Genomic DNA, 113,271 nt, shown 5'->3' on the forward strand with positions numbered 1-113,271 from the left:
AGGCAAGGCGGTGGTGTATTTTATCTGTTCCATGGCAAAACTCGAAGTGACATCCGACAGCCCCGGCACGCTGTTCACCAACCGTTTATAAAAGTCGTCATAGCGCTTCATATCGGCCACCTGCACCCGCAGCAGATAGTCATACTCCCCCGCCATCCGCCAGAAGCCGAGCACTTCAGCCATCTGCGTCACTTCGCTCACAAAATGGCAATACCAGTCGCTGCTGTGATGCTGGGTCTTGATCAGGACAAACGCCGTCAGCCCCAGCCCCACCTTTTCCGCATCCAGTAAGGCGACGCGCCCGCGGAGAATACCCTCATCCTCGAGTCGTTTCAGGCGTTTCCAGCAAGGGGTCGTGGTCAGATTAACGGCATCGGCCAGCGCCTGCAAAGAGAGGGTGCAATCTTCCTGCAGCAGCGCCAGCAGCTTACGGTCAATTTTATCTAACATAAGGCCACCAGAGAGAATAATTTACTCCCGCAATTGTAATTGAAAGGCCAAATAGCAACAATTTTTCCCGCACAATCCGCTAAGCTGGGCACAAAATGACAAACAGGAATCCGAGATGAATAGCGCCTGGGTAAAACACGCCATTAGTGAAATTAACGCCGACTATCAGCGTTCCGCCGATACACACCTGATTCGCCTGGCGTTGCCTGGTTTTCCGGGGATCCCGATTTATCTGAAGGATGAAAGTACGCATCCGACCGGTAGCCTCAAACATCGTCTGGCGCGGTCGCTGTTTCTCTATGGCCTGTGCAACGGCTGGATCAAAGAAGGTACCACGATTATCGAATCGTCTTCGGGTTCGACTGCAGTTTCTGAGGCCTATTTCGCCCGCCTGCTGGGGCTGCCGTTTATCGCCGTGATGCCCTCCTGCACCGCCAGACGAAAAATCGAACAGATCGAGTTCTACGGCGGACGCTGCCATTTTGTGCAGAGCGCCTGCGAAATCTACGCGGCTTCCGAAACGCTGGCGCGTGAACTGAACGGCCACTATATGGATCAGTTTACCTTCGCCGAGCGGGCCACCGACTGGCGCGGCAATAACAATATCGCCGACAGTATTTTCCGCCAGATGAGCCATGAGCCGCACCCGCAGCCGTCGTGGATCGTGATGAGCGCCGGCACCGGGGGGACCTCGGCGACCATTGGCCGCTATATTCGCAGCCAGGGTTACGAGACGCAGCTGATGGTTGTCGACCCGCAAAATTCGGTGTTCCTCGATTACTGGCAGACCCGCGACGCCAGCCTGCGCAGCCCGATCGGCAGCAAAATTGAAGGCATCGGCCGCCCGCGCGTCGAGCCATCGTTTATTCCCGATGTTGTCGATGAGATGCTGCGCGTGCCGGATGCGGCGAGCGTGGCCACTGCTCTGTGGCTGAAAACGCAGCTTGGCCGAAAAGTCGGCGCCTCGACCGGGACCAACATGTGGGGCGTGCTGCAGCTGGCCGCGCGGATGCGCGAGGAAGGACGCACGGGTTCCCTCGTCACCCTGCTGTGCGACAGCGGCGAGCGTTATCTGGAAAGCTATTACAACCCGCAGTGGGTGGCGGCCAACATCGGCGATATCGCCCCCTGGCAGGCGGAGATCGCCCGGCTGGTCGGCAGAACATAAAAAAAGCCAGATAGAATGCTATCTGGCTTGCTGGAAGGGTCTCTCTATTCGGGGGAATAAGGAAGATCAGGATTATCCAGCCAATGCGTTAAAAAATGGGAGACCGCCTGATGCCGGCAGTCGCCAATAACCGGGAGATGCGGCAGCTCGGCTTTCAGCTGCGGCATCGCGTTGCCCATGATGAACCCCCGCCCAACGCTGCGAAGCATCTCGCGATCGTTCATCGCATCGCCGAAGGCCATGCACTCCTGTAGGGTGAGTCCCAGGTGCTGGCTCAGCCTCGCCAGCGCCGCGCCTTTATTGCAGCCAACCGGCAGCACTTCCAGACAGTCCATCGCCGAGAAGCAGAGAAACGCGCGCTGGCCCAGCGCCTCATTCAGTTGGATCCGCAGGCGGCGCAGATCGTCATGATCGCCGCAGAAGCAGATCTTGGTGACATGATGCGCCGACATACGTTTCGGATCGCACAGTTGATAGCGAAACCCGCTGAAGACATGCGCCTTCAGCAGCTCAGGTCTTGCCTGGCCGGTGAACCAACCGCCGTCATTAAACACGTGCATGCTGGCCCGGGTATCCCATCGACTATGCAGCACGTCTTCCGCTACCTCGGGATTGAGATCCTGACGGTACAGCTCCTCCCCTTCCAGCGAGTGGATGCGCGTCCCGTTGCCCGTGATCAGAAATGCGTCCAGGGAAAATTCACCCATCACATGGTGCATCTCCAGCGCATGGCGGCCGGTGGCGAACGTCAGAGTGATATCGCGTTCCCGCAGCCGTTTCAGCGCGGTGAGCGTCTTTTCTCCGAGACGATGGTCCGGCATCAGTAAGGTGCCGTCCATATCAAATGCTGCCAGTTTTGCCATGGTGTTTTCCCCGATGTGTGATGGGCTTCGCTTGTGTTGCAGTATCACCTGGGATATACGGAAGTAATAGTGAATAGATAATATAAATTGTTCCGGGTTTATTGCGGCCCGGTGGGCGACAGCGCTTATGCGACTCTTACACCGTTTAAACCAGTACCAGCGGCTGTGGCAGCCCTCTGCCGGGGCGCCGCAGCAGGTCACCGTCGGCGAGCTGGCGGAACGCTGTTTTTGCAGCGAACGCCACGTCCGTACCCTACTGCGTCAGGCGCAGGAAGCTGGATGGTTAAGCTGGCAGGCCAGCTCCGGGCGCGGCAAGCGCGGCTTGCTCTCTTTTTACAAAACGCCGGAACGTCTGCGCAATGAGATGATGGAGCAGGCGCTGCATAAAGGTCAGCAGCAAAACGCGCTGGAGCTGGCGCAGCTGGCCCCGGTGGAGCTGAAAGCCCTGCTCCACCCCTTTCTGGGCGGTCAATGGCAAAACAATACCCCGACGCTGCGTATTCCCTACTATCGCCCGCTGGAGCCGCTGCGTCCCGGCTTTCTGCCCGGACGCGCCGAGCAGCATCTGGCCGGGCAGATCTATGCCGGGCTGACGCGCTTCGACGAAGGTGACAATATGCCGATCGGCGATCTGGCGCACCACTGGCAGGTCTCCCCTGACGGCCTGCGCTGGCAGTTTTATATCCGCTCCACACTGTGCTGGCACAACGGCGATGCGGTGGAAACCGCACAGCTGCGGCAGCGCTTACTGCTGCTGCTGGAACTGCCCGCCCTGCGGACCCTCTTCGCCAGCATCAGCCGCATCGATGTCACTCACGCCCAGTGTCTGACTATCACGCTGCATCGTCCTGACTACTGGCTGCCGTTCCGCCTCGCCAGCTATTGCAGCGTGCTGGCCCATCCTGACGATCCGGCCATCGGCTGCGGACCGTTCCGCCTGAAGCGGTTTAGTCCAGAACTCGTCCGCCTGGAGAACCATCCTCGCTACCACCTGCGGCATCCGCTGATCCAGGCGGTGGAGTACTGGATCACCCCCCAGCTCTTCGATCGCGATCTCGGGACCAGCTGCCGCCACCCGGTGCAGATCACTATTGGCGATCGCGAAGAGCTGCATAACCTGCGCCAGGTCAGCAACAGCATCAGTCTTGGCTTCTGCTATCTGACCCTGCGTCACAGCCCTCGGCTTAGCAAAGCGCAGGCCCAGCGGCTGGTATCGATAATTCACCGCTCGTCGTTGCTGGATACGCTGCCGCTCGACGAGGATCTGATTACGCCAAGCCATGAGGTGTTGCCGGGATGGTCCATCCCGCAGGGGCCGGAAAACAGCGCGGTGCCGCTGCCGGCGAGGCTCACGCTGCTCTACCATCTGCCGGTCGAACTCCACGCCATGGCCGAACAGCTGAGACAGCGGCTGGCTGTGCTGGGCTGCGAGCTGACGCTGCTGTTCCATGACGCCAAAAACTGGGAAGGCTGCCAGCATCTGGGGCAGGCCGACCTGATGATGGGCGACCGCCTGATCGGCGAAGCGCCGGAGTATGCCCTGGAGCAGTGGCTGCGCTGCGATATGCTGTGGCCCAATTTGCTGACCGGGGCGCAATATGCCCATCTGCAGGCGACATTAGACGCGGTACAGGCGCAACCGGAAGCCCGCAGCCGCAACGATGCGCTGCGCAACGTATTTAACAGCCTGATGGAAGACGCCATCATGACGCCGCTGTTTAAATACAACTATCGGATCAGCGCCCCACCGGGAGTCAATGGCTTGCGCCTCAACGCCCGCGGATGGTTCGACTTCGCCAGCGCCTGGCTGCCGGCGTCGACGTGACAGAGCTGGTGGTGGCGGGCGTCTGGCGCTACCATATCGCCTTTACTCATTTAGTCAGGAATTGCCATGAAACGCGCCGTAGTTGTCTTCAGCGGAGGACAAGATTCAACCACCTGTCTGGTGCAGGCTCTGCAACAGTATGATGAAGTGCATTGCGTCACTTTTGATTATGGCCAACGCCACCGCGCGGAAATCGACGTTGCGCGCGAACTCGCCCTGAAACTTGGCGCCGTCGCGCATAAAGTGCTGGACGTTACCCTGCTCAATGAACTGGCGGTCAGCAGCCTGACCCGCGATAACATTCCGGTACCGGACTATCAGCCTGATGCCGAGGGCATTCCCAACACTTTTGTCCCGGGGCGCAATATTCTGTTTTTAACCCTGACGGCCATCTACGCCTATCAGGTAAAAGCCGAAGCTATCATCACCGGCGTGTGCGAGACCGACTTCTCCGGCTACCCGGACTGCCGCGATGAGTTTGTCAAAGCGCTGCACCACGCCGTCAGCCTTGGAATGGCGAAAGACATTCGCTTTGAAACACCGCTGATGTGGCTGAACAAAGCCGAGACCTGGGCGCTGGCCGACTACTGGGGTCAGTTAGATCTGGTGCGCCGGGAAACCCTTACCTGCTACAACGGCATTAAGGGCGATGGCTGCGGCCAGTGCGCCGCCTGCAACCTGCGCGCTAACGGGCTTAACCAGTATCTGGCCGATAAAGTCGGGGTAATGGCGGTGATGAAGCAAAAAACCGGGCTGACACAGGCATAGCCTCCGCAGAGGTATCTTCCAAAAGCTTCAGTTCAACTTCCCCGGTAGCGCTACGCTTACCGGGGCAAGGGGTTCATCACCTTCCGTGGGTCGAGGCGCGCCACCGCCCGGCAGGCACGCGACGGTTGTCAGCGCAAGTTCATCTGGTCGAGTTTCTCACGCAGTTCCCCTTGCAGCGGCAGCGCCTTCTGGGTTTTCAAATCGATACAGACGAAGGTAATCAGCGCATCGGCCACCACCTCGCCGTTGGGGTTGAGAGTGACCACCTGGCTGAGCGTGCCGCTTTTGCCGTTGAGTTGCTCCAGTTTGCTGCTCACCGTCAGCACATCGCCCAGGACCGCCGGACGGCGGTAGTTAATATTAATATTCACCACCACGAAGGCGATGTTTTTCTCGGTCATCCACTGAAATGCCGGACTCTTTTCCAGACCATCCCAGCGGGCCTCCTCAAGGAACTCCAGGTAGCGTGCGTTATTCACATGCTGGTAGACGTCCAGATGATAGCCGCGAACTTTAATTTGTGTCTGCATAGCATCAATGCCTTTCTGTTATTGTTGTTTATGAGGTAAGAGGTCACACCACTTGATGCAACCTCTTTATCCTGGCAAAAAATCACCGCTGTGCAAGCGCTGGCAAAAAATTTACAGCGTCAGATGGGATAAATTCCGCTCCACCAGCGCGCTGCCCATCCCTGGGACCTGCTTCAGATCATCAAGGGTTTTGAACGGTCCGTACTCCTCACGGTAGCTGACAATCGCCTGGGCTTTTTTCAACCCCACGCCATTCAGAGCCTGCGCCAGCTGTTCGGCGCTGGCGTGGTTAATGCTGACTTTGGTCGCCCCGTTGTCGGCCTCGCCGGGCTCCGCTTTCGCCTTCGCCGAAGAGGACGCCTGGACATGCTCTTTGGTTACCGCCGCTTTGCCGCTGGCGGGGGCAGCCAGCGCGCCCTGTGCGCCTACCGCGAAAACCAGAACGCCCGCGGCCATCAGTGCTTTTATTCCATATTTCATGCTGATATCTCCTTGTGTATAGACAGCAAGGTTACGATAGCGTCAGTACGGATGGCCGACAAAAGGCAAATCACAGAAATGGAAAGGGCCGCGAAAGCGGCCCTTGAGGATTACATGGTGTTGCGTATTTTTGCGAAACGACGCGAAATTACTGCTGCTGGTCGATGCTGTCGCCCAGCTTAATTTTCGCCGCCTTGCGCAGGTTGCTCATCAGCGCTTCGAAAGCGATTTGGGCATTGTTCTGGGTAATCCCCTGAACCATAGCCTTCTTCTGCTCTTCCGGCATGCTGCCTGCTTTCACTTCATCGAGCGCCACCAGCACCACATCGCCTTGCATGTTGCTGCCAACGCCATAGACCGGTTTGCCCTGCTGCGGCAGCGGCAGAGTAAATGCCAGCTGGCTCAGCGGATCCTGGCCGGTACGGGAAAGCGTCTGCGGTGCGCCAAAGCTCAGGCCAGCCGCCTTCATCGCCTCATCGCCTTTGCCGTCTTTCAGCGCCGCCAGCAGCTTATCGGCATCCCGCTTCGCCTGCTGTTCCGCTTTATTGTGCTTAACGATATCGCTAACCTGCGCCTTCACTTCGGCCAGCGGTTTCACCGCCTCGGCTTTGTGCTCGCTGATACGCAGAACAAAGGCGCGATCGCCGTCAACGGTAATGATGTCGGAGTTGCTGCCCGGCGCGCCGTTCACGCCGACCAGACCGCCGTTGAAGATAGCGTCAGCGACCGGTTTAAAGTTCAGCTCTTCCGGCAGGTTATCGCGGCCAAACCAGCCGGTTTCCACCACCTGCAGTCCGGCGACCTGCGCCGCGCCCGCCAGCGATTCATTATCGTTGCTGGCCGCATCGCTCACCTTCTGCTGCAGCGCATAGTAAGCATCCAGCGCTTTCTCCTGCTTCACTTTCGCCGCAATGTCATTGCGCACGTCAGCCAGCGGCTTGACCTGCGCCGGCTGGACGTCGTCCAGACGGGCCACCAGGAAGCCAACCGAGGATTTGATCACCCCGGAGAGCTGGCCTTTCTCTTTCAGGCCGGCGTCTTTCAGCTCAGGCACGGTAGAAGCATCTTCCATCCACCCCATATCGCCGCCGTTGCGGGCAGAGATAATATCGGTCGATTTTTCTTTTGCCAGCGTGGCGAAATCGGCGCCTTTTTGCAGCTCGGCCAGTACCGCTTTCGCATCAGCTTCAGTTTTAGTCTGAATCACGCTGTAGCGATTACGCTGCGGCTGAGTGAACTGATCTTTGTGCTGGTCATACCATGACTGAATTTCTTCGTCAGAGGCGTTTTCCTGCATGCTGGCGGCATCCATCTTGATGTAGCTCACGCGGAACTGCTCCGGCGCCATAAAACGGGCCTGATTCTGCTGCCAGAAAGCGTTGATTTCCTCATCGCTGGCGGTCTGTTTTGCCGCCAGGGCGTTGACGTTGATGGTCGCTTCGCGAACGACACGCTGCTGAGACACCAGCGCCGCCAGCTGATCGGACTCGCCGGGCAGCATGAAGTCGGTACCCGCAATGGCGTTAATCAGCTGCTGCGTGGTCAGCTGGTTACGCAGCGCCTGGGCGTACTGATCGGTGGTCATCCCCATCTGGGCGACAATACCGCTGAAACGCTGGTTGTCGAACTTACCGTTCGTCTGGAACGCCTGGGTCTGGAAGATCGCCTGCTTCACCTGCTCATCGCTGATGCTGAGGCCCAGCTCGCGGGCATACTGATCCAGAAGCGACTCGTCAATCAGGCGGTTCAGCACCTGCTGGCGCATGGTTTTCATGTAGTTTTCGTTCGCCGCCAGCTCGGAGAACTGGTCGCCAAGCTGCTGCTGCATACGGTTACGTTCGCTGGCGACGGCGTTTTCAAACTGCCCACGGCCAATCTCCTGGCCATTCACTTTTGCGGCATAGTTTTTGCCACCGCCAATCAGGTAACCACTCACCCCGGTCAAAATGAACGAGACGATAATGATACCGAAAATAATCTTGAGCACGACGCTGTTGGCGGCCGTGCGTAGGTTGTCCATCATGGTGTAACAACGCTCCGCTGTAGATGACTTTAGCTCGCGCAGCATAGCACGTGATGGCCGCCGCGCGTGAGGACGTATTTTGACAAGAAAACAGGGTGATTGTCAGCCCACAAGTGGCGATAAACACACATAAAGTGGTCTGAAAAGGCAATAAAAAAGGCACATCTCACGATGCGCCCTTGTACTTCGTCACATTCCCTGACGGGAAAGCCGATCAGTTCACCGCGTCTTTCAGCGCTTTACCAGCACGGAAGCCCGGCACTTTTGCGGCAGCGATAGTAATTTCTTTACCTGTTTGTGGGTTGCGACCAGTACGGGCGGCACGTTCTTTAACAGCAAAGGTACCGAAACCTACCAGCGCAACGTCATCCCCAGCCTGCAGAGATTCAGTAACAGAAGCGATTAAAGCATCTAACGCACGTCCAGCTGCAGCTTTAGAAATGTCCGCACCCGCAGCAATTTTGTCAATCAGTTGAGATTTATTCACTGTTCTCTTCCTCTCTTTATAATTTATATCGCACCAGAGTCCTTCATAGTGCGACCGCGCAGCAGTTATATCAGGACTGTCATGCCCTTACAACAGCAGTTGTCGATGACCCCCCTGCCAGCGATCTAAGTTAGCTACACAAAAAAAGGCTGGCAAGTCCGAAATGACTTACCAGCCCTATTTTTATTAGCGCAATTTGCGCAGAATCACTATTTCGCGGTCACAACCTGCATGCCAAACGGTTCGTTTTGCAGCGCAAGTGTCAGAACTTCCTCGATTCGTTTCACCGGATGGATATCCAAATCAGCGATAACGTTATCCGGAATTTCTTCAAGGTCGCGTTTGTTCTCATCAGGAATCAGAACAGTCTTAATACCGCCGCGATGCGCCGCCAGCAGTTTTTCCTTCAGACCGCCGATCGGCAGCACCTGTCCACGCAGCGTAATCTCCCCGGTCATCGCCACATCGGCGCGTACCGGGTTGCCGGTCAGGCAGGAGACCAGCGCCGTACACATGGCAATCCCCGCGCTCGGACCGTCCTTCGGCGTCGCCCCTTCCGGTACGTGGACGTGAATATCACGCTTCTCGTAAAAGTCGGCGTTAATCCCCAGCTTGTCCGCCCGCGAACGTACCACGGTCAGCGCAGCCTGAATCGACTCCTGCATCACCTCGCCCAGCGATCCGGTGTAGGTCAGTTTGCCTTTGCCCGGTACGCAGGCGGTTTCGATGGTCAGCAGGTCGCCGCCCACTTCCGTCCACGCCAGACCGGTCACCTGACCGACGCGGTTCTCGCTATCGGCGCGGCCATAGTCGAAGCGCTGCACACCGAGATAATCATGCAGATTCTCACCATTAATTTCGATGTGTTTCAGCGATTTATCCAGCAACAGCTGCTTAACGGCCTTACGGCACAGCTTGGAGATTTCACGCTCCAGGCTACGAACGCCCGCTTCACGGGTGTAGTAACGAATAATGCCGATAATGGCGCTGTCGTCGACGGTCAGTTCGCCTTTTTTCAGCGCGTTGCGTTCGATCTGCTTCGGCAGCAGGTGACGCTTGGCGATGTTCAGTTTTTCATCTTCGGTGTAACCCGAGAGGCGAATCACTTCCATACGGTCCAGCAGCGGCGCCGGAATGTTCATGGAGTTGGAAGTCGCCACGAACATCACGTCGCTGAGATCGTAATCCACTTCCAGATAGTGGTCGTTAAAGGCCACGTTCTGTTCCGGATCCAGCACCTCAAGCAACGCAGAAGCCGGGTCGCCGCGCATGTCGGAAGACATTTTGTCAATCTCATCCAGCAGGAACAGCGGGTTTTTTACCCCCACTTTCGCCATTTTCTGGATCAGTTTGCCCGGCATCGAGCCAATATAGGTTCGACGATGACCGCGAATTTCCGCTTCATCGCGCACGCCGCCCAGCGCCATGCGGACGTATTTCCGGCCGGTCGCTTTGGCGATAGATTGCCCCAGCGAGGTTTTACCTACCCCCGGCGGTCCCACCAGGCAGAGGATCGGCCCCTTGATTTTGTTCACCCGGCTCTGCACCGCGAGATACTCAAGGATGCGGTCCTTCACGCGCTCCAGACCATAGTGATCGGTATCGAGGATCTCCTGGGCCTGACGCAGGTCTTTCTTGACCTTACTGCGCGCATTCCACGGCACCTGCACCATCCAGTCGATGTAGCCACGCACGACGGTCGCTTCCGCAGACATCGGCGACATCATCTTCAGCTTCTGCAGTTCCGCTTCGGTTTTCTCTTTCGCCTCTTTCGGCATTTTCGCCGCGTCGATCTTGCGCTTCAGCGCTTCGTTTTCGTCCGGGGCGTCGTCCATCTCGCCGAGTTCTTTCTGAATCGCTTTCATTTGCTCATTCAGATAGTACTCGCGCTGGGATTTCTCCATCTGCTTTTTGACGCGGTTGCGAATGCGCTTCTCAACCTGCAGCAGATCGATTTCCGATTCCATCATCGCCATCAGATATTCCAGACGTTCGTTGACGTCGGACATCTCAAGCACGGACTGCTTGTCCGCCAGCTTCAGCGGCATATGCGCCGCGATGGTATCCGCCAGGCGCGCCGGATCGTCGATGCTGTTCAGCGACGTCAGCACTTCCGGTGGAATCTTCTTATTCAGCTTGATATAGCCTTCAAACTGGCTGATAGCGGTACGAACCAGCACTTCCTGCTCACGTTCGTCAATCGCCGGCGAGTCGAGATACTCCGCTTTCGCCGAGAAATGCTCGCCATTATCAGACAGCGCAGAAATGCGTGCACGCTGTAGCCCTTCGACCAGCACCTTCACGGTGCCGTCTGGCAGCTTCAGCATCTGCAAAATAGACGCCACGGTTCCAACGGTGAAAAGATCGTTTACACCCGGCTCATCCGTCGACGCTTCTTTCTGCGCAACCAGCATGATTTTTTTATCATGGTCCATGGCCGCTTCGAGGCAACGGATAGATTTTTCCCGCCCTACGAACAGGGGTATGACCATGTGCGGATAAACCACCACATCGCGCAACGGCAATACGGGGATTTCAATGCGTTCAGAACGCTCAGGATTCATAGAGCTCTCTCTTAGTTTAAAGTCCGCCAGGTAGCCGACGACGCCACACTTCACTGCATCGTCGTTAATATGTAATCCAGTATATGGGGATGTATTCCACACATTCAACGGCGGGAATGCAGGAAAAATAAAAGGGGAGATAAAATCCCCCCTTTTTGTTAACTGCTTGAGTGAAATGGCTAATTATTCGCCAGATGCCTGCTGCGCTTCCGGTTTGCCGTAGATCAGCAGCGGTTTGCTCTGACCGGCGATAACCGACTCATCAATGACCACTTTTTCGACATCTTCCATCGAAGGCAGATCATACATGGTGTCCAGCAGCGCCGCTTCCACAATGGAACGCAGGCCACGGGCGCCGGTTTTACGCGCCATCGCTTTCTTGGCGATGGCATCCAGCGCTTCGTCGCGGAATTCAAGCTCTGCGCCTTCAAGGCTAAACAGCGCCTGATACTGCTTGGTCAGGGCGTTTTTCGGCTCTTTCAGGATCTGGATCAGCGCTTCTTCGCTCAGCTCGTTCAGGGTCGCCACGACCGGCAGACGGCCGATGAATTCCGGAATCAAACCAAACTTGATCAGATCTTCCGGCTCGACCTGGGCCAGCAGCTCGCCTTCGCTCGCTTTGTCGGATTTCGCTTTAACCGTCGCGCCAAAACCAATGCCGGAGCCGGTTTCCACACGGTGGGAAATCACTTTGTCCAGACCGGCAAACGCGCCGCCGCAGATAAACAGGATCTTGGAGGTATCAACCTGCAGGAACTCCTGCTGCGGGTGTTTACGCCCGCCCTGCGGTGGAACGGCGGCGACGGTGCCTTCGATGAGCTTCAGCAACGCCTGCTGCACGCCTTCGCCGGAGACATCGCGAGTAATCGACGGGTTATCGGACTTACGCGAAATTTTGTCGATTTCGTCGATATAGACGATGCCGCGCTGCGCTTTCTGCACGTCGTAATCGCACTTCTGCAGCAGTTTCTGAATGATATTTTCGACGTCCTCACCCACATAACCGGCTTCGGTCAGGGTGGTGGCGTCCGCCATGGTAAACGGCACATCCAGCAGGCGCGCCAGCGTTTCCGCCAGCAGCGTTTTACCGGAGCCGGTCGGCCCGATCAGCAGGATGTTACTTTTACCCAGCTCTACGCCATTGCTGGTATCGCCATTGCGCAGACGTTTGTAGTGGTTGTATACCGCGACCGCCAACACTTTTTTCGCCTGTTCCTGACCGATGACGTAGTCATCAAGGTGGTGGCGAATCTCGTGCGGCGTCGGCAGCGCGCTGCGCTCGCGGTGCGGCGCAACTTCTTTAATCTCTTCGCGAATGATGTCGTTACATAAATCAACGCATTCGTCGCAGATATACACGGATGGCCCGGCGATCAGCTTACGCACTTCATGCTGGCTTTTGCCGCAAAAAGAGCAATACAACAATTTGCCCGATCCATCTTTGCGTTTATCTGTCATGAGTCCAAACCTCTTTTTAAGTTCTTTGTGCCGCACACGACGACGCAAATGCCATTCTCAGGCGCAAGCCGCCATATAGCGTTGTGCCGCCCTTCATTAGTATATACACAAAATCCTTCGCGCTACATCGCGGCGGTAGCGAAGCGACCGGCCGCCTGCCTGCCCGGCAAGCGTCCGGAAAAATGCCAACCGCTCAGCAAACGTGGCGAGAAGGATGAAGCGTAAAGCGGCACCCTTACGCCCAGGGCATCAATTACGATGGGTCAAAATAGAGTCGACCAGTCCGTACTCCACGGCTTCCGCAGCAGACAGGAAGCGGTCACGCTCGGTGTCACGCTCAATCTGCTCAAGAGACTGGCCGGTATGATGCGCCATCAGCTCATTCATGCGTCCTTTCACCTTCAGGATTTCACGGGCGTGGATCTCAATATCCGTCGCCTGCCCCTGATAGCCGCCCAGCGGCTGGTGGATCATCACGCGGGAGTTCGGCAGGCAGAAACGCTTGCCCTTCGCCCCGGCGGTCAGCAGGAACGCGCCCATGGACGCGGCCTGGCCCATACAGATGGTGCTGACGTCCGGCTTGATGAACTGCATGGTGTCATAAATCGACATCCCGGCGGTGATCACCCCGCCCGGAGAGTTAATGTACAGGTAAATGTCTTTTTCCGGGTTTTCCGCTTCCAGAAACAGCATCTGCGCCACGATCAGGTTTGCCATGTGGTCTTCGACCTGGCCGGTCAGAAAAATGACGCGTTCCTTAAGCAGACGGGAGTAGATATCAAAAGAACGTTCACCGCGTGAGGTCTGTTCAATGACCATCGGCACCAGGGCCATATGGGGTGCAAAGTTGTCTCGTTCGCCACTGTATGACATTTCCGTCTCCTGGAGTAATTTTAAAATACCTGCTGCACTGATTGTAACCTTACGGACGGATTATCAGCCACAGTTTCTATCCGCTGAACGCGTCACCGCCTCTTCAACACGCGTGCGATTGCGGATGCAGTTGCCTCCCTCGGTAATGGGGATGGCGTTGCCATATTTCAAGCATAACAAGCTTTTGCTGTAACGCTATCATGGTAAATGCGTTTTAGCACCGTGCCTGAGGCTATCATTAGCTAAAAAAAAACCCGCCGCCTTTCGGCAACGGGTTTTTGCCCGAACCTTGAACAATCGCGGCGAAATTACGCCTGCTGGTTCATCAGTTCGTTGAAGGAAGTGGCTTTTTCAGACACTTTGGCTTTCGCCAGCACGGCTTCAACAGCCTGCTCTTCCAGCGCCACGTTGCGCATGTTGTCCATCAGCTCTTTGTTCTTGCTGTAGAACTCAACCACTTCTGACGGATCTTCGTAAGCAGAAGCCATCTCTTCGATCAGGCCTTTCACGCGCTCTTCGTCAGCTTTCAGCTCGTTGGTGCGAATCACTTCGCCCAGCAGCAGGCCAACCACTACGCGGCGTTTAGCCTGCTCTTCGAACAGTTCGCGCGGCAGTTCCAGAGCCTGTTTCTCGTTGCCACCGAAACGCTGAGCAGCCTGGCGACGCAGCACGTCGATTTCGCTGTCGATCAGAGCTGTCGGAACGTCGATGTCGTTAGCTTTAACCAGACCTTCGATAGCCTGAGACTTCACGCGGTTACGCACAGCGCCTTTCAGCTCGCGTTCCATGTTTTTACGCACTTCAGCGCGCAGGCCAGCGACGGAACCATCTTCCACGCCGAAACGTTTGATGAATTCTTCGGTCAGCTCCGGCAGTTCACGTTCTTCAACTTTCTTCAGGTTGATAACGAACTTAGCCGCTTTACCTTTCAGGTTTTCTGCGTGGTATTCTTCCGGGAAGGTCACGTCGATGGTGAACTCGTCACCCGCTTTGTGGCCTTTGATACCGTCTTCGAAGCCCGGGATCATGCGACCCTGGCCCATCGCCAGTACGAAGTCAGAAGCTTTGCCGCCTTCGAACTCTTCACCATCTACGGAACCGGTGAAGTCGATGGTTACGCGATCTTCAGCGTCAACCGCGCCTTCTTTTTCTTTCCAGGTTGCCTGCTGCTTGCGCAGGGTTTCCAGCATGGTGTCAACGTCAGCGTCGGTCACTTCAACAACCGGTTTTTCTACTTCGATCGCTTCCAGACCCTGCAGTTCAACTTCCGGATACACTTCGAACTCTACCGCGTAGGTGAAGTCTTCACCCAGTTTGTATTCGCCCGGAACGTAGTTCGGCGCGCCGGCCGGATTGATTTTTTCTTTGATGATCGCGTCAACGAAATGACGGCTCATCAGGTCGCCCAGCACGTCCTGACGAACGGAAGCGCCATAGCGCTGAGCAACAACATTCATCGGCACTTTGCCTTTACGGAAGCCGTCAATGCGAACTTTTTTCGCTACGTTGACCAGCTCGCTTTTGACAGCATTCTCGATGCTGTCAGCGGCGATAGTAATCGTTACACGGCGCCCAAGGCCCTGAGTGGTTTCAACTGAAACTTGCATCTTGTTACCTCAAAAAAATCACAGTGCTCGGTCAACTCTGGAAGCGCGTGTAGGTGGCTTCGCAGAACCGGGATGCCCTCTTCAAATCAGAAACACATTCCCTGTCGTCAGAATCATCCCGAAGACATTCATATATAAGACGCGGCATTATAGCGGCATCACTTTTGTGAGTCGAGAACGGTTGTCGCCTGGTGCTGCGGCATTTTTCACATTTCCCGCTCAATTTTGTCCGCAAAAGCGCTGAGTTTGCGCATTTTCCAGGCAAAACAAAACGGCCCGTAGGCCGTTTTTGCTAAATCTGCAAGCAACATACTGGAAAAGCGCCAGCGGTTGCAAATGGGATTTCTAGGCGATGCTCCCCGCGCCGCGGCACGGCGGCGAGGCGAAAACCGTATCCTGTAGCGCTTCCCATTCTTTAATCGTGTAGGTGTGCAGCGCCAGGGCGTGCACCGTATTCGACAGCTCCTCGGTTAGCGTGCCGTAGATCATACGGTGGCGATTTAGGAAACGCTCGCCAGTGAAGCGATCGCTCACTAACACCACTTTAAAATGACTTTCAGAGCCCGCAGGGACGTTGTGACGATAACTTTCATCCACGACTTCGAGATACATCGGGTCGAACGCTGCTCTAAGTTTTGCTTCGATCTGTTCACGTATCATCATGAATTTTCTCCTCCGACAACGCTGAGATGCCGCCACTCCATTTAAATGTTAGCCGCTTTTACCGCTTCCATTAGGAGAAAACAACAAAAAATTAGCATTGTTCTGATATTTTCATTCAAAAGTATCACGTTTACTGGCTCTGGTCGCCAGATCCGCCGGGGAAAGAGCGATTAACCGTGGCGGGACGCTCAGAAAACCGCCAGGGCGATGGATTTACACGCGTTGCCACTTCCCCTTGCCGTTGGCAATGCTATGATGGCGGTAATTTTCCTTATAACAACACCATGCGTTGAGACCTGAACATGCTTAAGAAGATCCTTTTCCCGTTGGTCGCCATGTTTATGCTGGCAGGATGCGCCACGCCGCCGACCACCATTGAAGTATCGCCGAAAATCACGCTGCCGCAGCAGGATCCTAGCCTGATGGGCGTGACCGTCAGCATCAACGGCGCCGACCAGCGTCCGGACCAGGCGCTGGCGAAAGTGACGCGCGACAACCAACAGGTCACCCTTACCGCCTCCCGCGATCTGCGCTTCCTGCTGCAGGAAGTGCTGGAGAAACAAATGACCGCGCGCGGCTACATGATTGGCCCGAACGGCGCAGTCGATCTGCAGATCATCGTCAACAAACTCTACGCTGACGTCTCCCAGGGCAACGTGCGCTACAACATCGCCACCAAAGCCGATATCGCCATCATCGCCACCGCGGCAAACGGCACGAAGATGACCAAAAACTACCGCGCCAGCTACTCGGTAGAAGGTGCCTTCCAGGCCTCGAACAAAAACATCGCTGATGCCGTCAACAGCGTCCTGACTGATACCATCGCCGATATGGCGCAGGACACCAGCATCCACGATTTCATCAAGCAAAACGCGCGTTAATGCCACCACGAACCCGGCTTCCGCCGGGTTCGTGCTTTATGCTATGTCCAGTCACTACTTACGCATTTTTCAGCAGCCTAAATCAGCGATTTTGCTGATCCTCGGCTTCGCCTCCGGTCTGCCGCTGGCCCTCACCTCCGGTACCCTGCAGGCCTGGATGACGGTGGAAAACATCGATCTGAAAACGATCGGTTTTTTCTCGCTTGTCGGCCAGGCCTATGTCTTTAAATTCCTCTGGTCCCCGCTGATGGACCGCTACACGCCGCCGTTTCTCGGGCGCCGTCGCGGCTGGTTGGTGACCACCCAGGTCCTGCTTCTGCTGGCCATCGCGGCGATGGGTTTTCTCGAACCTGCCTCCCAGCTGCGCTGGATGGCGGCGCTGGCGGTAGTGATCGCCTTCTGTTCGGCGTCGCAGGATATTGTTTTTGACGCCTGGAAAACCGACGTTCTGCCAGCGGAAGAGCGCGGCGCTGGCGCCGCGATCAGCGTGCTGGGCTATCGCCTCGGGATGCTGGTCTCCGGTGGTCTGGCCCTGTGGATCGCCGACCGCTATCTCGGCTGGCAGGGCATGTACTGGCTGATGGCGGCGCTGCTGGTGCCCTGCATCATCGCCACGCTGCTGGCGCCCGAGCCAAGCGACGTTATCCCGGTTCCCCGGTCGCTGGAGCAGGCGGTAGCTGAACCGCTGCGCGATTTTTTCGGCCGTAACAACGCCTGGCTGATTCTGCTGCTCATCGTTCTTTATAAGCTTGGCGATGCCTTTGCCATGAGCCTGACCACCACCTTTCTCATCCGCGGCGTCGGTTTTGACGCCGGCGAAGTGGGAATGGTGAACAAAACCTTAGGCCTGTTCGCCACCATTCTTGGCGCCCTGTACGGCGGCGTCCTGATGCAGCGATTGACGCTGTTCCGGGCGCTGCTGATCTTCGGCCTGCTGCAGGGGGTTTCCAACGCCGGCTACTGGCTGTTGTCGATTACCGATAAGCACCTCTATTCCATGGCGACCGCGGTATTCTTTGAAAACCTGTGCGGGGGAATGGGGACGGCGGCGTTTGTGGCGCTGCTGATGACGCTGTGCAACAAGTCGTTCTCCGCCACCCAGTTCGCGCTGCTCTCGGCGCTGTCCGCGGTTGGCCGCGTGTACGTCGGGCCGATTGCCGGCTGGTTTGTCGAGGCCCACGGCTGGTCCACCTTCTATCTCTTCTCCGTGGTCGCGGCGGTGCCGGGGATCGCGCTGCTGCTGCTGTGCCGACAAACGCTCGAGCATACCCAACGCACGGCAAGCTTTATACCGCGTAGCGAATATCCGCAGGCCTATGCGCTGGCGCTGGGGATCCTGACGCTGGGCTGCCTGCTGCTGGCGGTATGGCTGGGTCTGCTGATCCTCAACGCGCTGGATTATACGTCGTTCAGCTTCCTGTCCGGCCTGCTGGAGGTTGCCGCGCTGACTGCCGTTGGCGGTATTTTGTTCGGCGGCCTGCTCGACTACCTGGCGCTGCGTAAAACCCACCTGATTTAAGGACGCTGCATCATTATTAGCCGTTGTAATTACGAAACGTAATTATAACGGCTTATTAACGCTTTTATATTGCCCGCCGCGCTATTTGTTGTTTTGTGCGTTTTTGTTTTCTGGAAATTATTGACAGTTTTCATTCGATTCTTTAAATAATTTAACCGATTCAGCTACGCCGTTTTTATTTCACGTTTCCACAATGTCTTTTATTTGATAATTAAATGTTAAACAATTGTTCTAATTTTTGGGTGGTTATGCCCATTCGCCGCTAAGTACACCTTTTCTTATCCCTTTCGTTATCGATCCCACGAAAATCAGGCTTTGCAAGCGATTACGTAACACTACGTAACATATGTGACAAACCAAGCAGAAGCCGCTAACACAGAACTGACAGAGATCCAATCATGTTTACAGTAATGCAACCTTACCGTAAAATGCCCATACACTTTAAACGCCACCAGATCCCGTGGAATTGAGGTCGTTCAATGAGACTCAGGAAATACAATAAAAGTTTGGGATGGATGTCATTAATCGCAGGTACTGTATTACTCAGTGGTTGTGATTCTGCACTCCTTGACCCAAAAGGACAGATTGGACTGGAGCAACGCTCTTTGATTCTGACGGCCTTCGGCCTGATGATGATTGTCGTTATTCCCGCCGTCTTGATGGCAGTAGGATTTGCCTGGAAGTATCGCGCGAGCAATAAAGATGCGAAGTATAGCCCGAACTGGTCACACTCCAATAAAGTGGAAGCTGTGGTCTGGACGGTACCTATTCTGATCATCCTGTTCCTGGCCGTTCTGACCTGGAAAACCACTCACGCACTGGAGCCAAGCAAACCGCTTGTCCATGACGAGAAACCAATCACCATCGAAGTCGTATCGATGGACTGGAAATGGTTCTTTATCTATCCGGAACAGGGTATTGCTACCGTTAACGAAATCGCCTTCCCGGCGAACGTACCGGTACACTTCAAAGTGACCTCTAACTCGGTGATGAACTCGTTCTTTATTCCGCGCTTAGGCAGCCAGATCTACGCAATGGCCGGGATGCAGACTCAGCTGCACCTCATTGCTGACGAAGCTGGTACTTATGACGGTATCTCCGCTAGCTACAGTGGCCCGGGCTTCTCTGGTATGAAGTTCAAAGCGATTGCTACCCCGGATCGTGCAACTTTCGATCAGTGGGTTGAAAAAGCGAAACAGTCTCCGAACGCCATGGACTCTATGGCCGCGTTCGAGAAAGTGGCTGTGCCTAGCGAATACAACAAAGTGGAATACTTCTCTAACGTGAAACCGGATCTGTTCAAAGATGTTGTGAACAAATTCATGTCTCACGAGAGCATGAACATGTCCAAACCTGAAGGCGAGCATGCCGCTCACGACGGGATGGAAGGCATGGACATGAGCCACGCGGAAACCGCTCACTAAGGGGCCGAGGAAGAAAACGATGTTCGGAAAACTTACACTGGATGCAGTGCCCTACCACGAACCTATTATCGTGGTAACGGTGGCTGCGATTATCATTGGGGGACTGGCGCTTCTGGCAGCCATCACTTACTTCGGTAAGTGGTCCTACCTATGGAACGAGTGGCTGACTTCTGTCGACCACAAACGTCTCGGTATCATGTACGTTATCGTGGCAATCGTCATGCTGCTGCGTGGCTTTGCTGACGCCATCATGATGCGTAGCCAGCAGGTGCTGGCCTCGGCCGGGGAAGCAGGCTTCCTGCCGCCTCATCACTACGATCAGATCTTTACCGCCCACGGCGTTATCATGATCTTCTTCGTGGCGATGCCGTTCGTTATCGGTCTGATGAACCTGGTGGTTCCTCTTCAGCTCGGCGCACGCGACGTAGCCTTCCCGTTCCTCAACAACCTGAGCTTCTGGTTCACCGTTGTGGGCGTGATTCTGGTTAACCTGTCTCTGGGCGTCGGTGAGTTCGCGCAGACCGGTTGGCTGGCTTATCCGCCGCTGTCGGGAATTGAATACAGTCCTGGCGTAGGGGTCGACTACTGGATTTGGGCGCTGCAGCTCTCCGGTATCGGTACTACCCTGACCGGTATTAACTTCTTCGTGACCATTATCAAGATGCGCGCCCCGGGCATGACCATGTTCAAGATGCCGGTATTCTCCTGGGCATCTCTGTGCGCTAACATCCTGATTATCGCCTCTTTCCCAATTCTGACCGTCACCATCGCGCTGCTGACCCTGGATCGTTACCTGGGCACCCATTTCTTTACCAACGATATGGGTGGCAACATGATGATGTACATCAACCTGATTTGGGCCTGGGGTCACCCGGAAGTGTACATCCTGGTTCTGCCGGTGTTCGGGGTCTTCTCCGAAATCGCCGCGACCTTCTCGCGTAAGCGTCTGTTCGGTTACACCTCTCTGGTGTGGGCAACCGTCTGTATTACCGTTCTGTCGTTCATCGTTTGGCTGCACCACTTCTTCACCATGGGTGCTGGCGCGAACGTAAACGCCTTCTTCGGTATTACCACCATGATTATCGCGATCCCGACCGGGGTTAAGATCTTCAACTGGCTGTTCACCATGTATCAGGGCCGCATCGTCTTCAACTCGGCGATGATGTGGACTATCGGCTTTATCGTCACCTTCTCCGTCGGTGGGATGACCGGTGTGCTGCTGGCGGTACCGGGCGCGGACTTCGTTCTGCACAACAGCCTGTTCCTGATCGCGCACTTCCATAACGTTATCATCGGCGGTGTGGTGTTCGGTTGCTTCGCCGGTCTGACCTACTGGTGGCCGAAAGCCTTTGGCTTCACCCTGAACGAAACCTGGGGCAAACGCGCTTTCTGGTTCTGGATCATCGGCTTCTTCGTGGCGTTTATGCCGCTGTACGTGCTGGGCTTCATGGGGATGACCCGTCGTCTGAGCCAGCAGATCGATCCGCAGTTCCACCCGATGCTGGTTGTTGCAGCTTGCGGTGCGGCGCTGATCGCCTGCGGTATCCTGTGCCAGCTGATTCAGTTCTACGTCTCTATTCGCGACCGCGATCAGAACCGTGACCTGACCGGTGACCCATGGGGTGGCCGTACGCTGGAGTGGGCAACCTCTTCTCCACCGCCGTTCTACAACTTCGCTATCGTTCCTCAGGTTCACGAGCGTGACGCCTTCTGGGAAATGAAAGAGAAAGGTGAAGCGTACAAACAGCCTGCTCACTATGAAGAAATTCATATGCCGAAGAACAGCGGCGCCGGCATCGTCATTGCCGCCTTCGCTACGGTATTTGGTTTCGCCATGATCTGGCATATCTGGTGGATGGCGATCGCCAGCTTCATCGGCATCGTAGCGACCTGGATTATTAAGAGCTTTGACGAGGACGTGGATTACTACGTACCGGTTGCAGAAGTCGAAAAACTGGAAAAACAGCATTTCGATGAGATTAACAAAGCAGGGCTGAAAAATGGCAACTGATACTCTTGCGCATACTGCCCACGCGCATGAACACGGGCACCATGATACAGGACCGATGAAGGTATTCGGTTTCTGGATCTACCTGATGAGCGACTGCATTATCTTCGCTACGCTGTTTGCTACCTATGCCGTTCTGGTGAACGGCACAGCCGGCGGACCAACTGGCAAAGATATTTTCGAACTGCCGTTCGTTCTGGTTGAAACCGCACTGCTGCTGTTCAGCTCCATCACCTACGGCATGGCGGCTATCGCCATGTACAAAAACAACAAGAGCCAGGTGGTTTCCTGGCTGGCGTTGACCTGGTTGTTTGGCGCCGGATTTATCGGGATGGAAATCTATGAATTCCATCACCTGATCATGGAAGGCTTTGGTCCGGATCGTAGTGGCTTCCTGTCCGCGTTCTTCGCGCTGGTCGGCACCCACGGTCTGCACGTGACCTCCGGTCTTATCTGGATGGCGGTGCTGATGTTCCAGGTTTCACGTCGTGGCCTGACCAGCACTAACCGCACCCGTATCCTGTGCCTGAGCCTGTTCTGGCACTTCCTGGACGTGGTGTGGATCTGCGTGTTCTCGGTTGTCTATCTGATGGGGGCGATGTAATGAGTCATTCTACCGATCATAGCGGCGCTTCTCACGGCAGCGTGAAGAGCTACATGACAGGATTTATCCTGTCCATCATCCTGACGGTCATTCCGTTCGCCATGGTGATGAGTGGCTCCGCCTCGCATGCGGTTATCCTTGGCACCATTCTGGTGACCGCTGTAGTGCAGATCGTGGTACACCTCGTGTACTTCCTGCATATGAACAGCAAGTCCGATGAAGGCTGGAACCTGACCGCATTTATCTTCACCGTAATCATCATTGCGATCGTGGTTGTCGGCTCCATCTGGATTATGTGGAACCTGAACTACAACATGATGATGCACTAAGAGCGGCGAGTATGTTTAAGCAATACCTGCAAGTTACGAAACCAGGCATTATTTTTGGCAACCTGATCTCCGTGATCGGCGGTTTCCTGCTGGCCTCCAAAGGCCACATCGACTATCCGCTGTTCGTCTGGACGCTCCTTGGAGTATCCCTGGTGGTCGCCTCGGGTTGTGTATTCAACAACTACATCGACCGGGACATCGATCGTAAGATGGAACGGACGAAAAACCGGGTGCTGGTCAAAGGGCTGATCTCGCCAGAAGCTTCGCTGGTGTACGCCACCTTGCTGGGTATTGCTGGCTTTATGCTGCTGTGGTTCGGCGCAAATCCGCTGGCCTGCTGGCTGGGGGTGATGGGGTTCGTGGTTTATGTCGGCGTCTACAGCCTGTACATGAAACGCCACTCCGTCTATGGCACGCTGATTGGCTCACTCTCCGGCGCAGCGCCGCCGGTGATTGGCTACTGCGCAGTGACCGGTGATTTCGACAGCGGTGCGGCTATCCTGCTGGCTATCTTTAGCCTGTGGCAGATGCCTCACTCCTACGCCATCGCGATTTTCCGCTTCAAGGATTATCAGGCGGCGAATATTCCGGTGCTGCCGGTAGTGAAAGGTATATCGGTCGCCAAAAACCATATTACGCTGTACATCGTCGCCTTTGCCGTTGCGACCCTGATGCTCTCGCTGGGCGGCTATGCCGGGTACAAATACCTGGTCGTAGCGGCAGCGGTCAGCGTCTGGTGGCTGGGCATGGCGCTGCGCGGCTACAAAGTGGCAGATGATAAAGTCTGGGCGCGTAAGCTCTTCGTCTTTTCCATCGTTGCCATCACTGCGCTGTCCGTGATGATGTCCGTTGACTTTATGGTGCCGGATTCACATAGTCTGCTGGCTTATGTGAGATAATCACCCGCTCCAGTATGATATAAAGCCCCGTTTTTACGGGGCTTTTTCTTTTCTGTTTCACGTCTTTTTCCTTTCTCAATTCATACTTCCCTCCCCTCCCCCACACCGTTTTCGTAGCTACCCGCTAATAAATGAGGAAAAAATGAGCTTATACCAACCGGACGTCGCTCGCCCCGTTCAGCTCTACGGTGCTACCTTTCGCCTCGGGCTTATGCCCGTTTTGGAAATATTCAATACAAGGAATTGCAATGAAAGAGTTAACACTGAACGAAATGGACTACATCTCCGGCGGCTTTAACCTGTTCGGCGCGGCCAGCGGCTTCGCCAGCTTCGTCGCCAACTCGGGCATCGGTTTCACCTCATTTGTCCTCACCTCTGGCAACGCATTCGCCTCGTTCGTCTGCGACAGCACAATGGCGTTTGGTTCCTTCCTGACCGGTCAGTCAAATTGGGAAACCTTTGTGACCGCCGGTAAGGATAACTGGGGAAGCTTCGTCAATACCGCCGGCAACAGCTGGAACACCTTTGTCGATAACGCCGCCAGCGACTGGAGCAGTTTCCTGAACAAAGCATCAGCCTAAGCGACATCTTGCCGAGGGCAGCGCATCGGCTGCCCTGTTTACCCCACCAGCATCGCCTGCGCGCTGTAGAGCAGATCGAGATGATCACGGCATAACGCTTCCAGCGAGGTCCGCGATTGATGGCTGGTCAGACTTAGCGCTCCCCACCAGGTTCCTTCCCTGTCGGTTAACGGTACCGCCAGCACCAGCATGCCAATCTCAAACTCCTGTTCAATGGTGGCGTATCCCTGACGCCGCACCTGAGCGATTTTCTCCATCAGCGGCGCGACGTCGGTCACCGTATAGGGCGTGCGTTGTTCCCGGGTAATGCGCTGCAGAACCGCTTCACACTCTGCTTCCGGCAGAGAAGCCAGCCATAATCGCCCCCCGGCGGTACAGAAGATGGGCACCCGCTCCCCTAACCGAACCGACGTGGAGTTAAACGGTGTATGCCGGCTGCGGGCGATATAGACCAGCTCATCTTCATCCACCACCCCCACCGAGGCGTGCTCTTCGGTCCGGCTGGCGATGTATTCGACAATCGGTCGCACCATGCGTGGAAACTGCGCCGAATCAACATAGGCCTGGCCAAGCCGCAGGGTCTTCGGGGTAAGCCAGTAATAGCGCCCATCGGTTTGCAAATAACGATCATGCAGCAGCGTCAACAAAAAACGTCGTGCCGCGCTTTGCGTCAGACCGCTCATTTTCGCCGCCTGGGCAACAGTGAGCTTTGGGCAGTTTTTGGAAAAAAGCTGGATCAACGCCAACCCTTTTTGTAAACCGACGATCAGATCGCGTGGATGAATGGTGTTTTGCATATTCGCTCACATTTTTGCAACATCATTATCGATTTCCTGCGATTATCGCAGCGATGGTGCGATTAACAACCAACATGTCCGAATTCTGCGTTGTCGCTCCCAGCTTCCGCTGAAATACTTTCACAACATTCATTTAACAAATGAGGTTTGAAATGGTCAGTGGAACTACCCAGGTTGTCGCCGTGATTGGTCATCCGATCGCCCAGGTGAAATCACCGGATAACTTCAACCGCTACTTTGCCGAACAGCACATGGACAGCGTCATGATCCCGGTGGATATCGTCCCGGACGCGGTGGCCGCCTACCTCAACGCCCTGCGCGGCTGGCAGAACATGAGCGGCGTGCTGGTGACGGTACCGCATAAACAACGCGCCGCCGCGCTGGTCGACGAACTTACGCCGCGCGCTCGCCGACTCAACGCCATCAATGTGATCCGCAAGCTGGCGGATGGCCGGTTACAGGGCGATATGCTGGACGGCGTCGGATTTCAGCTTGCCGCCGAGGCACAGGGTTTTCAGCCGGCAGATAAGCAGGCGCTGCTCTCCGGTTGCGGCGGCGTCGGCAGCGCCATCGCCTGGGGATTGTGCGAGGCGGGGATCCGCCAACTGGCGCTGCACGATCAAAACCCGGCCACCCGGCAACGCCTGCACGATCTTCTGACTGAGGCCTTTCCGGCGGTGCAACTGAGCACGCTGCCGGACAGCCTGCACGGTGTCGATCTGCTGATCAACGGCTCGCCGGCCGGCATGGCCGGGTTTGATGCACTGCCCCTACCCCAGGCGCTGCTGGAGACGCTCGACAGCGCCACCCACGTGGCCGACGTTGTCACCGCTCCGGTGATGACGCCGTTGCTCACCTTCGCCGCCGCCCGCGGCTGCCGGGTACAGACTGGGCCGGAAATGGCGCTGGCGCAGATGACGCTGATGGGCCAGTTTATCGGCGCCATCCCGTCGGCGCAGGGAGCGGCGGCATGAAAAGCTGGGATGTGATCGTCATCGGCAGTGGCGCCGCTGGCTTTGCCGCCGCGGTCACCGCCAGCTGCAAAGGGCTGTCGGTGCTGATGCTGGAGAAAGCCGGTCAGTTCGGCGGCACCTCGGCCATCTCCGGCGGCGCCGTGTGGCTGCACGATACCGACCAGGCGCGCGCCGAGGGCAAAAGCGGTAGCGCCGAAGCGATCAAAACCTATCTACGAACCATTATCGGCGAGGCCCACTACCGCGAAGATATCGCCGAGGCGTTTGTCCGCGCCGGGCGAGAGGCCCTCTCCTTTCTGGAGCGCGAGGGGGCGGTGAAATATAGCCTGCGCCCGCTCTCACCCGATTACTATCCGGATGAGCCCGGCGCCGTCGACGTCGGTCGGGCGCTGGAGGTGGTCGAGTATGACGGCCGTGAACTGGGGGACGCGTTTCGCGACCTGCGCTCGCCTCCGCCGGGGATGCTGCTGTTTGGCGGGATGATGGTCAACCGCGTCGACATTCAACATTTTCTCGATATGCGTCGCTCGCTGCGCTCCCTGGCCCATTGCACCCGGCTGCTGCTGCGCTACGCCCGCGACCGGGTGAAATATCCTCGCGGCACCCGCCTGGCGATGGGCAATGCGCTGATTGCCCGCATGGCGACCACGGCGCTGCGTAAAGGCATGAGCCTGCGGCTGAATGTCAATGTGCTGGCGCTGTGCGAATCGCAAGGCGCGGTCACCGGGGTAGAGATTGACTATCAGGGGCAAAAAGAGACGCTACACGCCCGCCGTGGGGTGGTGCTAGCCGCAGGCGGCTTTGCCGCTGGCGCGCTGGCGGCGCGCTATCGGCCTCACACCCGAGAGCACTTCACCATGTCGCCGCCAGCCAATGATGGCGCTGCGCTGCGTCTTGCGGCGGCACTTAACGCTCGCGAGGGAGCCGATCGCGCGTCCAACTTTTTCTGGGCGCCGGTATCGGTGCTGACCCGGGCCGACGGTAGCGAGGAGCGCTTCCCCCACCTGGTGACCGACCGGGCCAAGCCGGGCGTGATTGCCGTCAATCAGCGGGCGGTACGCTTCGTTAACGAGTCCAGCTCCTATCACCATTTTGCGAGCGCGATGCAGCGTGCAGCGGAGAATGCCCCCTGCTTTTTACTGTGCGACGCGCAGGCGATGAAGCGTTATGGCCTCGGGCTGGCGCGCCCGGCGCCGGTGAACAATGACGCCCTGATCGCCGCTGGCTATCTGCATAGAGCCGATACCCTGGCCGCGCTGGCGCAGCAGCTTGGGCTGGATGCCCACGCCCTGAGCGAGACGGTCGCCCGCTACAATCGTGACGCCGCGCAGGGTGTGGACCGTGAGTTTGCCAAAGGCGGCAACAGCTATAACCGGGCGATGGGCGATCCGGGCCGTCATCCTGACGCCTGCAACGCTCCCCTGCTCAGCGCGCCGTTCTATGCCATCAAACTCTATACCGGCGATCTGGGGACTTCTCGAGGTCTGGTCACCACCGCCGATGCCCAGGTCGTCAACGCTGAAGGCAACCCCATTGCGGGTCTGTACGCGGTGGGAAACGACATGGATTCGCTGATGGCCGGCACCTACCCGGGTCCCGGCATCACCCTTGGCCCGGGGCTGACGTTTGGCTACCTCGCCGCCTGCCATCTGGCGCAACCCGCCACCCACTAATCAGGAAAACATCATGATCTACGAAAAACGCACCTACACCATCAATCCGCTGAAAATGGCCGACTGGCTGGCGCTATACCAAAGCGATGCCCTGGCGGTGCAAACTGACCATCTTGGCAAACTGATCGGCTTCTTTTTTACCGAGATCGGCGTGGTCAATCAGGTAGTGCACATCTGGGCTTACGAAAGCCTGGACGATCGCCTGGTACGCCGCGCACGGATGGCCCAGGACGAGCGCTGGCAGACCTTCTCGCGGAAAAACCGCGAACTGGCCGCCGTGGAGCGCCTCGAATCGGTGCTGATGCGCCCCACCGCTTTTTCACCATTGCAATAAGGAGTCCATCATGAGCGGGCCTGTGAAGGTGGATGTGCTGGTGGTCGGATCCGGCGCGGCGGGACTCTCTGCCGCGGTCACCGCGGCAGTGCACGGCGCCAGCGTCATGGTGGCGGAGAAAGCGTCAGTGCTCGGCGGGACCAGCGCCTGGTCCGGCGGCTGGTTGTGGATCCCCCGCAACCCGCTGGCGCGAGCGGAGGGCATCGACGAAGCGGCCGATGCCCCGCTGACCTATCTGCAGCATGAGATGGGGGGAGAAGCCGCCGACGTTCGCTTGCAGACCTTCCTGCATTACGGGCCGGAAATGGTGGATTTTTTTCATCAACGGACGGCGGTGAAGTTTCTGTCGGGCAGCACCATGCCGGACTTTCACGCGTCGCCGGGCGCGGCGAACGGTGGGCGGTCGGTCACCGCTCAGCCCTACGATGGCCGCCTGCTCGGCGACTGGCTCCACCGACTGCGCCCGCCGCTGGAGACCATCAGTCTTGCCGGGATGGGCATCGCCGGCGGCGCGGACATGGCGCATTTTTTCAACGCTACCCGCTCGCCGCGCTCTGCGCTGTATGCCGCCCGCCGCCTGCTGCGCCACGGCTGGCAGCGGCTGCGCGCCGGACGAGGGCTGCATCTGGTCAATGGCAATGCGCTGGTCGCCCGTCTGCTGCGATCCGCCCTCGACGCCGGGGTGCGCTTTCAGCTCAACGCCCCGGCGGTCAGACTGCTGCAGGGTCCGCAGGGAGTGTCCGGTGCAGTGCTGCGCAGCGACGGCGGGGAGATACTCGTCGAAGCGGGCGCCGTGGTGCTGGCCTGCGGCGGTTTTCCCCACGATCGGCAGCGCCTGGCGCAGGTGGTGCCTCATGCCGCGGAGGGTTACGGCCATTTCTCCGCCGCGCCGCCTGACAATCAGGGCGAGGGGATCCGCCTTGGCGAATCCGCCGGCGGCCAGTTCGATACCCGCCTGCGCCACCCACTGGCCTGGGCGCCGGTGTCCCGCGTCACCCTCGCCAGCGGCCAGCAGCTGATGTTTCCCCATCTGGTGGAACGCGCCAAGCCCGGGGTGATCGCCGTCCTGCCTAACGGCAAACGCTTTGTTAACGAGGCCGACTCCTATCACGACTTTATCGCCGCCCTGCTGGCGGCGACGCCCGCGGGCGACACGCCGCAGGCCTGGCTGCTGGCCGATCGGCGCGCGCTGCGCCGCTATGGCCTGGGCCACGCCAGGCCCTTTCCATTCTCCCCTACCGCCTGGCTGCGTACCGGCTATCTGCGGCGAGGAAACACCCTTGCCGAGCTGGCGAAGCGGTGCGCCATCGATACCGATGCGCTGGCGGAAACCGTTGCACGCTTTAACCATTTTGCCAGCACCGGTGAAGACATCGATTTTCACCGCGGCGCATCGGCCTATAACCGCGCGCAGGGTGACCATCAGGTGACGCTCGGAGCGCTGCGCGAAGGGCCGTTCTACGCGGTGCGCATTCTGCCCGGCTCGCTGGGCACCTTTAGCGGGTTACAAACCGACGAACACGCTCGGGTGTTGGATGGGCAGCAGCAGCCGATACCGGGCCTGTTCGCCATCGGCAACGACATGTCGAGCGTGATGCGCGGCTATTACCCCAGCGGAGGGATCACCCTCGGGCCGGCTATGACCTTCGGCTACCTGGTGGGCAAAAATCTGGCGGCAAACACAATAAAAACAAAGCAATAAAAACCAGGGACGGCAATACCCCTGGCTAACTTCACCTGCAACTGTACCGGAGCCATTTATGAACATGCGTACCCTATCGCTCGCCGCGCTGAGCCTGCTCGATGTCCCTCCCCCCGAACAGGTGCGGATAGCGGCCAGAACCGGTTTTACCCACGTGGGACTGCGGCTGCTGCCCGCCACACCCGCCGACCCGGACTACGACATGCTGGGCGATACCCCCGCCGTCCGCGCGACCCTGGCCGCGCTGATGGAAACCGGCATCCGCGTCTCGGACGTGGAGATCGTCCGCCTCAGCCCGGGGTTTACCCTCGACGATCGGCTGCAGCGCTTTATGGAGACCGCCGCGCGGCTTGGCGCCGGACAGGTGTTAGTCGCCGGGAATGACGACAACCTGCAGCGCAGCGCCGACAACCTGGCCACTCTCGCCGCAGCCGGTCGCTCATTTGGCCTGACCATGAACCTTGAGCCGATGCCCTGGACCCAGCTGCGCACGATCGCCGATGCGCAGGCGCTGATCGCCGCCAGCGGGCGGGAAGATATCGGCATCCTGGTGGACGCCCTTCATTTCTGGCGCGCGGGGGAATCGCTCGCCGCCCTCTCCAGCCTGCCCGCGCATCATCTGAACTATATGCAACTCTGCGATGGCGCGGCGCAGCGGCCGGAAAGCGAGCAGGAGCTCATCCGCCAGGCCCGCTCAGCGCGCAACGTGCCGGGGGAAGGCGGTCTGGATCTGCACGGTCTGATGGCGGCACTGCCGGCAACGCTACCGGTCTCCCTCGAAGTGCCGCTGGACGGTGAGCAGGGCGCCCTGCCGCCCCTCCAGCGGGCGCAATTACTGTTCAATGCCGCGCAGCCCTACCTGCGCTCCTGCGCATAAGGAATACGCTATGACACAGACTCAACGCCTGGATGTCAGAGAGTTAATTAACCGTAATCCTCTGAGCCGCTTTCAAAAGCAGATTATTTTTCTCGGCTTTTGCGTTATCGCTCTTGATGGGTTTGATATCGCGATCATGGGCTTTATCGCCCCGACGCTGAAGCTGGAGTGGGGGGTAAGCAACCACCAGTTGGGCCTGGTGATTAGCGCCGCGCTGATCGGCCTCGCGCTGGGCGCGATTTTCTCTGGCCCGCTCGCCGACTGGCTGGGACGCAAGAAGATCATCATCAACAGCGTCTTCTTCTTCGGCTTCTGGACCATCGCCACCGCCTTCTCGCACAACATTGAGCAGATGATGTTCTTCCGCTTTATGACCGGCCTCGGACTGGGCGCCGCGATGCCGAACATCGGGACGCTGGTGTCGGAATACGCTCCGGAACGCCAGCGCTCATTTATTATTACCGTCATCTTCTGCGGCTTCACCTTCGGCGCGGCGGCCGGAGGATTTACCGCGTCATGGCTGATCCCGCAGTTTGGCTGGCACTCGCTGATGGCGCTCGGCGGCATTCTGCCGCTGCTGTTTGCCCCCCTGCTTATCTGGCGGCTGCCGGAATCGGTTCGTTTTCTGGTGATAAAACAAGCGCCTGCGGCGCGCATTCGCGCCATCCTCAATCGTCTTTATCCCGGACAAATCAGCGACAACGTGACGTTTATCCTGCCGGCGCAGCCGGCGGCCGGGAATGCGATGCGCATTGTGCTCTCCCGCCAGTATGGCTTTGGCTCGCTGATGCTATGGCTGGTCTACTTTATGGGGCTGTTCCTCGTCTATATTCTCGGCAGCTGGCTGCCAACGCTGGTTAAGGAGGTCGGGCTTACCGTCAGCCAGGCGGCCGTCATGACGGCCATCTACCAGGCGGGAGGTACCCTCGGCTCGCTGTTTGCCGGCTGGCTGATGGACCGCATCAATCCCCATCGCGCGCTGGGGATGATCTACGCCGTCGGCGGCCTGTTTACCATGGCGATGGGCTACGCGGCGGGCAGCTTTGCCCTGCTCTGTATGCTGGCGTTTATCAGCGGCGCCTGCCTGAACGGCGCCAATACCGGCATGAACGCCCTCTCCGCCCGTTACTACCCCACGCAGGCGCGAGCGACGGGATCCAGCTGGATGCACGGCGTCGGGCGGATCGGCGCGATCCTCAGCGCCTTTGCTGGCGCTGAGATGATGGCGCTCAACCTGCCCTTCGAAAGCGTCTTTTTGATCCTCGGCATCCCGGCAGCCCTCACCGTCGCAGGCCTGGCGGCGAAGGGTATCTTTGCGGCCGGTAATCCTCCCGCCGCTTCGCCAGCCCCCGCATCTGTGCGCGGAGCGTAATGTCGTCGTCTTCCTCCGGTGCAATCTGCGGATTGCACCGCACGTTGAGGTTAAAAAGAAAATTTATTTCATCTTGCTCTGTAACGAAAAGCATTCCGCCACATTCCGGCCTGTACCCGTCGCCGTTGATTCCCCTCTCCTTTTCAACCCAGCGGAAAATAAACTTCTGCTTATTCGATCCCCTTCGCATATATGAAAAATAAATTCCACAATACAATTGAAACAGAACAAACATTTCCTTAAGTTTAGGTCAGTCTATCCGGATGCGCGTTGCCGCAGGCGTCGGCATTGAGCGCCTCAGAGTGCGAATGATTTCAAAAAGGAGAGCACCATGTTAAACGGTCTGAAACCCTTATCCCGTTCCCTGCGTTGGGGCATGGTCGGCGGCGGGGGAACCAGCCAGATCGGCTACAGCCACCGCTGTGCGGCGCTGCGTGACAATGTTTACACCCTACTGGCCGGCGCGCTTGACGTCGATGCCGAGCGCGGGCGCGCGTTCGGTGAGCAACTGGGCATCGCGCCGGAGCGCTGCTACGCCGACTACCAGACCCTGTTTCGTGAAGAGGCGCAGCGCCCTGACGGGATCGAGGTCGTCTCGGTCACCACCCCGAATAATACCCATTTCGCCATCACCAAAGCGGCGCTGGAAGCGGGCCTCCACGTCATCTGTGAAAAGCCCCTCTGTTTTACCGCCGAAGAGGCGCGCGAACTGGTGGACCTGAGTAAAAAACAGAACAAAATCGTCGGCGTCACCTACGGCTATGCCGGCTATCAGATGATCCAGCAGGCGCGGCAGATGATTGCCGATGGGCTGCTCGGCGAGATCCGCATCGTCAATATGCAGTTCGCCCACGGCTTTCATAACCAGGCCGTGGAGCTGCAGGCAGAATCCACCCGCTGGCGCGTGACGCCGAAGTTCGCCGGGCCCAGCTATGTGCTGGGAGATTTGGCCACCCATCCGCTGTTTGTCGCCGAAACCATGGCGCCACAGCTCAATATCAAACGGCTGATGTGCTCCCGCCAGAGCTTTGTTCCCTCTCGCGCGCCGCTGGAAGATAACGCCTTTGTCCTGATGGAATATGACAACGGCGCGGTTGGCTCGATGTGGACCAGCGCGGTGAACAGCGGCGCCATGCACTCGCAAAAAGTACGCATCGTCGGCGAAAAAGCGAGTATCGAATGGTGGGATGAGCATCCTAACCAGCTCAGCTATGAGGTGCAGGGCGAGCCGGCGCGCATTCTGGAACGCGGGATGCCCTACCTGAGCGCAAACGCGCTGGCGGACGATCGCATCGGCGGCGGTCATCCGGAAGGGCTGTTTGAAGCCTGGGCCAACCTCTATCGCCGCTATGCGCAGGCGATTGACGCTACGGACCGTGACGATCGCGCCTTCCTGCAAGACTTCTGGTATCCGGACGTCGAAGCCGGTCTGCACGGCGTCTATTGGGTCGAGCAATGCGTCAAATCGGCTGATGCCGGCAGCCAGTGGGTTGACTTTACTTTACCTTAATTTTCCCCCTCGCCAGTGGAGTCCTCCTCCACTGGTTTATTGATTTTTACCAACTTGTCGCATCGCGCAACAGCCCCGTAATATCTGTTAAACAAACATTTATTTACGCTTCTTACCCCCCGCCGCTACACTAGGCGCAGTTTTTATATTGAGGTGGTAATGAACGATAACAAAATGACGCCAGGGGAACTGCGCGCGACCTGGGGTTTGGGGACGGTATTCTCCCTGCGCATGCTTGGCATGTTTATGGTCCTGCCGGTTCTGACCACGTATGGCATGGCATTGCAGGGCGCCAGTGAAGCGCTGATTGGCCTGGCGATCGGCATCTACGGTCTGGCGCAGGCGGTGTTCCAGATCCCCTTTGGACTGTTATCTGACCGTATTGGCCGTAAGCCGTTGATCGTCGGCGGCCTGCTTATTTTCGTGCTCGGCAGCGTCATCGCCGCGCTCACCGACTCCATCTGGGGCATCATTCTTGGCCGCGCCCTTCAGGGCTCCGGCGCCATCGCCGCCGCGGTCATGGCCCTGCTCTCCGATCTCACCCGCGAACAGAACCGCACTAAAGCGATGGCGTTTATTGGCGTCAGCTTCGGCGTCACTTTCGCTATCGCCATGGTGCTGGGGCCGATTATTACCCATCAGCTGGGTCTGCACGCCCTGTTCTGGATGATCGCCATCCTGGCGACCGTCGGCATTCTGCTCACCCTGTGGGTGGTTCCCAACAGCCAGAACCACGTGCTTAACCGCGAATCCGGGATGGTGAAGGGCTGCTTTAGCAAGGTGCTGGCGGAGCCGCGCCTGTTGAAGCTCAACTTTGGCATCATGTGCCTGCACATCATGCTGATGTCCACTTTTGTCGCGCTGCCCGGACAGCTGGAGGCCGCCGGCTTCCCGGCCGCCGAGCACTGGAAGATTTACCTGGTCACCATGGTTATCTCCTTCATCTCGGTGGTGCCGTTTATCATCTACGCCGAAGTGAAGCGTAAGATGAAGCGCGTCTTTTTGCTCTGCGTCGCCATCCTGCTGATTGCGGAGATTGTCCTCTGGGGCGCAGGAGGCTACTTCTGGGAGCTGGTGGCGGGCGTTCAGCTCTTCTTCCTGGCGTTTAACCTGCTGGAAGCGCTGCTGCCGTCGTTGATTAGCAAAGAGTCGCCGGCGGGCTACAAAGGCACCGCGATGGGCGTTTACTCCACCAGCCAGTTCCTCGGGGTGGCGATTGGCGGCGCCCTTGGCGGTTGGGTCGATGGTTTCTTTGATTCGCAGACCGTGTTTCTGCTGGGCGCCCTGCTGGCGATGCTGTGGCTGCTGGTGGCCAGCACCATGAGCGAGCCGCCCTACGTCAGCAGCCTGCGGGTAGAGGTACCGGACGGCGTGGTGGTCGACAGCGCGCTGCAGGCGCGTCTGCTGAATGCCAGCGGGGTTCATCAGGCGCTGGTGGTGCCCGAGGAGCGTTCGGTGTATATCAAAATCGACAGCAAAGTCACCAACCGCTTTGAGATAGAGCAGCTCATCAAAGGGGTATAAAAAAAGCGGGGAATTCCCCGCTTTTTGCTGTCTGTCGGCCGCCTTAGTCGCGGAAGTTTTTGAACTGGAACGGTTGTCCCAGATCGCCACCGCGCACAAGCGCCATCACCGACTGCAGATCGTCGCGGGACTTACCGGTCACGCGGATCTCTTCGCCCTGAATCTGGGCCTGCACTTTCAGCTTGCTGTCTTTGATCAGTTTAACGATCTTCTTCTGCACCGCGCTTTCAATGCCCTGCTTCAGCTTCGCTTCAACAAACCAGGTTTTACCGCTGTGTACGATATCTTCCGGCACGTCGAGGGAGGTGCCTTCAATGCCGCGCTTGAGCAACTTGGCGCGCAGGATATCCAGCAGCTGGTTCACCTGGAAGTCAGACTCGCTCAGCACTTTAATGGTCTTGTTGGCGTCGTTTAATTCAAACGTGGCTTCAACGCCACGAAAATCAAAACGCGACTCGACTTCGCGGCTCGCGTTGTCTACCGCGTTACGGGCTTCCTGAAGATCAACTTCAGAGACAATATCGAAAGATGGCATCTTTTCCTCTCCTTCCGTTTCTTTTGCGTTGCATAATACCTGCAACGCGGCATAACTCAACTTGTTATCCCGGAAGCTTAGCTGATTACGCAACGCTCGCGCTATTTTCCCCATGCTGCCCGACGACGCCGAAACCCCCTTTCCGTGCGACGATGCGAAAAGCGACGAGATAGACTTTAGTCATCAGCGCCTGGGGTAGCGGCAGATGAGGAGGAACAATGAAAGTAACCGTACTGGGATGCGGTGCACTGGGACAACTATGGCTGACCGCGTTGTGCAAACAGGGACATGAAGTCCAGGGCTGGCTGCGCGTGCCGCAGCCATTCTGTAGCGTCAACGTCATTGAAACCGACGGCTCGGTGTTCAACGAGTCGCTGACGGCCAACGATCCCGATTTTCTTGCCAGCAGCGAGCTGCTGATTGTCACTTTAAAAGCCTGGCAGGTTTCAAACGCGGTGAAGCACCTGGCCGCGATCCTGCCGGACACCACGCCGATTGTGCTGGTGCATAACGGCATGGGAACCGTCGAGGAGCTGCGCAGCGTGAAACAGCCGTTGCTGCTGGCCTCCACCACCCAGGCGGCGCGCCGCGACGGGAATGTCATCATCCACGTCGCCCAGGGCACCACGCATATCGGGCCGGCGAAAAGCTACGAACAGGACTACAGCTACCTCGCTGAAGTGCTGCAGAACGTGCTGCCGGATGTCGCCTGGCACAACAATATTTTCTCGGCCACCTGGCGCAAACTCGCGGTTAACTGCGTGATTAACCCCCTGACCGCGATAAAAGGGTGTAAAAATGGCGATCTGCGCGACTATCCGCAGGAAGTTGCGGCCATTTGTCGCGAGGTGGCGGCAGTGATGGAGCGCGAAGGTATTCATACCTCGGCGGAAAACCTGCTATTTTATGTCGAACAGGTGATTGAAAGTACGGCAGAAAATATCTCATCCATGCTGCAGGACGTTCGCGCCCAGCGGCACACGGAGATCGACTATATCACCGGTTTTCTGCTCAACCGTGCCCGCGCCCACGGCGTTGCCGTACCGGAAAACGCCCGCTTATTTGAACTGGTCAAGCGTAAGGAGAATGAATATGAGCGCGTCGGCACTGATTTGCCTCGCCCCTGGTAGCGAAGAGACCGAAGCGGTCACCACTATCGACCTGCTGGTCCGCGGCGGGGTGAAGGTGACCACCGCCAGCGTCGCCAGCGACGGCGGCCTGACCATCGTCTGCTCGCGCGGCGTCAAGCTGCTGGCGGATGCTCCTCTGGTCGAGGTGGCCGATGGCGATTTCGATATTATCGTCCTCCCGGGCGGCCTCAAGGGAGCGGAGTGCTTTCGCGACAGCCCGCTGTTGGTGGAAACCGTCCGCCAGTTTCATCTCTCTGGGCGCATTGTGGCCGCTATCTGCGCCGCTCCGGCGACCGTGCTGGTACCTCATCATCTGTTCCCGATCGGCAACATGACCGGTTTTCCAGCGCTGAAGGCGCAGATCCCCGCCGATCAGTGGCAGGATAAGCGGGTGGTCTGGGATCCGCGGGTGAATCTGTTAACCAGCCAGGGTCCAGGGACATCGATTGATTTCGCCCTGAAAATGATCGATCTGCTGGTGGGGCGCGAGAAAGCGTATGAGGTCGCCTCACAGTTGGTGATGGCCGCCGGCATCTATAATTACTACGAAGCCTGATAGCCGGTCCGCGCCGCGGACTGGCTCCCCCTTTTCCTGAGGAGTCGTAGCATGTCCCGTAGCGCAACCGATTCTCGCGATCTTGTTATCAGCCGCCTGCTCAGCGCGCCCGCCGCAGCCCTGTGGCGCGCGTGGGCCGACCCGGCATTACTCCGAACCTGGTGGTGCCCGAAGCCCTGGCAAACCGAGGTTCTGACCTTTGATTTTCGCGCCGGCGGGGCCTTTCACACCGTGATGCACGGCCCTGACGGTGAACGCAGCGATAACCCCGGCTGTTTTCTTGAGGTTATCCCGCAACAAAAAATCGTCATGACCTCGATGCTGACGGCGGATTATCGCCCCGCCGTTTCCCCCTTCGCGATGACGGCCATCATCACTTTTGCCGATGAACAGGGCGGGTGTCGCTATACGGCTACGGTGCTGCATGCCGATGATGAAACCCGCGAGCAGCATGAGCAGATGGGATTTTTCGAGGGCTGGAATATTGTCATCGATCAACTCAATGACCTGGCGCTGACCCTGCGCTAATACACTCCCCAGCCAATAGTAAAAAGGCCTTCCATCAAGGAAGGCCTTTTGCATCATAACAACCTGTTACGGGCGATAAACTTTCACGTTGCTGAAGCCCTGCTCGCGCAAATAAAGCGCCTGCAGACGGCTCATCACTCCGCGTTCGCACCACAGCAGCCAGGTTTTACTCTGATCGAGATCGCCAAACTTGGTGCTCAGCTTGTAGAACGGCAGAGAAACAACTTCAACCCCCTCGACCTTAAGCGGCTTGTCTTCCTGCTCGTCGATGGAGCGAATGTCGAGGATCGCGTCGTTGGCGCCAAAGCCGTTCACGGTTTCCACTTCCACCACCGTCTCTTCCGTCTGCTGGGCGATTTCGCGGATATCGATATTGCTCGCCTCTTCCACCACTTTATCGAGGATGCTGAAATCGAAGTGTTCTTCTTCCGCTTCAATCTTCGCCTTCACCGCCTTCACGGTCGGGCTCTTGGAGATCACGCCGCAGTACTCCGGCATCGTGCGGGCGAAATCTTCCGTACCGATCTCGCGGGCCAGGTCGATGATGTGCTCTTTATCATGCGAAATCAGCGGACGCAGGATCAGGGTATCGGAGACGTTGTCGATCAGGCGCAGGTTGGTGAGAGTCTGACTGGAGACCTGGCCCAGCGCTTCGCCGGTGACCAGCGCCTGCACGCCGTAGCGTTCCGCGACTTTTGACGCGGCGCGGACCATCATGCGCTTGAGCACCACGCCCATCTGGCCGTCATCCACTTTTTCAAGGATTTCGCCGACCACCGGCTCAAAGTTAATCGCCACAAAGCGAACGCGGTGAGAGCTGCCGAAGCGGTTCCACAGGTAATGCGCGACCTGGCGGACGCCAATCTCATGGGCGGCGCCGCCAAGGTTAAAGAAGCAGTAGTGCACGCGGCAGCCGCGGCGCATCAACATGTAGCTGGAGACGCCGGAGTCAAAGCCGCCGGAAATCAGCGACAGCACATCTTCCTGCGTGCCGATCGGGAAGCCGCCGATACCTTCATAGCGGCCTTTCACCAGCAGCAGGCGATCGTTTTCAATCTCAAGATTGACGGTAACGTCCGGGTCGGTCAGCTTCACGCGCGCCGTTTCAATATGCTGATTCAGGCCGCCGCCGACGTAGCGCTCCACCTCAATTGAGGTGAATTCATGTTTGCCGCGACGCTTCACCCGCACGCAGAAGGTTTTGCCTTCCAGCGCCTCGCGCCACAGCGGCAGCGTCTGCTCAAAAATATCGTGCAGCGAGGTGAACGGTACGTCTTCGACTTCCAGAATATGGTGGATGCCGGGAATACGGGTCAGCGCATCGCGAATAGCCGGGCGCTGATTTTCATCTTTCGCGCGAACTTCGATATGATCCCAATGGCGAACGACGGCCAGCGTCTCGTCATAGTTTTTGAGAACGTTACGAATGTTCCCGGTTAAGATTTTAATGAAGCGCAACCGCACAGATTGGCTTTTGATGGTGATTTCCGGGAACAATTTAATGATAAACTTCATGGCGACAATAGTTCGTTGGCAAGCCCGACGGGGCTTTAAGCAAAAGTTGTAAAGCAGCGCACACCGGTGCCTGCATCCTGGGCGCGGAGTATATCACCATTGCGCGTTATTTGCTTACACGCGTGACTTCGTTACCATACCCGGTATTGCCGTCGCGAAATAACAAGAGTCTATATTCACTATGCCAAAGAAAAATGAGGCCCCGGCCAGCTTTGAAACTGCACTGGGCGAACTGGAGCAGATCGTAAACCGTCTGGAAAGCGGCGATTTGCCGTTAGAAGAAGCGCTCAGCGAATTTGAGCGCGGGGTCCAGCTGGCCCGCCAGGGGCAAAACCAGCTGCAGCAGGCCGAACAGCGCGTGCAGATCCTGCTGGCGGATAGTGAAGATTCCCCGATCACGCCTTTTACGCCGGACGCTGAATAAATGGATTTCCCGCAACAATTGCAGGCCTGTGTGGAACAGGCTAACGAGGCGCTGCGCCGTTTTATCGCGCCGCAGCCCTTTCAGAACACTCCGCTGGTGGAAGCGATGCATTATGGCGCACTCTTAGGCGGTAAACGCCTGCGTCCCTTCCTTGTCTACGCTACCGGCGAGATGTTCGGCGTGAGCCGCACCACGCTGGATGCCCCTGCCGCCGCGGTCGAATGCATTCATGCTTATTCCCTGATGCATGATGATTTGCCGGCGATGGATGATGACGATCTGCGTCGCGGACTGCCGACCTGCCATATTAAATTTGGCGAAGCCAACGCAATTCTTGCGGGAGATGCCCTGCAAACGCTGGCGTTCTCTATACTCAGTGATGCGCCGATGACGGACGTCCCTGACCGGGATCGTCTGGCGATGGTTTCCGAACTGGCGCAGGCCAGCGGCGTGGCGGGCATGTGCGGCGGCCAGGCGCTGGATCTACAGGCGGAAGGACAGCAGGTGAATCTGCAGGCGCTGGAACGTATCCACCGCCACAAAACGGGCGCGCTAATCCGCGCCGCCGTCCGCATGGGGGCGCTGAGCGCCGGCGAGCGCGGGCGTGCCGCCCTGCCCGCGCTGGATCGCTATGCGGAAAATATCGGCCTGGCCTTCCAGGTCCAGGATGACATTCTCGACGTGGTAGGGGATACTGCGACCCTTGGCAAACGTCAGGGTGCCGACCAGCAATTGGGTAAAAGCACCTATCCCGCCCTCCTGGGTCTTGAGCAAGCCCGGAAGAAAGCGCACGACCTGATCGCTGATGCCCGCCGTTCGTTAGATGAACTGGCCGCACAATCTCTGGATACTTCGGCACTGGAAGCGCTCGCGAATTACATTATTCAGCGCGATAAATAAACAATAAATGAGTCTCTGATGAGTTTTGATATTGCCAAATACCCGACCCTGGCGCTGGTAGATTCCACCCAGGAGTTGCGCCTGTTGCCAAAAGAGAGCCTGCCGAAGCTGTGTGATGAGCTGCGGCGCTACCTGTTGGACAGCGTCAGCCGCTCCAGCGGTCACTTTGCCTCTGGCCTCGGCACGGTGGAACTGACCGTGGCGCTGCATTACGTCTATAACACGCCCTTCGATCGCCTGATCTGGGACGTCGGTCACCAGGCCTACCCGCATAAAATTCTGACCGGCCGCCGCGACAAAATCGGCACCATTCGCCAGAAAGGCGGCCTGCACCCCTTCCCGTGGCGCGGTGAAAGCGAGTACGACGTGCTGAGCGTCGGTCACTCCTCCACCTCCATTTCCGCTGGCATCGGGGTGGCTATCGCCGCCGCGAAAGAGGATAAACAGCGGCGCGCGGTGTGCGTGATTGGCGACGGGGCGATCACCGCCGGCATGGCGTTTGAGGCGATGAACCACGCCGGGGATATCAAACCCGACCTGCTGGTGGTGCTGAATGACAATGAAATGTCGATCTCCGAGAACGTCGGGGCGCTGAATAATCATCTGGCGCAGCTGCTCTCCGGTAAGCTCTACTCCACCCTGCGCGAAGGCGGCAAAAAGGTCTTTTCCGGCGTACCGCCGATTAAAGAACTGCTTAAGCGGACCGAAGAGCATATCAAAGGCATGGTGGTGCCTGGGACGCTGTTTGAAGAGCTGGGCTTTAACTACATCGGCCCGGTGGATGGCCACGATGTGCTCGGTCTGGTCAGCACCCTGAAGAACATGCGCGACCTGAAGGGCCCGCAGTTCCTGCATATTATGACCAAAAAAGGCCGCGGCTATGAGCCCGCCGAGAAAGACCCGATCACTTTCCACGCGGTGCCAAAGTTCGACCATACCAGCGGCGTACTGCCCAAAAGCAGCGGCGGTCTCCCTTCCTATTCGAAAATCTTCGGCGACTGGCTGTGCGAAACGGCGGCCAAAGACAGCAAGCTGATGGCCATCACTCCGGCGATGCGCGAAGGTTCAGGGATGGTGGAATTTTCGAAGAAATTCCCCGATCAGTACTTTGATGTCGCCATCGCCGAGCAGCATGCAGTCACCTTCGCCGCCGGACTGGCGATTGGCGACTACAAACCAGTGGTGGCCATCTACTCCACCTTCCTGCAGCGAGCCTACGATCAGGTGATCCACGATGTGGCTATTCAGAAGCTGCCGGTGCTGTTTGCCATCGACCGCGCCGGGATTGTCGGCGCAGACGGCCAGACGCATCAGGGGGCGTTCGATCTCTCCTTCCTGCGCTGTATTCCGGATATGGTGGTGATGACGCCGAGCGATGAAAATGAATGCCGCCAGATGCTGTACACCGGCTACCACTACAGCGACGGACCCTGCGCGGTGCGCTATCCGCGCGGCAGCGGCACCGGCGCGACGCTGGAGCCGCTGGCATCGCTGCCGATCGGCAAAGGGGTAGTGAAACGCCAGGGCGAGAAGGTAGCGATCCTCAACTTCGGCACCCTGCTGCCGGAGGCCGCAGCGGTGGCGGACAAACTCAACGCCACCCTGGTGGACATGCGCTTTGTGAAGCCGCTGGATACCGCGCTGATCCTGCAGCTGGCAGGCGAGCACGACGTTCTGGTGACGCTGGAAGAGAACGCCATTATGGGCGGCGCCGGCAGCGGCGTGAATGAAGTGCTGATGGCCCATCGCCGGGCGGTACCGGTGCTCAATATTGGCCTGCCGGACGTCTTTATTCCGCAGGGCACTCAGGAAGAGATCCGCGCCGACCTCGGCCTCGATGCCGCCGGTATTGAAGCCAAAATCCTCGACTGGCTGGCATAATCGCCCCTCCCGCTCCTGCTATGCTTAAGGGATACCCTTGATGAATAGCAGGAGCGCACCATGCACTATATCCCCCTCGGCGATACTGCCTTACGTGTTTCCCGACTCTGCCTCGGCTGCATGACCTTCGGCGAGCCGGACCGCGGCAGACACGCCTGGACGCTTCCGGAAGAGAGCAGTCGCCCGCTCATCCAGCACGCCATTGAAGGCGGCATCAACTTCTTCGATACCGCAAACAGCTACTCCGACGGCAGTAGCGAAGAGATCGTCGGCCGCGCTCTGCGCGACTTTGCCCGCCGCGACGAGGTGGTTGTCGCCACCAAGGTCTATCACCAGGTCGGCGATCTGGCGGAAGGGCTTTCCCGGGCGCAGATCCTGCGCTCTATCGACGACAGCCTGCGCCGTCTCGGTATGGACTATGTCGACCTGTTGCAGATCCACCGCTGGGACTACAGCACCCCGATTGAAGAGACGCTCGAAGCGCTGGACGAGGTGGTGAAAGCCGGCAAAGCGCGCTATATCGGCGCCTCGTCCATGCATGCCCGGCAGTTTGCCCAGGCGCTGGCGCTTCAGCAGCAGAACGGCTGGGCGCGCTTCGTCACCATGCAGGATCACTACAACCTGATTTACCGGGAAGAAGAGAATGAGATGCTGCCCCTGTGCCAACGTAACGGCGTAGCGGTGATCCCGTGGAGCCCGCTAGCGCGCGGCAGGCTGACCCGCCCATGGGGTGAGACCACCGCCCGGCTGGTCTCGGATGAGTTCGGCAAATCGCTTTACAGCACCAGCGAAGAGAACGACGCGCAGATCGCCGGGAATCTCGCGGACGTGGCGGAAGAGCTCGACGCCAGTCGCGCGCAGGTCGCCCTCGCCTGGCTGTTAAGCAAGCCCGGCGTCGCCGCGCCAATTATCGGTCCGTCGCGTCAGGAACAGCTCGATGATCTGTTGCAGGCGGTGGATTTGACGCTCTCCCCGGAACAGATCGACAAACTGGAGGCGCCCTATCAGCCGCACCCGGTGGTGGGATTTAAGTGACGGGCGTGATTTCCCCGAAAGCATGGCGCTGCCGGGGAGAAGCGGTCAAAGCAGACCGATGGGCCAGTGATGGCCAATAACATACAGCACGCCGGCGGAGATCACGCCGGCGACGATATCGTCCACCATGATCCCCATTCCGCCGTGAATATTGCGGTCAAACCAGCGAATCGGCCACGGTTTCCACATATCGAAGATACGGAAAATGACGAAGCCGGCGGCCACCCACTGCCAGTCCAGGGTCGGCAGCGCCATCAGGGTGATCCACATCCCGACGAACTCGTCCCAGACGATGCTGCCGTGGTCATGGGTGCCCATATCTTTGGCCGTGCGATGGCACAGATAGACCCCGATACAGATGCTCATCATCACCACCAGCGAGTAGAGCTGCCAGGGGAGAAAAGTCATCAGATACCAGAACGGAATCGCCGCCAGCGAGCCCATCGTGCCCGGCACCACCGGGCTTAAGCCGCTGCCAAAGCCGGTCGCCAGCAGATGCCATGGATTACGCATACTCAGGCGGCTAAGCGCCTCGTCTCGACTACGCAAAGTGATCGTATCCCTTTAAATCAAGCGTGACCGGCTTACCGTCGCGGATAAACTGCAGACCTTCGCTCTCCGGCGCAATCTGTCCGATACAGGTAAAACGCGCGCCAAGATGGCCAAGGGCCACGTCCAGCGCCCCACGGTTCAGTTCCGGTACGGTAAAGCACAGCTCGTAATCTTCGCCACCGGCGAGCGCCCAGCGCAGCGCCTGCTCAGAATCAACCTGGCTTAGCATCGCGTCAGAGTACGGCATGGCATCAAGATCGATGCGCGCGCCGCAGCCGCTGGCTTTGAGAATATGACCCAGATCGGAGATCAGGCCGTCGGAGAGATCGATCGCCGACGTCGCCAGGTCGCGCAGCGCCTGGCCCTGCAGCACGCGGGGCATCGGACGCAGGTGACGGGCCAGCAAATAGTCGGCGTCAGTCGGCGTATCCACCGTCAGCCGGTTCTGCAACAGCGCCAGGCCGGCGGCGCTGTCCCCCGGGGTACCGGTGACATAGATCCAGTCTCCCGGCTTCGCACCTGAACGTTTCATGGCGCGCCCAGGCGGCACAAAGCCGTGGATACCCAGAGTCATGGCGAGCGGGCCACGGGTGGTGTCGCCGCCAATCAGCTGCATATCGTAGTAGTCAAGCTGGACAAACAGGCTGTCGCTGAAGGCTTCCAGCCAGGCTTCATCCACCTCCGGCAAGGTCAGCGCCAGGGTGAGCCACGCCGGCTCCGCGCCCATCGCTGCGAGGTCGCTCAGGTTCACCGCCAGGGCTTTATAGGCGAGGTCGGCCGGGTCGATATCGGGTAAGAAGTGATTGCCCGCCACCAGAGTGTCGGTGCTGATTGCCAGCGTTTTTTTCTCGGGAATATTCAGGAGAGCGCAGTCGTCGCCGATACCGGTCTCGACATCAAGACGAGCGCTTTTAACGCGATCAAAATAACGGGCAATCAGGGAGAATTCGCCACATGCCATACGTTATGCCTCAGCAAAATAATAAATAAGGCCGGGTTGCGAGACGACCCTCGCAAAACCCGGCCTGCAGTTTACTTCTTGTGGGGACGAATTACCGGAGCCGCTTTGTCCAGCACACCGTTGACGAACTTGTGGCTATCTTCAGCGCCGAAGGTTTTCGCCAGTTCGATAGCTTCATTGATGGCCACTTTATACGGTACGTCATCGCGTTTGGACAGCTCAAACAGCGCGATACGCAGCACCGCTTTTTCCACCTGACCCAGCTCTTCCAGCTGACGGGACAGGTAGGGCTTCATCAGGCCGTCGAGGTACGCGCTGTTAGTCGCCACTCCGGACAGCAGTTCGCGGAAATACAGAACATCAACATCTTTTACGTCCTGTTCCGCCAGGAACTGGTATTCGACATCAGCGATGTCGTTCTGGGACAACTGCCAGGAGTAGAGCGCCTGAACGGCACACTCACGGGCGCGGCGACGAGCAGCAGGTTTCACGGAATTCCCCTTACAAAAATCAGGCCTTGATGGCTTTCAATACGTTAATCATTTCCAGCGCGGTCAGCGCAGCTTCTGCGCCTTTGTTACCGGCTTTGGTGCCAGCGCGCTCAATGGCTTGTTCAATACTTTCAGTGGTCAGAACACCAAAGGCTACCGGGATTTCGCTGTCCTGAGCGACGTGCGCCAGGCCATTGCTGGCACCGCCTGCCACATATTCAAAGTGGGCGGTACCGCCGCGAATCACCGTACCCAGCGCGATCACCGCGTCATATTTACCGGTTTTCGCCAGTGCGCCAGCCGCCAGCGGCAGCTCATACGCGCCTGGAACCCAAACAACGGTGATGTTTTCATCTTTTACCTGACCAATGCGTTTCAGGGCGTCAATCGCACCTTCCAGCAGGCTGTCATTGATAAAGTTGTTGAAACGCGCAATGGTGATGGCGACGCGAGCGTCCGGGGTAGCAACGTTAGCTTCAATAATGTTCATACTCTTCCTTCGGGTTCATGTGCCCCGCAAGGGGGGCGGATTTTATCATATTATTCTGAGCGCTGCTTCCTAATAATCAGGAAAGCCTCACGCAGTGGTTAAATGCAGGCAGACATCCGGGCCAACCTGACGTATCTCATTGAATTTAAAATGGGGCGCCTGGCTCAGTTCTTCAAGCCCCGGCAGCGCGCATAATCCACGCGCCGCATTGCCTAACAGTTTAGGCGCAATATAGACGATAAGCTCGTCGACCAGCCCCGCCTGCAGCAGCGCCCCGGCAAGCGTGGCCCCCGCCTCCACCCAGACGCTGTTGATCTGCTGTTTGCCAAGCAGCATCATCAGCAGCACCAGATCGAGATGGCCGTTATGTTCCGGAACCAGCAGCGTGCGCACGCTGTCCGGCCACTGGCGCTCATCGGCGCCCAGGCGGGCAAACAGCGTTTCCCCCGCCTGCTGCACAATACGATGCTCAGGCGTGACGCGGTTCTGACTGTCGATCACGACGCGCAGCGGCTGGCGCAAATTCTCTTGGGGATACAGCGCCTGGGTATCGGCGCTCAGCTCCTGCCAGCGCACGGTCAGCGCCGGATCGTCCGCCAGTACGGTGGCGCTGCTGGTCAGAATGGCATGGCTCTGTGCGCGCAGACGCTGCACGTCGCGTCGCGCCTGCGGGGAGGTGATCCACTGGCTTTCGCCGCTGGCCATCGCCGTGCGGCCGTCCAGCGAAGCACCCAGCTTGAGCTGCACCCAGGGAAAACCGGTGCGCATCCGCTTCAGGAAGCCCTTGTTCAGCGCTTCCGCCTCGTTCATCATCAGCCCGTGGCTGACTTCAATACCGGCCTGCTGCAGACGGTACAAGCCGCGCCCCGCCACCTGCGGGTTCGGATCCTGCATCGCGGCGACCACGCGGCTGATGCCGGCGGCAATCAGCGCATCGCAGCACGGCGGCGTACGGCCGTGGTGGCTGCAGGGCTCAAGGGTGACATAGGCGGTGGCGCCTCGCGCCTGTTCCCCCGCCATCCGCAGGGCGTGCACTTCGGCGTGCGGCTCGCCGGCGCGATAGTGGAACCCTTCGCCGACGATCTCGCCGTCTTTTACAATGACACAGCCAACGTTAGGGTTAGGATGGGTGGTAAAGCGACCGCGGGCGGCGAGCTTAAGCGCACGCGCCATGTACATTTCGTCCTGCATGGCTTAGTCCTGTAAGCGGGCGATCTCTTCGCCGAATTCTTTGATATCTTCGAAGCTGCGATAGACCGACGCGAAGCGAATATAGGCGACTTTATCCAGTTTTTTCAGCTGTTCCATCACCAGATTGCCGATCATTTTGCTGGCCACTTCGCGCTCGCCGGTGCCGCGCAGATGGGTTTTGATATGGTTGACCGCCATTTCGACGTCATCGGCGCTGACCGGACGTTTCTCCAGCGCTTTCAGCATCCCACTGCGCAGCTTGTCTTCGTTGAAGGGTTCACGCACATCGTTACTCTTCACCACCCGGGGCATCACCAGCTCCGCCACTTCGAAGGTGGTAAAGCGCTCATTACAGACCAGACACTGCCGACGGCGACGCACGGAAGAGCCTTCCCCCACCAGACGAGAGTCAATCACTTTGGTATCCACGGCGAAACAGAAAGGGCAATGCATAGCGCGTCCTGACAGGTAGTTAAACTGAAGGGTAGTTTACCGCGAAGTGACCTGACTACAAAGAAAGAGCTTTTGAGACAAAGGATCTATGGGAGAGACAGGCGGTTTGGCTACCATTAAGCATCCTCTGCAAACGGAATCCTGACCATGACAAGACGTTACCTGAAACTCGCCATCGCGGGCAGCCTGTTTACCCTGACCGCCTGCGCCCAGCAAAGCGAAATCCGCCAGATGCACCAGAGCGTGAGCACCCTGAGCCAGGAGATGACCCAGCTCAATCAGCAAACGATCAAAATTACCCAGCAAAACGCGCTGAACGCGAAATCTACCCGCGGCGTCTATTTGCTGCCGGAGGCGAAAACCCCGGCGCGGCTGGAGAGCCAGATCGGCACCCTGCGCATGTCGGTGGCGAGCATTACGCCGGATGGCGACGGGTCACGCCTGACGTTACGTATTCAGGGCGAATCCAACGATCCGCTGCCGGCCTTTACCGCCACCGTCGCCTCCGGACAGATCACCGGCACTACCCACAGCTACCAGGAAGTGAATGTTCAGGATCAGTTGATCAGCGCCCCGGCCAGCATCCTCGCCCCCAGCGATGTCAACATCCCGCTGCGCCTGAACGTAACGCCGGACAAAGTCGGTTTTATTCGCGTCCACGATATCCAGCCCGCCGCCGCACAGTAAGCCTTTGCGCCGGGCTTTCCCCTGCCCGGCGACATCCTGCCCCGTCATTCTTCTCCACTTACAACTTTTCACAAGAGTTCATTAGAAATCGTTCTGCATCGCGATTTTCAGTAGCATTTTGTCAAGAAATGCATAGAATCGTGAACGCAATCGATTACGCATGTTCTGGTTATGTGAAACAACACGTATTTTTGTGAGCAATGATTCCTATAATAGACCTCCACAGAAAGACGAAATATTTAGAAACGCTTCGGCACTTCTTTTAACGCCTTCAGGCTCAATTTAAACAGTGGCATTACTATGAAAAAAACATTACTGGCAGCGGGTGCGGTTGTGGCGCTCTCCACTTCTTTTACCGCGGGCGCGGCAGAAAACGACAAACCGCAGTATCTGTCTGACTGGTGGCACCAGAGTGTTAACGTGGTAGGGAGCTACCACACCCGTTTCGGACCGCAGATCCGTAACGATACCTACCTGGAATACGAAGCGTTCGCCAAAAAAGACTGGTTTGATTTTTACGGCTATATCGATGCTCCGGTGTTCTTCGGCGGCAATAGCACGGCAAAAGGTATCTGGAACAACGGTTCTCCGCTGTTTATGGAGATCGAACCGCGCTTCTCTATCGACAAGCTGACCAACACCGATCTGAGCTTCGGGCCGTTCAAAGAGTGGTATTTCGCGAACAACTATATCTACGATATGGGCCGCAATGATTCCCAGGAGCAGAGCACCTGGTATATGGGTCTGGGTACCGATATCGACACCGGCCTGCCGATGAGCCTGTCGTTGAACGTCTACGCCAAATACCAGTGGCAGAACTACGGCGCGTCCAATGAGAACGAGTGGGACGGCTACCGCTTCAAAGTGAAATACTTTGTGCCGCTGACCGACCTGTGGGGCGGTTCGCTGAGCTACATCGGCTTCACCAACTTCGACTGGGGTTCTGACCTCGGCGATGACAACTTCTACGATCTGAACGGGAAGCACGCGCGCACCAGCAACTCCATCGCCTCCAGCCACATCCTGGCGCTGAACTACGCGCACTGGCACTACTCGGTAGTGGCCCGTTACTTCCATAACGGCGGCCAGTGGGCTGACGATGCCAAGCTGAACTTCGGCGATGGCGATTTCAGCGTCCGCTCAACCGGCTGGGGTGGTTACTTCGTGGTTGGTTACAACTTCTAATTGCTGAAACGGCAAGACAGCGCCCGGGCCATCCGGGCGTTTTTATTTCTCCCACACGTCGCAGCGGACCTTGCGCAGAAAATCGCTTAACGAGCGGTCGGCGCACTCGCTGAATCGACGCTCGGTCGCCCTGACCGCCAGACAGCGGTCGAGGCGAAAGTTGCGATAATCATTGCGCAGCTCACACCAGGCTACCAGCAGCCAGCGCTCCCCCCAGAAAAACAGCCCCAGCGGCAGCACGTCGCGCTCGGTCACCCGACCGGACTCATCCTGATAGCGCAACGCCAGCACCTGCTGGCCGGAGACCGCCTGATGAATGATGTCAAAGAAGGTTTTGGCATAGCGATGGGCGCCGAGATCGGGGGCAAACAGGCGGGTCTGCTCCGCCTGGCGTCGGCGCGCCTCCGGCAGGATCGCCAGCATCTTCTCCTGTGCGGATTCCAGCGATTGCGACAGCGCCTCGCCGCCCCAGGTTTTCAGCAGCCGGATCGCGGCGATCAGCGCTTCGGATTCTTTGGTGGTCAGCATTAGCGGCGGCAGATCGTAGCCCGCCAGCAGCCGGTAGCCGCTACCCGCCTCCCCCTCCACCGGCACGCCGGAGAGGGAGAGATCGCGAATATCGCGATACACGGTGCGCTCCGACACGCCCAGCCGCTCCGCCAGCAGCGAGGCGGTGGTGAGCCGCCTGCCGCGCAGGATCTGCACAATCTGAAATAAACGGTCGGCGCGTCGGGTCATGTTTCAATTCACAAAAAGTTCAGGTTAAGCCGGTTGATGCAGGCCGACGCGGTTGCCCTCGCTGTCAGTAAACAGCGCGATGGTGCCAATATTATTCGGCAGCGTCAGCGGCCCGAAAACACACGCCCCACCCGCCGAGGCGACGCGGTCGAGTGTGGCGGCAAGATGGTCTGTATGCAGGTAAATAATAGCGCCCTGCGCTGAAGGCGCGATACCCTCAAATTTGGCCAGCGCGCCGCCGGGGGCCGGATCCTGATGCGGGAACACCGCCAGCTCGGCGCAGTCCATGGTTTCGCGACGCAGCGTCACCTGCATCACCGGCTCATAAAACGCGACGGCGCGATCCATATCGGCGACCGGAATTTCAAACCAGTTAATCACGTTATTCATACTTCCTCCTGCTCGTTATTGAGTTCAAAAGGAGTGTATGGGAGGGCTCCTGACAGCATACTGTCAGCAGGTTTTGTCGCGGGCAAAAAAAATCCCGGCCGCCTGGGCCGGGATTGCTTTATTTCAACTGAACCGTATTACGGCAGAATTGACGGCTGGTCCGCCCCTTCTTTTTCCACCTTCTGCTGCAGCAGATGCTCGCGCTTCATGCCCAGCTTCAACGCCAGCGCGGAGGCGACGTAGATAGAAGAAGCCGTACCGATGGAAACACCGATCAGCATGGTCAGCGAGAAGCCTTCCAGAATCGGGCCGCCGAACAGGAACAGCATCAGGATCACCATCAGGGTGGTCCCGGAGGTGATCAAGGTACGGTGCAGCGTCTGGGTCAACGACACGTTGAAGATCTCGTACGGCGTACCGCGGCGGATCTTACGGAAGTTTTCACGGATACGGTCCGATACCACGATACTGTCGTTCAGCGAGTAGCCGATAACCGACATCAACGAGGCCACAATGGTCAGGTCGATTTCGATATGGAACAGCGACAGCACGCCCATGGTGATCACCACGTCGTGCGCCAGGGCGATAACCACCCCCGCCGCCAGACGCCATTCGAAGCGGAAGCCGACGTAGATCAGGATACAGACCAGCGCGGCAATCAGCGCCAGGGCGCCGGTTTGCGCAAGGTCCGCACCGACGCTCGGGCCGACAAACTCAATGCGCTTCACCGCCGCGTTCTGGCTGGTCGATTCGTTAATCACCGTCACGACCTTACTGCCCAGCTCCTGGCTGCCGTTGGCGTCATGCACCGGCGGCATACGTACCATGATGTCGCGGCTGCTGCCAAAGTTCTGCACCTGCGGCTCTTCAAAGCCCGCTTTTTGCAGGGAATCGCGCATCTGGTCGAGATCGACCGGCTTGTCAAGGGTAATTTCGATCACCGTACCGCCGGTGAAATCGAGACCCCAGTTAAAGCCGCGGACGCCGATGATGGCGATCGACACAATCAGCAGAAAACCTGAAATGCCGAAGGCCCAGTAGTCCCAGCGCATAAAGTCCCAGACTTTACGGCCGTGGTTCAATTGTTCAACAGTATATTCCTGTGCCACAACGCACTCCTCAGATAGACAGCTTTTTAACGCGCTTGCCGCCGTACAGCAGGTTCACGATGGCACGGGTGCCGACGATAGCGGTAAACATTGAGGTCGCGATACCGATACCGGTAGTAATCGCAAACCCTTTAATGGCACCGGTACCGACCGCGTACAGGATGATCACTTTGATAAGCGTCGTCACGTTGGCGTCGAAGATCGAGCTGAACGCGCCGCGATAACCTTCGTCAATCGCCTGCTGAACGGTACGCCCGTTGCTCAGCTCTTCTTTGATACGCTCGTTGATCAGAACGTTAGCATCGACCGCCACCGCAAGGGTTAACACGATACCCGCGATGCCCGGCATGGTCAGCGTCGCCCCCGGGATGAGGGACATAATGCCGACAATCAGCACCAGGTTGGCAATCAGCGCCGAGGTCGCAATCAGACCGAACTTCTTATAGAAGAGGATCATGAACAGGATGGAGACCACCAGGCCGGCCAGACAGGCTTCCAGACCCTGCTTGATGTTCTGCATACCAAGGGTTGGGCCGATAGTCCGCTCTTCGACGATCTGAATCGGCGCAATCAACGCGCCGGCACGCAGCAGCAGCGACAGCTGGCGCGCTTCGTTCGGGTTGCTGATACCGGTAATACGGAAGCTGTTACCCAGACGCGACTGGATGTTGGCGATGTTAATCACCTCTTCCTCTTTCGCCAGGATAGCCCGACCGTTGGCGTCTTTCTTACCGCTGTCTTTATACTCCACGAACAGGGTCGCCATCGGCTTGCCGATATTGTCCTTGGTGAAGTTGGACATGATGTTACCGCCCGCGCTGTCCAGCGAGATGTTGACCTGCGGCTGGTTGTACTCATCCATGCTGGAGGTCGAGTCGGTGATATGGTCACCGGTCAGGATCACCCGCTTGTACAGCACCACCGGCTGGCCTTCACGCGTCTGCTTCACTTCCGAGTCGCCCGGTACGCGGCCAGAGGCGGCGGCGGACTGGTCAACGTTGGTATTGACCAGACGGAACTCGAGGGTCGCGGTCGCGCCAAGGATCTCCTTCGCCCGCGCGGTATCCTGGATACCCGGCAGCTCAACGACGATGCGGTCAGCGCCCTGACGCTGAACCAGCGGTTCGGCGACGCCTAGCTGGTTCACACGGTTACGCAGAATGTTAATGTTCTGCTGAACCGCGTACTCACGGGCTTCTTTCAGGCGCTCATCGGTCATCACCGCTTTCAGGCTGTTGTCACCCTGAGAGGAGATCACCAGATCGCGATGGCGAGGGCTGAGATAAGAGATAGCCTGGTCGCGCGCCGCGCTGTCGCGGAAGACGATGCTCAGACCGTAGTTGTCTTCCTTTCGCACGGTCGCGTAAGGAATGCCTTTGTCGCGCAGCTCGCTGCGCAGGCTATCGATGTTCTGTTCCTGCAGTTTGCCTAACGCGGTGTCCATGTCGACTTCCATCAGGAAGTGCACGCCGCCGCGCAGATCAAGACCCAGCTTCATCGGTTCGGCATAGAGTGCCGCCAGCCAGCGTGGGGTTGCCGGAGCAAGGTTTAGCGCCACGACGTATTTGTCACCCAGCACGGTAAGCAGCGCTTCACGCGCGCGCAGCTGGGTATCAGTGGTGTCGAAGCGCGCAAGAATAGCGCCCTCTTCCAGTGCCACAGACTTCGCGGTAATTTTTTCTTCTTGTAAAGTTTTCTGGACCTGGATCAGCGTTTGCTCACTGGCGGCGACGCCGCGCGCGCCAGTGATTTGAACAGCCGGATCCTCACCATACAGGTTGGGAAGCGCATAGATCAGGCCGACGACAATGACGACGACCAGCATGACATACTTCCACAAAGGATAACGGTTTAACACGGCAGTTCCCTTTGGGAAAAGTTAGATTACAGCGCCTTCATGGTGCCTTTCGGCAGAACGGCAGCAACGAAGTCACGTTTGATAACCACTTCAGTGGTATCGTTCAGCGCGATAGCAATGTAGCCAGTTTCCGCTACTTTGGTCACACGACCGACCAGACCGCCGTTGGTCAGCACTTCATCACCTTTGGCGATGGAGTTCATCAGGTTCTTATGTTCCTTGGTGCGCTTCTGCTGTGGACGCAGGATCATGAAGTAAAAAATCAGACCGAACACCACCAGCATCAGAATCAGAGACATCGGGCTGCCCTGCGCCGGTGCACCCGTTGCCGCTACCGCATCAGAAATAAAAAAGCTCATTGAAATTCCCTCATTATTAAAATTAATCAACGTTCAAAGGAGGCACGGTGCGCCCCTGACGTTGGTAAAAATCGGTCACGAAGCTCTCTAATTTACCCTCTTCGATAGCCTTGCGTAAACCAGCCATTAAACGCTGATAGTAGCGCAGGTTATGAATGGTATTGAGACGCGCGCCCAATATTTCGTTGCAACGGTCAAGGTGATGCAAGTAAGCGCGTGAATAATTGCGACATGTATAGCAATCACACTCGGCGTCCAGCGGCGCGGTATCGCTTTTGTGCTTCGCGTTGCGGATTTTCACCACGCCGTCGGTGACGAACAGGTGGCCGTTACGCGCGTTGCGCGTCGGCATGACGCAGTCGAACATATCGATACCGCGACGTACCCCTTCCACCAGATCTTCCGGCTTCCCGACGCCCATCAGGTATCGTGGTTTATCGGCCGGGATCTGCGGGCAGACGTGCTCCAGAATACGGTGCATGTCTTCCTTCGGCTCGCCGACCGCCAAACCGCCGACAGCGTAGCCATCAAAGCCAATCTCTACCAGACCTTTCACCGAGATATCACGTAAATCTTCGTAAACGCTGCCCTGAATGATGCCGAACAGCGCATTTTTATTGCCAAGGCTATCGAAACGGTCACGGCTACGCTTCGCCCAGCGCAGAGACATCTCCATTGAGCGCTTGGCGTAATCCCAGTCCGCCGGATACGGCGTACATTCGTCGAAGATCATCACGATATCAGAGCCGAGATCGTACTGAATCTCCATGGATTTTTCCGGATCGAGGAAAATCGGATCGCCGTTGATCGGGTTGCGGAAATGCACGCCCTGCTCGGTGATCTTACGGATATCGCCAAGGCTGAACACCTGGAAGCCGCCGGAGTCGGTCAGGATCGGTCCTTTCCACTGCATAAAATCGTGCAGATCGCCGTGCAGCTTCATGATCTCCTGACCCGGGCGCAGCCACAGGTGGAAGGTGTTGCCGAGAATAATCTGCGCGCCGGTGGCTTCCACCTCTTCCGGCGTCATCCCTTTGACGGTGCCGTAGGTGCCAACGGGCATAAAGGCCGGTGTTTCCACCACGCCGCGCTCAAACACCAGGCGACCGCGGCGGGCGCGACCGTCGGTGGTATCCAGTTCAAATTTCATGCTTGCTCCTGCGTCAGAAAAACAGTCCGACGTTTTCATACTCGCCACGGAATGATTCCGTGGCTAAAAAAATGCGTCATGGCGTCCAAAAAGCCGGCGGGCCGGCCTCTTCAGGGACGCTCAGAAATAGCCTGCGGATTGTACGTGATAAACATCGCATCCCCGTAGCTAAAAAAGCGATATTTCTGCTCCACCGCTACCTTATAGGCGTTCATGGTGTGCTGATAACCCGCAAACGCCGACACCAGCATAATCAATGTGGATTCAGGGAGATGGAAGTTGGTTACCAGCGCATCGATCACCTGGTACTGATAACCCGGGTAGATGAAAATCTGCGTATCGTCGAAGAACGGCGCAATCAGGGCGTCTTTCGCCGCCTGCGCCGCGCTCTCCAGCGAGCGTACCGAGGTGGTGCCCACTGCGATCACGCGATTGCCGCGCGCCTTCGCCGCCAGCACCGCATCGACTACCTCCTGCGGCACTTCCGCATATTCAGAGTGCATGGTGTGCTCTTCAATGCTGTCGACGCGCACCGGCTGGAAGGTACCCGCGCCCACGTGCAGGGTGACAAACGCCATCTCAACGCCTTTGGCGCGCAGTTTATCCAGCAGCGGTTCGTCGAAGTGCAGACCAGCGGTCGGGGCGGCTACCGCGCCCGGCCTGGTGCCGTAGACGGTTTGATAGAGCTCGCGGTCAGCGTCTTCATCCGGGCGGTCAATGTAGGGCGGCAGCGGCATATGGCCAATCCCGTTAAGGATCTCCAGCACCGGGCGCTCGTCGTTAAATTCCACTTCAAACAGCGCGCCGTGACGCGCCAGCATGGTGGCCTGAATGCTCTCGTCGTCGCCCAGCAGCAGCTCGGCGCCCGGCTTCGGCGCTTTCGAGGCGCGAATATGGGCGAGGATGCGCTTATCATCCAGCATCCGCTCCACCAGCACTTCGATCTTGCCGCCGCTGGCCTTACGACCGAACAGACGCGCCGGGATCACCCGGGTGTTGTTAAACACCAGCAGATCGCCGGGATTGAGCTTATCGAGGATGTCGGTGAAGGTGCCATGCGTCAGCGCGCCCGTCGGCCCGTCCAGGGAAAGTAAGCGGCAGCTGCTGCGCTCAGGCATCGGATAGTGGGCGATCAGAGATTCGGGTAGTTCAAAAGCAAAATCGGTAACGCGCATGACGGTAACTCAGACTGAATAAAGAGGCGGGTAGTCTAGTGCCGGGGCGTTCTGCCTGCAACCTTTACCCCTCCGGACGAATGACATAATCTATATTCCAAATCATTCCGAATGCCGCCATGCGGCAGCCGAATGCATCACCGGTGGCAGAGGGCCGCGCGCGGCCAGACAGCACGCCATTCGGGCACCGGGGCTGCCGTTCAGGGCGACGCGCAGCGCTACACCGCTCACTCTGCTCGCCATAAAGTATTTAAAGGATGTCGTCGCTATGAATTTTCTCGCCCACCTGCACCTGGCCCATCTCGCCGACAGTTCGCTGCCCGGCAATCTGATGGCCGACTTTGTGCGCGGCAACCCGCAGGGCGACTATCCGGCGGCGATCGTCGATGGCATCTATATGCATCGGCGAATTGACGTGCTGACTGACAACCTGGCGGAAGTCAAAGAGGCGCGGGAGTGGTTTCGCCCGCAGACCCGCCGCGTCGCCCCCATCACCCTCGACGTCATGTGGGATCATTTCCTGTCGCAGCACTGGGCGCAACTCTCCCCTGACCTGCCGCTGGACGAGTTCGTGCGCTACGCCGAGCGGCAGATCGTGCCGATCCTGCCCGACTCGCCGCCCCGCTTCGTCAATCTCAATCAATACCTCTGGTCGGAGCGCTGGCTGGAGCGCTACCAGGAGATGGATTTTATTCAGCGCGTGCTCAATGGCATGGCCAGCCGCCGCCCGCGTCTCGAGGCGCTGCGCGACTCCTGGCAGGATCTGGATACTCACTACGACCGGCTGGAGGGGCAGTTCTGGCGCTTTTATCCGCAGATGATGCGTCAGGCGAAAAACAAACAGCTGTAATCGCTGCGACATTGATAGGTAAAAGCTGGCTGAACGATTGTCAGCGCCTCTTTGTGTTATTGGCGGACAGGCTCTATACTTGCCCGCGTTGCGTTCCAAATAACCTTAGTAATTACAGGAGAATCAAATGGTTCTGGTCACTCGTCAAGCGCCGGATTTTACTGCAGCCGCTGTGCTGGGTAATGGTGAGATCGTTGAGAAATTCAATTTCAAACAGCACACCAACGGTAAACCTACCGTTCTGTTCTTCTGGCCGATGGACTTCACCTTCGTTTGCCCGTCTGAGCTGATCGCGTTCGACAAACGTTACGAAGAATTCCAGAAACGCGGCGTGGAAGTGGTTGGCGTTTCCTTCGACTCCGAGTTCGTGCACAACGCATGGCGTAATACCCCGGTAGACCAGGGCGGTATCGGCCCGGTTAAATACGCGATGGTTGCCGACATCAAACGTGAAATCCAGAAAGCTTACGGTATCGAGCATCCGGACGAAGGCGTGGCGCTGCGCGGCTCCTTCCTGATCGACGCCAACGGCGTGGTTCGCCACCAGGTGGTGAACGACCTGCCGCTGGGCCGTAACATCGACGAAATGCTGCGCATGGTGGACGCGCTGCAGTTCCACGAAGAGCACGGCGAAGTCTGCCCGGCGCAGTGGGAAAAAGGAAAAGAAGGTATGGCTGCCTCTCCGGAAGGCGTGGCAAAATACCTGACCGAAAACGTCTCCAGCCTGTAATCGGCACACGTTTTTATAAAAGGCCCGCTCAAGCGGGCCTTTTTTGTTAGCGGCGTCAAAATTTAAGAAAATGACCCGCTGATATTTGTGACCAGCAATACACTTCTGCTGAAAAATTTCGCTCTGCCTCTCATTTTTTCTCTGTCAAATTTCAGCGTTAAATCTCAACCACTTCATAACAGTCTGAAAAACAAATAAATTAATTATATGATTTTCAGCCAGCACTTTGCCGTCGATGTGATCGCCATCAATATTTAAAACCGCGGATGTGATCCCATCCATCATTTTTATCAATGTATTTGGTCATGATTTTACTCAGGAACAGGAATACGTTCAGGAGAAGAGAATGGATATTATTTTTGACCCGACGTTAATCGCCCTGAAGCAGAATATTTCCCATGCGGAGGAGGCCATCGAACTGGCGGGTTCATTACTCGCCAGGCGCCAGATTTGCAGCGCCGAATATGTCAACGAGATGCTGACAGTATACGAGGATTTTGGCGCCGCCATCGTGATAGATGACGGGATTGCCATGCCGCACGCCCGCCCGGAAAAAGGGGCATTGCAGACCGGATTTTCGCTTGTCACCACCGCCACGCCAGTGACCTTCGGCCACGATGAGTTCGATCCGGTTACCGTCGTCATCGCGATCGCCGGCGCCGATGCTGACAGTCATATCAAAATGATCCAACTGATTGCCTCGCTGATCGAGTCAGATATCGTGACTTTTCTTCAGCAGGAAAATGACGTGAATTCAGTCTTACATTTCATCCAAAAACAAATGGAGTAGTCATTATGTTAGTTATCAGAACGGTTTGTGGTAACGGTATTGGCAGTTCATTGATGGCTGCGAATAATGTGAAGAAGATCTGTGAAGAATTAGGTATCAAAGCGGACGTCGCTTCGGTCGATTTTGCTAACGCCGTCGGGGAAAAAGCCGACCTTTACGTCACGATCAAAGAACTGGCAAATCAATTTCCGGCCCACTGTCATGTCGCCATTATTCGCAGCTACGTCCATAAAGCAAAAATCGCCGAGGATATTACCGACGCGCTGATGAAAATTGCTGCGACTCACTCTTAATCAGCATAGAGGGAACGACCATGCAGGCTATTCTTAGTTTCTTAACGGAAATATTCAGTCAACCCGCTTTTTTAATGGGGCTTATCGCCTTCGTTGGCTTAGTGGCGCTGCGCTCCCCCGGCAACAAACTCCTTACCGGTACATTAAAGCCGATTTTAGGCTATTTGATGCTGAGCGCTGGCGCAGGCGTTATCGTTGCCAATCTCAACCCGCTGGGCGGTATTATCGAAGCTGGATTTAATATCCGCGGCGTTATTCCTAATAATGAAGCCATTGTCTCCGTCGCCCAGAAAATGCTGGGCGTGGAAACCATGAGTATTTTGCTGTTGGGCTTTATTTTCAACCTGATCATAGCCCGCTGCACCAAATATAAATATATCTTTCTCACCGGCCATCATTCGTTCTTTCTCGCCTGCCTGTTCTCCGCCGTCCTGCAGGCGGCGGAGTTCCAGGGCTGGATGTTGATCCTGATCGGCGGATTCCTGTTGGGCTCATGGTCGGCCATTTCCCCGGCCATTGGCCAGCGTTACACCAGGCAGGTAACCGAAGACGGCGGGATCGCCATGGGCCATTTCGGCTCCCTGGGCTACTACCTCTCGGCGTGGATCGCCAGCCGGACCGGCAATCCGGCAAACTCCTTCGCCGATACCGAAATCTCAGAGAAATGGGGATTTCTGCGCGATACCACCGTCACCACCGGTATCGTGATGTTTGTTATCTACTTCATCTGCAGCGCTGTCGCCGGGTCGGCGTACCTGAGCACCATCACCGACCAGAATATGCTGATCTTCTCCGTGCTGACCGGTCTGCAGTTCGCCGTTGGCGTAGCCATTGTCTACAACGGCGTGCGGTTGATCCTCGGCGATCTGGTGCCGGCATTCCAGGGCATCAGCCAGAAACTGATCCCGGACTCCATCCCGGCCGTTGACTGCGCGGTGTTCTTCACCTTTAGCCCCACCGCGGTGGTGGTGGGATTCATCAGCTCCTTTGTGGGCGGTCTGGTCGGGATGCTCATGCTCGGCGGACTGGGCATGGCGCTGATTATTCCCGGCATGGTGCCGCACTTCTTCTGCGGCGGCACCTCCGGGGTCTTTGCCGACAAGCTGGGCGGTAAGCGCGGGTGTATCATCGCCGCCTTTATCGGCGGGATCTTCCTCGCCTTCCTGCCGGCGATGCTGCTGCCGGCGCTCGGCAACCTCGGGTTTGAAAACAGCACCTTCGCCGATTTCGACTTCGCAGTATGGGGCATCATTATCGGTAACGCGTTCACCCAGTTTGGCCAGGTCACTATCTACCTGATTTGTCTGGCGCTGCTCGTCGCGCTGCTGGTGCCTTTCTGCTTCCGTCAGGTACGGGTAGTGGGCAACACGCTCAGCTATGAGGAGCTTACTGCCAAGCAGAAAAATGAATAAGCGAGGTCATTTTTCCCTGCGGGAAGGTCACGCTTCCCGCCGCTGACAAATAATCAGGAGTGGTTATGGCTATTTTGTCCATTGGATTTGCCTGTTTCGATCAGTTTTTCTTTCTCAATGAATGGCCCCAGGAGAATACCAAAAACTTTTGTCATGATTTTATAGAAAGCGGCGGCGGCCCGGCGGCCAATGCAGCCTGGCTGCTGGGATTATGGGGTGAGGAGGTCTATTACATCGGCCATCTGCATCAGGACCTTTACGGTCAGCGCATTATCGATGAGTTTGCCGAAGCGGGGGTGGATACCAGCCAGGTGGTTTTCTCCGATGACATGATCACCCCGCTGGCCTCGGTGCTGGTCAATCGCTTAACGGGTTCGCGGACGATTATTACCCGCAAGATGCAGACACCGCCTTCCCTGACCTACGATCAAAAGCTCAAACTGGACGACCTCGCCGAACGACTGATTGCCGCCGAGGAGCCGGTCACCATTTTAATTGACGGCCATGAGCCAGAAATCAGTGAATATTTAATTAAGAAACTGCCGAACGCCAGAGTCGTGATGGACGGCGGGTCACTGCGCGCCAGCAATATAAAACTCGCAGCCTGGACCGACTATTTTGTAGTGAGCGAACATTTTGCCCGCGATTATATGAGCTATCGCTCTTTGAGCACCGAAGCAGAAATTAAAGCGGCGCTGATTGAGCTGAATAAAATTTGCCGCGGTGAAGCATTTATTACCCTTGGCGAAAAAGGCTGCGCTTTTTTAAAAAGCGGTATGCTGCAGATCGTTCCTTCCTGGCTGTGCAATGCCGTTGATACCACCGGAGCCGGAGATGTATTTCACGGCGCCTTCACCTATGGCGTCCACTACTCATGGCACATAGATAATATTATTTTATTTGCCAGCCTGACCGCCGCCATTTCTATTGAGAAAAAAGGGGTACGGGAATCTATGCCGGACCTGGCGGTCGTCCACCACTCGTTAAATAGCTACGAGAGAAACTTAAAGCAATATTTTGAAGAATAACTGCATTTAATAAATATCAAGAGGTGAATATGTTAGTGTCGATGAAGGACATGCTTCAGCATGCCCTGCGGGACGGCTACGCCGTCGGTCAGTTCAACATTAATAATCTGGAATGGGTCGGCGCCGTATTAAGCACCGCCCAGCAGTGCCGCTCACCGGTTATTTTGGGCGTGTCCGGCGGCACGGTTAAGCATATGCTCGGGTTAAAATGTATTCATGACATCGTAGTTAACGCCATGGAGTATTTGCATATTGATGTTCCGGTGGCGCTACATCTGGATCATGGTACCTCCCGGGAGGCCTGCGAAGCGGCGATCGCCGCCGGCTTCAGTTCCATTATGTTTGATGGCTCGCATCTGCCGTTCAGGGAAAACCTGGCCATTACTCGCCATCTGGTGACGCTGGCGCACAGCAAAGGTATCTCTGTTGAGGCCGAACTGGGGACTATCGCCGGCAGTGAAGACGGCATTGTCAATTCCGAAGTCATCTACGCCGATCCCGAGGAGTGCTACACCCTGGTGACAGAAACCCAGGTGGATTGCCTCGCCGCCGCGCTGGGCTCCACCCATGGCCTGTATAAAGGCAAAGCCCGACTGGGATTTACCGAGATGAAAGCCATTGCCGAGCGGGTGAAGGTTCCGCTGGTGCTGCATGGCGGCACAGGTATTGCCGATGAGGATATGCGCCGGGCGATTGCCTGCGGCACCGCCAAGATTAACGTTAATACCGAAAATATGTACGCCTGGTGCCAGCAGGTGAAGGCGATCTTTGCTGCCGATACCGGGCACGATGTGAACGATCCGCGGAAAGTGATCGCCCAGGGACTGCAGCCAGTACGCGAAATGATTGCCCGCCGCATGGCGCTTTTTGGCTCACAGCAGCGCTATTGATGCGTGAAAGGTGGCTGAGACCTCCGCCCCTTAGCAACCGGGGCGGAGGCGTCAGGCATCAGAAGGCAAAGCAGGAGCAACCCAGCACGCCCCAGAAGGCCTGCTCGTCGGAGACCGGGATCGACGATTTCCGCGCGATATCATGCTGATGGCCGTGGACACCGCAGCTACCGCAGCACTGGTGCATCTGGACTATGGCGCCAATTTTGGCCGCCGCTGGCGGAGCAGAACGGTGATGGCCCGGGACCTTCACCACCGGCGACCACTCCGGCAGCACCGGGATCGGCGGCGGCGCCAGCGGCGAGAAGTGACCGGCGGCGTACACCACTTTGCCATCAACCACCGTCAGCACCGACTCAATGCCTTTGATCTCCTCTTCCGCGACGCTGAAATAGTCCTTCGACAGCACCACCAGATCGGCAAGCTGACCGGCGGCCAGACGGCCCTTTTTACCCTGCTCGCTGGAGAACCAAGCGCTGCCCGCCGTCCACAGCTCCAGCGCGACATCGCGCGGCAGGCGGTTGTTGTCGTCATACATCGCCATCCCGCCAACGGTGCGCCCGGAGACCAGCCAGTACAGCGCGGTCCACGGATTATAGCTGGCGACGCGGGTGGCATCGGTCCCTAACCCTACCGGTACGTCCAGCTCCAGCATTTTCGCTACCGGCGGCGTATGTTTCACCGCCTCTTTGCCGTAGCGATCGACAAAATATTCGCCCTGGAAGGCCATCCGGTGCTGCACCGCAATGCCGCCCCCCAGCGCCTTCACCCGCTCAATGTTGCGCTCGGTAATGGTCTCGGCATGATCGAAGAACCAGTGCAGGCCATTAAACGGAATGTCACGGTTCACCTTCTCAAACACGTCCAGCATCCGGCTGATGGACTCGTCGTAGGTGGCATGCAGGCGGAACGGCCAGCGATGTTCAACCAGATGGCGCACCACCCGCTCCAGCTCATCTTCCATGCCTTGCGGCAAATCCGGCCGCGGCTGCAGGAAATCTTCAAAATCCGCCGCCGAAAACACCAGCATCTCGCCGGCGCCGTTGGCGCGATAGAAATCGGTTCCCTGCCCCGGCTTCAGCATATCGGTCCAGCGCTCGAAGTCCTCCAGCTCCTGCTTCGGTCGCTGGGTAAACAGGTTGTAGGCGATGCGCACGGTCATCTGATCTTTTGCGTGCAGCTGCTCGATAATTTCGTAATCTTCCGGGTAGTTCTGGAAACCGCCCCCGGCGTCGATGGCGCTGGTCAGCCCCAGTCGGTTCAGCTCGCGCATAAACTGACGGGTGGAGTTCACCTGCAGATCCAGCGGCAGCTTCGGCCCTTTGGCCAGGGTGGCGTAGAGGATCATGGCGTTTGGTTTGGCAATCAACATCCCGGTCGGGTTGCCGTGGCTATCGCGGACGATCTCTCCGCCAACCGGATCCGGCGTCTCTTTGCTATACCCCACGGCTTTCAGCGCCGCGCGGTTCAGCAGTGCGCGATCGTAGAGATGTAGCACAAACACTGGCGTATCGGGCGCCGCGTCGTTTAGCTCTTCCAGGGTCGGCATCCGTCGTTCGGCGAACTGGAATTCGCTCCAGCCGCCGACCACCCGCACCCACTGCGGCGACGGTGTGCGATCCGCCTGATCCTTAAGCATTCGCAGGGCATCGGCCAGAGAGGGCACGCCCTCCCAGCGGAGCTCAAGGTTGTAGTTCAACCCTCCGCGGATCAGATGCAGGTGAGAATCGTTGAGGCCCGGGATCACCGTATGCCCTTTGAGATCGACGATCTGCGTTCCCTCGGCGGCAAAGCTCATGATCCGATCGTGGCTTCCGGTGGCAACAATTTTTCCGTCGGCGATGGCCACGGCTTCCGCCAGCGGATTCGCACGATCGAGGGTATGAATCTGGCCGTGGGTCAGAATCAGTGTGGCAGTTTGCGACATAACACACTCCTTGGGGAGGCTGACTCAGTTTTTCTTCAACCAGCCAGCAAACAGGCGGGTCACGATGGGCATCCAGAACCAGACCACCAGCGCAACCACGCAGGCATCATTGATCAGGTGCAGCAGCAGGCTCCCCTTAAGCGACGGCAACAGCATGCCGGTCACCGTCGGCACCAGGTTGGTGCTGGGGAAAATCACCAGCAGGGTGATCAGAAACTGTTTCCAGCGCCGCGGCTGGCGCACATTCGCCACCGGCGGGGTAAACCAGAAGGCCGGTTCGGTCCGCACCTCCGTCCGATCGCCCTCCGTCAGCAGCGGGGCAATTTCCGCCACCAGCTGACGACGGGTTTCCGACTGCGTCCAGGCATAGAGATGCTCCAGGGTGTCGAAGCGGATAATCACGCTCCACAGATTCTGCCCTGCGGCGGGCCGGATCACATTCGCCCCGAGATGGCCGGGAAACTCAGCCGCGATGGGCATGATTTTGCCGAGCCACTCTTCGTAGCGCTGGCCGTGTTGCGGATCGAGCAGATGGCTGATGACCAGGGTCACCGATTTTTGCTGCGCCATAAAGATTCCTTGCTTCAGGGGAATGGCAGGATGATTCTCGCCATTAGCCATAGATGACCATACACAACGTCATTCATGCTGCGTCGAGGCGGCAAGCCGGCACGTCCCGGGAGCTGACATCAGTCAGTGACCGGGGCGGGCAAACCCAGCTAACAAAGAGGCAGCCTGAAGGGTGAATGTATTTAAGCTTTACGCTCTGGCGCGCCATGCACCATGGTATAAGCGTAATCCACGCCCATCCCGTAGGCGCCGCTGTGTTCGCGCACCAGGTCCATCACCGCATCGTAAGTCGCTTTGCGCGACCAGTCGCGCTGGTACTCCAGCAGCACCTGCTGCCAGGTCACCGGCACCGCGCCCGCCTGCACCATCCGGTCAATGGAGCGCTCATGGGCGTCGACAGAGGTACCGCCGGAGGTATCGGTGACCACATACACTTCGTAGCCCGCCTCCAGGGCCATCAGCGCCGGAAACGTCAGGCAAACTTCGGTCCACAGAGCGGAGATCACCAGCTTTTTACGGCCGGTCGCTTTCACCGCCGCAACGAAGGCATCGTCTTCCCAGGAGTTCATTGAAGTACGCTCAATCGGCTTGACGTCAGGATGCACGGCCAATAATTCCGGCCAAATATAACCGCTGAAGCTTTTGGTCTCTACGGAAGTGTAAATCACCGGTACATTAAAAATTTTGCCGGCTTTAGCCAGCGCCACGGTGTTATTTTTGAGGGTCTGGCGATCGATATTCGCCACGCCAAATGACATCTGTGGCTGATGATCAATAAAGATAAGGGCGGAATTAGTGGGATCGAGCAGTTCACGAATAGACATTAAATACCTTCTTAATCAATTAGTTAAAAAGATGACATGATGGTTAATGCGTCGTGTAGATCCTGACTGATAAAGCATGGTGAGTATAGCCAGTTATTTCTAACAAGTTATTAAAGTTTTTTTGTGGTTTATATTTTGTCAGCGGTTAGTATTTACTCATGCCAGCGTTCATCAAAATTTTACGGCAAACTGTTCTGATTTATTCACTGGCATTGATTATTGCGCTTAGGTACAACAAGGGGAAATTAATGAATGGAAACTCCTGATGCGCGTAAACTTTGATGTTCTGATGATCCTTGATGCGCTGGACCGACACGGATCCTTCGCCACCGCCGCAGAGTCGCTGTATAAAACCCCCGCCGCTCTGAGCTATATGATCCAGAAGCTGGAGAGCGATCTGGAGATCGTCTTGTTGGATCGTTCCGGCCATCGGGCAAAATTTACTGATACCGGGAGGCTGATGCTGGAGAAGGGGCGACAGCTTTTAAGCGCCGCCAGAGATCTGGAAAAGCAGGCCCAGCAGCTGAGCGCGGGCTGGGAGCGAGAGCTGGCGATCGCCCTCGACGCCTCGTTTCCCTTTTCGGCCCTGCTGCCGCTGATCGCCGAGTTCTACGCGCAAAACCCGCAGACCCGGCTGAACTTCAGTCATCACACCCTCGCCGGTTCATGGGAAGAGCTGACCCACCATGGCGCGGATATTATCCTCGGCGCCATCAATGAGCCGCCCACCTCCGCCGAGTGGTCATGGCAAACCCTCGGCGCGCTGGATAACATTTTCGTGGTCGCCCCGGCCCACCCGCTGGCCGGAGCGGAAACGCCGCTCAGCAATAAGCAGCTCAGCCAGCACCGGGCGGTGGTAATCCGCGACAGCGCCCGCTATTGCCATCCGCTGAACAGCAATCTGCTTGATGAACAGCCGCAAATCGGCGTCGATGATTTCGCCAGCAAAGTCGAACTGCTGTGCGCCGGGCTGGGCTGCGGCTTTCTGCCGCGTCATATCGCCCGCCCGTGGCTGGAAAAAGGCTGTCTGGTGGAGAAAAGCGTCGCCGGCTGGCGGGAAAAAGATATCACCTACATGGCCTGGCGCAGCGGGAATGACGGGCTGGCTCAGCGCTGGTGGCGGGAGGCGCTCCTCCGCGACGACCTGCTGAGCCAGCTCTATCGTTAACGACCGGACCAGACGCAGGCGGAGATAGCCGGGAGCGTCAGTACCCCGTTATGGAAGGCGCCGGCGCCCTCCTGCAGCGTCCAGGCTCCCACGTCCAACAGCGGCGAATCCTCGATAACCACTTCGCAGGCTTCGCCGCGGTTAATCGCCACCAGTACCCGCTGCTGTTTGTAGACGCGGACAAACACCACCACGTTATCCTCGGCGTAAATCACCTGGCAGCCGCCGTAGCGCAGCGCCTGGTGGGCTTTACGCAGTTTCGCCATTCGCTGATACAGCGCCAGCAGCTGGGTATCCTGCAGCGCCGGATCCCACGGGAACGGTTTGCGGCAGAACGGATCGTTATTGCCATCTACGCCCACCTCATCGCCGTAGTAGATACACGGTACCCCGGGCCAGCTGAACAGCCACACCACCGCCAGCGGCAGACGCGCTACGTCTTTGCCAAGGAGAGATTTAAAACGCGCCGTATCATGGCTGTCGAGCTGGTTGAACATCCGCAGCTGCTGCTGATGCGACAGCCCGGCGCGATAATTATCCATCCACGCCATACAGGTCTGGGCGTCTATCTTCTGCGGATCGTAAGAGATATCGGTATTGGCGAGGAATCCCCAGATCGGGAAGGTGAAGCCGCGGTAGTTCATTGCCGCATCTTCAGCATCCGCCTGCAGCCACTGGCGCGCGTCGCCAAAATGTTCGCCAAAGACAAAGGCTTCCGGCTGCGTTTGTTTCGCCGCCTGGGTGATGCCGGCGATATGCCGCAGGTTATTCCGCGCCCCGCCGCCTTCGCCCAGCATGTGCACCACGTCCAGACGCCAGCCATCCATACTCCACGGCGCCTTCAGCCAGTGGCGTACGATGCTGTCCTCGCCGGCATAGATCTCGTTGACCAGGCTGGTCGACCGATAGTCGAGCTTCGGCAGACTGGCATAGCCCAGCCAGTTGTGCGCCTGCCCCTCCCCGGAGAAGGTAAACCAGTCGCGCCACGGGGAGTCCGGATGGTGGCCGGCGCCGCCGCTGCCCTGCTGGTGGCGATCGAACCAGGGATGGGAATCGCCGGTATGGTTGAACACGCCGTCGAGGATCATGCGCATCCCCGCCCGCTGGGTGTTGTGGCGCAAGCGGAGCAGCGCCGCGTCGCCGCCAAACTGTGGATCGACGCGCCGATAATCCTCGGTGTCGTATTTATGCACGCTGGGGGCGGCGAAGACCGGGTTCAGATACAGGGCGGTGACGCCGAGCTGCTTCAGGTAAGGCAGTTTTTCGCTGATGCCGTCGAGATCCCCGCCGTAGAACGTCGACCCGCCCGCCTCGCCGGTAAGCGGTTCGTCCCACGCCTTGCGCACAATCTCCCGTCCCGCCGCGTGATGGTAATAGACCGCATCCTGTTCGGCGTCACGCGCAGCGCTGCGGGCAAAGCGATCGGGGAAAATCTGGTAGAAAACCTGATCGGCCACCCACTGCGGGCCAGCGTCCGGCAGGTCGACGGCGAACTGCTCCAGCCTGGCCGGCGGGAAACGGCTGAAGCCCTGCGGCGTAAACCAGCGCTGATGGTCGGCCCACAGTAGCTTAAAGCTGTAGCGGCGGCGCGGCTGACCGCTGGCGAGAGAGATTTCGCCGCGCCATGCCACCACACCCGGCCTCGGCGCCTGGCGGAGGCGCTGCATCGGCAGCGACAGCTCTTCGTTATCTTCTTCCGCGCGCAGCGTGATCCGCTGCGGCAGCGACTCACCGCTCAACCACAGGGTAATAAACAGTCGGTCCTGTTGCACCTTGATAAAGGGTGCAACCGGAAGGTGCCATGCCTTCAACATCGTGAATCCTCATTGTGCAGAATGGGCACACCTTGCCATAGCCGTCAGGCGCAGAACTCATCGTCACAGGATTTTTTGGGGGAGGATAACGGGGGAGGACGCGGGTCGGCAAGCCGCCCCGGTCGCGCGATGCTGACCGGGGCGATGTTGATTACTGTGCCTGCACCAGGCGGCGCTCACGACGGGTCTTAAAGACCCAGCCCAGCAGCAGCAGCGCAATCCACGCCATACCGACGTACAGCGAGATGCGGGTGTCCGGATGATAGCCGATCAGGGCGATAATAAACGCCAGGAACAGCAGGCCGACAACCGTGGTTGCCACCCCACCGGGAACTTTGAATTTCAGGGCTTTGACCTCCTCCGGCGACAGACGGCGGCGGAAGGCAATCTGCGACAGCAGGATCATAATCCACACCCACACGGTGGCGAAGGTGGCCAGCGAGGCGATCACCAGGAAGACGTTTTCCGGCATGATGTAATTTAGGTATACCGCAAACAGCAGCGCAATGGTCATCACCATCACCGTCACCCACGGAATACCGCGACGCGAGGTTTTAGCGAACACCTTCGGCGCGCTCCCCTGCTCGGCCATGCCGTGCAGCATACGGCCCACGCCGAACACGTCGGAGTTAATCGCCGACAGCGAGGCCGTCAGGACCACGAAGTTAAGAATGCTGGCCGCGAAGGTAATGCCCAGATGCTGGAAGGTCAGGACAAAGGGGCTGCCGTCGGTACCCACCTGGTTCCACGGATAGATAGACATAATGACAAACAGCGTGCCGACATAGAACACCAGAATGCGCATCGGCACCGAGTTGATAGCGCGTGGAATGGATTTCTCCGGATCTTTCGCCTCACCGGCGGTAATACCGATGATTTCGATACCGCCGTAGGCGAACATCACCATCTGCAGCGACATCACCATTCCCAGCCAACCGTTGCTGAAGAAGCCGCCGTTGCTCCACAGGTTATGAATGCCCGTCGGCTTGCCGCCGTTGCCGATCCCCCAGATAATGATGCCGAACCCGGCGAGGATCATAATGATGATGGTGGCCACTTTGAAGAACGAGAACCAGAACTCCAGCTCGCCAAACACCTTGACGCTCATCAGGTTGACGGCGCAGATGATGAGCACCACGCTGAGCACCCAGATCCAGTGCGGTACCGTCGGGAACCAGACGCCCATGTAGATACCGAAGGCGGTGACGTCGGCGATGGCGACGATCAGGATTTCAAAGCAGTAGGTCCAGCCGGTGATATAGCCCGCCAGTCCGCCGAGGTTTTCCTGAGCATAGCGAGAGAATGAGCTGGCGGAAGGGTTATGCACCGACATCTCACCGAGCGCGCGCATAATGATATATGCCGCGACGCCGCCGATAATGTAGGCCAACAGTACGCTGGGTCCGGCCATTTTAATCGCGTCGGCTGAACCGTAAAAAAGCCCGGTGCCGATGGCGGAACCCAGGGCCATAAAGCGGATGTGCCGGGTGCTTAGCCCGCGCTTAAGCTTGTTACTACTTTCCATCGTGGTTTTTCAATGCCGTTTAACACAAAAAATAAAAAACCACGGAACCCGAAGTCCCGTGGTTAAACGCTTGTCCTCAACGCCGGTTAGTGCGCGCTGGAGGTCACCTGACGTCCGGCGGCACGGTCCCAGATCACCGCGAGGATTGCCATCACGGCGGTCGGCATCAGCCAGGCCAGACCTTGCTCCGCCAGCGGCAGACGCGCGGTCCAGGCCGGCAGGATAGCGGCAAACGCCGATGACTTAATCCCGTCAATGATACCAAACATCAGACTGATAAACATGGCCGGCGCGATAACACGTGACGAATTATGCCACCAACTGCGGGTAAAGCTTAATACAACCAGTGCGATACACGGCGGATAGATAGCGGTCAACACCGGAATCGACACCTGAATCAGGTGGCTCAGACCAAGGTTGGAGACCGCCATCGAGAACAGGCCGAGGATGAAGACCAGCGTGCGATAGGAGAACGGCAGATACTGGGCAAAGAACTCAGCGCAGGCGCAGGTCAGACCCACCGCCGTCACCAGGCAGGCGATGAAGATCAGCGCCGCCAGCAGGAAGCTGCCCGCCCCGCCGAAGGTATGCTGCACGTAAGCGTGGAGGATTGCCGCGCCGTTAGCGGACTGGTCCACGAGGGTGGCGCTATCAGAGCCCAGACGGAACAGCGCCAGATACAGCAGGGTCAGACCGACGCCTGCCATCAGGCCCGCCCAGACGGTGTAGCGGGTCAACAAACGCGCTTCGCTGACGCCGCGGGAGCGTGCGGCATTGACAATCACGATCCCGAACACCATCGCGCCGAGGGTGTCCATGGTCAGGTAGCCGTTGACGAAGCCATTGGAGAATGGCGCGGTACGATACGCTTCCATCGCGTCGCTGATCGGGCCCGCCGGCCAGACAACCGCGGCGACCGCCAGCACAATCAGGGCGATAATTTTCAGCGGCGCAAGGAAATTTCCCACCGTATCCAGCAGTTTGCCCGGATAGAGTGAGACCAGGATCACCAGCGCGAAGTAGATAACGCTGTAGATCAGCAGCGGCAGCGGGCCGTCGCCGGTCAGCGGCGCAATCCCGACCTCAAAAGAGACGGTCGCGGTGCGCGGGGTCGCGAACAGCGGTCCTACCGCGAGATAACACACCACCGCCAGAAGGATACCCGCCACTTTACCAATCGGGGTGCTCAGGCTTTCAACGCCGCCACCGACTTTCGCCAGCGCCACCACCGTCAGAACCGGCAGACCCACCGCAGTGATCAGGAAGCCGATCGCCGCCGTCCAGACGTGCTCGCCCGCCTGTAAGCCAACCATCGGAGGGAAAATAATATTGCCTGCGCCAACGAACAACGCGAAGGTCATAAAGCCCAACGCTATGATGTCGCGAGATTTTAACTGATGGGTCATAAATTCATTACTGCCTGTGGATGTGGTGTTGTAAAAAAATGGAAAAATACCGCGCTACCCTCTCAGGGACGATACAGCGGCGATTGCCGGTAAACTCAGCGAGATATGCTCCCGAAGCGGCGTGGGAAAGAATTGTTTTTGGTATTACCACGCAAAAGCAGTCTGTCATCGACTGCGCAGGCGCAATTTAAACGCTTATAACGTTTTAAAGCAAGGCACGATCGCAAAAGCAGATGATTATGCTGGTTATCCTTTTCACACCAGAATCATTTACCATATTGATGGAAAACCCGTGGCTTATCATGCGAACAAAAAAGCAGCACACGTTCATTAAATAGGCGAGGGGAAAATGACTGCCAATGAAAATGACCAGCCGAAGCTGGTCATTGGCAAGATAAGCTGACAGTGCGCCGCTCAGGTGTCGTTTCTGGCAATTAATCGTTCCGGGAGCAGGAAGCTAAAACGGGTTCCCTTGCCCACCGTACTCTCTATTTCCAGTCGGCTGTCATGATGGTTTACCGCGTGTTTGACAATCGCCAGCCCCAGGCCGCTGCCCCCCGTTTGCCGGGAGCGGGCTTTATCCACCCGATAGAAACGCTCGGTCAGACGGGGAATATGCTCCGGGGCAATGCCTGGCCCATTATCTTCGACGCTGAACAGCGCCCCCTGCGGCGTTCGCTGCCAGCTGACGCGAATTTCAGTGCCCGGCGGGGTGTGGTTCACCGCGTTATAGACCAGGTTAGAAATGGCGCTGCGCAGCTGCTCCTCGTTGCCCAGCACCTTGAGCTGCTCATCGACGGTAAAAAACAGCGTCTGCTTATCCTGGCTGAGGGTCTGCGCCTCGCGCTCCACCACCCGCAGCATCATCGGCACGTCGATGCGGTCATTCATCGCCAGCGCCGGCGCGGCTTCAATACGCGACAGCGTGAGCAGCTGCTTCACCAGCCCCTCCATACGCTGGGTTTGCTCACGCATGGTGTGCAGGGCCTTTTCACGGGTCGCCCCTTCCAGCACCTGCTCCTGCATCATCTCCAGATAGCCTTGCAGCACCGTCAGCGGGGTGCGCAGCTCATGGCTGACGTTAGCGAAGAAGTTACGCCGCGCCCCTTCCAGTTGATGCATCTGCGTCACGTCGCGCGCCACCATCAGCCACTGCTTGTCGCTGTAGGGCATCACGCGAATTTCCAGATGACGGGCATTATTCAGCACCAGATTGAGCGGTTTTGAAAAATCACGCTGTTTCAGGTAGGTGGCGAATTCAGGATAGCGCAGAAGGTTAAGAATGTTTTGCCCACTGTCGTCCGGCCAGCGCAGGTTTAAAATCTGCTGCGCCAGGCCATTACACCAGAAAATGGCTCCCTCCTCCGTGGTCAGGACCACCGCGTCCGGCAACGATTCCGCTCCACTGCGGAAGCGTTTAATCAGACTTCCCAGCTCACGTCGACGCTTTTTATTACGCATCTGCATCTGGTGCAGACCATACAGCAGCGGCTCCCAGCTGCCGCGGCCGGGCGGAGGGGTCATGCTCCGGTCCACCCACAGCCACCACGACAGGCGCATCAAATTCCAGAAATGCCAGATCAGCAAACCGGTCACTGCCGCCAGTAAAAACCACGGCAAATGACCCACAAACGCCCCCAGAATCAGGGCCGGAATACACGCTAAAAAGAGCTCCAGCGCCAGCCTTTTCCATGACAGCCGTTCCAGCACGGGTCACACTCCTGTCAAAATTCAGAAACGGGCGGAGAAACGATACCCCGTGCCGCGAACCGTTTGCACCATCCGATCATGGCCACTGTGTTCCAGCGCTTTGCGCAGGCGACGAATATGGACGTCCACCGTGCGGTCTTCCACATAGACGTTGGTTCCCCAAACGTGGTTCAGCAGCTGCTCGCGGCTGTACACCCGCTCCGGATGGGTCATAAAGAAATGCAATAATTTAAATTCCGTTGGCCCCATGTCCAGCGGACTTTCGCCGGTCATCACCCGGTGCGATGAGGGATCGAGGCTCAGCCCCTGCATTTCAATCACCTCTTCCACCGCCATCGGCGAAATACGGCGCATCACCGCTTTGATTCGCGCCACCAGCTCCTTCGGTGAGAAAGGCTTGGTAATGTAGTCGTCCGCCCCGGTCTCCAGGCCGCGAACGCGATCCTCTTCTTCTCCGCGCGCGGTCAGCATCACCACCGGAATATCCCGGGTCATCGCCTCGCGCTTGAGCAGCTTAATAAACTGCAGCCCAGAACCGCCCGGCAGCATCCAGTCAAGGAGAATCAAATCAGGCCAGGGTTCATTGAGTTGATTCACCGCGCTGTCATAATCTTCCGCTTCGACAGGCTGAAAGCCATTTTGCTCCAGAACAAAGCAGACCATTTCGCGGATTGGAGCTTCATCTTCAACGACCAGAATTCTTCTCGCCATTATTTACCCTGTGTTTTTTAGCCATCAGTATAGAAGTGCGGCGTCATTATGCGTCACTTTTGTGACAGATTTATGAAAAAAATGACCGTCTGATGATCGGGTATTTTGAAGCATGACGCGGACTTACCCCTCTCCGACAAATGGTATACTGCCGCTCATGCTTTTTTCGCTAGGGAAGATTTATGCGCATCCTTCACACCTCCGACTGGCACCTGGGCCAGAATTTTTACAGCAAAAGCCGTGCGGCCGAACATGACGCCTTCCTGACCTGGCTGCTGGCCCGCGCGCAGGAGCATGAAGTCGACGCCATCATCGTAGCCGGCGATATTTTTGATACCGGATCGCCGCCGAGCTACGCTCGCGAACTGTATAACCGCTTTGTCGTCCAGTTGCAGCAGACCGGCTGTCGCCTGGTGGTGCTGGCGGGCAACCACGATTCGGTGGCGATGCTCAATGAATCCCGCGATATCCTCGCCTTTTTACACACCACCGTCGTGGCGAACGCCGGCTGCCCGCCCATTGAGCTGCCGCGGCGCGACGGCACCCCTGGGGCTATCTTCTGCCCGGTGCCGTTTTTACGCCCGCGCGAGCTGGTCATCAGCCAGGCCGGCCACTCCGGTCGGGAAAAACAGCAGCAACTGCTGCACGCCATCAGCGACTATTATCAGGAACAGTATCATCAGGCCTGCGCGCTGCGCGGCGATCGCCCGCTGCCCGTCATTGCCAGCGGCCATCTGACCACCGTCGGCGCCAGCAAAAGCGATGCCGTTCGCGACATTTATATCGGCACGCTGGATGCCTTCCCGGCGCAGCACTTCCCCCCTGCCGACTACATTGCGCTGGGCCATATTCACCGGGCGCAGGTGGTCGGCGGCTGCGAGCACATCCGCTACAGCGGCTCGCCGCTGCCGCTGAGCTTTGATGAAACCGGCAAAGCGAAATCGGTGCATCTGGTGAGCTTTAGCGATGGGCGACTCAGCGCCGTGGAAACCCTCGAGGTGCCCGTCACCCAGCCGCTGGCGGTCATCAAAGGCGATCTGGCCGCCATCACCGCCCAGCTGGAGCAGTGGCGCGGCGTTGAACAGGACCCGCCGGTGTGGCTGGATATCGAAATCACCACCGAGGAGTACCTGCACGATATTCAGCGTCAAATTCAGGCGCTGACGGAGGATCTGCCGGTGGAAGTATTGCTGGTGCGCCGCAGCCGCGAGCAGCGCGAGAAAATACTGCTCAACGCCCAGCGGGAGACCCTCAGCGAACTGAAGGTGGAAGAGGTGTTCGAGCGCCGGCTGGCGCTGACCGAGATTGACGATGAGAAGCGCGCCCGGCTGCACGAGCTGTTCGCCCATACGCTGCATACGCTCACCGCGGAGGACGAAAACGCATGAAAATCCTCAGTCTGCGTCTGAAAAACCTTAACTCCCTGAAAGGGGAATGGAAGATAGACTTTACCGCCGAGCCGTTCGCCAGCAACGGCCTGTTCGCCATTACCGGCGCCACCGGCGCCGGGAAAACCACCCTGCTCGACGCCATTTGCCTCGCGCTTTACCACGAAACGCCGCGCCTGAATAAAGTCTCCCAGTCGCAAAACGACCTGATGACCCGCGATACCGCCGAGTGTCTGGCGGAGGTGGAGTTTGAAGTGAAGGGCATCGCCTACCGCGCCTTCTGGAGCCAGAACCGGGCGCGTAACCAGCCGGATGGCAACCTGCAGGCGCCCCGCGTCGAGCTGGCGCGCTGCGCCGACGGCAAAATCCTCGCCGATAAGGTCTCGGATAAGCTGGAGCAAACCGCGACGCTCACCGGCCTCGACTATGGCCGCTTCACCCGCTCGATGCTGCTCTCCCAGGGACAATTTGCCGCCTTCCTGAACGCGAAGCCGAGCGATCGCGCGGAGCTGCTTGAGGAGCTGACAGGCACGGAAATCTACGGTCAGATTTCGGCGATGGTCTATGAGCAGCACAAAGCCGCTCGCCATACGCTGGAGAAGTTCGAAGCCCAGGCGGCGGGCATCGTCCTGCTGACGGAGGCCCAGCAGCAGGCGCTGCAGGAAAGTTTGCAGGTGCTTACTGACGAAGAGAAAGCCCTGCTGGCGCAGCAGCAAAACCAGCAGCGGCAGTTCCAGTGGCTAACGCGCCGCGACGAGCTGGCGCAGCAGCAGCAGCAGGCGGTCAGCGGCCAGGAGCAGGCCCGCCAGGCGCTGGCCGACGCCGCGCCGGCGCTGGCGAAGCTTGAGCTGGCCCAGCCCGCCGCCCAGCTGCGCCCCCTGTGGGAGCGCCATCAGGAGCACGCGGCAGGCCTGGAGCAAACCCGCCAGCGAATCAATGAAGTAAATGCTCGCTTACTTGCCAGCACGGCGCTGCGCGCGCGCATCCGCCGCAGCGCCCTGCACGCTCAGCAGCAGCGGCAGGCTGAACTGACCGATCTGGCGCAGTGGCTGGCGGCCCATGAGCGATTCCGCTTGTGGGGCCAGGAGATTGCCGGCTGGCGGGCGCAATTTTCGCAGCTAACGCGGGATAAACAGCAGCTGACGGCCCAGACCAGCCGCCTGGCCGCGCTGCGCCAGAAGCTGACCGCGCTGCCGGCCAGCCCTCTGTCGCTGAGCGCCGATGACGTTGCGGCGGCGATAGCGCAGCAAACCCAGTCGCGACCGCTGCGCCAGCGGCTGCTCTCCCTGCATGAACAGCATCAGCTGCTGCGCAAGCGTCTGCGCCAGAACGCCGAAAGCGTACAGCAGGCGCAGGCGGAGCAGGCAAAACTCAATGCTACCCTGGCGCAACGCCGGGCGCAGTACAAAGACAAAAACCAGCACTATCTCGACCTGAAAGCGCTCTGCCAGCGGGAAGAAACAATTAAAGATCTGGAAGATTACCGCGCCCGGCTTGAGGCGGGTAAGCCCTGCCCGCTGTGCGGCTCCTGTGAACATCCAGCGATTGAGCAATACGCTTCGCTAACAGTCACGGATAATCAGCGCCGCCGCGATGCGCTGGAAAAAGAGGTCGCCGCGCTAAAAGAAGAAGGTCTGCTGATCCTCGGGCAGGTCAACGCCCTGACGCAGCAGCTCCAGCGTGAGACCGAAGCGGCCGGGCGGCTCGCTGAGGAAGAGCAAGCGCTCACTAAAGCGTGGCAGGAAACCTGCGCCTCTCTGCAGGTCACGCGGGATATTGCGCAAGAGATAAACGACTGGATCCAGGAGCAGGAGCGCTACGAGCAACAGCTCTACCAGCTCAGCCAGCGCCTGATGCTGCAGAGCCAGCTCAACGATCAGGAGGCGCTGGAGCGCCAGGCTCTGCAGCAGCTGACGGCCACGCGCCAGGGGCTGGAGAGCGCCCTGCAGGCCCTGACGCTGACCCTACCGGAAGAAGGGACAGAATCCGCCTGGCTGAACGCTCGCGAAAGCGAATTTGCCCAGTGGCAGGCGCAACAGACCCGGCATGGCGCCATTCAGGAGCAGATTGCCGCCCTGCAGCCGCTGCTGGAGACGCTGCCAGCCAGCGACGAGGCAGAGGCTGAAGCTGAAGCGGAACCGGCGATCCCCGACAACTGGCGCGCGATCCACGAAGAGTGCCTGGCGTTGCACAGCCAGCTTGTCGCCCAGCAGCAGCTGGAGACCGAAGAGAAGGCGCGCCTGGACCAGTCGCAGGCGCAATTTACCGCCGCCCTGACCGCCAGCCGCTTTAACGATCGGCAGGCGTTTCTCGCCGCGCTGCTGGACGATGAGACCGCCCAGCGGCTGACGCAGTTAAAACAGACGCTGGAGCAGCAGCTTCAGCAGGCGACGGCGCTCTGCGAGCAGGCGACCCGGCAGCAGCAGGCGCACCTGGCGCTGCGTCCGCACGGGACGGACGCGGACATCCCCGCCCTGCAAACTCAGCTGCACGACCTGGCCCAGCGGCTGCGGGACAACACCACCCGCCAGGGCGAGATCCGCCAGCAGCTCAGGCAGGACGCAGAGAGCCGTCAGCATCAGCAGGCGCTGGGGCGGCAGATTGCAGAGGCGGCGCAGCTGGCGGATGACTGGGGCTATCTCAACTCGCTGATCGGCTCCAGCACCGGCGATCGGTTCCGCAAATTCGCCCAGGGGCTGACGCTGGATAATCTGGTCTGGCTGGCAAACCAGCAGCTTAACCGCCTGCACGGGCGCTATCTGCTGCAGCGCAAAGCCAGCGAAGCGCTGGAGCTGGAGGTGGTCGATACCTGGCAGGCCGACGCCGTGCGCGACACCCGCACCCTCTCCGGCGGCGAAAGTTTCCTCGTCAGCCTGGCGCTGGCCCTGGCGCTGTCAGACCTGGTGAGCCATAAGACGCGGATTGACTCTCTGTTTCTTGATGAAGGCTTCGGCACCCTCGACAGCGAAACGCTGGACACGGCGCTGGACGCGCTGGATGCGCTCAACGCCAGCGGCAAGATTATCGGGGTGATCAGCCACGTGGAGGCGATGAAAGAACGCATTCCGGTGCAGATCAAAGTGAAGAAGATAAATGGTCTGGGCTACAGTCGGCTGGATAGAGCGTTTGCGGTGGAGTGAGGTCTGAGTCATTGCGATGTTCCCTCACCCTAACCCTCTCACTGGGGAGAGGGAACCGTCCGGCGCTGGTTTTCCGTTTCGTACGCTGTTGCGATTACCCCTCTCCCCGCAAGAGACCGGGGGTTCCTGCCACACCCCCAACCACCGACGCCGCCTTCCCCCTCTCCCTCCGGGAGAGGGCCGGGGTGAGGGGGAGTGGTTCAGGTCCCCTGCAGCGGCCACAGCCATGCCGCGCCGCGTACTCCACTGGAGTCGCCGTGCATCGCTTTACGGATCGGCGTTTCACACTCGCCGCCAAAGACCCACTGTTTTACCAGGTCCGGCACCGTCTGATACAGCCGCTCGACGTTGCTCATCCCGCCGCCCAGCACGATGACGTCCGGATCGAGGATGTTGACCACGTGGGCGAGCGATTTCGCCAGCCGCTGTTCATAGCGGCTCAGCGCCAGTTCGGCTTTTTCGTCACCTTCCCCCACCAGGCGCATAATCTCGCTGCCGCTTAACCCCTTGCCGCTCAGCCGCTGATAGTCAGTGGCAAAGCCGGTGCCGGAGATAAAGGTTTCGATACACCCCTGTTTACCGCAGTAGCAAGGCACTTCCGCACGGTAGCGCAGCTCATCGTCGTTCATCCACGGCAATGGGTTATGTCCCCACTCGCCGGCGTTACCGTTGCCGCCGATATGCGCCCGCCCGTTAAGCGCTACGCCCGCGCCGCAGCCGGTGCCGATGATCACCGCGAACACCGTGTGCGCCCCCGCCGCCGCGCCGTCCACCGCTTCCGACACCGCCAGACAGTTGGCGTCGTTAGCCAGCCGGACTTCACGGTCAAGGCGCAGGCTGAGGTCCTTGTCAAAGGGCTGACCGTTGAGCCAGGTCGAGTTGGCGTTTTTCACTACCCCGGTATAGGGCGAAATCGAGCCCGGGATCCCCATCCCCACGGTGCCACGCTGTCCGGTCGCCTGCTCGGCCATCGCCACCAGGGTAGCGATAGTCTCGATGGTTTGCCGGTAATCCTCCCGCGGCGTGGGTAACCGATGGCGAAACAGCTGCTCTCCCTGGTCGCTCAGGGCTATCACTTCGGTTTTTGTACCACCTAAATCAATACCAATACGCACGCTCAGCTCCTCACCCCGATTAACAATGCAAGCATAGCGACAATTCGCTATCATGCCCGCCTGATTTAACGACAAAGCCGTGGAAATTATCATGCTGTGGTTCAAAAATTTAATGGTTTACCGTCTCAGCCGCGATATCGAATTGCGCGCCGAGGAGATGGAAAAACAGCTGGCCGAGCTGACATTTACCCCTTGTGGCAGCCAGGATATGGCGAAAACCGGTTGGGTATCGCCGATGGGATCGCACAGCGACGCGCTGACGCATACGGCGAACGGCCAGATCATTATCTGCGCGCGTAAAGAAGAAAAGATCCTGCCGTCGCCGGTGATCAAGCAGGCGCTGGAGGCGAAGATCCAGAAGCTCGAAGCCGATCAGGGGCGCAAGCTGAAGAAGACTGAGAAAGATTCCCTGAAAGATGAAGTGCTGCACTCGCTGCTGCCGCGCGCCTTCAGCCGCTTCAGCCAGACGATGATGTGGATCGACACCGTCAACGGCCTGATCATGGTGGACTGCGCCAGCGCGAAGAAAGCGGAAGATACCCTGGCCCTGCTGCGTAAAACCCTCGGCTCGCTGCCGGTGGTGCCGCTGACCCTGGAGAATCCGATCGAGCTGACGCTGACCGAGTGGGTCCGCTCCGGCACCGTAGCGCAGGGCTTCCAGCTGCTGGACGAAGCCGAGCTGAAAGCGATGCTGGAAGATGGCGGCGTGATCCGCGCCAAGAAGCAGGATCTGGTCAGCGACGAAATCGCTGTGCACATTGAGGCCGGGAAGGTCGTCACCAAGCTGGCGCTGGACTGGCAGCAGCGTATTCAGTTTGTGATCTGCGACGACGCGTCAATTAAGCGCCTCAAGTTCTGCGATGAATTACGCGACCAAAACGAAGATATCGATCGGGAAGATTTCGCCCAGCGCTTTGACGCCGACTTTATCTTAATGACCGGCGAACTGGCTGCCCTGATCCAAAGCCTGGTGGAAGGGCTCGGCGGCGAAGCGCAGCGCTAAGCGCCGCTTTCTTTCCTGCCTGGCAGGAAAGAAAAATACAACCCGGCGGCAAGCGCCGGGCGTTACGCTGACTTACAGATAGCGGCACAGATAGGAGGTTGGCTCAGCCACCTGCAGATGGAATTCGCTGTTGCCTGGCACATTGAAGGCTTCGCCGGCGGCGTAAACTTTCCACTCAGTCTCACCCGGCAGCAGGACATTCAGCGCCCCGCTGACCACCGTCATCTCTTCCGGCTGCGCCGTACCAAAGGTGTATTCCCCTTCCGCCATCACGCCAACGCTGGCGCGACCGGTACTGCTGCTGGTGAAGCCAATGGATTTCACTTTTCCGTCAAAGTATTCATTGCTTTGAAGCATAAACAAGCCCTTCTGATCGTCGTTGAAAGGCTCAATATAGGGGGCGCTCCTTGCCCCTGTCACGTGAAATTAACACATTAGACTAATAGTTCTGCCGCCAGTCGGGAAACCAGCACATTCGACAGCAAAACCGGGACATCAAGGGCTTTTTGTAACACATCGCGATGATGCTGATAGTAACCGAGACAGTCGAGGACCAGCACGTCGGCCCCCTGCTCCAGCAGCGCTTTACCGGCGGTTAACAGCTCACTGTCGCTACCGGTAAACGGGTTGGCCAGCGCGTAGTACGGTGACTTCTCCAGTGAATGCCACTTTTGTCGCTGCATGGGCATGATCTCTTCCACCGGCACGATCACCCCGACCTGGTGCCCATCGACGATCGACGCCACCAGCGGCGGAATGATCCGCTGCGGCTCGAGGAGGATCGCGTGGTGGGTGGTAAAACCGGTCAGCTGTTCGGAGCTGAGCAGCAGGATCACATCAAAATGCTGTCGATCCAGCATGGCGATCACGCTGCGAACATCACATTCAATTTTTTGTCGCGACACCATCACCAGCTGGTTATCGCTGAGCAAGGTCAACAGACCCTGTTCGCCGTCACCCACGGCGTACTCTGCCATCACGTCGTCACGCGTCATCTCGCCCAGCAGGCTAATGTGAGCGATCTGTTCTTCCCTGATATGTTCGGTCAGGAGCGGTAATACTCCCGCCAGCGGCACAACGCCGATGGTCAAAATTGCCATCGTTGCACTACTCATATCATGTACCTTTTCACTACCACTGCTTCAACACAGGCTTACCACACACAGCATTCGCCCCCCTGGTGAGTAAAAATCAACCGTCGTGAAGCGTAGCAGCTCCACGCCGCGGTTGAATGTAAAGTTTACCGGGCGGCGGCGGCGTGCCTGAAAAATCCGTGTGTTAGAAATTCATTAGTACGACTGATAAATAAAAAATGTGAGATACGCCCGATATTGCCCGCAGGACAGGCAATCCGGGCTCAGGGGTTAAGACTTGTCGGGATCTTCATAACGCCGCTTGGCATCCACGGCTTCCTGCTCGGTAGGATGTTCGCTGATTAGCGAATCGGGCTCAGGATAGTCCGCGCGGAGTTGATACCAGGTCACCGTCTGACCCTGAGGACCTTTCTCTACCGCAACCACGCGCGCTTCTCTCGGATATGGGGGTCTGTTTGGCATAGTTCTTCCTTCTTCCGGTATCAGAACTATCAAGTATAGGCGCCCCTCGCCGCCTTAATGTAAGTAAATTCTTAACTTACCGGAGCTGCCGTCGCGCCGCACAGCATGGTCATAATTTGCTCCACCACCCGATCCGGGGAGGCTGTAGCATCGACAATATGATGGGCAGCATCACGGTATAACGCTTCACGCTGCGCCAGCACCTCGCCCACTTCCTCACGCACCGGTTTCCCGGTGAGCGTCGGCCGTTGTTCGGCTTTCGGGTAGGCTTCCAGACGGTCAATCAGCGCCGACACCGACGCCTGAAGATAAATCACCACGCCATTCTCCCGCATAAACTGACGGTTACATTCCGCCAGGATGATGCCGCCGCCGGTGGCGATCACCGTATTCGGCAGGGTCACGGCCTTCAGCGACAGGGTCTCCAGCTCGCGAAAGCGCGCCCACCCTTCCGCCTGCACGATCTCCGCCACCGTCCGCTGCTCATGGGCCTGCAGCCGATGATCGGTATCGGAGAACTGAAAATGTCGCGCTCGCGCCAGCGCATGGCCGACGGTGGTTTTACCGCAGCCGCGTGGCCCGATGAGAAAGATTGGCTGTGTCATAACCGAAGACCCCCTGGTTCCGTCTGTCGCAAAAAAAGGAAAACGAAAGAACGTATTATCGCTGTCTGTTCCGCAACGTAGTCGTAAAGAAAACGTTACACAACTTCTTTACACCCCATCACCGCAGTGAGACAAAGGGCTCTTAATGTAAACTTATCATTGCATTTGGTGTTTAACCAGCTTTACTTTTCTGCCTGGCGTTATTTTTTATCCACTGCTGGCGTAAACGGTAACACATTTATGCATAGCTTTACGAAGCAACATATTTACAACATCGTGTTTCAGACGCACCCTGATGCCTATTCGACAGTGTGACAGAGGAATGTAACATGCAATCTGAAGAACAACGCCTTATTGATGGACTGTTTTCCCGGCTGAAAGAGGCTGAGGCGCACAGTGCATCGCGCGATGCCAGCGCCGAGGAGCGGATTGCCCAACACGTGAGCGCGCAGCCGGCGGCCCCCTACTATATGGCGCAAACCATCCTTATCCAGGAAGCCGCGATTAAACAGCTCAACGATCGCATCCAGGCGCTGGAGAGCCAGGTCAGCCAGCTGCAGGCGGCGAAGCCCAGCAGCGGCGGTTTCCTCTCCGGCCTGTTTGGCGGCGGCGGCTCGTCACGCGGTTCTGACCCGATCCCGGGCGCGGAGCAATACGGTCGCCCGCAGGCCAGCTCACAGCCGCAGTATGCCCCACAGCAGCAGCAGAGCTATGCCCCGCAGGCTGCCGCACGCGGCGGCGGCTTTATGGCGGGCGCGCTGCAGACGGCCGCAGGCGTTGCGGGCGGGGTGGTGCTGGGCAATATGCTGACCAATATGTTCAGCGGCTCGCACCCGCAGGAGATTGTGAATATCATCGAAGAGAAGCCGCAGCCTGATGCTGACGCCCCCGCCGCACAGGACGCCGCCGCGGGTGACGATCCGTTCCGTCAGGGAGACGATCAGTTCCTTGCCGACAACACCTGGAACGACGACTTCGACGCCGGCTTTGGCGATGATGATATTGGCAGCGATGACGACAGTTGGGTTTAACCCTGCTGACGTTTAACCGCCAGCAACCACTTCTCCAGCTCGGCGGCAAACTGTTGCCGATCGCGCTGCGATAAACTATCCGGGCCGCCGGTCTGAACGCCGCTGGCCCGTAATGTCTCCATAAAATCCCGCATCGTCAACCGCTCGCGGATCGTCGCTTCGCTGTAGCGCTCTCCGCGCGGATTGAGCGCCGCCCCGCCCTTCGCCAGCACCTCCGCAGCCAGCGGAATATCGGCGGTGATCACTAAATCCCCCGCCGCGCACTGACGGACGATTTCGTTATCCGCCACGTCAAAACCCTGCTCAACCCGCAGGGTGCGGATGAAACGCGACGGCGGTACGCGCAGCGGCTGGTTCGCCACCAGCGTCAGCGGCGTCTGGGTCCGCTCTGCCGCGCGGAACAATATCTCTTTAATCACGTTCGGACACGCGTCTGCATCCACCCAAATGGCCATGCCAGCTCCTGTTACCTGCAATAAGTGTCGCCAATGTTACCTGCTTTTCTCCCCCATGAAAGCGCCAGGATGATAAGCTAATCAGATCGTAACGAAAAAAGCAGAGGGGAATGGTGATGGATAAGAAAATTGGCTTTATCGGCTGCGGCAATATGGGTAAGGCCATTCTGGGTGGACTGATCGCCAGCGGCCAGGTACAGCCGGGACAAATTTGGGTCTACACCCCGTCGCCGGACAAGGTTGCGGCTCTGCGCGACCAGTACGGCATCAACGCCGCCGATAGCGCCCAGGAAGTGGCGCAAATTGCCGATATCGTCTTCGGCGCGGTGAAGCCGGGGATCATGACCAAAGTGCTGGGCGATATCGCCTCCAGCCTGAATAAAGAGTCGCTGGTGGTCTCCATCGCCGCCGGCGTCACGCTTGACCAGCTGGCGCGCGCGCTCGGCCACGATCGCAAAATTATTCGCGCGATGCCCAATACCCCGTCGCTGGTTAACGCCGGCATGACCTCCGTTACGCCAAACGCGCTGGTGAGCAGCGAAGATGTGGCCGAAGTGTTGACCATTTTCCGCTGCTTTGGCCAGGCGGAGCAAATTGCCGAGCCGATGATCCATCCGGTGGTGGGCGTTAGCGGTTCGGCGCCAGCCTATGTCTTTATGTTTATCGAAGCGATGGCCGATGCCGCCGTTCTCGGCGGGATGCCGCGCGCCCAGGCCTACAAATTCGCCGCGCAGGCGGTGATGGGCTCTGCCAAAATGGTGCTGGAGAGCGGTGAGCATCCGGGAGCGCTGAAAGATATGGTCTGCTCTCCTGGCGGGACCACCATCGAAGCCGTGCGCGTGCTGGAAGAAAAAGGCTTCCGCTCCGCGGTGATCGAAGCCATCAGCCAGTGCATGGAAAAATCAGAGAAGCTGAGCCGCTCCTGAAGCTGAGCTGGCGGGCTGCAAGCCCTGAGAGGTCAAAGAACAAGGGAGCGCGTGCGCTCCCTTTTTTTCAGGCTTTCTTCAGGCAGCTACTCATGAAGGTACTGCGTTCATCGCCCTTCAGTGATTTTGCCGAAGCCGCTTTGTTGCAGTCGCTCATCTTCTGCTGTTGGGGCGTGAGGGGCTTTCCTTGCGAGGTCGTGGTCTCTTTTTTGAGGCACTGACTCATAAAGGTTTTGCGCTCCTCCCCTTTCAGCGTTTTGGCTGACGCTTGCTGATTGCAGTCCGTCATCCTTTGCTGCTGAGGAGTGGGCGTTTTTTCTGCCGCGCCAACCGCGCTGATAAAGATCAAGCCAAACAGTAGGGTCATCAGTAAGGTTATTTTCATCGCACCATCCTTCTGTGAGTGGATCGTTGTAAGTCTGGACGCAGATAGAAAAAAAACCAGCCGGTGACGCGATTTCGCCACCGGCAGCGACTTATTTCAGACTCAGGGCAGCTTTCATAGTTGAGAAGAGGTCGGTCTGATCGGTCAGGCCGACGACGTTAGCCGCATGCGGACCGTAGGCCGCAATGCGCAGCTGGGTGCCGGTGTGCTCCATCGACTCTTCCTCTGAGTTGCCGTAGCTCATGACCATCACTGCGCCATCGCGAGTATTCAGAGCCTGAGTCAGGCCCGGGGCTTTGCTATCCGCCGGGATGATCTGGCTGGCGTGCGCATGGTCGGCGGTGACGATCACCAGGGTATTGCCGTCTTTTTTGGCAAATTCCAGCGCCTTCTGCACCGCCTCGTCGAGATCAACCGTTTCGCCGATCTGGCCGCACGGATTCGCCGCATGATCCTGCTTATCGATGGAGGCACCTTCCACCTGCAGGAAGAAGCCTTTCTCGTGGCGGCTCAGCAGGTCAATCGCTTTCTCCGTCATCTGCGCCAGCGTCGGCACCGAGGCGTCGCGTTTCGGGTTTGGGGTACAGGTTACCGGCGGCTTATCGATATTACCGTGATAAGACGCCTTGGGCCCTTCCCAGCGTACCGGCATATTGCCGTCGGCGAACAGTCCCAGCAGCGGTTTATCCTGGCTGGCTTCCGTCGCGGCGGCAAGAGAGGCCGCGTCGGTCACAATCTGGTAGCCGCGCGCTTCCGCCTGCTCACGCAGGGTTTTGCCCTGCCACTCGCCCGCCGTCGCCGTTTCGGCAAAAGTCTTCGCGCCGCCGCCCAGGGTGACATCCGGCCGGGCGTTCAGCAGCTGTTCGGTAATGGAGCCTTTGCCCCCTTTCTCCAGCGCATTGCTGGGGCATTTTTCGCTGGTAACCGTAGGGCCGTAGCATTTACGCGATGTCACATGCGCCACCAGCGCCGCGGGGGTAGCGTCCTGCAGCTCGGCGGTGGAAACGTTGCCGGTGGCCAGTCCCGCCGCTTTCGCCAGTTCGAGGATGGTCTGATGCGCGTTCTCATGAATATCGACGCCCAGCGCGCCGTTATAGGTCTTCACGCCGGTGGTCCAGGCGGTGGCGGAGGCCGCCGAGTCGGTGACGTAGTCCGGTTTACCGGTTTTTTTATCCAGCGAATAGTGCGTGTACTGCCCGGTTAACGGCAGGGCGTCAATGCCTTTAAAGAAACCGCCCGCCCCTTCCGCATAATTTCGCGCAGCGGTAATTTCAGAATCGCCCATCCCATCGCCAATCAGCAAGATAATGTTTTTGGCCGGCTTATTGATTATCGAGGCGCGCAGCGCTTCGGTTTGATCGCCCGTTAAACGACGCGCGCCGCCGGGAGTGGTGATATCTCCCTGGGCAGCGCGATTTTCCAGAACCGGCGCGGTCGTGGTTTCCGCATGAATAACCGGCGGGCCCAGCAGAGGCAGCAGGGCAATAAACAGGGCGCTTAATTTCACTTTTGTCATCTCCATGTAAAAAATACTTAAAAAAACAAAACGTGGGAGACTTTATAAAAGGGAGATGACAGAAAAATGACGGCATCCTTGTCGCGTCGCAAAGATTAGCTACGAGGATGCCGCAACAGCTTCTTTAGATATTGCTGCAGCAGGATGGCATCCTGGTCGTTGACCGGCGGACAAGGCGTCACCTGGTCTATCGCCTGCTCAATATCCTGAATCAATGCCTGCTGGGCATCATGCTCCATATGGCGCAATAATGCGGTGACCACGATCTCCAGCGCTTCAACCTGCACCGTCAGTTCCTTTGCTTCTTCTTCTTTTTGCGCCAGTTTAACCAGTAACTCAGCAATGAGATTCTTCATAGCACCAGTTCCTTATGCGAGGCCTGTTTTTCGATTGAGATGTCATACCTGATGACGGACCCCAGAATTACTTAAAATAAGAATCGTCGCAACACCCAATATACAGCGAAACGTTTTACCACAACAAAATACCACTATAAATAGTATTGTTTAATCACAACCGGGTCTGTTTATAACTAAATGACGTCGGAAATAATAAAATGGAATAGCGCTCACGCAATGGCGATAACAAAAAGTAATGGTAAATCGACCGACGTTGAATAACGCTGACGGTATTGCGTTAAATACCGTCAGCAGAGGTTCAGGCATTCGCCCGGCGGGTACGGCGCAGCATCCATGCCAGTTGCCAGAGGTTAATGAAAACGATAATGGCGGTAGCAATAAACACCCAGCGGAAGCCGGCCATCGCTGATACGGAAGCGCCAATTAGCGGCCCGGCGACGTTGCCAAGATACATAAACGACTGGTTATAGCCAAAGATGCGCCCGGTGACGCTGTCGCTGCTGTATTTCAGCAGCAGGGTCTGCACCGCCGGAAGCATCGCGCCATCGGCAAAGCCGAGCAGAAAACGCAGCGTACCTAATTGCAGCGGGGTGGTGACAAAGGACATGGCGAAGAACATCACCACCGCGCAGCAGAGCGTCGCCAGCAGGATCCGCGAGGTGCCGATGCGGTCGCCAAGCTTACCCAGACGTGGCGCAGAGATCAGCGCCGACACCCCGGGCACCGCGGCGATCATCCCGGCCAGAAAAGCGATATTGTTGCTGTCCGGCGCCATCGACTTGATAAACAGCGCCAGAATCGGGCCGATTGAGCCGTTGCACAACTGGATCACCAGAGTGGTGAAAAAGAGGCTGATTACCAGCCCCGGATAGGGCAAGGAGGCAAAGACCTGTTTCCCGGTGAGACGATCGCTTTTGCTGACCTGCGGGCGAACGCCCTCTTTAATCAGAAACAGGGTCACCAGAAAACTGATGGTCAGCAGGATCGCCGTAATAAAAAAGACCATTCGCAGCCCGACGTGGTCCGCCAGGAAGCCGCCCAGCAGCGGCCCGCCGATCACGCCGCTGATTTGCGCCGTCGACAGGGTGCTCAGCGCCCAGCCGCTGCGCTCGCGCGGCACCTGGGAGGCCACCAGCGCCATGGCGTTAGGGATATAACCGGAGGTTAAGCCCATGATCGCCCGCAGGATAAACAGCTGCCAGACATTGGTGGCGAAGGCCTGCAGTAAAATGGCAATCGCCATTCCCAGCGAGGCGCGCAGCAGCATCAGCTTGCGGCCTTTGCGGTCCGCCAGGCTCCCCCACATCGGCGAGACGATCGCCGAGACCAGGAAGGTGACGCTGAAGGTCAGCCCCGACCACATCGACAGCGCTTCATGCGAGGTGACGCCCAGCTGGGAGACGTAGAGCGGTAAAAAGGGGAGAATTTGACTGATCGCCAGGCCGGTAAAAAAGCAACCAAACCAGACGGAGATAAGATTAACCTTCCAGGATTCCATAACTACGCGTATTCATTAATGATTTGCCAATTATTACCTAGCTTAGCAATTTCATTGCACTGGTGTACTACCATAGATGCGCTGGCGGTGAGTTTGGTGTTTTATGACTGCGCATGAGAGGCTGACGAAGCATTTTCTGGTCATTCAGGCTGCTCACAGGGCTTTATGCTCAAAAGCAGAAGCCCTGCCCGCGCATCCCAAAGTGAAAATGGTTGGCGTGCGCCGCGTTGTACTCCGGCCCCAGGGCGTTGCCGAAGTAAGGGCAGCTGTTGCTTAACAGCGCCGCCAGCCAGGGGTGAGAGCGATCGCTGCGCCAGCCCTGCAGGACGCTGATGCGTCTGCCGTCCGTCAGGCGGAAGCCGCTAACATCAAGGGCATCCGCCGTCGCGTGTTCACTACGCCGCGCCTGTTCCCGATGGTAGATATTGCGGCAGGCGAAGCTGCCGAGATGATCGATCTGGCGCAGATCGCTGGCCATCAGCTGACGGGTTAGCGGCTTCGCCTGCTGCTCGACGTACAGCGCGCTGCTGAGCGCCAGCGGGCAGCTGGCGAGGAAACTACTGCTCAACTGCACCGAGCCAAAATTAGCCACCCGCACCACATTACGCAGCGGGCAGGCGCCCTCGCTGTCGGCCACCGGCTGGCTGGCGATGAGCCGCCGGCGGTTGGCCTCCGCCAGCAGGGAGGCGCACTGGTCGGCCGTCAGGCTGCGCAGCTTGAACGACGTCAGCCAGCCCGGGGGATCGTCAAGGGCCAGCGGCGCCAGCGGATTCAGGTGTGGCGGCAGATAGCGATATCCCACAAGGCCCGCGCCGAGCAGCCCGGCCAGCACCAGCAGCGTCTTTCCTCTCACGCCCGCTCCCGTCAATTGATCAGGTAAATATTATGGCAGGCAGGCGGCGGTTTCACATGGTATGTTATGCCCTTTGATGTAATCTGGATGGAAGTTGAAATGGCAAAGATGAGGGTTGGGATCGTTTTTGGCGGTAAGTCGGCAGAGCATGAAGTGTCGCTGCAGTCAGCGAAGAATATCGTGGAAGCGATTGATAAATCACGCTTCGATGTGGTTCTGTTGGGGATTGATAAACAGGGGCTATGGCACATCAACGACGCCGGCAACTACCTGCTCAACGCTCAGGATCCTGCCCGCATCGCCCTGCGCCCTTCAACGGTGACCCTGGCGCAGATCCCGGGCCGCGAGGCGCAGCAACTGATTAACGCCGAAAGCGGTCAGCCGCTGGCGGCCATCGATGTAATTTTCCCCATCGTCCACGGCACGCTGGGCGAAGACGGTTCCCTGCAGGGGATGCTGCGCATGGCCAATCTGCCTTTCGTCGGATCCGATGTGCTGGGCTCTGCGGCCTGTATGGACAAAGATGTGACCAAACGCCTGCTGCGCGACGCCGGTCTCGCCGTTGCGCCGTTTATCACCCTGACCCGCGCCAACCGCGCGCAGTTCAGCTTTGCCGATGTCGAAGCGAAGCTGGGCCTGCCGCTGTTCGTTAAGCCGGCCAACCAGGGATCGTCGGTTGGCGTCAGCAAAGTTAAAAACGAAGAGCAGTACCATCAGGCGGTGGCCCTGGCCTTTGAATTTGACCATAAAGTGGTGGTGGAGCAAGGTATTAAAGGGCGGGAAATTGAGTGTGCGGTGCTGGGTAACGACCATCCGCAGGCCAGCACCTGCGGTGAAATTGTCCTCAACAGCGAGTTTTACGCTTACGACACCAAGTATATCGACGACCAGGGCGCGAAGGTGGTGGTCCCGGCCGCTATCGCCCCGGAGATCAACGACAAGATCCGCGCTATCGCGGTGCAGGCTTACCAGACCCTGGGCTGCAGCGGCATGGCCCGCGTCGACGTCTTCCTCACCGCCGACAACGAGGTGGTGATCAACGAGATCAACACCCTGCCGGGCTTCACCAATATCAGTATGTATCCGAAGCTGTGGCAGGCCAGCGGCCTCGATTACACCAGTCTGATCACCCGCCTGATTGAGCTGGCGCTGGAGCGCCATGCCGCGGACCGGGCGCTGAAAACCTCCATGAACTAAAACGCGTTTTACCCCGCCTGGCAGCGGCGGCCTCAGGCCTCCTCTGCCGGGCGGCGGCGGATCACAAAGCCCGCAATCCAGAAGCTTATCACCCAGGTGACCAGACCGACGGCGTAGGATTGCCAGCCCTGCGTCTCAAACCCCAGCAGCCCCACCACGCCATTAAGAATAAAAATTAACCCCAGCGCCACCGCGTAGTAGTGCCAGTCGCGGCGAATTTTATCAGTGAGCTTCATGCGGCCTCCAACAGCAAAAAACGCATCTTCGCATAGCCGCCCGCGGCGGTCTGTAGCGATATGGAGAATGTTGCTGGATTGCGACGCCGGTCTCCCTTTTCCCTTCCTGTGGCGCGGTTAACACAACGGCGAAAACAGGATTATTCCTGGAGGGCAATTACCAGCAATCTGATACTGGCGACGGCGTCGCACTGCCAGAATACCTGCCATAGAGCTGGAGAAAAAACCAGCAGTACAGAGGTGGGAGGGCCTATGGCTGAATTCAGTTTTTCAAAATCGCTTTTGGGAAATAAAAAAAGAGGGGCGCTGACCGGCAGCCATGTCGCCTACGGGCTGTTCGTGCTGATCTGCTGCTGGGCCGGCGCGCAGATGCTCAGCATGCTGATCCACGCCCCGGGGGTGTTTGAGCGCCTGATGCAGGCCCAGGACGCCAGCCGTCCGCAGGTCGACATCAGTCTCGCCGTTGGCACCCTCTTTGGCCTGATCCCTTTCCTGGTCGGCTGCGCGTTCATCGGGCTGCTGGCGATCATTGTACGCTGGCGTCGGCGCCGTTAACGCCGCGCCATACAGCTTGCCCGCCGCTCATCGACCCGTTTCGCAAACCACGCCGTCGTCAGATTACGGGTGATTTTCGGACTCTCAAGCTGGATCCCCGGTAACATCTCCCGCGGCAGGGTTTTGCCCGCTTTTTTATCAGCGAGACGGAAAACCTGTTGATAGAGGTCGGTCTTCTCAAACGCCAGGCTGTCGCCCTTTTTCAGCTGGCTGTGGATCTCGCTGTCGCTCATCCCCAGCTGGCCCGCCAGGCGACGTACCGCCAGCTCGGTGCTGCCCGGCTCATCGCTGTCATAGCGGATAAGGTCGCCGTCGAGCGCCAGTTTCACCCCGCTGGCTTTCACCACCGCGTTCTGGAAGGCGGCGTTACGGCTGGCATACCAGCCGGCGTTAAAGTCGGCAAAACGGTACAACGGCACGCTGTAGCTGGCCGGGTAGTTCAGCAGATGATAGGTACCAAACCACAGGCCGCCGCGCAGGCTGAAGACCTCCTGGCGCACCGTACCGTTCATTTTCCACGGGTAGCCGGAGGTATGCTGCTCAGCAAAGGCGATGCTGACCTGCATTGGGCCGCCGGTGTGCACCGGGTTCAGGGAGCCGAACAGCTTCTGCCCCATCGGCACCATCCCGATAAAGTCATCAAAAATAGCGCTCAGCTGCTTTTCCGTCTTCACGTTGTCCAGACGGTCGCTGTAGCTTTTGCCGTTTGGCGAGGTGATCTTCAGCGCGGTATGGACCAGAAACAGCGGAATGTGCATTTTTTCCGCCCGGCGGTCGATCTCCTGCCAGGCGATTTTATTCAGCCCCGGCACCACCGGATCGGACTGATAATTGGACTCCTGCTGCGCGACCGCCAGCACCGAGCAGACGTTCTCTTCCGTCGGCGCCAGCTTCTGGCTGTCAAAGGCGGTGGCGATGGCTTGCGCCCAGGCCTCCCGATCCTTGACGCTGGCGGGCATTTTCTGCCGCACCACCGACGCCACGTCAACGGGCTTCTCACCCTCTTTCAGCACCGGCGCCTGCTGGCTGGTACAGGCGCTGAGCACCACGGCCGCCAGCAGCGTCAATGAACCGGGTATAATGCGCGATAAACGTGCGGCCATCCTGCTTCCTTGTCTTGATTAACGTAATGTCGGGATCGCTTCCTGCAGCGGCTTGCCGTCCAGTTCGCGCTCAAAGCTGCGCAGACGTTTGTAGATGGACATCAGTTCCACCAGCGTCGTCCACGAGCTGATCAGGTACTGGAACGAACCGCGCACCTGGCCGAAAACGTTGGTAATTTGCGTCATCAGCCCGAGGGTAATCGTACCGGCAACGATCGACGGAAACAGCAGGAAAAGGCCGAAAACGTTATCCACCTGCAGATAGAGAATGCGGGCGATATTGAAGTACATATAGTGAAAATAGAGACGGAAATAGTTGCGACGCACCGCGCTGAACAGCTCGCGCACCGTCGGCGGCGTGGCGCGGGTTTCATCGTCCTCGCCGTAGACCAGCTCTTTACGATAGGCCGCTTCCACGCGCTGGTTTTTAAACTCCAGACCCGGCAGCTTAATCCCCACCACCGCCAGCAGGCCGGTCCCCATCAGCGACCAGACGATCGCGGCAATCACCAGGCCATACGGCAAGTGACCGACGATGGGCAGGTCAGGAACGTGTTCGGAGAGCGTCACCAGCACCGGCAGGAAGGCGATCAGGGTCATCACCGCGTTGATAAAGCTTACGCCCATATCTTCCAGGGTGGAGGCAAAGCGCATGGTATCTTCCTGCACACGCTGCGCGGCGCCTTCGATATGGCGCAGATGCTGCCAGTGGGCCATGTAGTGTTCGTTCATCGCCGTGCGCCAGCGGAAGACGTAGTGGCTGACGAAAAAGTTGTTCATCACGCCGATGATCACCGCGATGAGCGCGATGCCGAGAAAGATGCCGATCTCATGATAAAACTGGTTGATACTGACCTTATGCGGGGTGGCCAGCGCGCTCTGGATCAGATCATAGAACGGCGCATACCAGGCGTTGATCGCCACCCCCACTTCCACCAGAAACCAGGTGACGAAGATGATGAGCGACGTGCCGAGAATCGACCAGTACTGCCAGCGATGCGGGCAGTAGACAAACCAGAACAGCGCAAACACGCCGACGCAAAACAGATAGTAAGCGTAGAACACCAGATAGTTGAGCGACCAGAAGCGCGCCGCGCTGATCGCCACATCCTTCGATGCCCCGGTGACCCGCAGCAGCCAGTCGCCGCCGCCCGCCTGCCAAAAGATCACCGCCAGCAGCGACCAGATAAAGGCAGAAATAAAAAACGGCCCCGGTTTGGGGAAAAAAGATTTAAACATCATTGTCTCCTGCTAACTTCTTATCGTTCTGCTATTGCTGTATACGACGCATACGTCGGCCGCCGCGTGAAAGCGCTCTCGCGGGGAAGACGGATGATAAGACCGGATATCAACAGCTTAGTTCTGCTGCCAGGCGTGCAGAATTGTTTCTGTGGGTTTCACCTGTAAAGGATTGCCAGGAACGGTCAGCGTACGCCACACCTCATTGTAGTGGGCGATCAGCGTCGCGGCCTGCGCGGCGGGGCGGTTGGCGGTGGTGTGGGCATCTTCCGCGATAACAATGCCGTACCCGCGGCTGGCGCCGTTTTTAATGGTGGTGTCGAGGCAGTAGTCGGTGGCGCAACCGCAGATGACGAACTGCTGAATGTCGTGTTCCCGCAGCACCTGCTCCAGCGAGGTGTGGTAGAAGGCGTCGCAGGCGGTTTTGGTGACATACAGCGCGCCGGCCGGCTGTTCCAGCTCAGGGAGCAGGGCGAAGCCTTCGCTGCCGGCTTCGAGGCCGCCGGCCTCATCATGCTGAATAAAAATCACTTTATCCGCCGCGCGCACCAGACGATTAATTTGCGCGACGCAGCGCTCGCGCGCCAGACGCGGCGTGGCGAACACGCCGTTTTGCATATCCACGACCATCACTACCCGTTGAGCCGCCATTGTTTTCTCCCGCAAACCTTCAGCCAAACGGTCATCATACGCGCCGGCGAAAAAAGCCGGTATCCGAAAGCGTAAAAAAGTCTTTTTTACGCACCGTTACCTTTTTCCTGCAGGAATGTCGTGAATCCCGCTTTGTTCTGCGCCACTTCGTAGTATAAATACCCTCTTCTTTTTTATTTATTTAATGGATGATCTCCGTTGAAACGTAGTTTGCTCATTTTTGCTGCGCTGTGCGCGGCGTCGTGGACCTCGGCGCAGGCCGCACAGCCTACCGTTGACCCGGTTTTCGCCTCGGATGTGGTCGATCGTTACGCCAATCATATCTACTACGGCAGCGGCGCCACCGGCATGGCGCTGGTGGTGATCGATGGCAATCAGCGTGTGTTTCGCAGCTTTGGCGAAACCCGCCCGGGGAATAATCAACACCCGCAGCTCGACTCGGTGATCCGTATCGCCTCCCTCAGCAAACTGATGACCAGCGAGATGCTGGTGAAGCTGCTCGACCAGGGGGTGGTGAAACTCAACGATCCGCTGAGCAAATACGCTCCGCCGGGCGCCCGAGTGCCTGACTGGCAGGGAAAACCAATCACTCTGGTGAATCTCGCGACCCATACCAGCGCCCTGCCGCGCGAGCAGCCTGGCGGCGCCGCTCATCGTCCGGTGTTTGTCTGGCCAACCCGCCAGCAGCGCTGGAACTGGCTCTCAACCGCCACCCTGAAGACCGCGCCGGGCTCACAGGCAGCCTACTCCAATCTGGCCTTCGATTTACTGGCGGACGCGCTCTCCACCGCCGCCGGCAAACCTTATCCGCAGCTGTTTGAAGAGCAGATCACCCGGCCGCTGGGGATGAAGGACACTACTTTTACCCCATCGCCGGATCAGTGCCAGCGGCTGATGATCCCGGAGAAAGGCGCCAGCCCGTGTAACAACACTCTGGCGGCGATCGGCAGCGGCGGCGTCTACTCGACGCCGGGGGATATGATGCGCTGGATGCAGCAGTTCCTGTCATCCGATTTCTATACCCGCAGCCAGCAGGCCGACCGGATGCAGACGCTGATTTATCAGCGTAACCAGCTGACTCGGGTGATCGGTATGGACGTGCCTGGCCGCGCCGACGCGCTGGGGCTTGGCTGGGTGTATATGAAGCCGAAGAATGGCCATCCGGGGATTATTCAGAAAACCGGCGGCGGCGGCGGGTTTATCACCTATATGGCGATGAATCCGCAGGCTAACGTCGGCGCTTTTGTGGTGGTGACCCGCTCGCCGTTAACCCGTTTCAACAATATGAGCGATGGCATCAACGATCTGGTCAGCGAGCTGAGCGGCATGCAGCCCAACATGCAGACGGCCAGTCAGTAAGCCCGGGGGAGGTTTCGCCGATGCGACATAACGATCGTTTTGGCGAAACATCCTGATGCCATTTCAGTTACACTACCCTCTTTCATTTCACAAAATCAGGCAAACCATGACAGATTTAATCACTCGCCCCCGCCGCCTGCGTCAATCCGCTGCGCTGCGCGCCCTGTTTGAAGAGACAACACTGAGTTTGAACGACCTGGTGTTGCCGATCTTTGTTGAAGAAGAAATTGATGATTACAAAGCGATCGAGGCGATGCCCGGGGTGATGCGCATTCCGGAAAAATATCTGGCGCGCGAGATCGAACGCATCGCCAATGCCGGCATTCGCTCGGTGATGACCTTTGGTATTTCTCATCACACCGATGCCACCGGCAGCGATACCTGGAATGAAAATGGTCTGGTGGCGCGTATGTCGCGGATCTGTAAGTCCACGGTGCCGGAGATGATCGTCATGTCCGATACCTGCTTCTGCGAATACACCTCCCACGGCCACTGTGGCGTGCTGTGCGACCACGGGGTGGATAACGACGCGACCCTGGAAAACCTCGGCAAACAGGCCGTTGTCGCTGCCGCCGCCGGCGCGGATTTCATCGCCCCTTCCGCCGCGATGGATGGTCAGGTGCAGGCGATTCGCCGCTCGCTGGACGCCGCCGGCTTCACCAATACGGCGATCATGTCCTATTCGACCAAGTTCGCCTCTTCCTTCTACGGCCCGTTCCGCGAAGCGGCCGGTACCGCGCTGAAGGGCGATCGTAAAACCTATCAGATGAGCCCGATGAACCGCCGGGAAGCCATTCGCGAGTCGCTGCTCGATGAAGCCCAGGGCGCCGACTGCCTGATGGTGAAACCGGCGGGCGCCTACCTGGATATTCTGCGCGATATCCGCGAGCGCAGCGATCTGCCGCTCGGCGCGTACCAGGTCAGCGGGGAGTACGCGATGATCAAATTCGCCGCCCAGGCGGGCGCTATCGATGAAGAGAAAGTGGTTCTGGAAAGCCTCGGCGCTATCAAACGCGCGGGCGCCGATCTGATCTTCAGCTATTTCGCCCTCGACCTGGCCGAGAAAAACATCCTCCGTTAAGCCTCCCTCTCCCCGGTGGCGCTGACGCTTACCGGGGCTACCAAACCTCATCTCCGGTGCGCTGTATTTATCGCGACCACCACACCGTAGCCCGGATAAGGCGCTTGCGCCGCTATCCGGGGACAGGCGCTAAACAATATCTGTAGCTAAAATTTTGCACGCCGCTTTCCATCTTCTGCGCGTTCTTCTTGGCGTACCGGATTTCGCCTTCTAACGTGTTAAACCACATCATAAATACCGAATTCCAGGAGATCCTGTGGTGGCTTATCGACGTTATTACATTAAAGGGGGAACCTGGTTCTTCACCGTTAACCTTAAAGACCGTAGAAGCATGCACCTAACTGAAAACATAGAATTATTGCGCTACTCTGTCGCCGTAGTTAAACAACATCGCGCCTTTATTATTGATGCCTGGGTGGTGTTGCCTGAACATCTGCATTGCATCTGGACACTACCTCATAATGATGACGATTTTTCTTCACGCTGGAGAGATATCAAAGGCTGTTTTACCAGAACGTTAAAACGACACCCCCTCTGGCAACCTCGCTTTTGGGAGCATGCCATACGCGATGAAGATGATTACCGCCGACACGTTGATTACATCCATATCAATCCACTTAAGCATGGCTGGGTCACCCGAGTGATCGATTGGCCATTTTCAACCTTTCATCGCGATGTCCAGCGCGGGCTATATCCCCCAAATTGGGCTGGCGATAGCTTTGATCTTAGCTGCGGTGAACGCCGATAGCCTCTCCCCGGTGGCGCTGACGCTTACCGGGGCTACAAATCGGCGCCAACCGTAGCCCGGATGAGGCGTTAGCCGCTATCCGGGAAACCTCGCTTGCTGCGACCGAATCTTCACCCAACTGTAATCTGAACGACATCTCTACCTTCTACTGTCTGGGCAGGACGGAGGAGGAGCCACTATGTTTAGTCTCGACAACGTACTCGATGACCTGTGGCCTCAGGCGAGGCCCGCCCCCTGGCAAAAGAAACTGTTAAAAAAGCTATTTTATGAGGAAGAGTTTCAACAATTTGCCGACCGTCACCGCCACCTGAAGGGGCTTGATACGGTCGAACAGGTGCTGGAATACCTCAATATCCGCTGCGCCATCCCGGCGCACGATCTCGAACAAATCCCCGAATATGGCCCGCTGGTCATTATCGCCAACCACCCCACCGGCACCCTCGACGGCCTGGCGCTCCTGTATGCGGTATCCCGCGTGCGACGCGACGTCAAAGTGGTCACCAACCGCATGCTCACCCACCTTGAGCCCCTGAGCTCGCTGTTTATCCCGGTGGATAATATTCATGGCCGCACCGCTAAAACGGCGCTGCAGCAGATGGACCAGCAGCTACAGGCCGGTGGGGTACTGATTTTCTTCCCGGCGGGGGAAGTCTCTCGCCTTACCCGTCGCGGCATTCGCGATAAAAAATGGCACTCGGGCTTTATTAAGCTGGCGGCGAAATATCGCGCCCCGCTGCTGCCGGCGTGGATTCATGCCCACAACAGCGCCCTGTTTTACGCCAGCACCCTGGTCTCCGACAACCTGCCGCTGCTCCTGCTGATGCAGCAGATGTTTCGCCGGCGCAACAGCAGCCTGCCGGTGCGCATCGGCCAGCAGATCCCCTGGTCGAGCTGGTTCGATGCCCAGTCCAGCGCTCGCGAACTTACCGGCCGCTGCTATCAGCACCTTGAACAGCTGCGCAAAGGGCTGCCTGGGCAGTTCAAAACTGAAAGCGCCATCGCCCGCCCGGAAGATCGGGCGCGGCTCAAACGCGAACTGCACAAGGCCGAATGCCTGGGCCGCACCGCCGATGGCAAAGTGATTTACCTCTGGCAGCGCAACGGTCAGGAGGAGGCGCCGCTGCTGCGCGAGCTGGGACGCCTGCGGGAAATCGCCTTCCGCGCGGTTGGCGAAGGCAGCGGCAAACGGCGGGATATCGACGGGTATGATGACGACTATTTGCATCTGATCCTGTGGGATGAAGAAGACCTCGAGATCGTCGGCGCTTACCGCTTTATGCCGACGGCCATCCAGCTGGCAAAGCGCGGCCTGGAGGGGATCTACAGCTCCAGTCTGTTCCACTACGACGGGCGAATGGACGACATCCTGCAGCACGGCATTGAGCTGGGGCGCAGCTTTATCCAACCGCGCTACTGGGGTCGACGCGGGCTGGACTACCTGTGGTCCGGCATCGGCGCTTATCTGGCGCGCTACCCGCACTATCGCTATCTGTTTGGCCCGGTATCGATTTCTGGTGGGCTGCCGCCCGCCGCTCGCGATCTGCTGGTGGCGTTCTACCGGCTGTGGTTCCCGGCCACGCACCCGCTGGCGGAGTCCCGTCGCCCTTATCCGGCGTCGCTGCCCGATGTGCTGGCGCAGTTTGGCGGGGAGGATTACAACGACGACCTGGCCCGGCTGAAGTCCCTGCTCGGCAACCTCGGCTGCGCGATCCCGCCGCTGTATAAGCAGTACTCGGAAGTGTGCGAGCCGGGCGGCGTGCAGTTTATCGATTTCGGCAGCGATCCGGATTTCAATAACTGCGTGGATGGTCTGGTGCTGGTGGATTTGACCTATCTGAAAGCGAACCGCTATCAGCGCTATATTGGCGCGCATCTGGGTGCGCAAAAATCGGCATAAAAGCTTTTTCCCGGCTTGCGGCGCGTTGCGCCTTAGCCGGGCTACGGTTCACCGTTTCCGACGGATCGGTAGCCCGGAAAAGGCGCGTCAGGCGCCGCCTCCGGGAAGCTACGGGCAATGCAGCATCCGCTTTTCTCCGCGGCTCGCGGCTGATGCCTTAACCGGCTACAAGACTTACCCCGCCCGGTAATACGGCTTATCGCCGAGGATCGTCGCCCGGTGCATGATCCGCCGCTGCGGCAGATAGTCGGCATTGGCGTAATGCTGCGTCACCCGGTTATCCCAGATAGCGACATCGTTCGGCTGCCAGCGCCAGCGCACCTGAAACTCCGGTTTGGTGATATGGGCAAACAGGAAGCTCAGCAGCGCCGCGCTCTCTTTCTCGGTCACGTCGACAATCCGCGTGGTAAAGCCTTCATTAACGAACAGCGCCTGCTTGCCGGTCACCGGGTGGGTACGCACCACCGGATGCAGCAGCGGCGGATGCTTCGCCACCGCCTCCTGCCAGCGCCGATGCTCGGCTTCGGTCTTGTTGTACTTATACTCCTGGAACGATTTACGGAAATCGTGTTCCGCATGCAGGCCACTCAGCAGCTGCCGGAAGGGTTCTGACAGCGCTTCCCAGGCGGCAATGCCGCTGGTCCACAGAGTATCCCCGCCGGTCGCCGGCAGCTCTTTCGCCGCCAGAATGGCGCCGGCGGGCGGCGTGTCGATAAAGGTGACATCGGTATGCCAGTTGTCATTATCCGGCGGATTATCGTTGTGGGTATCGAGGACGATAATCTCTTCCACGCCAGGGGCGTGAGGGTAGACCGGATGAATATGCAGGTCGCCAAACCGCAGCGCCAGGTCGCGCTGTTGCGCCGGGGTGATATTCTGTTCGCGCAGGAATACCACCTGATGACGCAGCACCGCGTGATACAGCTGCTCAAACTGGTTGTCGCTCAGCGGACGGGTTAAATCCGCCCCGGTCACCAGCGCGCCAATATACGGCCCCAGCGGGGTAATGCTCAGACGTTCACTCATTGTACTTCTCCATGCCAGGGCGTCAGGCGGCGCTGCAGCGCGCGCAGCCCCAGTTCCAGTAAAAAGGCGATAATGGCAATGACTGCGATCCCCGCCAGCACCACATCGGTGGCGAGAAACTCGCCGGCGGACTGCACCATAAACCCTAACCCACGGGTGGCGGCGATCAGCTCAGCGGCCACCAGCGTTGACCAGCCCACCCCGAGACCAATGCGCAGCCCGGTGAGGATCTCCGGCAGCGCGCCGGGCAGGATCACCAGCCACAGCACCTGCGCCCGGCTGGCGCCCAGCGAACGGGCGGCGCGAATCCGCACCTGCTGCGCGCTTTTCACCCCCGCCAGCGCCGACATCGCTACCGGGGCAAAAATCGCCAGGTAGATCAGCAGGATCTTCGAGGTTTCACCGATGCCAAACCAGATCACCATCAGCGGTAAGTAGGCCAGCGGCGGCACCGGACGATAAAGCTCGATCAGCGGATCGAGGATCCCGCGCACCGTCGAGTTGAGCCCCATGGCGATCCCCACCGGTACGCCAATAAGCACTGCCGCCAGCAGGGCGATGACGATCCGCGTCAGGCTCGCCGCCAGATGCTGCCAGAGCGTCGCATCCATAAAGCCCTGCGGCCCGGCGATGGTGATAAGCTTCTGCAGCACCTGTCCCGGCGGCGGCAGAAACAGCGGGCTAATCAGCTGCAGCGCCGCGACCGCCCACCAGACGGTCAGCAGCACCGCCAGGGTCGCCACGCTGAGGGTAAGCTGACGGGAGAGCGGCCAGCGCCATTTCAGCGTCGTCTGACGCGGTTTGTCGTTCAGTACCACGCTCATGAGAAAGCCTCCCGTTGGTCAAACACCCGGCTCAAAATGTATTCCCGCTGTTCAATAAAGCGCGGGTCGGATTTGATGCTGCGGCAGGATTCGCCCGCGACAAAGCGACGGCTGAAATCAAGCGGCAGCCGCTCCACCACCCGTCCCGGCCCCGGCGACAGCAGCACCAGCTCGGTGGCCATAAAGATGGCCTCTTCAATGTCATGAGTGATCAGCAGCACCTGTTTGCCGGTCTCATGCCACAGTTTCAGCAGCAATGTCTGCATCTGCTCGCGGGTAAAAGCGTCAAGCGCGCCGAAGGGCTCATCCAGCAGCAACAGCTGCGGATTCGCCGCCAGCGCCCGGGCGATGCCCACCCGCTGGCGTTGACCGCCGGACAGCTGCCAGATAAAGCGTTTTTCCGCCCCTTCGAGACCCACCTTCTTCAGCATCTGCGCCGCCGCTTGCCGGCGCTGCGCTTTATCCACGCCCGCCAGCTGCAGACCCAGCGCCACGTTATCCTGCACATTGCGCCACGGCAGCAGACCTTCGTTCTGGAAGACCACGCCGCGCTCTGCGCCCGGCCCGGTCACCCGCTGACCTTCGAGGGTGATGCTGCCGTGCTGATAGGGCACGAATCCGGCAATCAGGTTCAGCAGGGTAGTTTTACCGCAGCCCGAGGGCCCCAGCACCACCAACAGCTCCCCACTCTCCAGCGTCAGGTTGATATCCGCCAGCGCCGGTTTACCGCCGTAGTCGGCGGAAAGATGCGAGATTTGCAGCATCGCCGCCTCCTTTACTTCACAAAGCGGTCAGTCACGTACTGACGATAATCGGTTCCCGCCGCAGGCACTTTGCCCTGCTCTTTCAGGAAGCGCGCGGTATCCACGATGGCCTGATTGACCGGCCCGTTCAGCGCCTGCGCCTGCTCAGCGGCGGTGAGATAGGTATTGCCCTTCACCAGCCCCGGGACATCGGCTTCCGGCACCCCGCTCAGGCGCGCCAGCTTGCTGATGTTGTCCGGCTGTTTCAGCCATGCCTCCGGGTTGGCGATGTAGGGCTGCTGGGCGTCGATGGCGCTTTTAGCGAACGCTTTGACAATCTCCGGATGCTGCTCGGCGAAGTCCTTACGGACCACCCAGACGTCGAGGGTCGGCGCGCCCCACTCCCCAACCTGCGCGGAATCGGTCAGCACCTTGCCCTCTTTTTCCAGTTCATTAACCGCTGGCGCCCAGACGTAAGCGCCATCGATATCCCCGCGCTGCCAGGCGGCGATAATCGCCGGCGGCTGCAGGTTAATAATCTGCACCTGGCCCGGCTTGATGCCCCAGTGTTTGAGCGCCGACAGCAGGCTATAGTGGGTGGTGGAGATAAACGGCACGGCGATGCGCTTGCCGATCAGATCTTCCGGTTTGGTGATGCTTTTCTTCACCACCAGCGCTTCGGAGTTGCCGAGCTTTGAGGCAAGCAGGAACACTTCAATCGGCACCTGCTGGCTGGCGGCCACCGCCAGCGGGCTGGAGCCGATATTGCCGATCTGCACATCGCCGGAGGCCAGAGCCCGCACCACGCTGGCGCCGCTGTCAAATTTCCGCCAGTCGACGGTCGCCCCGCTGGTTTTGGCGAAGGTGTTGTCCGCCTGGGCGACTTTCGCCGGCTCAGCGGAGGTTTGATACGCCACGGTAACGTTGACCGCCTGCGCCTGGAAGGCGGCGACGGCCAGCGCCGCCAGAAGAGTAATTCGCGATGTGAATGCCATAATGTCTGCTTCCCCTGAGTTGTTATAGGTGCAGTATTTCCGGCATCAGGATGGAGATGAAGTAATTAAAAATTCTGGCTAATAGCGAATCGTTTTTAGAACAAAAGCGGGAAAGGATAGTTGATTTTGAGCGGTTGGTTGGTGGCAGATGGTTGGCGCCGGGTGGCGGCTGCGCCTTGCCCGGCCTCCGGTTCGCGCAATATGTAGGCCGGGTAAGCGCAGCGCCACCCGGCAAAAAACTCAGCGCTTCGCATTAAGCTCAGCAATATCCTTCGGCGTGGTGCGGCAGCAGCCGCCGATCAGCTTCGCCCCGGCCGCCAGCCACTGCGGCAGATAATCCGCCAGGCTGGCGCAGGCTTCGCCATGATGATGCCAGGTCTTGCTCACCGCATCATAATGCTCGCCGGAGTTAGGATAGACCACCAGCGGCAGCGCCGTCAGGCTGTGCAAATGCGCCAGCGCCGCGGGCGTATTTTCCAGCGCGATACAGTTGATCCCCACCGCCACCACCTGCGGGTTATCCGCCAGGGCGGCCATCACCTCGCGCAGCGGCGTGCCGTCGCTCAGATGTTCGGCGTCGCGCAGTGTGAAGGAGTACCAGGCGCGAGCGCGGGGATACTCCTGCAGCAGGGCCGCCAGGGCCTGGATCTCGGCGAATGACGGCAGGGTTTCACAGGCCAGCAGGTCGGCGCCCGCATCCAGCAGCGCTTCGACGCGCGGCCGGTGGAAGGCCTGGAACTCTGCCGCGCTGCGCTGATAATCGCCGCGATACTCCGAGCCGTCGGCAAGAAACGCGCCATACGGCCCCACCGAACCGGCGACCAGCAGCGTGCCGGCCTGCGGGTTCTCGGCGAGGTACGCCTCGCGCGCTTTGCGCGCCAGCTCGACGCTTTTGCCGATCAGCGCCCGGGACTGCGCGTCATCCAGCCCGCGTACGGCAAAACCCGCCGGGGTGGCCTGATAGCTGGCGGTGATCGCCACCTGCGCCCCGGCGCGAAAGTAGTCGAGATGCACATCGCGGATCAGCTGCGGGTTCTCCAGCAGCACTTTCGCCGACCACAGGCTGTCAGCCAGATCGCAGCCGCGGGCCTCCAGCTCGGTGGCCATAGCGCCGTCCAGCAGCACGAAAGGCTGGGCGGCAAGCAGGGCGGTAAACGGATTAGTCTGCGACATGTTGGGGCTCCTGAGTCATTTTCCGTGAACGAGTAAGATACCAGGCACCATAGCACAGGGCCACAAAGGGGATCCCGCACCACAGCGCAATTCTCTGGCTCGGGTCAAAAGCAAGGCCCACGCAGGCCACCAGGCACAGCACAAAGCCCAGAATCGGCACCACTGGATACCAGGGGGCGCGATATTGCAGGTCGCTCAGCGCCTTACCCTGCTGCAGATGGCGGCGGCGGAACATAAAGTGCGAGGCGCAGATGCTCAACCACACCGCCACCACCGCAAAACCGGAGATCGCCGACAGCGCCACAAACACCGTGTCGGGCGCCACCACGCTGGAGAACAGCGCCAGCACGCCGCCCAGCATACTCACTGACAGCGCGGTCACCGGCACGCCCCGTTTATTGACTTTGGCAAAGCAGGCCGGCAGCGTCTTCTCGTTCGACAGCGACCAGAGCATCCGCCCGGAAGCGTACAGGCCGGAGTTGGCCGCCGAGAGGATCGCCGTCAGGATCACGAAGTTGAAAATATCCGCCGCGTAAGGGATACCCACCTTTTCAAACACCAGCACGAAGGGGCTTTTCTCCACCCCCGCCTGCTGCATCGGGATCAGCGCCGCCAGCACAAATACGGTGCCGATAAAGAAAATAATCAGCCGGGCGATGGTGGTGCGGATGGCAACCGGAATAACCTTATGCGGGTTTTCCGTCTCCCCGGCGGCAATGCCGATAAGCTCCGTCCCGGAGAAGGCGAAGTTCACCGCCACCATGGTCATCAGGATCGGCAGGCCGCCGTGCGGGAACCAGCCTTCGGCGGTGATATTGCGCAGGCCCGGCGCCGGGGAGCCATCCTGCATCGGAATGATGCCGAAAATGGCCGCGCCGCCGAGAATAATAAACGCGATGATGGTGATCACTTTCACCAGCGAGAACCAGAACTCGCCTTCGGCGAAGAAGCGGGTCGAAATGATGTTAAGGCCGAAGATCACCGCGCAGAACACCACGCACCAGATCCAGACCGGCACCTGCGGGAACCAGTACTGCATACAGAAGCCAGCGGCGGTAAAGCTCGAACCCAGCGCCACCGTCCACGTCAGCCAGTAGAGCCACGCCACGGTATAGCCCGTCGCCGGGCCAAGGTAACGCGCCGCGTAAACGTGGAAAGCGCCGGTCTCCGGCATCGCTACCGACAGTTCGCCGAGGCACTGCATCACCAGCCAGACCACCAGGGCGCCAATCAGATACGCCAGCAGCGTCCCGGCCGCGCCGGTGGTGGAGATGATATAGCCGGTATTAAAGAACAGGCCGGTGCCAATCACGCCGCCGAGCGACAGCATGATCAGATGACGCGTTTTCATGGTGCGCTTCAGTTGCCCACCTTGTTGTTGTGTTGTGCTTTGCATTTTATTTTCTCACGCCAGCCCGCTTGCCCGGGTCATGATGCGTATAAACGTATAGACATCTAAACATCCAAAAGAAGAAGTGTTATACCGTGCCGCCGCTGAAAAAGCAAAGCCGCTGCACCAGGTCGCGCGCCGACAGCGTGCAGCCTGCCCCATTTTTGCGCAGCGCCGACCGGCGCTCCCCGAACTGGCGCCTCATCGCGACGGACAACGTTCTGGCACTCTCTTTGCAGCCTGTCGTTCAGAACCTTTCTATCTGGCGAGGCAACACGTATGACAGAGCACACCACCACCTTAAAAAGAACGCTCGGCAGTTTTCGTTTATGGGGGATCGCCGTCGGACTGGTGATATCCGGGGAGTACTTCGGCTGGAGCTACGGCTGGTCGCAGGCGGGCACGATGGGGTTTATGGTCGTCGCCCTCGCGGTCGCCGCCATGTACTGCGCCTTTATTTTCAGCTTTACCGAGCTGACCACCGCCATCCCGCACGCTGGCGGCCCTTTCGCCTATGCCTACCGCGCCTTCGGGCCCACCGGCGGCTTTATCGCCGGTTTTGCCACTCTGATTGAATTCGTCTTCGCCCCGCCGGCCATCGCCATGGCCATCGGCGCCTACCTCAACGTGCAGTTTCCGGCGCTGGATCCGAAATGGGTCGCCTGCGGCGCCTACGTGATCTTTATGACGCTCAATATCCTCGGCGTCGGCATCGCCGCCACCTTCGAGCTGATCGTCACCCTGCTGGCCATCTTCGAGCTGCTGGTGTTTATGGGCGTAGTCGCCCCCGGCTTCTCCTGGAGCCATTTCACCACTAACGGCTGGGCGGGCGCGGAAAGCTTTAGCGGCCTGGCGCTGCCGGGGATGTTCGCCGCCATTCCGTTCGCTATCTGGTTCTTCCTCGCCATTGAGGGGGCTTCCATGGCCGCCGAAGAGGCCAAAGATCCGCAGCGCACCATTCCCCGCGCCCTGGGCGGCGGCATTCTGACGCTGACGGTGCTGGCGATTGGGGTGATGGTCTTCGCCGGCGGCGTCGGCGACTGGCGCGCGCTGTCCAATATTAACGATCCGCTGCCCCAGGCGATGAAGACGGTCGTGGGCAACGGCAGCGGCTGGCTGCATATGCTGGTGTGGCTGGGGCTGTTTGGCCTCGTCGCCTCCTTCCACGGCATCATTATGGGCTACTCGCGGCAGATCTACTCCCTCGCCCGCGCCGGCTATCTGCCCGCCGGTCTGGCCACCCTCAATCGCCGCACCCGCACTCCGCATCTGGCGATCCTTGCCGGGGGCGTGGTGGGCATCGCCGCGATCTTCTCCGACTCGCTGATCACCATCAGCGGCATGCCGCTGACCGCCTGCATCGTCACCATGTCGGTATTTGGGGCTATTGTTATGTATATCACTTCCATGGCGGCGCTGTTCAAACTGCGCCGTAGCGAGCCGAAGCTGATCCGTCCGTTCCGCGCGCCGCTCTACCCGCTGGCGCCGGCCTTTGCCCTCGGCATGGCGCTGCTCTGCCTGGTGGCGATGGTTTGGTATAACCTGCTGCTGGCGCTGATTTTCGCGGCGATGATGCTCGGCGGCTACCTGTGGTTCCGCAAAACCGCAGCGGCCCGTGAACGGGCGCCAGTGGATCCTCAACTGCGAACGGTCTCCTGAGGAGGCGGCATGTATAAAACCACGCTATCGGGCCAGGTATGGCGCTTTGATAGTCTGAAAACGCTGATGGCGAAAGCGTCGCCGGCCCGCTCCGGCGACGCCCTGGCGGGGGTTATCGCCCACTCAGCCGAAGAGCGGATGGCGGCGAAAATGACCCTCGCCGAGGTGCCGCTGACCGACATCCTCGACAATCCGCTTATCCCTTACGAGCAGGACGAAGTGACCCGCCTGATCATCGACACCCACGATGCGCAGGGCTTTGCCGCCCTGCGTCACCTGACGGTCGGCGATTTCCGCGACTGGCTGCTGGACGATGCCACCGATACCGCCACGCTGCAGCGGGTCGCCCGCGCCATCACCCCGGAGATGGCGGCGGCGGTAAGCAAGCTAATGCGCAATCAGGATCTGATCCTCGCCGCCAGCAAATGTCAGGTAGTGACGCGCTTTCGCAACACCATCGGCCTGCCCGGCCACCTCAGCGTGCGCCTGCAGCCCAACCATCCCACCGATGACCTGAAAGGCATTGCCGCCAGTATGCTCGACGGGCTGCTGTACGGCGCCGGGGACGCGGTGATCGGCATCAACCCGGCCAGCGACAGCTTACCGGTGCTGGCGCAGTTGAACGTGATGCTGGACGATATTATCCAGCGCTTCGCCATTCCCACCCAGTCCTGCATTTTGACCCACGTCACCAATACGCTGCAGCTGATTGAGCGCGGCGCGCCGGTGGATCTGGTGTTTCAGTCGGTGGCGGGAACCGAAGCGGCCAACAGCGGCTTCGGCATCAATCTTGCCATGCTGCAGGAGGCCCGCGAGGCGGCCCTGAGCCTCAGGCGCGGTACCCTCGGCAACAATGTGATGTATTTTGAGACCGGCCAGGGAAGCTGCCTGTCGGCCAACGCCCACCACGGCGTCGATCAGCAGACCTGTGAGGCGCGGGCCTACGCCGTCGCCCGTCACTTTGAACCGCTGCTGGTCAATACGGTGGTCGGTTTTATCGGTCCGGAGTATCTCTACGACGGCAAGCAGATTATTCGCGCCGGGCTGGAGGATCACTTCTGCGGCAAGCTGATGGGCCTGCCGATCGGCTGCGACGTCTGCTATACCAACCACGCGGAAGCGGATCAGGATGATATGGACACCCTGCTGACCCTGCTGTGCGCCGCCGGGCTCACCTTCCTGATCGGCGTGCCCGGGGCGGACGATATCATGCTCAATTACCAGAGCACCTCGTTCCATGACGCACTGTACGCCCGTCGCCTGCTGGGCTTAAAGCATGCCCCGGAGTTCGCCGACTGGCTGGCGAAGATGCAAATTATCGATCCGCACGGCGCGCTGCGGCTCACCGACGCCCGCCATCCGCTGCTGTCCGTCCTGCCGCAAGGAGCCCCCGTATGAACCGTCCCGACGCCTGGAACCCGCTGCGTGAATTTACCGATGCGCGGATCGCCCTGGGGCGCAGCGGCGCCAGCCTGCCGACCCGCGAAGTCCTCAACTTTGGTCTGGCCCACGCCAGAGCACGGGACGCCATTCATCAGCCGTTCGCCAGCCAGCAGCTGGTGGCGCCGCTAGCGGCGCTCGGCCTCGACGCTCTGACGGTGCACAGCGCCGCGCCGGACCGTCACACCTATCTGCGGCGTCCGGATCTCGGAAGGCAGCTTGCCGACGAAAGCCGCGCCGACCTCGCCGCCAGCGGCGTCCGCCCCGCCGACCTGCTGCTGGTGATCGGCGACGGCCTCTCTTCATGGGCGGTAGAGCGCCAGGCGGTGCCGTTGATCCGCGCCCTGCTGCCCTATCTGCAGACGCTGGGTATCGGCCTGGCGCCGGTGGTGCTGGCGCATCAGTCACGGGTGGCGCTGGGGGATGATATTGGCGAAACCCTGAAAGCCCGCGCGGTGGCGATCCTGATTGGCGAACGACCGGGTCTCTCCTCACCGGACAGCCTCGGCGTCTACCTCACCTGGCAGCCGCATCGGCAGCGGCTGGAGTCGGAGCGCAACTGTATCTCCAATATTCGCCCGGAAGGGCTGAGCCATGACGCCGCCGCCTTTAAACTGGCCTGGCTGCTGGAGCAGGCTTTTTTACGACGGCTTACCGGCGTGCGCCTGAAAGATCAAAGCGATAATCCGGCGCTGCATGGGAAAATAAAACCATTGCCCCCTTTAAAATAATAAGTCACGTGAGCAGCAGAATAGATTGTTAATATTACCGGGCGCACCTGAATATTATATTCGGGTGCACGCTGAAATTTCCCGGCGGCGCTTCGCTTGCGCGGGCCGACGAAAACCGTTTAACCGGTATATTGCCTGTTTTCAGGCCGGGTAAGGCGCCTGTCGCCACCCGGCAAAATGCGTTCACCGTATCAAAAACCGTGTGGTCGCCAGCCTTATGCCCTTGCCTGCAGGTAATAAGAATATTGCATGAGTAAAAACGAAACGGACGTTGTAAGGTAATTCAGCGCATTAAAAATACCCGTCATACTTCAAGTTGCATGTGCGTTGGCTGTCAGTCACTTACTTCTGTAAGCGCCTGGGGACTCGCTCACTTGCCGCCTTCATGCGACTCGAATTATTTAGGGTATATATCTCGTTATCTATTCAACATAACAGCCAATAATTCGCCGGATAAGCTGGCGCATTATTCCTCAATGTTATGCAGCCATTGATGGTTAAAGATAAATAATCGACCGACGGAGAAATACCCATGAAATCGTTTTCCGGGAAAGCGTCTTTAATGGCCACGCTGGTTGCCGCGCTGGTCGGCGCCAGCAGCGCGCAGGCAGCGGAAATTAAAATCGGGGTGGTATTACCCCTGAGCGGCGCCCTCAGCGGCTATGGCCAGCCGTCGCAGAAAGGTCTGGACATTATTCAGGCCATCACCCCGACGTTAAAAAATGGCGATACCATCAAGCTTATCGTTATCGATGATAAAAGCGACAAAGTCGAAGCGGCCAACGCCATGCAGCGCCTGGTCTCCAGCGATAAAGTGGATGCCGTTATCGGGGAAGTCACCTCCTCCAACACCCTGGCGATGACCAAAATCGCCGACGACAGCAAAACGCCGCTGGTCTCCTCCACCGCCACCAACGACCGGGTCACCCGCAACCATCCCTACGTCAGCCGGGTCTGCTTCTCGGACAGCTTCCAGGGGGTGGTCGGGGCCAATCTGGCCTCCCGCGATCTGAAAGCCAAAACCGCCGCCATCGTGTTTGACAGCAGCAACGATTACTCCGTCGGCCTGGCGAAAGCGTTCCGCACCCAGTTCCTGAAAAACGGCGGCACCATTCCCATCGAGGTCCAGGCCCCGGGCGGCAGCAAGGACTTTAAAGCCCAGCTGGCAAGCGTCAAGGCGAAGAATGTCGACATGATTTACATGCCGATCTACTACACCGAAGGGGCGCTGATTGCCGTGCAGTCTAAACAGCTGGGGCTCAACAAACCGGTGGTGGGCGGCGATGGTCTGGCCGCGGATCAGGTCTTCTTCGATGTCGGTAAAGACGCGGTCAACGGCTATATGACCACCGATTATTACTCGCCGAACGCCAAAGAGCAGACCCCGGCGGGGGAAACCTTCATCAAAGCCTGGGAAGCCAAATACCAGCAGCCAACCCATACCTGGGGCGCAATGGCGGCGGATGCCTATAACGTCATCGTCAACGCCATGAACCAGTGCAGCGATCCCCACGATCGGGTCTGCGTAAATGAAAAAATCCGCGCCACCAAAGATTTCCAGGGCGTGACCGGCACGCTGACCTTACAGAACGGCGATGCCATTCGCAGCGCGGTCATCAACGAAGTGAAAGATGGCAAGCTGGCGTTTCGTACCGTGGTTAACCCTTAAGTTGTGACGAGGCTACAAAATGGACGGCGCCATTTTTCTCCAGCAAGTGGTCAATGGAATGAGTCTTGGGGGCATGTACGCCCTGATTGCCATCGGTTATACGATGGTTTATGGCGTGCTGCGGCTGATCAACTTCGCCCATGCGGACGTGATGATGGTCGGCGCGTTTAGTACGCTGTTTTTATTTTCTTCGGTTGGGCTACCCTTCGGGGTAGCCGTTTTCCTGACCCTCGGGCTGTGCGGCCTGTTTGGTATGCTGATTGACCGGGTTGCCTATCGTCCGCTGCGTCAGGCCTCGAAAATCTCCATGCTGATCACCGCCATCGGCGTCAGCTTCTTCCTCGAAAACCTGTTTAACGTGCTGTTCGGCGGCAGCTCGCGCTTCTTCTCCGCCCCGGACTTTTTCAACCAGACCCGGGCCTTTGGCAGCGTCATCATTACCAACGTGGCGTGGATTGTGCCGCTGATCACCGTCCTGCTGCTGCTGGCGATCCTCTGGCTGCTGTACCGCACCCGCTATGGGATGGCGATCCGCGCGGTGGCCTTTGACGTCAACACCGTGCGCCTGATGGGTATTGACGCCAACCGGATCATCTCCCTGGTCTTCGCCCTCGGCAGTAGCCTCGCGGCGCTCGGCGGCGTGTTCTACTCCATCAGCTACCCGACGATCGATCCCCTGATGGGCGTGCTTATCGGCCTGAAGGCCTTTGCCGCCGCCGTGCTGGGCGGGATCGGCAGCGTCACCGGCGCGGTGCTGGGCGGCTTTATCCTCGGTTTTACCGAAGTGGTCGCCGTGGCGATCTTCCCCGAACTGGGCGGCTATAAAGATGCTTTCGCCTTCCTGTTCTTGATTCTGGTCCTCTTGTTCCGCCCGGTCGGCATTATGGGCGACGAACGTCTGGAAAGGAGCCGTTTCTGATGCTCAACGCGACGACGACCGCCGGGGCGCAGCTGCGCAACCTGGCCATTATTGTCATCTGTATCGCGCTGCTGGCCGGAATCAACGTGGTTTTCAATGACTACATTGTTCGCGTCATCAGCACCATTTTTATCTTTATGATCCTCGCGGTCAGCTACAACCTGATCAACGGCGTGACCGGCCAGCTGTCGCTGGAGCCGAACGGCTTCGTGGCGGTGGGCGCCTACGTCACCGCCCTGCTGATCCTCTCCAGCGACAGCAAGGTAGACATGTTTGAAATGGCCGCCCCCAGCCCGTGGATCCTCAGCCTGCACGCGGGTTTCCTCCCCGCCCTGCTGATAAGCGGCCTGTGCGCGGCGGCGCTGGCGGTGTGCCTCGCCGTACCGGTCTTCCGGGTGCGCGGCGACTACCTGGCCATCGTCACCCTCGGCTTCGGGTTTATCATCAAGATCCTCGCCATTAACAACCCGCAAATCACCAACGGCGCCATCGGGCTGAACGATATTCCGCAGCAGCCGCATCTTCTGTTCTGGTGCGGGCTGTTCGCCCTGCTGGCCACCGGCATGATCCTTCAGCTGGTGTGGTCGAAGTATGGTCGGATGATGAAAGCTATTCGCGACGACGAAGATGCGGCGATCGCCATGGGGGTCAACACCTTCCGCATTAAAACCTGCGCCTTCGCCACCAGCGCCTTCTTCGAAGGGATCGGCGGCGGTCTGCTGGCTTCCCTGCTGACCACCATCTCCCCGGGGCTGTTCGACTTTATGCTCACTTTCCAGCTGCTGATTATTATCGTCCTCGGCGGACTCGGCAGCACCACCGGCGCCCTGCTCGGCACCGTGCTGGTGGTCGGCAGCGGCGAGTGGCTGCGCTTTCTCGACCAGCCGCTGAAGTTCTTCGGTCACGATCTCGGCGCCTATCCGGGCCTGAGAATGGTGGTCTTCTCCCTGCTGCTGCTGATTATCATGCTCTTCGCCCGCGAAGGGCTGCTGGGGAAAAAAGAGATTTGGCAGACCGGAAGAAGGAGCGGCGGCTATGGCGGAAAATAAAATCATCCTGCAGGTGCAGGACGTCACCATGCAGTTTGGCGGCCTGCGG

113 protein-coding genes and 1 pseudogene (2 of these 114 cut by a window edge) are annotated in these 113,271 nt (G+C 58.5%); 54 read left to right on the top strand and 60 right to left on the bottom strand.

Annotation, left to right across the window (positions count from 1 at the left end; genetic code table 11):
- Window positions 1-450, bottom strand: partial view of an Lrp/AsnC family transcriptional regulator gene (locus tag ACQUTI_RS12485; RefSeq protein ID WP_004204786.1) — the 5' portion only. 9 nt of this gene lie to the left of the window's left edge; the window shows 450 of its 459 coding nt (coding positions 1-450); its start codon is at window positions 448-450; its stop codon lies beyond the left edge, outside the window.
- A 115-nt stretch (window positions 451-565) separates the two neighbouring features.
- On the opposite strand from ACQUTI_RS12485, the gene ACQUTI_RS12490 reads away from it, so the two are divergent.
- Complete coding sequence (locus tag ACQUTI_RS12490) at window positions 566-1,618, top strand: PLP-dependent cysteine synthase family protein (protein WP_080841330.1); 1,053 nt, start codon at window positions 566-568, stop codon at window positions 1,616-1,618.
- A gap of 44 nt (window positions 1,619-1,662) precedes the next feature.
- Here ACQUTI_RS12490 and cof read toward each other — a convergent pair whose 3' ends face one another.
- Window positions 1,663-2,481 carry an HMP-PP phosphatase gene (gene cof, locus ACQUTI_RS12495; protein WP_032455636.1) on the bottom strand — a complete coding sequence of 273 codons (819 nt, stop codon included), beginning with the start codon at window positions 2,479-2,481 and terminating at the stop codon, window positions 1,663-1,665.
- A gap of 127 nt (window positions 2,482-2,608) precedes the next feature.
- Here cof and ACQUTI_RS12500 point away from each other — a divergent pair, with 127 nt between their 5' ends.
- Window positions 2,609-4,306 (top strand): SgrR family transcriptional regulator, encoded by a 1,698-nt coding sequence (locus ACQUTI_RS12500; RefSeq protein ID WP_032455635.1) that lies wholly within the window; start codon window positions 2,609-2,611, stop codon window positions 4,304-4,306.
- A 66-nt stretch (window positions 4,307-4,372) separates the two neighbouring features.
- On the top strand, window positions 4,373-5,074 hold the full coding sequence (gene queC / locus ACQUTI_RS12505; protein WP_032421067.1) for a 7-cyano-7-deazaguanine synthase QueC: 702 nt from the start codon (window positions 4,373-4,375) through the stop codon (window positions 5,072-5,074).
- Window positions 5,075-5,202: 128 nt separating this feature from the next.
- Here the strand turns inward: queC and ACQUTI_RS12510 are convergent, their stop codons facing one another.
- From ACQUTI_RS12510 to bolA, 9 genes are all read right to left on the bottom strand, one after another.
- Entirely contained in the window at window positions 5,203-5,604 is a 402-nt protein-coding gene (locus ACQUTI_RS12510) for a YbgC/FadM family acyl-CoA thioesterase (RefSeq protein ID WP_048323174.1), read from the bottom strand.
- 111 nt (window positions 5,605-5,715) lie between these two features.
- Window positions 5,716-6,084, bottom strand: coding sequence for a helix-hairpin-helix domain-containing protein (locus ACQUTI_RS12515; protein WP_048294255.1), 369 nt, complete (start codon window positions 6,082-6,084; stop codon window positions 5,716-5,718).
- A gap of 148 nt (window positions 6,085-6,232) precedes the next feature.
- A complete protein-coding gene (gene ppiD / locus ACQUTI_RS12520) occupies window positions 6,233-8,107 on the bottom strand; it encodes a peptidylprolyl isomerase (protein WP_017898913.1) in 1,875 nt (624 codons plus the stop codon).
- Between the two features lie 214 nt (window positions 8,108-8,321).
- Window positions 8,322-8,594, bottom strand: a complete 273-nt coding sequence (gene hupB, locus ACQUTI_RS12525; protein WP_002444653.1) for a nucleoid-associated protein HU-beta — start codon at window positions 8,592-8,594, stop codon at window positions 8,322-8,324.
- Between the two features lie 209 nt (window positions 8,595-8,803).
- Window positions 8,804-11,158: an endopeptidase La gene (gene lon / locus ACQUTI_RS12530; RefSeq protein ID WP_004151336.1), complete on the bottom strand. Its 2,355-nt coding sequence runs from the start codon at window positions 11,156-11,158 to the stop codon at window positions 8,804-8,806.
- A gap of 183 nt (window positions 11,159-11,341) precedes the next feature.
- Window positions 11,342-12,616: an ATP-dependent protease ATP-binding subunit ClpX gene (clpX, locus tag ACQUTI_RS12535; protein ID WP_002891807.1), complete on the bottom strand. Its 1,275-nt coding sequence runs from the start codon at window positions 12,614-12,616 to the stop codon at window positions 11,342-11,344.
- 249 nt (window positions 12,617-12,865) lie between these two features.
- A complete protein-coding gene (clpP, locus tag ACQUTI_RS12540; protein ID WP_002891804.1) occupies window positions 12,866-13,489 on the bottom strand; it encodes an ATP-dependent Clp endopeptidase proteolytic subunit ClpP in 624 nt (207 codons plus the stop codon).
- A gap of 308 nt (window positions 13,490-13,797) precedes the next feature.
- Window positions 13,798-15,096, bottom strand: coding sequence for a trigger factor (gene tig, locus ACQUTI_RS12545; protein WP_126494718.1), 1,299 nt, complete (start codon window positions 15,094-15,096; stop codon window positions 13,798-13,800).
- 345 nt (window positions 15,097-15,441) lie between these two features.
- The gene (bolA, locus tag ACQUTI_RS12550) at window positions 15,442-15,759 is read right to left on the bottom strand and encodes a transcriptional regulator BolA (RefSeq protein ID WP_002891649.1); all 318 of its coding nucleotides are present in this window, start codon (window positions 15,757-15,759) and stop codon (window positions 15,442-15,444) included.
- Window positions 15,760-16,061: 302 nt separating this feature from the next.
- Here bolA and ACQUTI_RS12555 point away from each other — a divergent pair, with 302 nt between their 5' ends.
- The 8 genes from ACQUTI_RS12555 (at window position 16,062) to ACQUTI_RS12590 (ending at window position 24,004) form a co-directional block, all read left to right on the top strand.
- Window positions 16,062-16,640 carry a lipoprotein gene (locus ACQUTI_RS12555; protein ID WP_004204800.1) on the top strand — a complete coding sequence of 193 codons (579 nt, stop codon included), beginning with the start codon at window positions 16,062-16,064 and terminating at the stop codon, window positions 16,638-16,640.
- A 43-nt stretch (window positions 16,641-16,683) separates the two neighbouring features.
- Window positions 16,684-18,159 (top strand): muropeptide MFS transporter AmpG, encoded by a 1,476-nt coding sequence (ampG, locus tag ACQUTI_RS12560; RefSeq protein WP_048323172.1) that lies wholly within the window; start codon window positions 16,684-16,686, stop codon window positions 18,157-18,159.
- Window positions 18,160-18,638: 479 nt separating this feature from the next.
- Entirely contained in the window at window positions 18,639-19,583 is a 945-nt protein-coding gene (gene cyoA / locus ACQUTI_RS12565) for a cytochrome o ubiquinol oxidase subunit II (protein ID WP_004204802.1), read from the top strand.
- Between the two features lie 19 nt (window positions 19,584-19,602).
- Entirely contained in the window at window positions 19,603-21,594 is a 1,992-nt protein-coding gene (gene cyoB / locus ACQUTI_RS12570; protein WP_004204804.1) for a cytochrome o ubiquinol oxidase subunit I, read from the top strand.
- Window positions 21,584-22,195 carry a cytochrome o ubiquinol oxidase subunit III gene (locus ACQUTI_RS12575; protein ID WP_002891635.1) on the top strand — a complete coding sequence of 204 codons (612 nt, stop codon included), beginning with the start codon at window positions 21,584-21,586 and terminating at the stop codon, window positions 22,193-22,195. The genes cyoB and ACQUTI_RS12575 overlap by 11 nt, the downstream gene beginning before the upstream one ends.
- Window positions 22,195-22,524: a cytochrome o ubiquinol oxidase subunit IV gene (locus ACQUTI_RS12580; protein ID WP_002891634.1), complete on the top strand. Its 330-nt coding sequence runs from the start codon at window positions 22,195-22,197 to the stop codon at window positions 22,522-22,524. The genes ACQUTI_RS12575 and ACQUTI_RS12580 overlap by 1 nt, the downstream gene beginning before the upstream one ends.
- Window positions 22,525-22,535: 11 nt before the next feature.
- Window positions 22,536-23,423, top strand: a complete 888-nt coding sequence (gene cyoE / locus ACQUTI_RS12585) for a heme o synthase (RefSeq protein ID WP_002891629.1) — start codon at window positions 22,536-22,538, stop codon at window positions 23,421-23,423.
- Window positions 23,424-23,671: 248 nt separating this feature from the next.
- Window positions 23,672-24,004 carry a hypothetical protein gene (locus ACQUTI_RS12590; RefSeq protein ID WP_017898918.1) on the top strand — a complete coding sequence of 111 codons (333 nt, stop codon included), beginning with the start codon at window positions 23,672-23,674 and terminating at the stop codon, window positions 24,002-24,004.
- Window positions 24,005-24,042: 38 nt separating this feature from the next.
- On the opposite strand, the gene ACQUTI_RS12595 is transcribed toward ACQUTI_RS12590, so the two are convergent.
- The gene (locus ACQUTI_RS12595) at window positions 24,043-24,801 is read right to left on the bottom strand and encodes an IclR family transcriptional regulator domain-containing protein (protein ID WP_004204808.1); all 759 of its coding nucleotides are present in this window, start codon (window positions 24,799-24,801) and stop codon (window positions 24,043-24,045) included.
- Between the two features lie 152 nt (window positions 24,802-24,953).
- On the opposite strand from ACQUTI_RS12595, the gene ACQUTI_RS12600 reads away from it, so the two are divergent.
- The 8 genes from ACQUTI_RS12600 (at window position 24,954) to ACQUTI_RS12635 (ending at window position 34,767) form a co-directional block, all read left to right on the top strand.
- Window positions 24,954-25,775 (top strand): shikimate dehydrogenase family protein, encoded by an 822-nt coding sequence (locus tag ACQUTI_RS12600; protein ID WP_057213663.1) that lies wholly within the window; start codon window positions 24,954-24,956, stop codon window positions 25,773-25,775.
- Window positions 25,772-27,448, top strand: a complete 1,677-nt coding sequence (locus ACQUTI_RS12605) for an FAD-dependent oxidoreductase (RefSeq protein WP_064794535.1) — start codon at window positions 25,772-25,774, stop codon at window positions 27,446-27,448. The genes ACQUTI_RS12600 and ACQUTI_RS12605 overlap by 4 nt, the downstream gene beginning before the upstream one ends.
- 13 nt (window positions 27,449-27,461) lie before the next feature.
- Window positions 27,462-27,782, top strand: coding sequence for an NIPSNAP family protein (locus ACQUTI_RS12610; protein ID WP_004204812.1), 321 nt, complete (start codon window positions 27,462-27,464; stop codon window positions 27,780-27,782).
- A gap of 10 nt (window positions 27,783-27,792) precedes the next feature.
- On the top strand, window positions 27,793-29,484 hold the full coding sequence (locus tag ACQUTI_RS12615) for an FAD-dependent oxidoreductase (RefSeq protein WP_069135535.1): 1,692 nt from the start codon (window positions 27,793-27,795) through the stop codon (window positions 29,482-29,484).
- Between the two features lie 58 nt (window positions 29,485-29,542).
- On the top strand, window positions 29,543-30,361 hold the full coding sequence (locus ACQUTI_RS12620) for a sugar phosphate isomerase/epimerase family protein (RefSeq protein ID WP_004204814.1): 819 nt from the start codon (window positions 29,543-29,545) through the stop codon (window positions 30,359-30,361).
- A gap of 10 nt (window positions 30,362-30,371) precedes the next feature.
- A complete protein-coding gene (locus tag ACQUTI_RS12625) occupies window positions 30,372-31,733 on the top strand; it encodes an MFS transporter (protein WP_017898923.1) in 1,362 nt (453 codons plus the stop codon).
- A 331-nt stretch (window positions 31,734-32,064) separates the two neighbouring features.
- Window positions 32,065-33,243 (top strand): Gfo/Idh/MocA family protein, encoded by a 1,179-nt coding sequence (locus ACQUTI_RS12630; RefSeq protein ID WP_004204816.1) that lies wholly within the window; start codon window positions 32,065-32,067, stop codon window positions 33,241-33,243.
- Between the two features lie 159 nt (window positions 33,244-33,402).
- Window positions 33,403-34,767 carry an MFS transporter gene (locus ACQUTI_RS12635; RefSeq protein ID WP_004204817.1) on the top strand — a complete coding sequence of 455 codons (1,365 nt, stop codon included), beginning with the start codon at window positions 33,403-33,405 and terminating at the stop codon, window positions 34,765-34,767.
- A 43-nt stretch (window positions 34,768-34,810) separates the two neighbouring features.
- Here ACQUTI_RS12635 and ACQUTI_RS12640 read toward each other — a convergent pair whose 3' ends face one another.
- Window positions 34,811-35,302 carry a YajQ family cyclic di-GMP-binding protein gene (locus ACQUTI_RS12640; RefSeq protein WP_002891465.1) on the bottom strand — a complete coding sequence of 164 codons (492 nt, stop codon included), beginning with the start codon at window positions 35,300-35,302 and terminating at the stop codon, window positions 34,811-34,813.
- Window positions 35,303-35,520: 218 nt separating this feature from the next.
- Between ACQUTI_RS12640 and panE the strand changes: the two genes are divergently transcribed.
- Genes panE through ACQUTI_RS12655 form a run of 3 tightly spaced genes read left to right on the top strand, consistent with a single transcriptional unit; the run spans window position 35,521 to window position 37,516 of the window.
- Complete coding sequence (gene panE / locus ACQUTI_RS12645; protein WP_017898925.1) at window positions 35,521-36,432, top strand: 2-dehydropantoate 2-reductase; 912 nt, start codon at window positions 35,521-35,523, stop codon at window positions 36,430-36,432.
- Complete coding sequence (gene yajL / locus ACQUTI_RS12650; RefSeq protein ID WP_004204820.1) at window positions 36,395-36,988, top strand: protein deglycase YajL; 594 nt, start codon at window positions 36,395-36,397, stop codon at window positions 36,986-36,988. The genes panE and yajL overlap by 38 nt, the downstream gene beginning before the upstream one ends.
- A gap of 51 nt (window positions 36,989-37,039) precedes the next feature.
- A complete protein-coding gene (locus ACQUTI_RS12655) occupies window positions 37,040-37,516 on the top strand; it encodes an SRPBCC family protein (protein WP_048323159.1) in 477 nt (158 codons plus the stop codon).
- Window positions 37,517-37,582: 66 nt separating this feature from the next.
- On the opposite strand, the gene thiI is transcribed toward ACQUTI_RS12655, so the two are convergent.
- Entirely contained in the window at window positions 37,583-39,031 is a 1,449-nt protein-coding gene (gene thiI / locus ACQUTI_RS12660) for a tRNA uracil 4-sulfurtransferase ThiI (RefSeq protein ID WP_004204823.1), read from the bottom strand.
- Between the two features lie 181 nt (window positions 39,032-39,212).
- Between thiI and xseB the strand changes: the two genes are divergently transcribed.
- The 4 genes from xseB to ACQUTI_RS12680 are packed head-to-tail and all read left to right on the top strand — an operon-like array spanning window position 39,213 to window position 43,271.
- A complete protein-coding gene (gene xseB, locus ACQUTI_RS12665; RefSeq protein WP_122543488.1) occupies window positions 39,213-39,455 on the top strand; it encodes an exodeoxyribonuclease VII small subunit in 243 nt (80 codons plus the stop codon).
- Window positions 39,456-40,355: a (2E,6E)-farnesyl diphosphate synthase gene (gene ispA, locus ACQUTI_RS12670; protein WP_004204826.1), complete on the top strand. Its 900-nt coding sequence runs from the start codon at window positions 39,456-39,458 to the stop codon at window positions 40,353-40,355.
- An 18-nt stretch (window positions 40,356-40,373) separates the two neighbouring features.
- Window positions 40,374-42,236 (top strand): 1-deoxy-D-xylulose-5-phosphate synthase, encoded by a 1,863-nt coding sequence (gene dxs / locus ACQUTI_RS12675; RefSeq protein WP_004204827.1) that lies wholly within the window; start codon window positions 40,374-40,376, stop codon window positions 42,234-42,236.
- Window positions 42,237-42,296: 60 nt separating this feature from the next.
- Window positions 42,297-43,271 (top strand): aldo/keto reductase, encoded by a 975-nt coding sequence (locus tag ACQUTI_RS12680; protein WP_017898927.1) that lies wholly within the window; start codon window positions 42,297-42,299, stop codon window positions 43,269-43,271.
- 45 nt (window positions 43,272-43,316) lie between these two features.
- Here ACQUTI_RS12680 and pgpA read toward each other — a convergent pair whose 3' ends face one another.
- The 6 genes from pgpA to nrdR all read right to left on the bottom strand — a co-directional run bounded on the left by pgpA (window position 43,317) and on the right by nrdR (window position 47,409).
- Window positions 43,317-43,820, bottom strand: a complete 504-nt coding sequence (gene pgpA / locus ACQUTI_RS12685; protein WP_004177266.1) for a phosphatidylglycerophosphatase A — start codon at window positions 43,818-43,820, stop codon at window positions 43,317-43,319.
- On the bottom strand, window positions 43,813-44,784 hold the full coding sequence (gene thiL / locus ACQUTI_RS12690) for a thiamine-phosphate kinase (RefSeq protein ID WP_023319837.1): 972 nt from the start codon (window positions 44,782-44,784) through the stop codon (window positions 43,813-43,815). The genes pgpA and thiL overlap by 8 nt, the downstream gene beginning before the upstream one ends.
- A gap of 71 nt (window positions 44,785-44,855) precedes the next feature.
- A complete protein-coding gene (nusB, locus tag ACQUTI_RS12695) occupies window positions 44,856-45,275 on the bottom strand; it encodes a transcription antitermination factor NusB (protein WP_004204833.1) in 420 nt (139 codons plus the stop codon).
- A gap of 19 nt (window positions 45,276-45,294) precedes the next feature.
- Window positions 45,295-45,765: a 6,7-dimethyl-8-ribityllumazine synthase gene (gene ribH / locus ACQUTI_RS12700; RefSeq protein WP_001021161.1), complete on the bottom strand. Its 471-nt coding sequence runs from the start codon at window positions 45,763-45,765 to the stop codon at window positions 45,295-45,297.
- Between the two features lie 87 nt (window positions 45,766-45,852).
- Window positions 45,853-46,956: a bifunctional diaminohydroxyphosphoribosylaminopyrimidine deaminase/5-amino-6-(5-phosphoribosylamino)uracil reductase RibD gene (ribD, locus tag ACQUTI_RS12705; RefSeq protein ID WP_004204834.1), complete on the bottom strand. Its 1,104-nt coding sequence runs from the start codon at window positions 46,954-46,956 to the stop codon at window positions 45,853-45,855.
- A gap of 3 nt (window positions 46,957-46,959) precedes the next feature.
- The gene (nrdR, locus tag ACQUTI_RS12710; protein ID WP_002890417.1) at window positions 46,960-47,409 is read right to left on the bottom strand and encodes a transcriptional regulator NrdR; all 450 of its coding nucleotides are present in this window, start codon (window positions 47,407-47,409) and stop codon (window positions 46,960-46,962) included.
- Between the two features lie 147 nt (window positions 47,410-47,556).
- On the opposite strand from nrdR, the gene ACQUTI_RS12715 reads away from it, so the two are divergent.
- Together ACQUTI_RS12715 and ACQUTI_RS12720 are read left to right on the top strand one after the other, a co-directional pair.
- Window positions 47,557-48,096: a DUF3251 domain-containing protein gene (locus ACQUTI_RS12715; RefSeq protein ID WP_004204835.1), complete on the top strand. Its 540-nt coding sequence runs from the start codon at window positions 47,557-47,559 to the stop codon at window positions 48,094-48,096.
- Window positions 48,097-48,396: 300 nt separating this feature from the next.
- A complete protein-coding gene (locus ACQUTI_RS12720; protein WP_004204836.1) occupies window positions 48,397-49,281 on the top strand; it encodes a nucleoside-specific channel-forming protein Tsx in 885 nt (294 codons plus the stop codon).
- 42 nt (window positions 49,282-49,323) lie between these two features.
- On the opposite strand, the gene ACQUTI_RS12725 is transcribed toward ACQUTI_RS12720, so the two are convergent.
- From ACQUTI_RS12725 to ACQUTI_RS12760, 8 genes and pseudogenes are all read right to left on the bottom strand, one after another.
- Window positions 49,324-50,019: a helix-turn-helix transcriptional regulator gene (locus ACQUTI_RS12725; protein ID WP_048294246.1), complete on the bottom strand. Its 696-nt coding sequence runs from the start codon at window positions 50,017-50,019 to the stop codon at window positions 49,324-49,326.
- Window positions 50,020-50,043: 24 nt separating this feature from the next.
- Window positions 50,044-50,409 (bottom strand): VOC family protein, encoded by a 366-nt coding sequence (locus ACQUTI_RS12730; RefSeq protein WP_004204838.1) that lies wholly within the window; start codon window positions 50,407-50,409, stop codon window positions 50,044-50,046.
- A 137-nt stretch (window positions 50,410-50,546) separates the two neighbouring features.
- Window positions 50,547-51,518 (bottom strand): protein translocase subunit SecF, encoded by a 972-nt coding sequence (secF, locus tag ACQUTI_RS12735; RefSeq protein WP_428923276.1) that lies wholly within the window; start codon window positions 51,516-51,518, stop codon window positions 50,547-50,549.
- Window positions 51,519-51,528: 10 nt separating this feature from the next.
- The gene (gene secD / locus ACQUTI_RS12740; protein WP_004204840.1) at window positions 51,529-53,376 is read right to left on the bottom strand and encodes a protein translocase subunit SecD; all 1,848 of its coding nucleotides are present in this window, start codon (window positions 53,374-53,376) and stop codon (window positions 51,529-51,531) included.
- Window positions 53,377-53,402: 26 nt separating this feature from the next.
- The gene (gene yajC / locus ACQUTI_RS12745; protein WP_002890398.1) at window positions 53,403-53,735 is read right to left on the bottom strand and encodes a preprotein translocase subunit YajC; all 333 of its coding nucleotides are present in this window, start codon (window positions 53,733-53,735) and stop codon (window positions 53,403-53,405) included.
- A gap of 22 nt (window positions 53,736-53,757) precedes the next feature.
- Window positions 53,758-54,885 (bottom strand): tRNA guanosine(34) transglycosylase Tgt, encoded by a 1,128-nt coding sequence (gene tgt / locus ACQUTI_RS12750; RefSeq protein ID WP_002890395.1) that lies wholly within the window; start codon window positions 54,883-54,885, stop codon window positions 53,758-53,760.
- Between the two features lie 110 nt (window positions 54,886-54,995).
- Window positions 54,996-56,060: a tRNA preQ1(34) S-adenosylmethionine ribosyltransferase-isomerase QueA gene (gene queA / locus ACQUTI_RS12755; RefSeq protein ID WP_004204841.1), complete on the bottom strand. Its 1,065-nt coding sequence runs from the start codon at window positions 56,058-56,060 to the stop codon at window positions 54,996-54,998.
- Between the two features lie 64 nt (window positions 56,061-56,124).
- A pseudogene (locus ACQUTI_RS12760) lies at window positions 56,125-56,240 on the bottom strand (hypothetical protein).
- An 88-nt stretch (window positions 56,241-56,328) separates the two neighbouring features.
- On the opposite strand from ACQUTI_RS12760, the gene acpH reads away from it, so the two are divergent.
- Entirely contained in the window at window positions 56,329-56,910 is a 582-nt protein-coding gene (gene acpH / locus ACQUTI_RS12765; RefSeq protein ID WP_004204843.1) for an ACP phosphodiesterase, read from the top strand.
- A 127-nt stretch (window positions 56,911-57,037) separates the two neighbouring features.
- Entirely contained in the window at window positions 57,038-57,640 is a 603-nt protein-coding gene (locus ACQUTI_RS12770; protein WP_004178733.1) for a peroxiredoxin, read from the top strand.
- Between the two features lie 144 nt (window positions 57,641-57,784).
- On the opposite strand, the gene ACQUTI_RS12775 is transcribed toward ACQUTI_RS12770, so the two are convergent.
- Window positions 57,785-57,931 (bottom strand): hypothetical protein, encoded by a 147-nt coding sequence (locus ACQUTI_RS12775; RefSeq protein ID WP_162994671.1) that lies wholly within the window; start codon window positions 57,929-57,931, stop codon window positions 57,785-57,787.
- Window positions 57,932-57,986: 55 nt separating this feature from the next.
- Here ACQUTI_RS12775 and ACQUTI_RS12780 point away from each other — a divergent pair, with 55 nt between their 5' ends.
- The 5 genes from ACQUTI_RS12780 to fba all read left to right on the top strand — a co-directional run bounded on the left by ACQUTI_RS12780 (window position 57,987) and on the right by fba (window position 62,053).
- Complete coding sequence (locus tag ACQUTI_RS12780) at window positions 57,987-58,430, top strand: PTS sugar transporter subunit IIA (RefSeq protein ID WP_004204845.1); 444 nt, start codon at window positions 57,987-57,989, stop codon at window positions 58,428-58,430.
- A gap of 5 nt (window positions 58,431-58,435) precedes the next feature.
- The gene (locus ACQUTI_RS12785) at window positions 58,436-58,723 is read left to right on the top strand and encodes a PTS sugar transporter subunit IIB (protein WP_017898931.1); all 288 of its coding nucleotides are present in this window, start codon (window positions 58,436-58,438) and stop codon (window positions 58,721-58,723) included.
- Window positions 58,724-58,743: 20 nt separating this feature from the next.
- Window positions 58,744-60,135 carry a PTS ascorbate transporter subunit IIC gene (locus ACQUTI_RS12790; protein WP_004204848.1) on the top strand — a complete coding sequence of 464 codons (1,392 nt, stop codon included), beginning with the start codon at window positions 58,744-58,746 and terminating at the stop codon, window positions 60,133-60,135.
- A 65-nt stretch (window positions 60,136-60,200) separates the two neighbouring features.
- The gene (locus ACQUTI_RS12795; protein WP_032455626.1) at window positions 60,201-61,163 is read left to right on the top strand and encodes a carbohydrate kinase family protein; all 963 of its coding nucleotides are present in this window, start codon (window positions 60,201-60,203) and stop codon (window positions 61,161-61,163) included.
- A gap of 35 nt (window positions 61,164-61,198) precedes the next feature.
- Complete coding sequence (gene fba / locus ACQUTI_RS12800; protein ID WP_074186558.1) at window positions 61,199-62,053, top strand: class II fructose-1,6-bisphosphate aldolase; 855 nt, start codon at window positions 61,199-61,201, stop codon at window positions 62,051-62,053.
- Between the two features lie 58 nt (window positions 62,054-62,111).
- On the opposite strand, the gene ACQUTI_RS12805 is transcribed toward fba, so the two are convergent.
- From ACQUTI_RS12805 to ACQUTI_RS12815, 3 genes are all read right to left on the bottom strand, one after another.
- Complete coding sequence (locus ACQUTI_RS12805; protein ID WP_122543482.1) at window positions 62,112-63,980, bottom strand: amidohydrolase; 1,869 nt, start codon at window positions 63,978-63,980, stop codon at window positions 62,112-62,114.
- 24 nt (window positions 63,981-64,004) lie between these two features.
- Entirely contained in the window at window positions 64,005-64,550 is a 546-nt protein-coding gene (locus ACQUTI_RS12810) for an antibiotic biosynthesis monooxygenase (protein WP_004204853.1), read from the bottom strand.
- Between the two features lie 182 nt (window positions 64,551-64,732).
- The gene (locus ACQUTI_RS12815; protein ID WP_002890357.1) at window positions 64,733-65,374 is read right to left on the bottom strand and encodes a hydrolase; all 642 of its coding nucleotides are present in this window, start codon (window positions 65,372-65,374) and stop codon (window positions 64,733-64,735) included.
- A gap of 265 nt (window positions 65,375-65,639) precedes the next feature.
- On the opposite strand from ACQUTI_RS12815, the gene ACQUTI_RS12820 reads away from it, so the two are divergent.
- Entirely contained in the window at window positions 65,640-66,542 is a 903-nt protein-coding gene (locus tag ACQUTI_RS12820; protein ID WP_004204855.1) for a LysR substrate-binding domain-containing protein, read from the top strand.
- On the opposite strand, the gene malZ is transcribed toward ACQUTI_RS12820, so the two are convergent.
- The 5 genes from malZ to phoB form a co-directional block, all read right to left on the bottom strand.
- Window positions 66,539-68,356 (bottom strand): maltodextrin glucosidase, encoded by a 1,818-nt coding sequence (gene malZ, locus ACQUTI_RS12825; RefSeq protein ID WP_064178002.1) that lies wholly within the window; start codon window positions 68,354-68,356, stop codon window positions 66,539-66,541. The two genes, ACQUTI_RS12820 and malZ, sit on opposite strands and share 4 nt — an antisense overlap.
- 151 nt (window positions 68,357-68,507) lie before the next feature.
- Window positions 68,508-69,881, bottom strand: a complete 1,374-nt coding sequence (gene proY / locus ACQUTI_RS12830; protein WP_122543480.1) for a proline-specific permease ProY — start codon at window positions 69,879-69,881, stop codon at window positions 68,508-68,510.
- Window positions 69,882-69,967: 86 nt separating this feature from the next.
- Window positions 69,968-71,287, bottom strand: a complete 1,320-nt coding sequence (gene brnQ / locus ACQUTI_RS12835; protein ID WP_004204859.1) for a branched-chain amino acid transporter carrier protein BrnQ — start codon at window positions 71,285-71,287, stop codon at window positions 69,968-69,970.
- Window positions 71,288-71,701: 414 nt separating this feature from the next.
- On the bottom strand, window positions 71,702-72,997 hold the full coding sequence (phoR, locus tag ACQUTI_RS12840; protein WP_017898936.1) for a phosphate regulon sensor histidine kinase PhoR: 1,296 nt from the start codon (window positions 72,995-72,997) through the stop codon (window positions 71,702-71,704).
- A gap of 21 nt (window positions 72,998-73,018) precedes the next feature.
- Window positions 73,019-73,708 (bottom strand): phosphate response regulator transcription factor PhoB, encoded by a 690-nt coding sequence (gene phoB, locus ACQUTI_RS12845; protein ID WP_004204861.1) that lies wholly within the window; start codon window positions 73,706-73,708, stop codon window positions 73,019-73,021.
- A gap of 182 nt (window positions 73,709-73,890) precedes the next feature.
- On the opposite strand from phoB, the gene sbcD reads away from it, so the two are divergent.
- The gene (gene sbcD / locus ACQUTI_RS12850; protein WP_064183759.1) at window positions 73,891-75,096 is read left to right on the top strand and encodes an exonuclease subunit SbcD; all 1,206 of its coding nucleotides are present in this window, start codon (window positions 73,891-73,893) and stop codon (window positions 75,094-75,096) included.
- Complete coding sequence (gene sbcC, locus ACQUTI_RS12855) at window positions 75,093-78,236, top strand: exonuclease subunit SbcC (protein WP_428923277.1); 3,144 nt, start codon at window positions 75,093-75,095, stop codon at window positions 78,234-78,236. The genes sbcD and sbcC overlap by 4 nt, the downstream gene beginning before the upstream one ends.
- 200 nt (window positions 78,237-78,436) lie before the next feature.
- Here the strand turns inward: sbcC and mak are convergent, their stop codons facing one another.
- A complete protein-coding gene (mak, locus tag ACQUTI_RS12860; protein WP_048323138.1) occupies window positions 78,437-79,351 on the bottom strand; it encodes a fructokinase in 915 nt (304 codons plus the stop codon).
- Between the two features lie 91 nt (window positions 79,352-79,442).
- Here mak and rdgC point away from each other — a divergent pair, with 91 nt between their 5' ends.
- On the top strand, window positions 79,443-80,354 hold the full coding sequence (gene rdgC, locus ACQUTI_RS12865; RefSeq protein WP_002890285.1) for a recombination-associated protein RdgC: 912 nt from the start codon (window positions 79,443-79,445) through the stop codon (window positions 80,352-80,354).
- A 72-nt stretch (window positions 80,355-80,426) separates the two neighbouring features.
- Here the strand turns inward: rdgC and ppnP are convergent, their stop codons facing one another.
- The 4 genes from ppnP to aroL all read right to left on the bottom strand — a co-directional run bounded on the left by ppnP (window position 80,427) and on the right by aroL (window position 82,515).
- On the bottom strand, window positions 80,427-80,711 hold the full coding sequence (gene ppnP / locus ACQUTI_RS12870) for a pyrimidine/purine nucleoside phosphorylase (protein WP_004204865.1): 285 nt from the start codon (window positions 80,709-80,711) through the stop codon (window positions 80,427-80,429).
- Window positions 80,712-80,788: 77 nt separating this feature from the next.
- Complete coding sequence (locus ACQUTI_RS12875) at window positions 80,789-81,469, bottom strand: AroM family protein (RefSeq protein WP_122543137.1); 681 nt, start codon at window positions 81,467-81,469, stop codon at window positions 80,789-80,791.
- 249 nt (window positions 81,470-81,718) lie between these two features.
- The gene (locus ACQUTI_RS12880; RefSeq protein WP_002890278.1) at window positions 81,719-81,910 is read right to left on the bottom strand and encodes a YaiA family protein; all 192 of its coding nucleotides are present in this window, start codon (window positions 81,908-81,910) and stop codon (window positions 81,719-81,721) included.
- Window positions 81,911-81,981: 71 nt separating this feature from the next.
- Window positions 81,982-82,515: a shikimate kinase AroL gene (aroL, locus tag ACQUTI_RS12885; RefSeq protein ID WP_023319827.1), complete on the bottom strand. Its 534-nt coding sequence runs from the start codon at window positions 82,513-82,515 to the stop codon at window positions 81,982-81,984.
- 329 nt (window positions 82,516-82,844) lie between these two features.
- Here aroL and ACQUTI_RS12890 point away from each other — a divergent pair, with 329 nt between their 5' ends.
- Window positions 82,845-83,546 carry a DUF2076 domain-containing protein gene (locus tag ACQUTI_RS12890; protein ID WP_114506134.1) on the top strand — a complete coding sequence of 234 codons (702 nt, stop codon included), beginning with the start codon at window positions 82,845-82,847 and terminating at the stop codon, window positions 83,544-83,546.
- Here the strand turns inward: ACQUTI_RS12890 and ACQUTI_RS12895 are convergent.
- Window positions 83,543-84,001 carry a YaiI/YqxD family protein gene (locus ACQUTI_RS12895; protein ID WP_004204870.1) on the bottom strand — a complete coding sequence of 153 codons (459 nt, stop codon included), beginning with the start codon at window positions 83,999-84,001 and terminating at the stop codon, window positions 83,543-83,545. The genes ACQUTI_RS12890 and ACQUTI_RS12895 overlap by 4 nt on opposite strands.
- A 116-nt stretch (window positions 84,002-84,117) precedes the next feature.
- On the opposite strand from ACQUTI_RS12895, the gene proC reads away from it, so the two are divergent.
- Window positions 84,118-84,927 (top strand): pyrroline-5-carboxylate reductase, encoded by an 810-nt coding sequence (gene proC / locus ACQUTI_RS12900; protein WP_004204871.1) that lies wholly within the window; start codon window positions 84,118-84,120, stop codon window positions 84,925-84,927.
- Between the two features lie 67 nt (window positions 84,928-84,994).
- On the opposite strand, the gene ACQUTI_RS12905 is transcribed toward proC, so the two are convergent.
- From ACQUTI_RS12905 to ACQUTI_RS12925, 5 genes are all read right to left on the bottom strand, one after another.
- Window positions 84,995-85,312 carry a PsiF family protein gene (locus tag ACQUTI_RS12905; RefSeq protein WP_004204873.1) on the bottom strand — a complete coding sequence of 106 codons (318 nt, stop codon included), beginning with the start codon at window positions 85,310-85,312 and terminating at the stop codon, window positions 84,995-84,997.
- Window positions 85,313-85,403: 91 nt separating this feature from the next.
- Window positions 85,404-86,834 (bottom strand): alkaline phosphatase, encoded by a 1,431-nt coding sequence (gene phoA / locus ACQUTI_RS12910; protein WP_428923278.1) that lies wholly within the window; start codon window positions 86,832-86,834, stop codon window positions 85,404-85,406.
- An 89-nt stretch (window positions 86,835-86,923) separates the two neighbouring features.
- A complete protein-coding gene (gene iraP / locus ACQUTI_RS12915) occupies window positions 86,924-87,184 on the bottom strand; it encodes an anti-adapter protein IraP (protein ID WP_004204875.1) in 261 nt (86 codons plus the stop codon).
- Between the two features lie 301 nt (window positions 87,185-87,485).
- Complete coding sequence (locus tag ACQUTI_RS12920; protein WP_004204877.1) at window positions 87,486-88,685, bottom strand: multidrug efflux MFS transporter; 1,200 nt, start codon at window positions 88,683-88,685, stop codon at window positions 87,486-87,488.
- Between the two features lie 169 nt (window positions 88,686-88,854).
- Entirely contained in the window at window positions 88,855-89,538 is a 684-nt protein-coding gene (locus ACQUTI_RS12925; protein WP_017898943.1) for an extensin family protein, read from the bottom strand.
- Between the two features lie 99 nt (window positions 89,539-89,637).
- On the opposite strand from ACQUTI_RS12925, the gene ddlA reads away from it, so the two are divergent.
- A complete protein-coding gene (ddlA, locus tag ACQUTI_RS12930) occupies window positions 89,638-90,735 on the top strand; it encodes a D-alanine--D-alanine ligase (RefSeq protein ID WP_004204880.1) in 1,098 nt (365 codons plus the stop codon).
- A gap of 32 nt (window positions 90,736-90,767) precedes the next feature.
- Here ddlA and ACQUTI_RS12935 read toward each other — a convergent pair whose 3' ends face one another.
- Complete coding sequence (locus tag ACQUTI_RS12935) at window positions 90,768-90,971, bottom strand: DUF2754 family protein (RefSeq protein ID WP_004204881.1); 204 nt, start codon at window positions 90,969-90,971, stop codon at window positions 90,768-90,770.
- 252 nt (window positions 90,972-91,223) lie between these two features.
- On the opposite strand from ACQUTI_RS12935, the gene ACQUTI_RS12940 reads away from it, so the two are divergent.
- Window positions 91,224-91,526 carry a YaiY family protein gene (locus ACQUTI_RS12940; RefSeq protein WP_017898944.1) on the top strand — a complete coding sequence of 101 codons (303 nt, stop codon included), beginning with the start codon at window positions 91,224-91,226 and terminating at the stop codon, window positions 91,524-91,526.
- Here the strand turns inward: ACQUTI_RS12940 and ACQUTI_RS12945 are convergent.
- From ACQUTI_RS12945 to ACQUTI_RS12955, 3 genes are all read right to left on the bottom strand, one after another.
- Window positions 91,523-92,629 (bottom strand): DUF1615 domain-containing protein, encoded by a 1,107-nt coding sequence (locus ACQUTI_RS12945; protein ID WP_017898945.1) that lies wholly within the window; start codon window positions 92,627-92,629, stop codon window positions 91,523-91,525. The two genes, ACQUTI_RS12940 and ACQUTI_RS12945, sit on opposite strands and share 4 nt — an antisense overlap.
- Before the next feature lie 18 nt (window positions 92,630-92,647).
- Entirely contained in the window at window positions 92,648-93,868 is a 1,221-nt protein-coding gene (sbmA, locus tag ACQUTI_RS12950; protein ID WP_004204884.1) for a peptide antibiotic transporter SbmA, read from the bottom strand.
- 117 nt (window positions 93,869-93,985) lie between these two features.
- Window positions 93,986-94,498, bottom strand: a complete 513-nt coding sequence (locus ACQUTI_RS12955; protein WP_072096510.1) for an isochorismatase family protein — start codon at window positions 94,496-94,498, stop codon at window positions 93,986-93,988.
- A 219-nt stretch (window positions 94,499-94,717) separates the two neighbouring features.
- On the opposite strand from ACQUTI_RS12955, the gene ampH reads away from it, so the two are divergent.
- The 4 genes from ampH to ACQUTI_RS12975 all read left to right on the top strand — a co-directional run bounded on the left by ampH (window position 94,718) and on the right by ACQUTI_RS12975 (window position 99,604).
- Complete coding sequence (gene ampH / locus ACQUTI_RS12960) at window positions 94,718-95,878, top strand: D-alanyl-D-alanine-carboxypeptidase/endopeptidase AmpH (protein ID WP_004204886.1); 1,161 nt, start codon at window positions 94,718-94,720, stop codon at window positions 95,876-95,878.
- 106 nt (window positions 95,879-95,984) lie between these two features.
- Complete coding sequence (gene hemB, locus ACQUTI_RS12965; protein WP_004204887.1) at window positions 95,985-96,959, top strand: porphobilinogen synthase; 975 nt, start codon at window positions 95,985-95,987, stop codon at window positions 96,957-96,959.
- A 256-nt stretch (window positions 96,960-97,215) separates the two neighbouring features.
- On the top strand, window positions 97,216-97,707 hold the full coding sequence (locus tag ACQUTI_RS12970; protein WP_074384370.1) for an REP-associated tyrosine transposase: 492 nt from the start codon (window positions 97,216-97,218) through the stop codon (window positions 97,705-97,707).
- Window positions 97,708-97,885: 178 nt separating this feature from the next.
- Window positions 97,886-99,604, top strand: coding sequence for a lysophospholipid acyltransferase family protein (locus ACQUTI_RS12975; protein ID WP_004204890.1), 1,719 nt, complete (start codon window positions 97,886-97,888; stop codon window positions 99,602-99,604).
- 174 nt (window positions 99,605-99,778) lie between these two features.
- Here the strand turns inward: ACQUTI_RS12975 and tauD are convergent, their stop codons facing one another.
- The 7 genes from tauD to ACQUTI_RS13010 form a co-directional block, all read right to left on the bottom strand.
- Window positions 99,779-100,630: a taurine dioxygenase gene (gene tauD / locus ACQUTI_RS12980; RefSeq protein ID WP_117131414.1), complete on the bottom strand. Its 852-nt coding sequence runs from the start codon at window positions 100,628-100,630 to the stop codon at window positions 99,779-99,781.
- Window positions 100,627-101,454, bottom strand: a complete 828-nt coding sequence (gene tauC / locus ACQUTI_RS12985) for a taurine ABC transporter permease TauC (protein WP_004204893.1) — start codon at window positions 101,452-101,454, stop codon at window positions 100,627-100,629. Before tauC ends, tauD begins: the two co-directional genes overlap by 4 nt.
- Window positions 101,451-102,218, bottom strand: a complete 768-nt coding sequence (gene tauB / locus ACQUTI_RS12990; RefSeq protein ID WP_004178719.1) for a taurine ABC transporter ATP-binding subunit — start codon at window positions 102,216-102,218, stop codon at window positions 101,451-101,453. Before tauB ends, tauC begins: the two co-directional genes overlap by 4 nt.
- An 11-nt stretch (window positions 102,219-102,229) precedes the next feature.
- Window positions 102,230-103,192, bottom strand: coding sequence for a taurine ABC transporter substrate-binding protein (gene tauA / locus ACQUTI_RS12995; RefSeq protein ID WP_004204897.1), 963 nt, complete (start codon window positions 103,190-103,192; stop codon window positions 102,230-102,232).
- Between the two features lie 240 nt (window positions 103,193-103,432).
- Window positions 103,433-104,365 (bottom strand): homocysteine S-methyltransferase, encoded by a 933-nt coding sequence (mmuM, locus tag ACQUTI_RS13000; RefSeq protein WP_004204898.1) that lies wholly within the window; start codon window positions 104,363-104,365, stop codon window positions 103,433-103,435.
- Window positions 104,352-105,761: an S-methylmethionine permease gene (mmuP, locus tag ACQUTI_RS13005; protein ID WP_004204899.1), complete on the bottom strand. Its 1,410-nt coding sequence runs from the start codon at window positions 105,759-105,761 to the stop codon at window positions 104,352-104,354. The genes mmuM and mmuP overlap by 14 nt, the downstream gene beginning before the upstream one ends.
- 82 nt (window positions 105,762-105,843) lie before the next feature.
- Window positions 105,844-105,972, bottom strand: a complete 129-nt coding sequence (locus tag ACQUTI_RS13010; RefSeq protein WP_162489163.1) for a hypothetical protein — start codon at window positions 105,970-105,972, stop codon at window positions 105,844-105,846.
- A 62-nt stretch (window positions 105,973-106,034) separates the two neighbouring features.
- On the opposite strand from ACQUTI_RS13010, the gene eat reads away from it, so the two are divergent.
- Genes eat through eutC form a run of 3 tightly spaced genes read left to right on the top strand, consistent with a single transcriptional unit; the run spans window position 106,035 to window position 109,585 of the window.
- Window positions 106,035-107,414 carry an ethanolamine permease gene (gene eat, locus ACQUTI_RS13015; protein ID WP_004204901.1) on the top strand — a complete coding sequence of 460 codons (1,380 nt, stop codon included), beginning with the start codon at window positions 106,035-106,037 and terminating at the stop codon, window positions 107,412-107,414.
- A 9-nt stretch (window positions 107,415-107,423) separates the two neighbouring features.
- On the top strand, window positions 107,424-108,812 hold the full coding sequence (locus ACQUTI_RS13020) for an ethanolamine ammonia-lyase subunit EutB (RefSeq protein ID WP_064150622.1): 1,389 nt from the start codon (window positions 107,424-107,426) through the stop codon (window positions 108,810-108,812).
- Window positions 108,809-109,585, top strand: coding sequence for an ethanolamine ammonia-lyase subunit EutC (eutC, locus tag ACQUTI_RS13025; protein ID WP_254465612.1), 777 nt, complete (start codon window positions 108,809-108,811; stop codon window positions 109,583-109,585). The genes ACQUTI_RS13020 and eutC overlap by 4 nt, the downstream gene beginning before the upstream one ends.
- Window positions 109,586-110,011: 426 nt before the next feature.
- Here the strand turns inward: eutC and ACQUTI_RS13030 are convergent, their stop codons facing one another.
- Window positions 110,012-110,155 (bottom strand): hypothetical protein, encoded by a 144-nt coding sequence (locus tag ACQUTI_RS13030; protein ID WP_428923279.1) that lies wholly within the window; start codon window positions 110,153-110,155, stop codon window positions 110,012-110,014.
- Between ACQUTI_RS13030 and ACQUTI_RS13035 the strand changes: the two genes are divergently transcribed.
- The 4 genes in view from ACQUTI_RS13035 to ACQUTI_RS13050 are tightly spaced (at most 19 nt apart) and all read left to right on the top strand, a layout consistent with a single transcriptional unit that may run on beyond the window.
- Window positions 110,148-111,254, top strand: coding sequence for an ABC transporter substrate-binding protein (locus ACQUTI_RS13035; protein ID WP_004147267.1), 1,107 nt, complete (start codon window positions 110,148-110,150; stop codon window positions 111,252-111,254). The two genes, ACQUTI_RS13030 and ACQUTI_RS13035, sit on opposite strands and share 8 nt — an antisense overlap.
- A 19-nt stretch (window positions 111,255-111,273) precedes the next feature.
- On the top strand, window positions 111,274-112,173 hold the full coding sequence (locus tag ACQUTI_RS13040; RefSeq protein ID WP_002890128.1) for a branched-chain amino acid ABC transporter permease: 900 nt from the start codon (window positions 111,274-111,276) through the stop codon (window positions 112,171-112,173).
- Complete coding sequence (locus tag ACQUTI_RS13045; protein WP_428923280.1) at window positions 112,173-113,222, top strand: branched-chain amino acid ABC transporter permease; 1,050 nt, start codon at window positions 112,173-112,175, stop codon at window positions 113,220-113,222. The genes ACQUTI_RS13040 and ACQUTI_RS13045 overlap by 1 nt, the downstream gene beginning before the upstream one ends.
- Window positions 113,209-113,271 carry the 5' end (the start) of an ABC transporter ATP-binding protein gene (locus ACQUTI_RS13050; RefSeq protein ID WP_017900983.1) on the top strand. It continues 720 nt past the right edge of the window, so 63 of the gene's 783 nt are visible here — the first part of the coding sequence; it begins with the start codon at window positions 113,209-113,211; the stop codon falls past the right edge of the window. The genes ACQUTI_RS13045 and ACQUTI_RS13050 overlap by 14 nt, the downstream gene beginning before the upstream one ends.

This window comes from Klebsiella sp. 7-CIP_Kleb. (assembly GCF_050378655.1).
Lineage (GTDB): Bacteria > Pseudomonadota > Gammaproteobacteria > Enterobacterales > Enterobacteriaceae > Klebsiella > Klebsiella quasipneumoniae.

Coding starts and splice junctions, on each gene's coding strand:
- phoB (WP_004204861.1), bottom strand. CDS start 73,708: ATGGCGAGAAGAATTCTGGTCGTTGAAGATGAAGCTCCAATCCGCGAA.
- panE (WP_017898925.1), top strand. CDS start 35,521: ATGAAAGTAACCGTACTGGGATGCGGTGCACTGGGACAACTATGGCTG.
- tauB (WP_004178719.1), bottom strand. CDS start 102,218: ATGCTGCAAATCTCGCATCTTTCCGCCGACTACGGCGGTAAACCGGCG.
- ampG (WP_048323172.1), top strand. CDS start 16,684: ATGTCCAGTCACTACTTACGCATTTTTCAGCAGCCTAAATCAGCGATT.
- ACQUTI_RS12945 (WP_017898945.1), bottom strand. CDS start 92,629: ATGGCCGCACGTTTATCGCGCATTATACCCGGTTCATTGACGCTGCTG.
- ACQUTI_RS12770 (WP_004178733.1), top strand. CDS start 57,038: ATGGTTCTGGTCACTCGTCAAGCGCCGGATTTTACTGCAGCCGCTGTG.
- ACQUTI_RS12615 (WP_069135535.1), top strand. CDS start 27,793: ATGAGCGGGCCTGTGAAGGTGGATGTGCTGGTGGTCGGATCCGGCGCG.
- ACQUTI_RS12620 (WP_004204814.1), top strand. CDS start 29,543: ATGAACATGCGTACCCTATCGCTCGCCGCGCTGAGCCTGCTCGATGTC.
- ACQUTI_RS12575 (WP_002891635.1), top strand. CDS start 21,584: ATGGCAACTGATACTCTTGCGCATACTGCCCACGCGCATGAACACGGG.
- ACQUTI_RS12805 (WP_122543482.1), bottom strand. CDS start 63,980: ATGTCGCAAACTGCCACACTGATTCTGACCCACGGCCAGATTCATACC.
- ACQUTI_RS12940 (WP_017898944.1), top strand. CDS start 91,224: ATGGCTGAATTCAGTTTTTCAAAATCGCTTTTGGGAAATAAAAAAAGA.
- ACQUTI_RS12590 (WP_017898918.1), top strand. CDS start 23,672: ATGAAAGAGTTAACACTGAACGAAATGGACTACATCTCCGGCGGCTTT.
- yajL (WP_004204820.1), top strand. CDS start 36,395: ATGAGCGCGTCGGCACTGATTTGCCTCGCCCCTGGTAGCGAAGAGACC.
- thiI (WP_004204823.1), bottom strand. CDS start 39,031: ATGAAGTTTATCATTAAATTGTTCCCGGAAATCACCATCAAAAGCCAA.
- ACQUTI_RS12895 (WP_004204870.1), bottom strand. CDS start 84,001: ATGGCCATTTGGGTGGATGCAGACGCGTGTCCGAACGTGATTAAAGAG.
- tauD (WP_117131414.1), bottom strand. CDS start 100,630: ATGAGTGAACGTCTGAGCATTACCCCGCTGGGGCCGTATATTGGCGCG.
- mmuM (WP_004204898.1), bottom strand. CDS start 104,365: ATGTCGCAGACTAATCCGTTTACCGCCCTGCTTGCCGCCCAGCCTTTC.
- eat (WP_004204901.1), top strand. CDS start 106,035: ATGACAGAGCACACCACCACCTTAAAAAGAACGCTCGGCAGTTTTCGT.
- ACQUTI_RS12820 (WP_004204855.1), top strand. CDS start 65,640: ATGCGCGTAAACTTTGATGTTCTGATGATCCTTGATGCGCTGGACCGA.
- tgt (WP_002890395.1), bottom strand. CDS start 54,885: ATGAAATTTGAACTGGATACCACCGACGGTCGCGCCCGCCGCGGTCGC.
- ACQUTI_RS12725 (WP_048294246.1), bottom strand. CDS start 50,019: ATGACCCGACGCGCCGACCGTTTATTTCAGATTGTGCAGATCCTGCGC.
- cyoE (WP_002891629.1), top strand. CDS start 22,536: ATGTTTAAGCAATACCTGCAAGTTACGAAACCAGGCATTATTTTTGGC.
- ACQUTI_RS12515 (WP_048294255.1), bottom strand. CDS start 6,084: ATGAAATATGGAATAAAAGCACTGATGGCCGCGGGCGTTCTGGTTTTC.
- cyoA (WP_004204802.1), top strand. CDS start 18,639: ATGAGACTCAGGAAATACAATAAAAGTTTGGGATGGATGTCATTAATC.
- ACQUTI_RS13040 (WP_002890128.1), top strand. CDS start 111,274: ATGGACGGCGCCATTTTTCTCCAGCAAGTGGTCAATGGAATGAGTCTT.
- brnQ (WP_004204859.1), bottom strand. CDS start 71,287: ATGACCCATCAGTTAAAATCTCGCGACATCATAGCGTTGGGCTTTATG.
- phoA (WP_428923278.1), bottom strand. CDS start 86,834: ATGGAGATGACAAAAGTGAAATTAAGCGCCCTGTTTATTGCCCTGCTG.
- hemB (WP_004204887.1), top strand. CDS start 95,985: ATGACAGATTTAATCACTCGCCCCCGCCGCCTGCGTCAATCCGCTGCG.
- ACQUTI_RS12555 (WP_004204800.1), top strand. CDS start 16,062: ATGCTTAAGAAGATCCTTTTCCCGTTGGTCGCCATGTTTATGCTGGCA.
- thiL (WP_023319837.1), bottom strand. CDS start 44,784: ATGGCATGTGGCGAATTCTCCCTGATTGCCCGTTATTTTGATCGCGTT.
- ACQUTI_RS12810 (WP_004204853.1), bottom strand. CDS start 64,550: ATGGCGCAGCAAAAATCGGTGACCCTGGTCATCAGCCATCTGCTCGAT.
- ACQUTI_RS12580 (WP_002891634.1), top strand. CDS start 22,195: ATGAGTCATTCTACCGATCATAGCGGCGCTTCTCACGGCAGCGTGAAG.
- ACQUTI_RS12880 (WP_002890278.1), bottom strand. CDS start 81,910: ATGCCAAACAGACCCCCATATCCGAGAGAAGCGCGCGTGGTTGCGGTA.
- ACQUTI_RS12720 (WP_004204836.1), top strand. CDS start 48,397: ATGAAAAAAACATTACTGGCAGCGGGTGCGGTTGTGGCGCTCTCCACT.
- ACQUTI_RS12600 (WP_057213663.1), top strand. CDS start 24,954: ATGGTCAGTGGAACTACCCAGGTTGTCGCCGTGATTGGTCATCCGATC.
- aroL (WP_023319827.1), bottom strand. CDS start 82,515: ATGACACAGCCAATCTTTCTCATCGGGCCACGCGGCTGCGGTAAAACC.
- ACQUTI_RS12785 (WP_017898931.1), top strand. CDS start 58,436: ATGTTAGTTATCAGAACGGTTTGTGGTAACGGTATTGGCAGTTCATTG.
- iraP (WP_004204875.1), bottom strand. CDS start 87,184: ATGAAGAATCTCATTGCTGAGTTACTGGTTAAACTGGCGCAAAAAGAA.
- tauA (WP_004204897.1), bottom strand. CDS start 103,192: ATGGCATTCACATCGCGAATTACTCTTCTGGCGGCGCTGGCCGTCGCC.
- ACQUTI_RS12875 (WP_122543137.1), bottom strand. CDS start 81,469: ATGAGTAGTGCAACGATGGCAATTTTGACCATCGGCGTTGTGCCGCTG.
- ACQUTI_RS12935 (WP_004204881.1), bottom strand. CDS start 90,971: ATGAAGCTCACTGATAAAATTCGCCGCGACTGGCACTACTACGCGGTG.
- ACQUTI_RS13045 (WP_428923280.1), top strand. CDS start 112,173: ATGCTCAACGCGACGACGACCGCCGGGGCGCAGCTGCGCAACCTGGCC.
- yajC (WP_002890398.1), bottom strand. CDS start 53,735: ATGAGCTTTTTTATTTCTGATGCGGTAGCGGCAACGGGTGCACCGGCG.
- ACQUTI_RS12730 (WP_004204838.1), bottom strand. CDS start 50,409: ATGAATAACGTGATTAACTGGTTTGAAATTCCGGTCGCCGATATGGAT.
- acpH (WP_004204843.1), top strand. CDS start 56,329: ATGAATTTTCTCGCCCACCTGCACCTGGCCCATCTCGCCGACAGTTCG.
- xseB (WP_122543488.1), top strand. CDS start 39,213: ATGCCAAAGAAAAATGAGGCCCCGGCCAGCTTTGAAACTGCACTGGGC.
- ACQUTI_RS12680 (WP_017898927.1), top strand. CDS start 42,297: ATGCACTATATCCCCCTCGGCGATACTGCCTTACGTGTTTCCCGACTC.
- tauC (WP_004204893.1), bottom strand. CDS start 101,454: ATGAGCGTGGTACTGAACGACAAACCGCGTCAGACGACGCTGAAATGG.
- sbmA (WP_004204884.1), bottom strand. CDS start 93,868: ATGTTTAAATCTTTTTTCCCCAAACCGGGGCCGTTTTTTATTTCTGCC.
- ribD (WP_004204834.1), bottom strand. CDS start 46,956: ATGCAGGACGAAATGTACATGGCGCGTGCGCTTAAGCTCGCCGCCCGC.
- ACQUTI_RS12955 (WP_072096510.1), bottom strand. CDS start 94,498: ATGGTCGTGGATATGCAAAACGGCGTGTTCGCCACGCCGCGTCTGGCG.
- ACQUTI_RS12630 (WP_004204816.1), top strand. CDS start 32,065: ATGTTAAACGGTCTGAAACCCTTATCCCGTTCCCTGCGTTGGGGCATG.
- mmuP (WP_004204899.1), bottom strand. CDS start 105,761: ATGCAAAGCACAACACAACAACAAGGTGGGCAACTGAAGCGCACCATG.
- ACQUTI_RS12610 (WP_004204812.1), top strand. CDS start 27,462: ATGATCTACGAAAAACGCACCTACACCATCAATCCGCTGAAAATGGCC.
- ppiD (WP_017898913.1), bottom strand. CDS start 8,107: ATGATGGACAACCTACGCACGGCCGCCAACAGCGTCGTGCTCAAGATT.
- ACQUTI_RS12605 (WP_064794535.1), top strand. CDS start 25,772: ATGAAAAGCTGGGATGTGATCGTCATCGGCAGTGGCGCCGCTGGCTTT.
- ACQUTI_RS12635 (WP_004204817.1), top strand. CDS start 33,403: ATGAACGATAACAAAATGACGCCAGGGGAACTGCGCGCGACCTGGGGT.
- ACQUTI_RS12510 (WP_048323174.1), bottom strand. CDS start 5,604: ATGCAGACACAAATTAAAGTTCGCGGCTATCATCTGGACGTCTACCAG.
- ddlA (WP_004204880.1), top strand. CDS start 89,638: ATGGCAAAGATGAGGGTTGGGATCGTTTTTGGCGGTAAGTCGGCAGAG.
- cof (WP_032455636.1), bottom strand. CDS start 2,481: ATGGCAAAACTGGCAGCATTTGATATGGACGGCACCTTACTGATGCCG.
- ACQUTI_RS13035 (WP_004147267.1), top strand. CDS start 110,148: ATGGCCACGCTGGTTGCCGCGCTGGTCGGCGCCAGCAGCGCGCAGGCA.
- sbcD (WP_064183759.1), top strand. CDS start 73,891: ATGCGCATCCTTCACACCTCCGACTGGCACCTGGGCCAGAATTTTTAC.
- clpP (WP_002891804.1), bottom strand. CDS start 13,489: ATGTCATACAGTGGCGAACGAGACAACTTTGCACCCCATATGGCCCTG.
- ACQUTI_RS12795 (WP_032455626.1), top strand. CDS start 60,201: ATGGCTATTTTGTCCATTGGATTTGCCTGTTTCGATCAGTTTTTCTTT.
- ACQUTI_RS13020 (WP_064150622.1), top strand. CDS start 107,424: ATGTATAAAACCACGCTATCGGGCCAGGTATGGCGCTTTGATAGTCTG.
- ACQUTI_RS12715 (WP_004204835.1), top strand. CDS start 47,557: ATGACAAGACGTTACCTGAAACTCGCCATCGCGGGCAGCCTGTTTACC.
- eutC (WP_254465612.1), top strand. CDS start 108,809: ATGAACCGTCCCGACGCCTGGAACCCGCTGCGTGAATTTACCGATGCG.
- proC (WP_004204871.1), top strand. CDS start 84,118: ATGGATAAGAAAATTGGCTTTATCGGCTGCGGCAATATGGGTAAGGCC.
- ribH (WP_001021161.1), bottom strand. CDS start 45,765: ATGAACATTATTGAAGCTAACGTTGCTACCCCGGACGCTCGCGTCGCC.
- lon (WP_004151336.1), bottom strand. CDS start 11,158: ATGAATCCTGAGCGTTCTGAACGCATTGAAATCCCCGTATTGCCGTTG.
- ppnP (WP_004204865.1), bottom strand. CDS start 80,711: ATGCTTCAAAGCAATGAATACTTTGACGGAAAAGTGAAATCCATTGGC.
- queA (WP_004204841.1), bottom strand. CDS start 56,060: ATGCGCGTTACCGATTTTGCTTTTGAACTACCCGAATCTCTGATCGCC.
- sbcC (WP_428923277.1), top strand. CDS start 75,093: ATGAAAATCCTCAGTCTGCGTCTGAAAAACCTTAACTCCCTGAAAGGG.
- ACQUTI_RS12655 (WP_048323159.1), top strand. CDS start 37,040: ATGTCCCGTAGCGCAACCGATTCTCGCGATCTTGTTATCAGCCGCCTG.
- ACQUTI_RS12920 (WP_004204877.1), bottom strand. CDS start 88,685: ATGGAATCCTGGAAGGTTAATCTTATCTCCGTCTGGTTTGGTTGCTTT.
- ACQUTI_RS12890 (WP_114506134.1), top strand. CDS start 82,845: ATGCAATCTGAAGAACAACGCCTTATTGATGGACTGTTTTCCCGGCTG.
- cyoB (WP_004204804.1), top strand. CDS start 19,603: ATGTTCGGAAAACTTACACTGGATGCAGTGCCCTACCACGAACCTATT.
- rdgC (WP_002890285.1), top strand. CDS start 79,443: ATGCTGTGGTTCAAAAATTTAATGGTTTACCGTCTCAGCCGCGATATC.
- ispA (WP_004204826.1), top strand. CDS start 39,456: ATGGATTTCCCGCAACAATTGCAGGCCTGTGTGGAACAGGCTAACGAG.
- clpX (WP_002891807.1), bottom strand. CDS start 12,616: ATGACAGATAAACGCAAAGATGGATCGGGCAAATTGTTGTATTGCTCT.
- ACQUTI_RS12815 (WP_002890357.1), bottom strand. CDS start 65,374: ATGTCTATTCGTGAACTGCTCGATCCCACTAATTCCGCCCTTATCTTT.
- ACQUTI_RS12625 (WP_017898923.1), top strand. CDS start 30,372: ATGACACAGACTCAACGCCTGGATGTCAGAGAGTTAATTAACCGTAAT.
- malZ (WP_064178002.1), bottom strand. CDS start 68,356: ATGTTGAAGGCATGGCACCTTCCGGTTGCACCCTTTATCAAGGTGCAA.
- bolA (WP_002891649.1), bottom strand. CDS start 15,759: ATGATGATACGTGAACAGATCGAAGCAAAACTTAGAGCAGCGTTCGAC.
- tig (WP_126494718.1), bottom strand. CDS start 15,096: ATGCAAGTTTCAGTTGAAACCACTCAGGGCCTTGGGCGCCGTGTAACG.
- nrdR (WP_002890417.1), bottom strand. CDS start 47,409: ATGCATTGCCCTTTCTGTTTCGCCGTGGATACCAAAGTGATTGACTCT.
- ACQUTI_RS12780 (WP_004204845.1), top strand. CDS start 57,987: ATGGATATTATTTTTGACCCGACGTTAATCGCCCTGAAGCAGAATATT.
- ACQUTI_RS12640 (WP_002891465.1), bottom strand. CDS start 35,302: ATGCCATCTTTCGATATTGTCTCTGAAGTTGATCTTCAGGAAGCCCGT.
- ACQUTI_RS12790 (WP_004204848.1), top strand. CDS start 58,744: ATGCAGGCTATTCTTAGTTTCTTAACGGAAATATTCAGTCAACCCGCT.
- proY (WP_122543480.1), bottom strand. CDS start 69,881: ATGGAAAGTAGTAACAAGCTTAAGCGCGGGCTAAGCACCCGGCACATC.
- ACQUTI_RS12595 (WP_004204808.1), bottom strand. CDS start 24,801: ATGCAAAACACCATTCATCCACGCGATCTGATCGTCGGTTTACAAAAA.
- queC (WP_032421067.1), top strand. CDS start 4,373: ATGAAACGCGCCGTAGTTGTCTTCAGCGGAGGACAAGATTCAACCACC.
- ACQUTI_RS12975 (WP_004204890.1), top strand. CDS start 97,886: ATGTTTAGTCTCGACAACGTACTCGATGACCTGTGGCCTCAGGCGAGG.
- ACQUTI_RS12905 (WP_004204873.1), bottom strand. CDS start 85,312: ATGAAAATAACCTTACTGATGACCCTACTGTTTGGCTTGATCTTTATC.
- dxs (WP_004204827.1), top strand. CDS start 40,374: ATGAGTTTTGATATTGCCAAATACCCGACCCTGGCGCTGGTAGATTCC.
- ACQUTI_RS12500 (WP_032455635.1), top strand. CDS start 2,609: ATGCGACTCTTACACCGTTTAAACCAGTACCAGCGGCTGTGGCAGCCC.
- ACQUTI_RS12490 (WP_080841330.1), top strand. CDS start 566: ATGAATAGCGCCTGGGTAAAACACGCCATTAGTGAAATTAACGCCGAC.